Here is a 115,343-nt window from a genome sequence, read left to right as displayed (position 1 = left end):
GGCATTACACCTACTGTTGGCGGTACTAAAGGCGATCGCATTTCTGCTCGTTTCGATGAGGTGTTGTCACAAGCGAAGATTGTCGAAATTCAAGAAGGCTTTAAAGCTAAGTACGGAGATCAGGTATCATCAGAGGTTAACATCGTATCCCCAGACATGGCACAGGAGCTTGGGATTAAGACCATATGGGCGATTCTCGCCGCGAGCGTCGTTATTATGATTTATGTCATGATTCGATTTGAATGGCGCTTTGCAGTTGCTGCGAATATCGCTATTCTATATGACGCTTTTGTGGTTATTGCCTTATTCTCCATTTTCCGTCTGGAAGTAGACCTTCCGTTTATCGCTGCAGTTCTTACGACAATTGGATATTCCATTAACGATAAAATCGTTATCTTTGACCGTATCCGGGAAAATCTGCGGTTTGGACAATTCAAAAACCGCGAACAACTGGCTGAAATGGTAAACGCAAGTATTTGGCAAACGATGGCCAGAAATATTTACACCGTATTGGCCGTATTAGTTGTTGCTGTATGTTTGTTTATTTTCGGAAGTGAGTCGATCAAGCTGTTTGCATTAGCAAAAATTATTGGTCTCACCAGCGGGGCGTATTCTTCAATCTGTATTGCGAGCCCGCTCTGGCTCATGCTTAAAGGCAAGCAAAAGCCTAAGACTGTTGCAAAAACATCGGCATAGAGGTCAGACCACATATGCTTGTGAGACAGGTTTTGCATTCGCAAAACCTAGGCATATGCTTACGAAGCAGGTTTTGCATTCGCAAAACCTTTAGGAGGTAAAAATGTCAACCACACAGCGATATGCAAAAGCAGAGTCCGCAAGCTGGGCCGGCTTATGGGGAAACATGCTGCTGGCTCTATTTAAAGGCGTAATAGGTTGGTTGTCAGGAAGCAAAGCATTGCTCGCCGATGCATTTCGGTCGGCAGCGGAGGTGGCAGCGGCAATTGCTGCTATTTCCGGTTTGCGGGCAAGCAGGCAGCGGAAGCTGGAACAGGCTAATTCCGCAGCTGAAACAGAGGATTTAAGAGGAGAGGCGGCTACAACGATTCTGTTGTCAGTCGTCCTTCTCATCATTGGGATCGAGATCGGAATATCCGCTATCAGGGATATTGCTGCTGGCGTTACGACTGCGCCGCATTGGAGCTCTGCCGTCGTAATCGTGCTGTCCTTAATCGTGCAACAGCTATTCTTCGCGGATAAGGACAGAATGTCGAGCCTTTATTGCTCAGCAGCGGCTTTGGTCGGTGCCAGCGGTGCGATTATAGGGAAGTTGTTTACCATTCCTGCGCTTTATTACTTTGATCCTGCCGCAGCGTTTATCATTGCGATTATTGTTGTCATGAACGGTTATAGAATGGCTACAGTTCTCATTCGTAAGGATAGTAGATTGACGGCTTGGGATGAGAATCCGGATGAACTTATGCAGCTTGTGCAGCGAGTTGAGGGCGTAATTACAGTGCAGTCGCTAAAAGCCAAAGAGCATGGACATTACGTCATTGCAGATATGGTCATTAGTGTTAATCCACGGATTTCGGTTCTTGAAGGCCAAGAGATTGCGAAGCGGGTAAAGCAGCTGGTAATGAAACGCTTCATCCATGTTACAGACGTTTCAATATATGTTGAGCCTTATGACCCTGGTTATCCTTACAAGTCCAATCATGATCCGAATCAGGAGCAGATGCCTACACTGCTGCAATAAAATCATCGAACAGCAGAAAGGAGGAGAGCGGCATGATTCAGAGAAAAACAAGATGGGCACTTGCTTCATGGTCAGAGGTTGATGAACAGAAAGCTTCGAATTTGGCTTCTAATCTCAGTTTGCGTCCGCTTGTCGCCAAGCTTCTTGTTAAGCGCGGATTTGACAATGTGGAAGCAGCAGAGCGTTTTTTGCGCGGAGGAGTGGAGCATTTTCATGATCCTTATTTGTTAAGGGGAATGAAAGAAGCTGTCGAGCGGATTAAGCAGGCAGCGGAGAATGATGAGAAAATACGAATCTATGGCGACTATGATGCCGATGGCGTATCGAGCACTTCTTTGCTCGTTCATGTGTTCCGATCATTAAATTATAAGTTTGATTATTATATTCCTCATCGTGCACTTGAAGGCTACGGTCTGAACAAAAACGCAATCAAGCTCGCTGCAGATGAAGGTATAAGCTTAATTGTAACGGTTGATACAGGAATCAGCGCTGCCGAGGAGATTGCCTACGCTGGCGAGCTAGGTATCGATGTTGTCGTGACGGATCATCACGAGCCGCCAGAGCAAATTCCAAGCGCATGCGCGGTTGTAAATCCGAAGCAAAACAATTGCGATTATCCATTCAAAGGGCTTGCCGGCGTCGGCGTAGCATTCAAGCTTGCTCATGCCTTGCTGGAGCGCCCGCCGCTCGAATGGGCGGATATCGTCAGCTTAGGGACCATCGCAGATTTGATGCCGCTAAAGGACGAGAATCGCATTCTGGTCCGGTATGGCTTGGAACGACTGAAAAACAAACCGAGTGTAGGCTTTCGAGCGCTTGCGGAAGCAGGCGGCATAGAGCTCGATACCATTACTTCCACAGGTGTTGCATTCGGAATGGCGCCGCGTATTAATGCGGCTGGCCGTCTAGATCATGCCAAACGAGGTGTAGAGCTGCTTACGACGGATGACTACGATAATGCTATCCTTGCTGCGATCAGCTTGGATAGTCTTAACAAAGAGCGGCAGCGCGTCGTAGAGAGCATCGTTAAAGAAGCAGAACAGCTATGGCAAGAGAAAGTTGCGGAAGCTGAAGCGATTGGAATTGCGTCTCCACCTGTTATCGTGCTTGCAGGCGAAGGCTGGAATGTTGGCGTCATAGGCATCGTTGCATCGAAGCTGCTTGAGCGTAACTATAAGCCGGTCATTATTCTCGGCATAGACGTAGAGACGGGGATGTGTAAGGGCTCTGCACGCTCGATAGACGGCTTTGATCTACATGCAGCTCTTACTGCCTGCGACGAGCTGCTGGACCACTACGGCGGCCACCAAGCCGCAGCTGGGATGAGCCTGCATCGTGATCGTCTTCCAGAGTTCGAGCAGCGTCTTGGCAAGCTGGCTGACGAGTGGCTGAGCGAGGAAGATTGGATACCGAAAACAGCGGTAGATCTCTTATGCTCTGTGAACGAGGCTACACTAGAAACGATCACCGAGCTCTCACAGCTTGAGCCGTTCGGAATGGGCAATCCTTCTCCGAGGCTGCTATTCCAGCATGCTGAGCTTGCAGATAGACGTACCATTGGCAAGGAATCGAAGCATTTGAAGCTATCGCTCGGCAGCGGTCGACGCTTACTGGACGGCATTGGGTTTAGTATGGGCATGCTCGCAGCAGGCCTTCAGCCTGGAAGCAAGATCGATGTCATTGGTGAGTTGTCCGTTAATGAATGGAATGGACAGCGCAAGCCGCAGTTGCAGCTGCATGATATGCATTACGATCCTGCCGCTGCTCTTTTTCCGGAGCGTGAAGATTTCGGTAAAGTTTATCAGCAATTGAAGCTGCTCGGCGAGGCCCAGCTTGCTGGTCTAAATGAACGCCTCTCTAAGCAGAGTGGATTATCCTTAGTCACTGTAGATTTGATGTTGGACGTATTCGAGGAGCTGCAGTTCATCGAGCGGAGCAATGGATTGATGATCGCTGCGACCTCCCCACAGAAACGTGACTTAACGACATCGGAGCGTTACCGCGAGGCCAAAGCAAAATATGAAGCATCACAGTACACAGCTAGTTACTGATCATAATGAATAGTTCGAAAAGGAAAGGGTTGACCTCTCGTGTCTAACACACCATACAACTTTAAAGATTATATTCGGGTAATTCCAGATTTCCCGCAACCAGGTATTCGATTCAAGGATATTACGACGCTGCTGAAAGACGGCGGTGCTTATCGTGCGGTTATTGAGGAGATGCGTGCTGCAGTAGCACATATGGAAATTGATATTATCGCAGGTCCGGAAGCACGTGGCTTCGTAGTAGGTGCCCCGCTGGCGTTGGCGCTTGGCGTAGGTTTTGCTCCGATTCGTAAAAGTGGCAAGCTGCCGGGTGAGACGATTACGGCAAGCTATGATTTGGAATACGGTAACGATCAGCTTGCTATGCATAAGGATGCCATTTCACCAGGGCAGCGCGTACTAATTGCGGATGATTTGCTTGCGACCGGCGGAACAATCGCGACGTCCATGAATTTGGTTCGCCAGTTAGGCGGAGAAGTTGTAGGCGCAGCATTCCTTATTGAACTTGCTTACCTGACAGGCCGTGAAAAACTTGACGGAATTGATGTTTTCTCATTAATGACTTACGAGTAATGCACATTATGAAATGAATCTGAATAGGCACCGCCTGTCGCTTCAATCGCTTATTGCGGGGAGCTCAGGCGGTTTTATTTTATTAATGGAGCTTCTCGGTAGTTGACGCGGTACTGCTATTACAGGCATAATATTATAAAAACTCGGAAAACGCATGAATGGGATCTGCCAGGAGTGTAATCAGAAAGGGACGTTTCATGGGCATTGAGCATTTACTCGAGAAGGCATCCGCCTATATGAAAGAGCAGGACCTTATACGCATCCAGGAAGCCTATGACTTTGCGGAGCAAGCCCATCATGGACAAGTACGGAAGTCGGGAGAGCCTTACATCCTACACCCCGTAGCGGTTGCGGATATTCTTGTTGATATGCAAATGGACGTGCTGTCGATTATCGCGGCATTGCTTCATGATGTCGTAGAGGACACAACTGTGGATTTGCAGACGGTTCGTGCGAAATTTGGCGAAACGTGTGCGATGCTAGTAGACGGCTTGACCAAGCTGGAGAAAATACAATTTCGTTCCAAGGAAGAGCAGCAGAACGAAAATTACCGTAAAATGTTCGTTGCTATGGCACAGGATATTCGTGTCATTCTTATTAAATTAGCAGATCGACTGCATAATATGCGCACGCTGAAATTCCAGTCGGAGGAAGCACAGCGCCGGATTGCATACGAAACGCTTGAAATTTTTTGCCCGATTGCCCATCGTTTGGGTATTTCTGCAATCAAATGGGAGATGGAGGATATTGCACTCCGTTATTTGAATCCGCAGCAGTATTACCGCATTGCTAATCTCATGAAGAAGAAGCGTGCGGAGCGAGAGCAGTTTATTGAGGATGTTATCGGCCGCATTACAGAGAAGCTTGAGGAAATGGGCATTGAAGGCGATATTTCTGGAAGGCCTAAACATTTATATAGTATTTACAAAAAAATGACCGACCGCAACAAGCAGTTTACTGAGATCTATGATCTGCTTGCGATTCGGATTATCGTTGATAATATTAAGGATTGTTATGCAACGCTAGGAATCATTCATACACTCTGGAAGCCGATGCCAGGCCGGTTCAAGGATTACATCGCAATGCCCAAAGCGAACATGTATCAATCGCTGCATACGACGGTTATCGGACCAAATGGTGAGCCTACAGAGGTTCAGATTCGTACGTGGGAGATGCATCGTACTTCGGAGTACGGGATTGCTGCACATTGGGCCTACAAGGAAGGCTCGCTCGTTCCTGGAGGCAATTTCGAGGATAAAATGTCTTGGTTTCGTGAAATTTTGGAGCTGCAGCATGAGGCGCGCGATGCTTCTGAATTTATGGAATCGCTCAAAATGGACTTTTTTGCCGATCTTGTATTTGTGTTTACACCGAGCGGCGAAGTTATTGAGCTTCCTGCCGGCTCTGTGCCGCTCGATTTCGCATACCGCATTCATACGGAGGTTGGAAACCGAACGATCGGTGCAAAGCTGAATGGGCGTATCGTTCCGCTCGACCATAAGCTCAAAACTGGAGATATTGTTGAAATTTTAACGTCGAAGCATTCCTACGGACCGAGTCAGGACTGGGTCAAAATCGCACAGTCCTCGCATGCTCGCAGTAAAATTAGACAATGGTTCAAGAAGGAGCGACGCGAGGAGAACGTTGCAAAAGGTAAGGACTTGCTCGATCGCGAGCTTAAGCGCCTTGGTCTGGAGCCTTCGGCATGGCTGCAGGATGATAAGCTGATGGAGGCTGCATCGAAATTTGCTTTTAACGATATCGAGGATATGATGTCCGCGATCGGATTCGGAGGCATTACTGCAGCACAGATTTGTACGAAGCTTACGGAGAAAATGCGTCGTGAAGCCGAGCTTGCCAATCAATTGGAGCTAACGAGCGAGGTTAAGGAAATTAAATCGCCAGGCAATCGTAAACCAAGAATGAACCAAGGGGTTACGGTAAAAGGCATCGACAATTTGCTTGTTCGGTTTGCGCGCTGCTGCAATCCGGTGCCAGGTGATACCATTATTGGCTATATTACGCGCGGTCGAGGCGTTTCTGTGCATCGCATGGATTGTCAGAACATTCCTTTCGGTGATCAAGGGGAAGAAGGCGAACGGGTCATTGAGGTCGAATGGGAAGATACGATTGACGCTAATTACAGCGTTGATATCGAAATTACCGGGAACGACCGCAGAGGATTGTTGAATGAAGTACTGCAGGCTGTATCAGAGAGCAAGACAAACATCTCGGCAGTAACTGGACGTTCGGTTAAAAATATGTCGCTTATTCATATTACGGTGCTTATTCGCAATATCGAGCATCTGAATGCGGTAGTAGAGAGAATTAAACGCACGCAGGATATTTATTCTGTTCAACGGATTATGCAATAAGTGCAAGAAACGGAAATGAAACGGCTATCGCTGCCAGAGGACTGCGCTAGCCGTTTCTTCTTAACGTATAGGAAAGTATATGAGTTTTTACTCATCTTTCTCTATACGTCTATGCGAAACGTGAGCATAGCCGTCAGAGGACGGCTCCAGCCGTTTACGCTTGTTATCGGGGGATTGAAGACTGTGAAGGTTGTTGTACAACGCAGTAAGCAAGCAAAGGTTCTCATCCAAGGCGAAGCCGTCGGTGCAATTGATTCCGGTCTTGTGCTGCTGGTCGGTATAACACATGATGACTCAGAGGCAGACGTGAGGTGGATGGCGGATAAAGTGGCGAATTTGCGTATTTTCGAGGATGAATCTGGAAAAATGAATCATTCCGTATCGGATATCAAAGGCGAGCTGCTGTCCATCTCACAGTTTACTCTGTATGGCGATTGCCGCAAGGGTAGAAGACCGAACTTTATGGGAGCAGCGAAGCCGGAGCAGGCGGAGAAGCTTTATGACAGCTTCAACGAAACACTCCGTGCATTGGGTTTAACGGTGGAAACGGGACGTTTCGGTGCGATGATGGATGTGGAGCTCGTCAATTCAGGGCCCGTTACGATAATTTTGGAGAGCGGTATGTAAGATTGCATTCAGGGGAAACAATAGATCATAGGCGGTGTAGGCAGCATGGCTGCCAGTCACAGCCGAATGTGATATTGGAGGATATTCCGAGCATGCATCAGTCACGCAAAGAGCAAGGCATCGAACGGGTATCACGCAGACTGCTTCATCCAGACCGCAGAGAGGCTAAGATTTTCGCTGAGCTAGAGGATGACGTTGAAGCGGCAGAGGAATGGGCGGGCTTCCCGCAGCAGCCTCGCAGAGATCATCCGAATCATTTATAGTGATTGTAAGCGGCCGTCCGTAATGGATGGCCGCTTCGTTTCAGACAGGGGTCATTCAATAAAACGCTTTCGAAATTGTAATGTTTCTGTAATCAATCTCTAACTTTGTTTTAACATCGCTAACCTATAATAGAACTCGACCCCCTTTTTAAAAATATATTTTACTTTTGGACCTACAAACATGTTTTGTAGGTTTTTTTCTGTCTATTAGCAGTGTGCGCCGCATGAGGACAGAACAATCTTGACTTTAATCGTTGTCAGAGGTAAAATTAATCCTCAGTATGAATAGTGATTCATGGATGGGACAAAGTAATTCTAAGCGCTATATTCCAGAGAGGGACGCCACTTGGCTGCAAGGGTCCTTATAACGGCAGAATGAACAGACTTCCCGGAGAACAGACGGTGAACAGCGGATAGGAAACAAGCAATAGGCTTGCAGACTGAAGCAAATTAGCTGGACTGCGGATGACGGACGTTAACCGTCTTGGAGCGGGCTGATGCATAGGATGCAGGCTCGGAATGTGGGTGGTACCACGGGAGATACACTCTCGTCCCTTATGGCGCAAGCTGTTAGGAACGGGAGTTTTTTGCGTTTTACGATGTTGAGGCTTAATTACGGGGGCAGGAGGTTTTATCAATGGCTTTTCAAAAAATGCCGGGTACGCAGGATATTTTGCCCGGTGCGGTTGAGAGATGGCAGTATGTCGAGCAGAAAGCACGCGATATTTGCCAGCGCTACAATTTTCGCGAAATACGTACGCCGATCTTTGAATCAACGGAGCTGTTTCAGCGCGGTGTAGGCGAGACGACAGATATTGTCGAGAAGGAAATGTACACGTTCACAGACCGCGGCAATCGCAGCTTAACGCTTAGACCCGAAGGTACTGCGGGCGTAGTAAGGTCATACGTGGAGAACAAGCTGTACGGCGAGCCAGATGTGTCTAAGCTGTATTACATCGGGCCGATGTTCAGATACGAACGGCCGCAGGCGGGACGTTATCGTCAGCTTCATCAATTCGGGGTTGAGGCGCTTGGCTCCGTTGATCCGGCAATTGATGCGGAAGTTATCGCACTTGGTTATACGTTCTATACGGAGGTAGGCCTGAAGGGTGTGCGCGTCGAGATTAATTCGGTTGGAACGCCAGAGGTACGAGCTGTATTCCGTGAACGCCTTCTCGCGTTTCTGGAACCAAAGCGCAGCCTTCTCTGTAAAGACTGCCAATCACGAATAGACCGCAATCCACTGCGTGTACTCGATTGCAAGGTCGATCAAGAGCATTTCACGGATGCTCCGTCCATTCTAGACAGCTTGGATGATGCATGTCATCTTCATTTCGATAAAGTGAAAATGTACTTGACCGATATGGGCATTCCTTATGAAATCAACCACAGGCTCGTACGCGGCCTCGACTACTATACCCACACCGCCTTCGAATACAAGGCCGAGGGTATTGGTACGATCGATACAGTTGGCGGAGGAGGACGCTATAATGGTCTCGTCTCGGAGATTGGGGGTCCAGATCAGCCTGGAGTTGGTCTAGGGCTAGGACTTGAGCGTACCATTCTGCTGCTTCAGCACCAAGAAACGGAATTGCCTGTGTTCAATGAAATCGATGTCTACGTCGTTGCGCTTGGAGAAGCGGCTGAGCGTGAGGTGACGAAGCTGGTTTATCAGCTAAGACAGCGAGGCGTTCGAGCAGAGCGTGATTATCTAGGGCGCAAGATGAAGGCACAGATGAAATCGGCTGACCGTCTACAAGCCCGTTATACGGCTATTCTTGGCGACGATGAGCTTGCGCGCGGAGAAATTTCACTTAAAGACATGGCCAAAGGCGAGCAGCGCGTCGTAGCGCTGGATAAGCTGGCTGATGAGATTATTGGTTAATGATTTGCCCATAACTAATCTAACTAAACGAGGAGCTATTAAATTATGTTGTTAAAAACACATCACTGCGGCCGCTTGACGAAAGCGGACGTTGGTCAAACGGTTATTCTGAACGGCTGGGTACAGCGTCGTCGCGATCTTGGCGGCGTATTATTTATCGATCTTCGTGACCGTTCCGGTATTGTCCAAACGGTATTTAACCCGGATTTTTCCGGCGATGCTCTAGCGATTGCTGACCGTGCACGCAATGAGTTCGTTCTTGCGATTCAAGGTACAGTCGTAGAACGTGATGCAGAAACATATAACGCAAACCTTGCAACAGGTGAAATTGAAGTACGTGTAACTAAAATCGAAGTAATGAACGCTGCCAAAACACCTCCGTTCCCTATTGAAGACGGTGTAGAAGTAGATGAATCGCTTCGTTTGAAATATCGTTATCTTGACCTTCGTCGTCCAGAAATGCAAAAAACGTTGTTCCTTCGTTCGAAAGCAGCTAAAATTTTCCGTGACTTCCTTGACGGTGAAGGCTTCATCGACGTGGAAACGCCAATCCTGACGAAAAGTACACCGGAAGGCGCGCGCGATTATTTGGTGCCGAGCCGCGTGCATGAAGGCGAGTTTTTTGCCTTGCCGCAATCACCACAAATTTTCAAACAGCTGCTCATGGTAGGCGGAATTGAACGTTATTATCAAATCGCTCGTTGCTTCCGCGATGAAGACCTTCGCTCAGACCGTCAACCGGAATTTACACAAGTCGACATCGAAACGTCATTCCTATCTCAGGAACAATTGCTGGCTATGATGGAAGAGTTGACTGCTAAGCTCTTGAAAGAAACAGTTGGAGTAGAGCTGGAGCTTCCATTCCAACAAATTACGTACGCTGATGCCATGAACAAATATGGCTCTGATAAGCCTGACCTTCGTTTTGGTCTTGAGATTGAAGATATTACCGATATCGTTGCCGGAAGCGAAGTCAAAGTATTCGCTAGCGTAGCAGCAGGCGGCGGCGTTGTTAAAGCGCTCAATGCTAAAGGCTGTGCAAGCTGGAGCCGTAAGGAACTAGATGATTTGCAGCCGTTCGCTGCCCGTTACGGCGGCAAAGGTCTTGCTTGGATTACAGTGAAGGAAGGCGAATGGCGCGGTCCGATCGTGAAATTCTTGAAGCCGGAAGAGATTGCTGCTCTAACCGAGCGTTTGCAAGTTGAAGACGGCGATTTGCTCACTTTCTCGGCGGATAAGAAAAAAGTTGTTTCGGATGTCCTTGGCAACCTTCGTTCCAAGCTGGGCAAGGATCTTGGCTTGATCGACGAATCCAAATTCAAATTCGCGTGGGTTGTTGATTTCCCACTTCTTGGTTGGGATGAGGATGCTAAACGTTATGTAGCTGAGCATCACCCGTTCACTCGTCCGAATGAAGAAGATATTCATTTCTTCGATACAGATCCAGGTCAAATTCGTGCGCAAGCCTACGATCTTGTACTGAATGGCTATGAAGTTGGCGGCGGCTCTATGCGTATCTACAAACGTGAGGTTCAGGAGCAAATGTTCAAAGCACTTGGTTTCAGCATGGAAGAAGCACATGAGAAATTCGGCTTCCTGCTTGATGCCTTCGATTATGGTACGCCTCCACATGGCGGTATTGCATTCGGTTTCGACCGTCTAGTTATGCTCCTTACTGGTCGTACGAACCTGCGTGAAACGATTGCGTTCCCGAAAACGGCAAGCGCAACGGATCTGCTTTGCGATGCACCTTCCGAGGTCGAGCTGTCACAGCTTGAGCAATTGCATATTCGCACAGTCATCAAACCGAAACCAGTAGCGGCAGCTGCAGCTCCTGCAGCAGAAGCAACGGAAAAATAAGTGAATTATGCAAAGGAGGCGGCAGCCTGATGCTTCATCAATTTTCACGAACAGAGCTTGCTATTGGGCCAGAGGGATTAGCGCTTATGAAGGGAAGCACGGTTGCCGTGCTCGGCATCGGCGGAGTCGGCGGAATCGCGGCTGAAGCGCTCGCGCGCACAGGCGTGGGACGAATTATTCTTGTCGATAAGGATGTTGTCGACATTACGAACGTGAATCGGCAGGTCCATGCGCTGGTTTCTACGGTTGGTCAACCGAAGGCAGAGCTCATGCGGGACCGGATCAAGCTCATTAATCCAGAGTGCGATGTCATTGCGCTGCGGATGTTCTACACTGAGGAAACGTTTGAACAGTTTTTCGAGTATCCGCTCGATTACGTTGTTGATGCTTCTGATACGATTTCATATAAGATTCATCTCATTAAGCAATGCCTGGAACGCAAAATTCCGATTATTTCGAGTATGGGTGCAGCGAACAAAATGGACCCGACGAAGTTCCAAGTTGTCGACATTTCGAAGACACATACAGATCCACTCGCGCGCGTCATTCGGACGAAACTTCGTAAGGAAGGTATTAAACGCGGCGTGAAGGTTGTATTCTCAACAGAAACACCAATTAAGCCGCGTGCCGATGTAACGAAGCAGATCGTTCCGGAGAATGCGCCTGAAATCCGCAAGGCGAAGCAGCCTCCTGCTAGCAATTCATTTGTACCTCCGGTTGCGGGCTTAATTATGGTGAGCGTCGTAGTCAATGATTTGCTTGCGTCAGGCGGCATTGAGGAGTAGGTAAAGCATATGGATATGCGATAAGCGGCTTCTAGGCTCAAGGTCAAGGGATTGCTTAGCAAGCTGATATTTTTTATGGATATAAACAAATAGCCGTGCCGTGGAAGCAGCGAAAGTGCTGTAATCACGGTATGGCTTTTTTGACATATAGGAAAGCCACCGTATGAGTGCGCTTATGGAGTAGGATTTACGTGGGAGTGAGTGCAAACGGAAGCTGTAAGCGCATATGTGTTCTTACAGCAGCCGTGTCACCTTGCGTAGCTCGACGCCCTCGGGTTAGGCATCACTATGGCGAACAAATGTGCTTGTATGCTATGATCGAGTTAACAGAGGGCAGAAGGTTGGGGAGCAGAATGGATTTATTCTCGTATCAGGAAGCGGAGTTGCCGCGTGCAAGGCTGCTTGCAGACCGTATGCGGCCGCAAACTTTGGATGAGTATATTGGGCAAGAACATATAGTAGGAACAGGCAAGCTGCTTCGTAGAGCCATTGAAGGCGATCAGGTGTCTTCCATCTTGCTGTACGGCCCGCCTGGCTGCGGGAAAACGACGCTTGCGCACATTATTTCACTGCGAACAGCCGGAGAATTCGTAAAGCTGAACGCGGTGGATGCTTCCGTCAAAGATGTACGCGAGGTCATTGATCAGGCTCGTACGAACAAAGCGATGTATGGGAAGAAGACGATTCTCTTTCTAGACGAGGTACATCGTTTCAATACAGCAAGACAGGATGCCTTGCTGCCTGCGGTTGAGCAAGGCATTATTATATTTATCGGGGCGACAACGGAAAATCCTTTCCATCATGTAAATGGAGCCTTATTGTCTCGGTCTACATTGTTTCAACTCGAGGCTCTAGGCGAGATACATGCTTATGAGGCGATGCGGCGTGCACTTGCTGATCGTGATCGGGGACTTGGTTTTATGGATCTGCAAGCAGACGAGGATGCATTGCTGCATATTGCTGCGATGGCAGGCGGTGATATCCGTAGAGCGCTGAATGCGCTGGAGCTTGCTGCGGTCACAACGCCATCGGAGATGGATGGCTCTGTGCGTTTGACGCTGGAGGTGGCACAGGAATCGATACGCAAACCGTCTATTCGAGCAGACCTTTCAACGCAGTATGACGTATTATCTGCTTTTCATAAGAGTGTCCGAGGCTCAAGTGACGCAGCTCTGTTCTGGTTTCTATACGCGGTCGAGAAGCTGGGCATGGACCCGATGACCTTCCTTAGGAGGCTGATCGTAGCTTGCAGCGAGGATATCGGGCTTGCTAATCCGCAAGCGATGATTCAAGCCGTTACGGCGATGGACGCTTATCACAAGATCGGCTGGCCTGAAGCGAAGTACAACATCTCACAGGCCATACTATTTGCGGTAGAGAGTCCGAAGTCGAATGCAACAGCGATCGCGATTGGCAATGCCGAAGCGGCGATTGAGCGTGCTGGAGGCGCGGAGGTGCCTTTGCATTTGCGCGATACGCACTACAAAGGCGCTCAGCAGCTTGGACATGAGGGCTACCAATACCCGCATGACTTTCCTAACCATTATGTGAAGCAGCAATATTTGCCCCATACGCTTGGAAACATGTCCTTCTACAAGGCGACAGAGCAGGGAATGGAAGACCGAATTAAACAAAATCAGCAAAAGCGTAAGTGAATCTGCTGACATAACACTGTAAAAGGCTGCCCAATGCGATTATTCGCGGGCAGCCTTCGTTGTTTTTTATCAATGGCCGATTAGGCAATGGCGAACATAAGTCCATAGTAACCGAAAACAGCAGTTAGAATACCCATGACGAAAGCGGGTATTAGTTTGTTGGAGCGGTACATCCAAAGCAGGCCTCCGGCCATTAGCAAAGCTGCTGCAAACATGAGTAAGCTTTCCAAATGGAGGCTGAACTGGAGCGTAATATCCGGACTAAAGCTTCCCTTATATACAGAAGTGAATAAGGGAGACGGAGAGACCGTTTGCAGCGTATCCTTTACGACATGCGGCGGTGTTTGTTGACCAAGCACACCAGTAGCGGCTAGCACGAGTAGTGCAATGAGGCTTTCTGCTTGCAGCCAGCGCCTCGGATTAAAGTTAGGATTGCTCTGTGCCGCTTTTTTGTAACCAAAGCCATTGGAGTACGCAAATAAGAGCAAAGGCAATATTAATAAATGTTTAATGAGCAGCATCTGACCATAAGGAAGCATCCATGCATTTACATATTGAGGTGTCGTGAAAGTCATGAGAATAATGCCTGCGAGCAGCGTTAGGATGACTGAGACAATCGCGACGGGTGAGAACCAGCGCAGAAAGGCATGCCAGTTGGCATTGTCCTTGGCAAACCAACTAACGATGAACAGGATGCCAATCCATACGCTTACGGCCAAGAAATGTGTTGCATGCGTAATGAGTCCTCTAAACCCATAAAGCGCTGAGGCATGCCCCGCATACCCCAGCCAAACGATGAGCAAAAATGTTACAAACAAAGCGACCTTGGGCATATGCTTGTCGTTCTGAAACGCTTTGAGACCCAGAAGCAAAGAGAGTCCGCATGAACCGATAGCGGTCCAAAGCCATGCTTTGCCTGTGTTGATATCAAGCAAAATGCTTTTTAGAATAGAGCCGTAACTCATGCCGAAATCTTTGCCGAAAACAAGAGCAAGCTGATGAATCGGCACATAAGATAAGACCGGTATCGCTATAGCGCATGCCAGAAGCAAGCCGTTTGGAACTTGTACAGAGGGCCTTCTATTCTCGGGCACAAGCTTCAGCAGCAGAGAACCTGTCAGAATGGCGAAGCAAATATAAAGAAGGCCTTCGCTCACGTAAATCATTATTTTTTCCTCCGCATGAACAACACGAGTGCCGCTGCAACGATAATCGCACCAATGATGATGGCAGGTGTGTAGTTGGTGCCATCGCTTGCTGCTGCCGGAGAGTTAGTCTCGTCGCCTGCATTGGTGGTTGTACCTTCTTCAGTGGAAGGCTCAGGCGTTGGTGATACGGCGTCTGTTGCTGTTGGCTCTGGAGAAGGAGCTTCCGTTGCAGCAGGGGCATCGAGCGTAAAGGTATAATCGCCTTCGACCGAATGTCCGTCCGCTCCAATAATGACCCATTTCACTGTATAGATGCCATTCGGAATGGTGTCTGGCAATCCCGCACTCATCGTCATGCCATCTACCTCAACCTTATCTTTTTCTATTTCCTCGCCTGCTGCGTTCATGAGTTTGAAGTTGCTAAGCTTTTCAATCTTGGTATTGTAAGTTAGTTCTATGCGCTCTGGAAGGGCAGTAACCGTTGCATTCTGTATAGGAACTGCTTTCTCAAGTGTGGAATGTGCTAATGCAACGCTCGGAAGCAGCCACAGTGCGGCAAGACAGATCAATAAAATTCGTTTCATGGGTAAACCTCCTACATATTTTAGTGACGAGCCTGCAAGGCAGGTTATTGCATTATAACAGATTTCTATATACATCTGGTTTACCCTTCTGGGTCAATTCGTAACGGCTTTATGAACATTTCTTAAAGCTTAGATCCTGTAAACGACAAATAGCTAAAAGAATGGAACGCAAACTGCGTATATTGGATAGCCTCTGCCGAATAGACATAATTACAGTCTTGAAAACGGGTTACCATCCGGTTATACCGTTTGACGCGGCGGCTTATCAACCAGAGATGCACGAATTACACAAAGATCGCCGTATCTTTGTTCCAAAAGGAGGTGGCCTGTTTTTGCAGCATGCGTGCATGGCTGCGGAGGCAGGAACTCATTGAATGACCCCATGCCGATTAGTTTGTCCTTGGTTCTCATTTTTTTGCTCGTTTCGCTAAATGCTTTTTTTGTCGCTGCTGAATTTGCGATGGTGAAGGCAAGAGGAAGCCGAATGGATATGCTCGCTTCGGAAGGGAATTCCCGCGCTAAGCGGGCTGCACATATGATGGGGAATTTAGACACGTATTTGTCGGCATGCCAGCTTGGCATTACGCTGGCTTCACTAGGACTTGGCTGGATTGGAGAGCCGGCAGTTGCCAAAGTAATCGCACCGGTACTGGCATCAATCGGTATACGTAGTGAGATGTTCATCCATACGTTCTCTTTTCTAATTGCTTTTACCTTTATTACCGTGCTTCATATTGTGTTAGGTGAGCTTGCCCCCAAGACGGTGGCCATCCGCAAAGCGGAGACGGTTACGTTGTTGGCCGCTGCGCCGTTAATTCTATTCTATAAAATAATGTCCCCTTTTATATGGCTGCTAAATGGGATGGCGAATCAGCTTCTTCGCAGAGTGGGCATCGAGCCAGCTAATGAGAAGGACTCAGCGCATACAGAGGATGAAATACGGATTCTAATGCAGGAAAGCCATAAAAATGGATTTATTGATAAGACGGAGCTTACGCTCGTTGACAATATTTTCGACTTTACAGAAACGAATGCCAGGGAAATTATGATTCCGCGCACGGAAATGATTTGCCTTAATACGAGCCATACAATGGCTGAGAACAAGGAGCTTGCTCTTGAGCAGATGCTGACTCGTTATCCGGTTTGTGAGAACGACAAAGACAATATCATCGGCTTTGTTCATATTAAAGATCTGCTGAAGGATACGCGGCACAACCTTTATGATATTAGGCAGATTACAAGGCCGATTACAACGGTACCCGATTCGATGCAAATTAGTATGCTGCTAAAGCTGATGCAGAAACGCAGGTCGCAAATCGCGATCCTCATCGATGAATATGGCGGTACTTCGGGTCTTGTGACGCTTGAGGATATTATGGAGGAGATTGTTGGAGAAATTCAAGATGAATTCGACGAAGAGCGTGACCAAATGGAGAGGTTGGATGATGGTACTTATTCGGTCAGCGGACTCATGCTGATTGAGGAAGTGAACAGCTTCTTCGGGCTTGATATTGACACGGATGACTACGATACGATTGGCGGATGGATGTATGCGAGAATTGAAATGCCGCCAACTAGCAAGCAACTTGTCCAGTATGGAAGTGAGTATGAATTTATCATAGAGGAAACGGACCATCTGCGCATTTCTCGTCTGCGCATTCGCTCTATTGGAAAGATGACTAGAGGCTCGTATGGTCAGCAGTTGGATCAGCAATTAGAATGATGATGACGTATGAAAAAGGCTGCTACGCACATGCCAGCATGTGTATAGCAGCCTTTATTGAAATATAGAGAAGTATATCATTTTGTCATTCTTTCTCTATATTTCTCGGAATGAAACGCGCCGCGCCGCCAAAGAAAGGCGACAGCCGGTTTATCTTGTTTAGTGCATTAAGCTTGTTTGGCTAGCACGGCAGCGGAATCGATCTTCTGAACCGTCTCTATCGTGCCGCCTCCAAGACAGACAGCTCCGTCAAAAAGAACAACGGCTTGTCCAGGAGTAACAGCTTTCTGTGGTTTATCAAATACAATGTGTGCTTCTCCGTTCTCCAAAACGGTGACGCTGACACCTTGATCAGGCTGGCGATAGCGGAATTTGGCCGTACAGCGAATGCTTTCACCAGCCGCAACAGTCGGTACAATCCAGTTCATTCCGCTCGCCGTTAAGCTCTTGGAGTAGAGGCTGTGATGCTGCTCCCCTTGTACGACATACAAAATATTTTGCTCCAAGTCCTTATCAGCAACGAACCAAGGCTCGCCCGAGCCTGAACCGCCGATGCCAAGTCCTTGCCGCTGGCCTAATGTGTAATACATAAGACCGTCGTGGCGACCCTTTCTCTCACCTGTTTGAACATCGATCATATCGCCGGCTTGCGCAGGCAAATAACCGCTGAGAAAGGTTTTGAAATTGCGTTCGCCAATAAAGCATACTCCTGTACTGTCTTTTTTCTTCGCCGTATACAAACCGGCTTCCTCGGCAATCCGGCGAACTTCCGGTTTAGGAAGATGACCAATCGGAAACATAGCTTTCGCCAGCTGCTTCTGATTCAAAGCGCTGAGGAAGTAAGTTTGGTCCTTGTTGGTGTCGACACCGCGCAGCAGCTTGGTCACTCCATCTTCCGTACGCTCGACCTGCGCGTAGTGGCCTGTTGCCAAATAATCAGCACCAAGCTCCAACGCACGCTGAAGGAAATCACCAAACTTAATTTCACGGTTGCACATGACATCGGGATTCGGCGTGCGGCCGCGTTTGTATTCATCCAAGAAATAAGTGAATACCTTATCGAAGTATTGCCGTTCAAAATTGACGGTATAGTAGGGAATGCCGATTTGCTCACATACGCGGCGGACATCTTCCGAGTCCTCTTCTGCCGTGCAATGTCCGAATTCATCGGTATCATCCCAGTTTTTCATGAAAATGCCGACAACGTCATACCCTTGCTGCTTCAACAGCAGCGCAGTAACGGATGAATCGACGCCGCCTGACATGCCGACGACAACTCTTGTCGAAGCTATTGGTTTATCCACTGTAAACACCACCTTGCTCGAATCAAACAACTATTATTGTATCATAGGAAGCAAATTATTTCATGAAGTAGTCAAGCTTTTTGCACACGGCGCACGCGTGATATGTTAACATATAAGTGTAATGGGAATACAGAGATTTAAAGCTAATATTCCAGACAGATGAATGATTGACTATAAAAACGACTAAAAGAGGTGCCACTTTGAAAATATCGACGAAGGGCCGTTATGGCTTAACTATTATGATGGAGCTTGCGGCTAAATTTGGGGAAGGCCCAACATCGCTCAAAAGCATCGCTGAGCGTAACCAGCTTTCCGAGCACTATTTGGAGCAATTGGTAGCACCGCTTCGCAATGCAGGGCTTGTAAAAAGTATCCGAGGCGCATATGGCGGTTACATTCTATCGAAGGATCCAGAAACAATTACATCTGGAGATATCATCCGTATTCTAGAAGGACCTATCTCACCTGTTGATTTTACGGAAGAGGACGATCCAGCGAAACGCCAATTATGGCTTAGAATTCGTGACAGCATCGCTGAGGTGCTTGATTCAACCACGCTTGCGGATCTTATTAATTTCGAAGACGCTGGCAAACCAGACAGCTATATGTTCTACATTTAAAGGAAGCTGACCTATGACTATACATTATTTCGACCATGCAGCTACTACCCCAATGCACCCTGACGTTGCCAGAGCAATGCTGGAGGTTATGCAAGGTCCTGGCGGCAATTCGTCTAGTATGCATGCGTTTGGGAGAGCGGCTAAGCTTCGTCTTAACCGCTCACGAGATGTAATATCGGCTGCAATCGGCTGTAAGCCTTCGGAGCTGCTATTCACTTCTGGAGGCACCGAAAGCGACAACATGGCCATAATCGGAGCGGCTAGAGCTATGCGGAGGCGCGGCAGGACGCATCTCATTACTTCTGCGGGCGAGCATCACGCCGTACTGCATACCTGTGAGTGGCTTGCCAAGGAAGAAGGCTTCACATTAACGGTATTGCCGGTTGACCCTGCCGGGCGGACATCCCCAGAGCAGGTTCGATCCGCAATTACGTCAGAAACAGCGCTCATCAGCATTATGCATGGCAACAACGAAGTAGGTACGCTCCAGCCAATTGTAGAAATCGGCAGCATAGCACGGGCTGCTGGTGTCCTATTTCATGTAGACGCCGTTCAGACACTAGGCTGGTTCGACTATCGACTTAGAGAAATGCCAGTTGACTTAATGAGTTTCTCTTCCCACAAAATTAATGGACCTCAGGGCGTTGGTGCCCTTTATGCAGCTACAGGAACTCCACTTGATCCCCTTCAGCATGGCGGCTCACAGGAACGAAAACGCAGGGCAGGTACTGAAAACATCGCAGGTATAGTTGGTTTTGCTGCTGCTGTTGACATTTGTGTGAACGAACGAAAAAAAAAGCAACCTTTTATGGACGAGCTTCGTAAGAGATGGATAGAACTGCTTCATGATCATGCAGAGGTTCCCCTCATTATGAATGGGAGCGAACAGGAGCATTTGCCGCATATCGTCAACATCAGCTTTATCGGAGTTGATACCGAAACGATGCTTATGAATTTGGATATGGAAGGCATTGCTGCAGCAAGCGGCTCCGCATGCACCTCGGGTGCGCTTGAACGTTCGCATGTGCTTAGGGCGATGGGGCTGCCTGATGAACAAATTCAATCTGCCGTAAGATTTAGCTTCGGTTTGGGGAATACTATGGAGGAATTAGAAGATGCCGCGCGTAAGATCGGTTTAATCGTGAGGCGTATTCGTAATAACTACTAGGAGGACTCCGCTAAGCGTGATTAAACTTCAACGGCTTATTGGACTTCCCATCATCGTGATCCATTCCGGAAGGCTTGTTGGTACGGTCAAGGATGCTTGGTTCGACGAGCATTGGCAGTTGAAGGGACTGATCCTTGATTGCCCCAGATGGTTCGTTTCGACAGTGAAAATAATCGAGTGGACTCACGTCGTATCCTGCGGCGAGGACACCGTTATTATAACGGGCGAAGCGGCGATCGGTCGGATGAAGTCGAAGCAATTGCTGCGTTCCTTTTATACCGGATTAGTGAAGCTAAAGGACTTACCCGTCGTAACGGTACAAGGAATTCAACTTGGCCGGGTGTCGGATGTTTATTTTTACCCGAAAGAGGGTACACAAATAGTAGGCTACGAGCTTACGGACGGTTTTGTTTCGGATCTGATGGAAGGGCGCAAATGGCTGAGGGCGCCGAGTGATCCGGATAGCGTATTACTCGGGGAAGACGCGATTATCGTTTCTGCTGTCAGTGAAGCGGAATTGGAGCCTGTCGCAGCTTCCAATTTCAGAGAATAGGGAGAAATGAAAGATGATGAGATGTCCGAATTGTAATTCGAAAGATATCGGAAAGATCGGTTCCCACCAGTTTTATTGTTGGGGCTGCTTCATAGAACTGACAGTTAACGGCGAGAAAATGTCGGTTTACCAAGTGGAAGAGGATGGCACGTTAAGCTCGCTTGACGATTTGTTCTTTGAAGAGGAAATGACGCAGATTCACGTCAACTGACGTGCTTCTTAATAGAATGACTACATGGAGACGGTCTTTGACCGTCTTTTTTTGCTGTTTGCGGATGATTTCGGGCGCTTGTACATATACTGAATTAGTTCCGCTTGCTCAGTCTTGCGCTAGCTGGAAAATGAAAGTTCGGGGGTGAAGACGGTGGAGCGCTTTACAAAGAACCGTCTGTTCATATGGCTTGTTTATGGTATTCTTGGATTGCTGGCTATCTATCTGATGCTGCAGATCAAGCCGCTCATCGTGAGCATATACGTATTTGTGAAGGCGGTGTTCGCACCGTTTGTTATCGCCATGATTATTTCGTACGTCCTAAATCCGATCGTTACCATGCTGCATGAACGGAAGGTGCCGAGAACAATTGCTGTGCTACTCATCTATGCGGTGTTTTGTGCGGTCATTACCGTGCTGCTCGTTAATTTGATCCCCATGTTCATCAATCAGGTGCAGGAGCTTAATCGACATGTGCCCGAGCTGTCTATGCGAGCACAAAATATCGTAACGGATATTAACAATACTTCGTTTCTGCCAGAGAGTATCCGCGGCGGTCTTAATAAATCACTCGTTCATATTGAGAAAAAGTTAACGGAGAGCTTGTTTAACTTCGTAAATAACATCGGCTCCATGGTCAATGCCGTTTTTATCGCGTTCATCATTCCATTCCTAGCGTTCTATATTCTGAAGGACTTTGATGTATTCGAGCGGACCGTTATTACATACGTGCCCAAATCGCATCGCAAAAACACGGTCAGGCTGCTGAAGGATATTGATACGGCGCTCGGCAGCTACATAAGAGGGCAGTTTCTCGTTTGTATTATTGTTGGTGTCCTTGCCTATTTCGGCTATCTGATGATTGGGATGCCCTACGCGCTGCTGCTGGCCGGTATTGTCGCCATTACGAATGTCATTCCTTATCTAGGCCCATTCTTTGGGGCGGCTCCTGCACTGCTGATGGCTTCAACGGTCTCGATCAAAATGGTCATCTTGGTTGCAATCATTAATACGCTGTGCCAAATTCTTGAAGGCAATGTCATATCTCCGCAAGTCGTGGGAAGGACGCTGCATATGCATCCTTTGTCCATTATATTTGCGCTTCTAGTTGGCGGCGAAATAGCAGGAATCGTTGGCATGATACTAGCCGTTCCTATATTTGCAGCGTGCAAGGTCATTATTCAGCATATGTTTGCTTATTACGTGCGGAGAAAGATTATTTGACAGGTTGTAAGGCTCTAGCTATAATTTTAAAATAATCAAGTGTCAATATAAGGTCATAAAACGTTGACGAATTGAAGTAAGCCAATGCCCGTTAGCCAGAGAGAAAGCTTCTTCGCAAGGCTGCCTGCCAGTCCATTGCGTCGGTTGAGAAAGCTTTTATGACGAAGGGTGGCCGAAAGCTCTTTTCGGAGTGTGAATGAACTTCACCGGGTAGATCCGTTAATGTCTAATGAAGGCGATTGCTCCTGCTTCTTGAAGCGTGCAATAACCAGGGTGGTACCGCGAATTTTTTTCGTCCCTGTCTATGACAGGGGCGTTATTTGTGTTTAATGATGAAAAGGGGGCTTATTATTATGAAAGCTAGTGAAATCCGTTCCAAATGGCTCGCTTTTTTCGAGAGCAAAGGTCATAAAATCGAACCAAGCGCATCGCTTGTCCCGCATAACGATCCATCCCTGCTTTGGATTAATGCCGGAATGGCGCCGCTCAAAGCTTATTTCGACGGCCGTATCGTACCAGAGAATCCGCGAATTACCAACTCGCAGAAATGTATCCGTACGAACGATATCGAGAATGTTGGCAAAACGCGCAGACACCATACATTTTTTGAGATGCTGGGCAATTTCTCGATCGGCGATTATTTCAAGGAGGATGCCATCACTTGGGCATGGGAATTTCTAACTGAGCCGAAGTGGATTGGCTTCGATCCGAACCGCTTATCCGTTACTGTATATCCAGAGGATGAGGAAGCCTTTGCATTCTGGAACAAAAAGATCGGACTTCCTGAAGAACGCATCTACAAGCTGGAAGAAAACTTCTGGGATATCGGCGAGGGTCCATGTGGACCTTGTACTGAGATTTTCTATGACCGCGGTGACAAGTACGGTGACCTATCTGACCCGGAATGCTGGCCTGGCGGGGAGAATGAGCGTTTCCTTGAAGTATGGAACGTCGTATTCTCGCAATTCAACCATAACAAGGATGGCAGCTATACGCCGCTTCCAATCAAGAACATCGATACAGGTGCAGGACTTGAGCGTTTCGCTTCCATTCTACAGGACGTGGATTCTAACTTCGACACCGATTTGTTCCGTCCGATTATTGACCGCACCTGCGCTCTTGCCAAAGTAACTTATAAAGTGAACGAGGAGCATGATATTGCTCTTAAAGTAATCGCTGACCATATCCGTACGGTTGCATTCGCGGTAGGTGATGGCGTTATGCCTTCCAATGAGGGTCGCGGCTATATTATCCGCCGTTTGCTCCGCCGTGCTGTCCGCTACGGAAAAACGATAGGCATTGACCGTCCTTTCCTGTATGAGCTTACTGCCATCGTAGGCGAAGTTATGGGCGTATATTATCCGGAGGTTGTGGAGAAACGCGAGTTTATCGAGCGTGTTATCCGTACGGAGGAGGAGCGCTTCCATGAGACATTGTCTGATGGACTGGCCATGCTCTCTGACTTGGTAGACGCGGCTGCAAAAGCCGGCAATAAAGAGATTAACGGTGATGATGCTTTCCGTCTATATGACACGTATGGTTTCCCATTCGATTTGACGGAAGACTTTGCGTCTGAGAACGGTATGACAGTTGACCGCGGCGGGTTCGACGCGGCAATGGAAGCACAGCGCGTGCGTGCGCGTGCAGCCCGTCAAGACACTGGCAGCATGAAAGTACAAGGCGGCCCGCTTGGCGAATTTACGATTAAAAGCGAGTTTGTTGGCTATAATGAATTGGTATCTGAATCCAAAATCATCGCAATTGTTCAAGATGATTTGTTAGTCGAAAGCGCGGCAGAAGGCAGCAAGGTGCTCGTCATTCTAGACCGCACCCCGTTCTATGCGGAGAGCGGCGGACAAATCGGAGATAAAGGAACAATCAAGGGCGATGGCTACACGCTGGAGATTATCGATGTTACGAAGGCGCCTCATGGGCAAAGCGTACATCATGCTGTCGTTGTCGAAGGCACTGCTCGGAGCGGACAATCGGCACTGGCAACTGTGACGAGAGTCGTTCGTGATGATGTCATTAAGAACCATACAGCAACACATTTGCTTCACAAAGCACTCAAAGAAGTACTGGGTGATCATGTTAACCAAGCAGGCTCATTGGTGGAGGCTGAAAGGCTCCGATTCGATTTCTCTCATTTCGGCAGCATTACAGCTGAGGAGCTTGTTGAAATTGAACGCCGCGTGAATGAGCAGATTTGGATCGGCACGTCAGTTTCTATTGATATTAAATCTTTGAATGAAGCGAAAGCTATGGGCGCAATGGCGCTATTCGGAGAGAAATATGGCGATGAGGTGCGTGTGGTTCAAGTCGGCAGCTATAGTCTAGAGCTTTGCGGAGGCTGTCACGTTGGAAATACTTCGCAGATCGGTCTGTTCAAGCTGCTAAGCGAGAGCGGTATCGGTTCAGGTGTTCGAAGAATTGAAGCCGTTACAGGCAAGCATGCGTATAACTACTTGGAGAGTCAGCTTGAACTGCTGAAACAATCTGCAGGACTGCTCAAATCGAATACGAATGATGTGCCAAAACGGATTGAAGCATTGTTCGGTCAAGTGAAGGAGCTGTCTCGCGATAACGAATCGCTTCAGGCTAAGCTCAGCCGTATTGAAGCGGGTTCCCTTGAACAAAGTGCCAAAACCGTCGACGGCATCACCGTTCTGTGCGCTAAGGTTAATGCACCTACGATGGATGCACTTCGCGGAATCGTAGATGAGCTGAAGCTGAAGCTGGAATCAAGCGTAATCGTGCTCGGCGCAATTGCCGATGATAAGGTTAACCTTGCGGCTGCGGTTTCTGCAGACTTGGTCAAAAAAGGTTTCCATGCAGGGAAAATTGTAAAAGAGGCTGCTGTTCATTGCGGTGGAAGCGGCGGCGGACGCCCGGATATGGCGCAAGCAGGCGGAAAAGATACATCAAAGCTGGATGAAGCTTTGAAACTTGCGGAAGAACTGGTTCTGAGTCAAACAAATGTGATATGATATAGAAGAATATCTCATTGAAAAGCGGTATGGAAAGCGAGGTGCTGGCGATGAGTTCCATGGACCAAACAATGAAATTTAACGTGACGGCGGAGGGGGTTGAATCTTCTCAAGACATTCTGCTATCTGTGCATGAAGCGCTTCTTGAGAAAGAGTACAATCCGATTAACCAGATCGTTGGGTATCTGCTGTCCGGAGATCCCGCGTATATTCCGCGGCATAACAACGCCAGGAGTTTAATTCGCAAAAAAGAACGAGACGAATTAATTGAGGAGCTTGTCCGGTTTTACCTCAGCCACAAGAAACAATAATACATTAGGCAGGAGCCGGGCGAGACATGAGATTAATGGGATTGGATTACGGTGACCGCAAGATTGGTGTTGCTGTCAGCGACGCCTTTCGCTGGACCGCTCAAGGAACCGAGGTTATTGAACGCAGGCGAGACGGCAGCGAGCTTGACCGAATTGCTGCATTAGTTAAGGAGCATGAGGTTAGCGAGATCGTATTGGGTCTGCCTAAGAACATGAACGGTTCCATCGGTCCGCGAGGGGAAATTAGCATTGAATTCGCGGAGAAGCTTAAACAGAAATTAAACATACCTGTTCACCTTTGGGATGAAAGGCTGACTACGGTAGCTGCCGAACGTACGCTTATTGAAGCGGACGTCAGCCGAAAGAAGCGAAAGCTCGTAATAGACAAAATGGCGGCAACGCTTATTTTGCAAAATTATCTCGATTCTAAAGCGAAAAGGTGAGGGTAAACATGACAAAAGAAAACTTGGAATACGAAGAGCCGGAAATTATTTATATCCCGGATGAAGAAGGTAACGAGGAAGAATTCGAAGTTATCATGAAATTCGAGGTTGATGGTTCCGATCAGAAATATATGATGGTTGTTCCGCTTACAGGCGAGAACGAAGAGGAAGACGAGGTTTACGCTTTTCGTTATGAAGAAGAAGGCGATGACCTGAAGCTTTATACAATCGAGGATGAAGAAGAGTGGAACATGGTTGAGGAGACGTTCAACACGCTCCTTGGCGAGATGGAGGAAGAAAACTAATGTCAGGCAACGAGCATGAGGCTCCTAAGAAGCTGAACAGTCTTAGAACCGCTTTCGGCAATGAAATTGAGCTTAAAGCAGAGGACGGCAGCGTAGAGGTATATGATATTAAAGCTGAGTTCCAGCTGGGTGATCGTATTTATGCGGCACTCCAATCAGATCCAATGCGTGGTGAGGAAGATGTCGAGCTCTTCCGCGTCATACAAGTAGGCGGAGAACCGCAGCTTGAGAACATTGAGGATGATGAAGAGTGGGAAGCAGCGTCGGAAGCTTATGACGATCTGTTGTTTGCCACAGATGAGCGTCCTTAGTTATCGATATGCGTATATGCAGGTCAACGAGAGAGCGGTTTATAACCGCTCTTTTGTTCAAGTATAGGGATGTTTATTCATAGGCATTGCCATTAGGCAAGTCGAAGCAGAAGCTGAGCCGCCATCATGCGGAATCAGCCATTTCGTCTGCGCAGTCTAAGAAAACATGATTTAGAAAACAGATGAGGGGGTCTAAGTTTGGACAAGTCATCACAGCAGGCTGAGCAGCAAGACCGCTATTCGCGACAAGGTCCTAAGCGCAGCCGGATTACGTTATGGGTTATTTTGAGCTTACTAGGCATTATGATTATCGGTGCTGGCAGTGTCGTCTTATACGTCTGGAGCAGCTTGCAGCCAACGAAAGCTGGAGAAGTGCAGCGGCTGGAGGTTCCGAAAGGCACATCAGCGAACGAGGTAGCCGACTTGCTGGAGCAGCAAGGCATGATTAAGAACTCATTTATTTTTAAATATTATTTGAAGTTGAAAGATCAGGGCGGCCGATTCCAGGCTGGCATCTATGAGCTTTCACCAGGAATGGATAATGATGCGATCATTGCGAAGCTGAACGCTGGTGACACCGTTGCAGCAGAGACGATCCGTTTCACGATACCGGAAGGATATACGGTTCTTCAAATTGCTGATAAGCTTGCGGCAGAGAAGCTGATAGACAAAGAGAAGTTTATTAACCTTGTAGCCACGCAGAAAATATGGGGAGATGCAGAGGCTGTTCGCTCGATTCCTGAGAGTGACAAGCTTCATGAGCGTCTGGAGGGCTACCTTTTCCCAGAAACGTATGAAATGAAGATAGACAGCACAGAGGAGGACATTATTAATCGGATGGTCTCCGAGCTTGATCGAAAGCTTGCTGAGCTTCCTGAGGGCTGGCTGGATGTGCTGGACGAGAGAAAAATAACGTTCCATGATCTGTTGACGATTGCCTCACTAGTTGAGCGTGAAGTTGTAGTCGACAATGAAAGAGCGCTCGTTGCCGGCGTTATTTATAACCGTATCGCCGATGGAATGAAGCTGCAAATCGATGCTACCGTGCAATACTCACTGGATAAGCCCAAAGAACGTTTATACGAGAAGGATCTGCTCGTCGACAGTCCTTACAATACGTATAAAGTAGAAGGCTTGCCGCCGGGGCCAATTGCAAGCCCTAGCCTTGCATCGATTCAGGCAGCACTCTATCCAGAGGATAGTGAATACTTCTTTTATGTGACCAAAAAAGACGGCAGTCAATCGCATTTGTTTGCGAAAACGTACAAAGAGCATTTGAGAAATATCGAAAAGAGTAATCAGACCGCTGGGTAAAACGACACTTGTATGTGAAAGTGCGTTCGCTTAGAGCTTAGGAGGAGCAGGCATGGCGTACAAGCCCGAATTGTTAGCTACCGCCGCATCGATAGAGGAGCTTGAAAAGCTCATTGCAGCAGGTGCGGATGCTTTCGTCATCGGCGAAGCGCGCTACGGTACACGATTGGCTGGAGAATTCAATATTCAAATGATTAAAGAGGCCATACATTTGGCTAAGCCAAAGGGCGTCAAAATTTATGCGGCATTAAACAACTTAATGGACAACGAAGCAGCGGAATCGCTGCATACGTATGTGGCATCGTTAGCAGAGGCAGGTGTCGATGCACTCGTGTTCGGTGATCCTGCGGTACTAATGGCCGCTAGGACACATGCACCGGATATGGCACTGCACTGGAATGCGGAGATGACCTCAACCAATTACGTCACTGCCAACTATTGGGGTCGTAGAGGGGCTACCCGCTATGTGCTGGCACGTGAGCTGAATATGGAGCAGGTCGTCGAGACGACCGCCTCAACCGAGCTTGAGGTTCAAGTGCAGGTACATGGCATGACGAATATATATCACTCGAAGCGCTCACTTGTAGAGAACTATTTGGAGCATCAATCCGAGCCTGGGCGTCTGCCTCAGAAAGACAAAAACCGCGGTCTGTATGTGATGGAAGCAGAACGACAGGATGAGCGCTATCCGATCTATGAAGACCTGAACGGAACGCATATTATGAGTTCTGATGATATTTGCATGCTTGAGAACCTGCATGAGCTGATGGAAGCAGGCGTTGGAAGCTTGAAAATCGAAGGTATTATGAAATCGATAGCATACAATGAAACCGTTGTTCGGTCATACAGGCAGGCAATTGATGCTTATTTGGCTGATCCGGCAGCCTATGAATTCCGCGAGGAATGGCTCGAAGCGATTGGGCAGATTCAGGACCCGAACCGCGAGCTGAGCTATGGATTCTTCTATAAGGAACAGGTTTATTGATTTGTTAGGGAAGCGAGGTGCACAAGAGTGACAACAATTGAGAAAACGACTCCGCGCTACCAAGGGAAGCGTAATCGTCTAGATAAACCGGAATTGCTAGCACCTGCAGGTAATCTGGAGAAACTAAAGTTCGCCATTCATTACGGGGCAGATGCGGTTTATATTGGTGGACAGAAATACGGCTTACGCTCGAATGCGGATAATTTCAGCTTCGAGGAAATGAAGGAAGGCGTGGAATTTGCCAAGCGCTATGGTGCTAAAGTATTTGTGGCGACTAATATTTACGCACATAACGAGGATGTAGACGGGTTAGAGGATTATTTGCGCGCTCTAGAGAATGCAGGCATAGCTGCAATTATTGCAGCGGACCCAGTCATTATTGAAACTGCGCAGCGGGTCGCTCCTAAGCTTGAGGTGCATTTGAGCACGCAGCAATCCACATTGAACTGGCAAGCGGTGCAGTTCTGGAAGGACGAGGGCTTGCCGCGAGTCGTACTCGCCCGCGAAACCAGCTTCAAAGATATTGCTGAAATTAAAAAACATGTCGATATTGAAATTGAAGCTTTTATACACGGTGCAATGTGCTCTTCATTCTCAGGACGCTGTGTATTGTCGAACCATTTCACTGATCGTGATTCCAATCGTGGAGGATGCTGTCAGTCCTGCCGATGGAAATACGATTTGTTTGTTGATGATATGCCTATGTATTCGGATGAAGAGGACAAGTTCACGATGGGCTCCAAGGATCTCTGCATGATCGAATATTTGCCTGAGCTAATTGAGGTTGGGGTGGACAGCTTCAAAATCGAAGGCAGAATGAAAAGCATTCATTATGTCGCAACGGTTGTTAATGTGTACCGGCAGGCGATTGATGCGTACTTCGAGAATCCGGAGCAGTTCGAGCTGAAGCAGGAATGGATTGAGGAAATTAACAAAGCCGCGAACCGCCCGCTAAACACAGGATTTTTCTTGGACACGCCTGGCACAGAGGATCATATCTATGAGCCTGAGGAGAAAGCGGCCCCTTATGACTTTGCAGGCATCGTTGTGGATTATGATCCGAAAACAAGCTTTGCTACGGTTCAGCAGCGCAACCACTTTAAGCTTGGTCAAGAAATTGAGTTTGTAGGTCCAGAGGGAACGTTCTTCAAACAAACGGTTACGGAGATGACGGACATAGACGGTTTAGCACTGGAAGCAGCCAAACATCCTTTGCAATTGATCCGAATTAGAGCATTGAAACCTGTTAAGCCTATGGATATGATGAGAAAGAAGCTTGGGCGCAAATAAAACAATAATGCAGGCCTAGAGTCTTATTTTACCAAAAAAAATAAGGCTCTTTTTTTTGTTTTCTTATTATGGATTGACAATAGGATGTCGATATAAAATAATATATGGTAAATACATATTTCGGCAGGATTCGCTAGAAGCAGGAGAACTAATTCAGACTTACAATTTTGAAGGCGGTGTCTTACCCAATGAAAACCCCAGAAGAACAAACAGCTAAGAAGTCCAAGAAAGCAAAGCTAGGCGCGGCCCTAAATGGGACTAAAGGCAGACAATCTGAATTAGGCATGAAAGCGCAATCAACGCTTCAATCTATCAAGAAGACAGCAAGAGTAGCAACGAGTTCCCTAAAAGGTACGAAAATATCAAATCCTATAAAATCGGTAGGGTTAAAGCTGTTTATGATTATTTTTTGCGGAATTATTGCATGTGTTCTAACTGTAGGGCTGTTAGCCTATTCGCAGTCTAAGAAAATAATTGAAAGCAAGGTTTCGGATGCTAGCTCAGAGACGATAAAGCAAGTAGCTAACAACCTTGATGTTATTTACAAGACATATGAGGATTTGACACTTCAAATTCTGATCGACAAGGACTTTCACGCAATTGTAAGGAAAATGCTGGATAGCGGTGATGATTATACCAAATTCGAAGCTTCACGCAACTTGAGTGAAAAGATGCAATCTTACGTTATGGGCAACAGTACAATTGTTTCTCTCATGTTATTGCCAGTAGATCCTAAACTGGATCTGGTTACTGCAGGTTCGGCGAGCAGCAGCACCGCTGAGAGTCTTATGAAATCAGATTGGTTCTTGGAAACGGTTGAACAAGCGGGCAGAACGAATTGGATTGAGCCACAGCCGGAGGGGTTGTCGAATCCGTCAAGCGTGAAGACAATTGGACTTAGTCGTCTGATTAAGGATACAACTTCCAGTCTGGCATCCTATGTTCTACTGCTTGAGGTATCGGTCGATTCAATTGCTGAACGGTACAAGGATGTAAACTTGGGTGAAGGCAGCCAAGTCGCAATTATGGATGCAGCTAATCATTACATCACAAGTTCAGATCCAGAAATGATCGGCAAGGAAGGGATTGTCAGCCTTCCGTCCGAAGGAGATAAGGCTCTACAGGACTCTGTCAAAATGAAAACAACAAATAACGAAGAAGTACTCGTATCCTATAAAACGTTCGAGAGTATGAATTGGAAGCTGGTAGGAATGGTTCCGGTGAAGGAGCTGGTGAAAGACGCCAAAGCTATTCAGACGCTAACCTGGATTACCGTATTCGTTGCTGCACTTATAGCGATTGCGATCGGAATTCTGGTTATTATGACGATTGCTAAACCTCTTGTTCAGCTGAAAAATCTGATGAATGAAGGAGCAAGCGGCAATCTTACTGTCCGTTCGGAGATGAGGAAGCGCCAAGATGAGATTGGTGAGCTAAGCGACAGCTTCAACCGAATGATGACACAGATTAAAGCGCTGGCCGTTCAAACGACCCGTTCTGCGGAGGATGTACTGCACACGGCATCAGAACTAAGCGACGCTTCAAGAAAGACAGCCATCTCAGCTAAGGAAATTGCTGTCGCAACGGAAGAGATTGCAGGCGGAGCAACAAGCCTTGCTGTTGAAGCCGAGAAGGGGACAGACCTGACGGGCAATATTGACGCCCAGATGAAAAAAGTAATTGCTGCGAACGAAGAAATGGTACGTTCTGCACAGGAAGTTGAAAAAGCGAGTGAACAAGGTACGGATTACATGGGCGTGCTTATCCAGAAAACGGGCATGACCGAAGAAATGACGCGTTCGATGGTCGAGAAGGTTGATGCGCTTAAAGTTAGCACAGGTTCAATTGTGAAAATATTGGATGTGCTTAACAATCTAACGAAGCAAACGAATATTCTATCGCTTAATGCTACGATTGAAGCGGCTCGTGCAGGAGCGGCTGGGAAAGGCTTTATGGTCGTTGCGGATGAGATTCGTAAGTTAGCTGATCAAAGTCGTCAATCGATCGATGTTGTTGGTCAAATCACAGAAAAAATTAGAGGCGAAATTGACGAGACGGTTTCTGTTTTGTCAGACGCCTATCCATTGTTCCAAGAGCAGATCGGCTCTGTGAAAGAAGCGAATCAAATCTTCCTAACGGTGTCCGGCCAGATGGGACAACTTGTAGAAAGACTCGATCTAGTGACCGATTCGATCGGACAGCTTGATCAGTCGCAAGCGGTCTTGGCAGATGCGATGACGAATGTGAGCGCAGTTGCAGAGGAATCCTCAGCAACATCAGAGGAAGTTGCGTCACTTAGCTCTGAGCAGCTTAGCATCAGCGACGGCATGGTTCGATTGTCAGAGAAGCTGGATACGGTATCCCGCGAGTTGAAGGATTCGCTGTCCCAATTCAAAATTGAATAGTGCTAATAGGTAATACAAAGTAACATAGCTTCAACGAAATAGAGAGAGCATTTCAGCCAATTGCGGTTGTAATGCTCTTTTTTTTGTGCCTGCATGGCAGATAGGTTTGCGGAAGGACTGCTGCCGGAAATAATGGTATATAAATAACCTTGCGTTCAATATAGGAAAGGATAAGATTTGGCATCCTTTCTCTATATTTCTTGGAATGAAACGCGCCGCGCCGCCAAAGGACGGCGACAGCCGGTTCACCTTGGGGTTTTACAGGCATCGAAGATCGAAGCAAAGGAGCTCTAGCAACATGAGGAATCAGAGGTTGAAACGAATCGTGCTCGCCGCATCTATTATAAGCATGATCATGTTTAGTTATATCGGACGATTAGCATGGCTGCAATTCATGCCTGGAAATGTGCCGACAGCTGCTCTAGCTCATAAGTCTAGCAGGGGAGCATGGCAGCGCATGTCAGTGCAGCAGCGACAGCGCAAGCTCGTCCTAGATTCAGGCAGAGGAGATTTCTATGATCGATATGGGACAGCGATAACAGGCGAGTCTTATTCGGCTCTAGCGATGTTTCCTGTAAGGCAGGACAGAAGGGGGGACGAAACGGATATTGCTGCGCTTAGCCGCATTCTAGGCGTCACGAAGGAAGAGTTGATGGGTAAATGGAACGGTTTGCGAGAGCCTGCGTTCTGGAAGTCTGATGGATTAGCACAACCGCTTCGTTTATCGGAATCAGAGGCGCTGCAAGTGAAGGAGCTGTCGTTGAACGGTATTCGCGTGCTGCCGTATCGCAACCGTTATTTGTCAGCGTTTCAGCCTAAGCATCTTATCGGATTTACGAGCGAGCATCCAGAATGGCTGCAAGCCGAGCAAGCTGATGATTTGGCTGAAGGCAAACGCAAGCTGGCCGATCAGGTTGGCGGCTCAGGGCTCGAGAAATCGCTGGATAAGCTGCTGCATGGCATTGGTCCAACATCTGTGTCGTATTTCTTAGACGGGCGAAATGCGCCTATGCACGGCTTGGATATGAGAATTACACAGCCTAATAACCATTATTACCCGCTAAAGGCAATGACAACAATCGATTTGCAGCTTCAAAACGAAATCGAGGCTTATGTGGATGCTCGTGGTTTGAAGGAAGGAGCGGTTGTTGTACTCGATGCGAGCAACGCGGATATTGTTGCAATGGTATCGAGGCCGCAGCTAAAGCCTGGTCAATTCACATCAGCAGATGGCACCGAGTGGGAGAATCATGCTTTGAAGGCGTATGCGCCTGGCTCCATTTTTAAGCTGGTGACAGAAGCTGCAGCGCTTGAAGCGGGAGTTGTGAATCAGCATGAATCGTTCTACTGTGATGGTGAATATGGCAAGTACGGACTATCTTGCTGGAAGGAAGGCGGTCATGGGCATTTGACGCTTGCGGAGGGGCTAGCTCAGTCCTGCAATATTGTATTCGCTACGATTGCTGAGCGTCTTACGCCAGCTGAACTGCAGCGCACGGCCGATGCTCTAGGGATCGGGAAGCCGGCAGGCTGGCACCGTGAGCAGGCTTTCGGTCCGTTCCAGGAGCCGCTGCGATTGCTGGAAGAGGAAGAGAGCGGGCAGCTGTTCGCGGCGGCTGGGAAGCAAGCCGCGATGCTCGCCGCAGCGAGTGATGGTACACTCGCGCAGAGCGGGATTGGGCAGCGTGATGTAAGGATGTCGCCGCTTCAAGCGGCAAATCTGATTGTAACGCTGCTGAATGAGGGGCGCGTAATGGAGCCGCGCCTGCTCACTGACATCCGCTATGCCAACGGCCAGCGGATGGTCAAGCTGCCCGCACAGCGGGCGCAAGCCGCCCGTGGCCGGATTCACCCGGCCACGGCGCATGCGCTGCTGCGCGGCATGGAGGCGGTCGTCGACCATGGAACCGGTCTTGCGATCCGCCAAGGGCTGTGGGCGGTTGCCGGCAAATCGGGCACCGCCGAGACGATGCGGGCCGGAATCGACCGCAACCACCAGTGGTTTGCGGGCTACGGCCCGGTCAAGAAGCCGCGCTACGCAATCGCCGTGCTCGTGGAAAACCAGCCGCCTGGAAGCTCGAACCAGGCGACCCTCATCTTCCGCGGCGTAATGGACATCGCCGCACGTCTGTCATCCGCCGCGGACAACTTGCCTAAGAGGTGAAGGCATATGCTTTCTGCGGATCACATGTCATAATAATAATCCCGTTCCACCTTGCTAATGCGCAGCGCGAAGCTTCGGTACCATTCGCTTTTTCCACGCTGCTGCGCAACCTGATGTGCAGCATTTTCTTTCCAAGCTTTTATCGCCTCCAGCGTCTCCCAGTAAGAGACCGTAATGCCCAGCTCGTTGTCGCGTGCCGATTCTATGCCCAAGTAGCCACTCTGCCGTGAGGCAAGTTCTACCATGACATCGGCCATATGACCGTAGCCATTGTCACCTTCTGTACGCTCCGATACAAAGACTACTGCGTAATAAGGTGGTGATGGCAATTTCGCAATTCCGCTCAACCGATATTCCCCCCCCATGTAAATGTAATATAAATAAATGGATTCTCTATTGAAACATAAAAAAAGCCAGACCTTCGCAGCAATTACGCTTATTCTGCAAAGGCTTGGCTTGTTTTTCGAATACTCATTATGTTTTCGGTTCATTATCCTCGGGTGTTACAGTGGTTGCGACTCCCGCATCGGCTTGAGGATTGTCATATTCACCAATAGGTGCGTGAATCCAGCGATGGAAGTAGCCTTGATCGTATAATGCTTTCAGCAGAATCATAAGTACAGGTGCCAGAATAACGCCGGCAATTCCGAACAATGATAGCGATACGATCATAAAGGCGAGCATCGTGAAGGCGGATACGCCTAAGGAATCGCCTGTAATTTTCGGTTCAAGAATTTGGCGCGTGAGTACGACGACGAGAAACAGTGCTGACAACCATATAGCCAGTGTTATTTTGCCGATGATGATTAAGTAGATAATCCATGGAATAAATATCGTTCCAACACCAAGCAGCGGCAAAATATCGAATATGGCTGACACGACTGCGATGACGAATGCATTTTCTACACGCAGCAGCAGCAGGGCGACCAAGATCACGACAAAGGTGATCGAGATCATTTTAGCTTGTGCTTTGATGTAGAGGGCAATGCCCTTAAATACATTGTTGCGTAGGAAAAAGAACACAGATTTGAACGTGTTAGGCGTTTTTTCCACAGCTGTCTGCTTCCATGTCGTAATTTCAATGCTTAAGAAATAAGCTAATATAATCCCTACTACAAAGTTGAAAATAAAGGTAGAGAAGGATGAGACATAACCGATGAGGTTGCTTAGTACCGTTTGTCCGAATTTCAATAAAGTGGACGATGCGCCTTCAATTAAGTCTTTGGAGCGCTGCACCAAGTCGAGTTCCTCGGTTGTCGTACCGAACCTGTGCTGAAGCTCGCCCGTAATGTTGGCGATTTGGCTCGCGAGCACTTTCTGATATTTCGGGAAGTTGTTATAAAGCTCGGTGCCTTGCTTAGTAAGCAGGTAGGCGGCGCCGGAGAAAGCGGCAAGAATGACTAATGTAAACAGCAGCACCGATATTCCGGAGGCAATCGATTTCTTCAAGCCGAGCTTGTTCAATCGTTTAGCAATCGGCTCAATGCATAAGAAAATAATGAAAGAGAAGAAAATAGGTGTTGCAATTCGGTACAAATAGCTGAATGAGAACATAATTAAGTATACGGTAAGCGCAATCAGAGCGATGTCGAATGCGGTTCGCCAGTACTTTTTGTAAAAGGGCAACATAGGGATACTCCTTCGTATTTTAGAATCTTATTTCCATAAAGATTGTACTATAGTTTTTAAAAAGATGCCTATTTTTTATTGCATTATGCTACAATTAAAGTTACTGTTGTTGTTTTGTACCGCTAACTCATTCGTCGACTAAATCATATAACGGTGGGGAAAACAAAATGGAAAATTTGCTGTTATGGGGATTATACGTTGCAACCTTCTATGCGTTTCTTCCTGGACTAATTAGCCGTACATTTGGCTTTCGTGTTTTTAAGAAAGGTCTTGTAGAGAAAGAGATTGCCTTAACGTTCGATGACGGTCCAGATGCGGTTTATACAGCACAGCTTCTCGATTTGCTAGCCCGTTTCAATGCGAAGGCGACCTTTTTTGTTGTAGGCTCCCATGCCGAGGGGCAAGAGCATTTGCTGCGGCGCATGAAGGATGAAGGTCATAATCTTGGTGTTCATAATTATGAGCACAAAACGAACTGGCTTATGCGTCCGCGGACGGTTAAACGCCAGATTGATCGTACACTTGATATTATTGAACGTGCTACCGGGTCGAGAACAGCTTATTATCGACCGCCTTGGGGAATCGTAAACGTATTCGATTATGCGAAGCTCGGACATCTCCATATTATTTTATGGTCTGCTATGTTTAGCGATTGGCGAATCCGGGTTGGTGCGGAGCGTCTCAAGAAACGGATGCTGAAGAAGCTGAAACCAGGCGAAGTACTGCTGCTGCATGATTGCGGCATGACCTTCGGTGCAGATAAGGACGCACCGCGCAACATGCTGATCGCTTTGGAAGCCTATCTCGAAGAAGGCATGAAGAAGGGCTACCGATTCGTTGGTATTGAGGAAATGATGAAGCTGACAGAGGCTGCGAAGTCAAAGCACATTTCACTTGCGAAAAAAACGCTGATCTCGCTCTGGCTGACGTGGGAGCAGGTCTTTCACTTCCTCTTCCGCTTAAAGACAGTTGGTCAGAAGGCGGACGCTGCTTTTCATTATCGGGTCATCGCATATAGTGGTGAGGAGATTACTTTTGCTGAAGGTAGCAGGTTAACCAAGGGAGACCGAGTAGCTGAGCTTCATTTCGACAACAAGATGCTGTCAAGCATCGCAGCAGCATCTAAGTCGCCAGTGGCAACGGGCATACGGATGCTTAGAGAGGTCGAACAAGCGCTGCCCTTGCTTGCTAACCAGCTTGCCGCCGATTCCGACGCCAAAGATATTAAGGCTGTATACGGTGTTACTATGATTCATCGCGGGGCGGATCGTTTAGGATTCGAGTTGTTCGATCTTCCGGAAGGACTGTTTGCGAAGTCTACTCGCGTATACCTTCGTATATTGATCAAGGTGCTTACGAATGCGAAGAAGACAGAGAAAGGCAAACGGAGCCGTGATGCGATTTCACCGCGTATGCTTCTGATGCCTATCACAACGATTAGGCGTTACGCGACAACGCAGATGAATATCAATAAGATGCAAGATATTACAGATACAGTGGAACGCTCATTAAGCGCGGCAGCCGACGAAGCCGCCCAATTAGGTACGAAAACAACAGCGATTTAATGCATGTGGAATTTTTATTTGATTGATTCGAACAGCTGCTCATGGGAGTTTTCCTTGATTAGCTGTTTTCTTTTTTACAGGTATAAAGTTATGATAGGAGCAGTAAGTATCGGAGGAGGGGACCCCGGGTGGTAGAGAAAGCATCGGACGAGCTGCTTATCCAGCAAATTGCGGAACGGGATTCAGCCGCCTTGGAGCTACTATATGATCGTTATGAACGCCAGATATATGCCTTCGTTTATCGAATGGTTAGAGATGCGATGGCTGCTGAAGAGGTTGTACAGGAGCTGTTCATCCGGGTATGGAATTCAGCTAGTAAATTGCGAACGGACGAAGCCGCAGGGAAAATAAGCAGCTGGCTCTTTACAATCGCACGTAATTTATCAGTTGATTGGCTGAGAAAGCACGGAAGAAAACCTCTTGAAGCGCAGGAGGAGGGGGTGCTCGAGCGTGAAGCCTCATCCCACTCAACGGAGCAAGAGGTCGAACATAAAATGCTTGGCGAGCAGATGAAGGAAGCGCTCGGCGAGTTGAATGAGGATCAGAAGCAGGTTGTTGAACTTATCTATTTCATGGGGTATACCCAGCAAGAGGTTAGTCAAAGGCATGACATCCCTCTAGGGACGGTTAAGAGCAGAGTCAGACTTGCGCTTACACAACTGCGAAAGAAATTCGAAACGACATGGAAGGAGGGGGTGAGCCCATGAGCAATCCGCATACTGCTCGCTGTGAAGATGTTGAAATGTATGTGCTGGGAGGACTTGACGATGAGGATAAGCTCGCATTCGAAGCCCATGGCGCATCTTGCATACAATGTCAGAGAAAAATGGAAGAGCTGGTGGAGTTATTCGGTATGATGCCATTAACGGTGGAGCCGGTAGCACCTCCTCCCGGAATGAAGGCACGAATTCTTGCAGCGGTAGCACAATCTGAACGTGCCGATGCACAAACGTTATCCACTTCGGAATCAACGAACGTGCCGGTCATTCCGGTACCAAAGCCTATTACGGAGAAGATGCCAGTGCAAGCAATGCCTCGGAAAAAAGTAAAAAGCTGGACAACTCCTTTACTAGCGGGAGCTGCAGCTGCGCTGCTGCTCGTATCAACTGTTCTGTACCAGAGAGTTGATCGTCTGAATGGCGATTCGGAGCAGCTTGCCGCACAGGTTCAGGAGCTTCAGCAGCAGCTTGCAGCGGCTGAGCAGCCGCCTACGGGTATTCAAGTCAATAACGTAGTGGCATTGACACCGACCGTTCCGGATATCGTAGCGCAAGGCTTAGCGACGATCGTTATTGATGCGAATGGCATGCATTTGATCGTGCAGGCAGAGAATTTGCCAAAGCTTACGAACGATGAAGCATTCCAGGTTTGGCTGCTGAAGGAAGGCAAGCCGGTCAATGCAGGTACTTTCTTAACCAATGATGGTACGGGAGCCCTTTATTATACATTCAAACCAGACGAATACGATCAAATTGCAATTACACATGAGCCTGATGCGAGGGGCTCGCAGCCACGCGGAGAAATTGTGCTGGCAGGCAAGCTCGCTGCTTTATAGAGGCATATATACAAAAAAGGAATGCAGGCTTTCAAGAGCCCGCATTCCTTTTTTGTATATATAGGAAAGGATATGATGTAACTATCCCTTCGCTATATTTCATGGAATGAAACGCGCTGCGTCGTCAGAGGACGGCGACAGCCGGTTCACCTTGTATTAAAGGGTCTTACATTTTCATTACGCCGCCAGTGCTGGCAGATGTTACTAGATGTGCATAACGGGCCAAGTAGCCGCGTTTGATTTTGAGCTCGAAGCCTTTCCATTCGGAACGGCGTTTCTCGAATTCCTCGTCGCTGATCAGCAGATCCATCGTACGGTTGTTCATGTCGATCTCAACGATATCGCCATCTTGTACGAACGCAATTGGTCCACCTTCCGCTGCTTCAGGTGAAGCATGACCAATACTGATACCGCGTGATGCGCCCGAGAAACGACCATCAGTTATGAGAGCAACCTTAGCGCCAAGACCCATACCAACGATTTGCGAGGTTGGTGCAAGCATCTCAGGCATACCAGGGCCGCCGCGTGGTCCTTCATAACGGATGATTACGACATGACCTTCTTTGATCTTGCCGTTCGCAATGCCGTGAAGTGCCTCATCTTGAGAATCAAAGCAGATAGCAGGTCCTTTATGGTAGCCGCCTACTGATTTGTCTACTGCGCCGGTTTTGATAATCGCGCCGTTAGGAGCAAGGTTGCCGAACAATACAGCAAGTCCGCCGCGTGCGGTATGCGGGTTATCGATCGTGCGGATGATATCGGTATCTTGAATTTCACAGCCGATGACATTTTCACGAAGCGTTTTGCCAGTAACCGTAATGCAATCACCGTGCAAAGCGCCTTCTTTCTTGAAGAGCTCGTTCAGAACAGCGCTAACGCCTCCTGCATTGTGAACATCCTCGATATGGTAATCCGATGCTGGTGCGATTTTTGCAAGATGTGGAACGCGCTCAGCCACTTCGTTAATACGCTCAATCGGGTATTCAATACCAGCTTCATGCGCGATTGCAAGTGTGTGAAGAACCGTATTTGTTGAACCGCCCATCGCCATATCAAGTGCGAACGCATTATCAATCGTATCTTTCGTTACGATATCACGCGGTTTAATGCCAAGATCAATGATTTTCATAAGCTGACGTGCGGCATCTTTAACGAATTCTTTGCGTTCTGGTGATACTGCAAGAATGGTGCCGTTACCAGGCATTGCTAGTCCCATGCCTTCAGCCAAACAGTTCATGGAGTTAGCTGTAAACATACCTGAGCATGACCCGCAAGTTGGACAACCGAATTGCTCAAGCTCCATCAGTTCGTCGTCATTGATTTTGCCGGCTTGGTGAGCGCCTACGCCTTCAAATACGCTCGATAGCGAGATAGAACGGCCATCAGAGGTTTTACCAGCTTTCATTGGTCCACCGCTGACAAGCATTGTCGGGATGTTGACGCGAAGCGCGCCCATAATCATGCCCGGCGTAATCTTGTCGCAGTTCGGAATACAAACCATACCGTCAAACCAGTGAGCGTTAACTACGGTTTCGATAGAATCAGCAATAATTTCACGGCTTGCAAGCGAGTAGCGCATACCGATATGTCCCATTGCAATGCCATCGTCAACGCCGATGGTATTAAATTCAAACGGTACACCGCCTGCTTCACGAATCGCTTCTTTAACAAGCTTGCCGAACTCCTGCAAATGAACGTGACCAGGAATAATATCAATATACGAGTTACAAACCGCGATAAACGGCTTGTCGAAATCTTCTTCTTTAACGCCTGCGGCACGCAGCAAGCTGCGATGCGGTGCGCGGTCGAATCCTTTTTTGATCATGTCTGAACGCATTCTTTTGGCCGCCATGTAAGTTCCCCCTATGTGGATAATAAATTATCGATACTCTCGATTTTATCACAACGGACAAGCGTTGGCTATAAGGTGGAGAGCAACGGCTAACCGACAGTGTTTAAGAAAACATGAATAAAGACTTAAACATTGTGAAATGGTACGAAAGTTTGGGACCATGCCTTGGGTTATTCCTGTTTAGTATGCTCAAAGGAGTCAATGACAAGGACTATGCGAAGCACGGAGAGGGCATTATTTTATGGAAAGTGGTGTAAGAATTGACGAATTCGAGCACAAGATTCACGAGTTTGAGCGCTTGCATACGGAGAAAGTGAGGTATTTAGGGGAAGCTTAACCGCAAGAGTTGGCAGTGAATCGAATTACGTCGAATAATGTCGATTATTAACATAAGAATAATAGTGTAAATATGATGTTTAATTTAAATAGGTATACTGACGGAATTTCTGAATTATTTCGAATCTATGTCACAAAAACTAACGTGAGATGATTTACTAACTATTAATAGCTGTCTATAATGGAATTATTATGGTTGAAGAGGTGATGAAATGCAGTTGACTGAACGTGAAAAAGAAAAACTGCTGATTACGATTGCGGCTGATTTGGCAAGAAGGCGGATGAATCGCGGCGTAAAGCTTAATTATCCTGAGAGTGTAGCGCTAATTACATCTGAGATTATGGAAGGCGCACGCGATGGGATGACCGTTGCAGCCCTTATGGAATATGGAACGCAAATTTTGAAAGCAGAGCAAGTGATGCCCGGTATTCCGCAAATGATTCATGAAGTTCAGGTGGAAGCTACTTTTCCTGACGGGACGAAGCTTGTGACTATACATGATCCAATTACTGGCTAACGATACATACAAGAAAGAGAGGAGCATGCCTATATGATTCCAGGAGAGTATCGAACGGCTCAAGGTGAAATTGTGTTGAATGCCGGCCGACTTACGAAACAGCTTATTGTCGTGAATACTGGCGACCGTCCTGTACAAGTGGGCTCTCATTTTCATTTTTTTGAAGTGAATCGTGCTTTAACATTCGATCGTGAAGCTGCCTTCGGCATGAGATTGCATATTGCTGCAGGTACAGCGGTTCGGTTTGAGCCGGGTGAGGAAAAGCCGGTAACGGTTGTTGAGCTTGGCGGTGCGAAGCTCTCTTACGGATTGAATAGCCTTAGTCAAGGGAAGGCCGAGCAAGGCGCGATGTCTGAAGCTGTGCGTGAGCGTCTGAAGACGTGGGAGGGGACGAAGCATGACGAGAATGGATAGGCGAAGCTATGCAGCGATGTTCGGACCGACTACAGGAGATGCCGTTAGGCTTGCAGATACGGAGCTTTGGGCGGAGATAGAGCATGATTACACGGTTTATGGCGATGAATGCAAGTTCGGCGGGGGTAAGGTCATCCGCGATGGAATGGGGCAATCGAGCGGTGCGCTGCGCGATGAAGGCGTGCTCGACACGCTCATTACGAATGCAGTCATTATTGATCATTCAGGCATCGTGAAAGCGGATATTGGCATTAAAGACGGGTTTATCGTCGGCATTGGGAAAGCGGGGAATCCCGATATTATGGATGGTGTTCACCCCAATATGATTGTCGGTGCAAGCACAGAGGTCATAGCGGGCGAAGGGAAAATCGTAACTGCAGGGGCGATTGATTCACATATCCACTTCATCTGTCCGCAACAGATTGAGACGGCGTTATCCTCCGGTGTTACGACGATGATCGGCGGCGGCACGGGCCCGGCTACAGGTACTAATGCAACGACGGTTACGCCAGGAGCTTGGCATATGCGCAGGATGCTGGAGGCGGCTGAGCATTTTCCGATGAACATTGGCTACACGGGCAAAGGCAACGCCTCGTTCACGGCTCCGCTTATTGAACAGATTGAAGCTGGTGCAATTGGACTCAAGCTGCATGAGGACTGGGGTACAACGCCAGCCGCGATTGATGCTTGCCTGCAGGCTGCGGATCAATATGATGTTCAGGTTGCCATTCATAGCGACACGTTAAACGAAGCGGGGTTCGTTGAGGATACTTTGGCTGCAATTGGCGGCAGAACCATTCATACCTATCATACGGAAGGTGCAGGCGGGGGGCATGCTCCCGATATTATTATCGCAGCAGGCGAGCTGAATGTGCTGCCTTCATCCACTAATCCGACGAGACCGTTCACGATAAATACAATCGAGGAGCACTTGGATATGCTGATGGTTTGCCATCATCTGGACAGCAGCATACCAGAGGACGTGGCTTTTGCTGACTCGCGGATTAGACCGGAGACGATTGCTGCCGAGGATATATTGCACGACATGGGCGTATTTAGCATGATCAGCTCTGACTCGCAGGCGATGGGTCGTGTTGGCGAGGTTATTATCCGTACTTGGCAGACTGCTGACAAAATGAAAAATCAAAGAGGGCCGCTGCTTCCAGACACGGAGCAAAACGATAATTTCCGTATCAAGCGTTATATCGCGAAGTACACGATTAATCCGGCAATTACGCATGGCGTTTCCCACTTGGTAGGTTCGCTTGAAGCGGGGAAATTCGCTGATCTTGTTATCTGGAGCCCGATGTTCTTCGGCGTTAAGCCAGACATGGTGCTGAAGGGCGGCAGCATAGCTTTTGCACAGATGGGCGATCCGAATGCGTCGATTCCGACGCCGCAGCCGGTGTTCGGCAGACCGATGTTCGCATCTTTCGGCAAGCTGGTGTTCAATAGCTCAATCACGTTCGTATCTCAAGCAGCATATGAGCGGGGAATTGCTGAGGAGCTAGGACTTCAGAAGCGCATTGAACCAGTGAAAGGCTGCCGTACGGTGACGAAGAAGGACATGATCCACAATTATGAGACACCTAAGTTGGAAGTAGATGCAGAAACCTATCACGTAATGGTGGATGGTGAGCATATTACGTGCGAGCCAGCCGAAGTGCTGCCAATGGCACAGCGATATTTTCTTTTTTAAAATATAAGAGTTTATAAGTTTTTCGGCTTATAAAGGGCTTATATTTCTCGGGCTGAAACGCGCTGCGCCGCCAAAGAATGGCGAAAGCCGTTTCACCTTGGGAGAGAGTCGAACGTCTTGGAGGCTGGAAGGGGCTGCCTTATATGAACGATAACGTAAGATGGCTGGCTATGCAGCAGTTGCTGGACTCCGCCTTGCCAATTGGGGGCTTCTCACATTCGTTCGGACTCGAATCGATGGTTCAAGATGGAAGAATGAATAGATCGGGACAGTTGTATGCCTATGCTGCTGCCATGCTGCTGCAAAGCTGGGCAAGCTCGGATGCAATGGTCATTAAAGCGGTATATCGCGATGCCCCGGTTGCGGAATGGGAGAGGCTGTGGTCAGTTGAACGGCTCGTTCATCTGCAGCGGGTTGCATCAGAAACCCGCAGCGGTGTGGAGAAAATGGGACGGAGACTCTTGCAGCTTGCATCAGCCATCCATCCACAGCTGGACTGGGCGCCGCTGTCGGACGCAATGCGGGCTGGAAGCTGCTTCGCTTCTCATCCACTATCGCATGGCTATGCTTGCTGGCAGCTCGGCATATCTGAAGAGCGGGCGATACAAGGTTATTTCTATACTTGCATCGTTACTTGCATCAATAGCGCACTGCGGCTTATGTCAATGGGACAAACAGAAGGCCAGTTCCTTATCGCGAAACTCACTCCGTTAACGGAGGAAGCGATGAGGATTGCGGAGGGGCTTGCGCCAGAGGAGGCTTATTCGAATATGCCGATGGCAGAGCTTGCAATGATGAGGCATGAGCGATTGTATTCACGTTTATTTATGTCTTAGAGATGAAGAACATACAAATGGAGGAATGTACAATGTGCCAAGGACAAGGACATACGCATCAAGAATGGGAAAGCCCGGCGATTGACGCTTCGAGACCAATTCGAATCGGAATTGGCGGACCAGTAGGCTCTGGCAAGACGGCGCTGGTAGAGCGGCTGACACGTGAGCTTCACTTGAAGTACAGCGTTGCTGTTATTACGAATGATATTTATACAAAAGAAGATGCGAAAATTTTGTTCAACACAGGTGTGCTTCCTGAGGAACGCATTATTGGTGTTGAGACGGGCGGATGCCCTCATACAGCTATCCGCGAGGATGCTTCAATGAATTTCGAAGCCATTGAGGAGCTGGAACAGCGGTTCGATCATTTGGATCTAATCTTTATTGAGAGCGGCGGCGATAATCTTGCAGCAGCGTTCAGCCCTGAGCTTGTGGATCGGTTTATTTATATTATCGACGTTGCACAAGGTGAGAAGATTCCGCGTAAAGGCGGTCCTGGTATTATGCGCTCTGACTTGCTTGTCATTAACAAAATCGATCTGGCTCCTTATGTAGGGGCGAGCCTTGAAGTGATGAAGAAAGATACACTGAGGATGCGCGGTGACCGTCCGTTCGTATTCTCCAATCTGTTCGGCGGTGACGGTGTTGAAGAAATTGTGAACTGGCTGACACATGAGGTCGCACACGCCCGTGGGACTGAGCATTCCCATGTGGTTCAATTAACCAGCATACCTGCTGAGCAGCGCCATACAGCGACATAAATGGAGGGAGCTAAGCAGAAGAGCTGGGCTGGCAGTAAGGAAGGTGAGCAGGTAAAAAGAACATCAGTGCTTCGGGCTGCATTCACGAGCCGCCAAGGCCTAACGATTGTTGACAACAAGTTTCATACGGCTCCGATTAAGATCGCTAAAGCGTTCCCGCTTGATGGGCAGCTTGGCATTATTGTGATGGATGTGTCTCCGGGACTGCTTAGCGGTGATCGTTATGAGCTGCTATGGACTTGCGGCGACGATTCTCATGTTATGATTACGAATCAATCCTACACGAAAGTGCATCCGAGCAAAGTGGCGGAGGATTCTTCGATGCTGCAGCAATTTGTCCTTGCACCGAATGCGGTTGTAGAGCATATGCCGGAACCGGTCATGCTCTATAAGGATGCTGCATTCCGGAATGAGACTCGCGTGGAGATGCAGCAAGGCTCTGTATGGATACAGGGGGAAGTATTGTGTCCTGGGCGTACCATGCGAGGGGAGCGATTTGATTACCGCTCTTATCGCAATGAGCTTTCCATTCATTATGAGGGTGAGCTTATCTTCTTCCAGCGACAGCAGATTGATCCCGCGAATCATGCGATTACGGCGCCAGGCTGCTGGGAGGAGATGAGCCACTCTGCCACTTTTTATGTGTTTTCTGATCGCGTAGACCGCTCACATCTTGAGTTGATCCAGCAGAAGCTTGATCGTATTGTTTCGCCCGAAGGGCACAGGATCGTCTCTGGGGCGTCTATGACGCATCACTATGGGATTGTTGTATCTGCGCTGTCAACCGCGGCTTGGCCGCTCCAGCAGCTTATGCGTGAGCTGTGGGAGACTGTCCGCTATGCGCTGTTGGAGCGGCCGCCGCTGCGCTTTCTGCAGCAACCGTAAAGTTTTGGTTTTGGAATCGTCAGAATACAAGGCCTCATTGTCAGTCGACTGCATGTTGGCTGGCTTTTTGGCATGAATCCATTCAAGGGTTGAATATATGTGCTAGTTTCCTCAAGGGACTGAAGCTGTCAGTTTATCTATAATCTCATATAGTTAATCTGATAAAGGAACGTTATAATGTGGGGAGTGGAGTGGCTATGAAATAGAGAATAGGTTGGTGATCGATTGGAAGCATCAAGCGCGGAACGTCTTGAATTAATGATGAAGCTGGACGAATCCTTCCGTCAAGTTCGCAGGCAGATCAATACGGAATGGAACACTTACAATGTACATGGCCTCGGGATGACCCATGGCAGAATGCTTATCATTCTTGCGCAATCCGGTGCACAGAAGGCATCTGCAATGGCGGAACAGCTATTGATAACGAGCGGCGGTGTTACCGGAATTGCCGACCGTCTAATCGAGCTTGGTTATGTGAAGCGGGAACGTGGCGAGAAGGATCGCCGAGTGGTTATGCTTGAAATCACAGAGGAAGGCTTAAACATCGTTAATTTTATTGAAATGACGCGTTCCAAAATGATGCATAAGCTTTTTGATGGCATGTCCGACGCGGATATGGAGAAAGGTGTCCAGCTTTTTGAATGCATGAGTAGAAATATGGAATCGGATGTTACAAATTCGTGACTATTGTCATAATTCATTATTAATATACGGCAAATTAGTGTAGAATAAACAAGAAATTTGTCGAAACGAAAAAGGTTGACAAATTCCGATAATCCAACTAGGATTAAGAGGAATTAATACATCTAATGGCTTAGGGGAGATTACAATGAAAAAGGTTTTTGCAGTAGCTTTATCTTTGTTTCTAATGGTTGCCATTGTAGCAGCTTGCGGATCAAACAAAAATGATGCAGGAAACGCAGCGAACAACAGCGCAGCGACGAATAACACAAGTGGCGACAAAGTGGAGAAGAAAAAAATCGCGCTTGTACTGCCTGAAAAAATCGGCGTAAACAAATTTTTTGTTTTGATGGATGAAGGCTTCAAAAAAGCTGGCGAGGAATTCGGTGCTGATGTTAAAACAATCGAATCTACTGACCCTGCAGGCTTCGAACAAAATCTTCGTGCTACAGTAGCTGAAGATTATGACTTGATTATTACAGCTACTTTCCAAGCTGAGGATGCATTGAAAAAAGTGGCTGCTGAAAATCCGGACAAGTCGTTCGCGGTTATCGATACCGTTGTAGACCTTCCGAATGTTCGCAGCGTTAACTTCCGCGAGCATGAAGCTTCTTATCTAATGGGCGCACTTGCTGGTCTATCCACAAAAACAAACATCGTAGGCGCTGTTGTTGCAATGGACGCGCCACTGCTTAGCAAATATACTTCAGGCTTCGAGCAAGGCTTGAAAAGCACAAATCCAGATGCACAGTTCTTGATTAACTACGTAGGAAGCTTCGGGGACCCTGTTAAAGGGAAAGAACTTGCATTGCTTCAACAATCAAAAGGTGCTGACTTCATCGCAGGTATGGCTGCTGTAGGCGATAACGGCGTATTCGAAGCAGCGAAGGAAAAAGGCTTCTTCACTTCCGGACAAGATACAGACCGTACAGAAGAAGATCCAGAACATATCGTGCTTTCGCAATTGAAAGGTACGGATGCAGTTGCATACGAAACGGTTAAAAGCTTCGTAGAAGGAACTTTCGCACCAGGCGTTGCAGACTACGGCTTGAAAGAAGACGGCGTAGGTCTTACTTTTGTAACGAAAGACAGCACATCTGCACTTAGCCCATTCATCGGCCAAGAAAATGTAGATAAAGTGAAAGCAATCGCTGAAGATATTAAATCAGGTAAAATCGTAGTCGTTAACCCGCTCACACAATAGCATATAGGCCGGCTGCTACTATGCAGCCGGCTTGCTTGTTGCTTGGAAGCTTCCTCCTGCGCGGAGGAAGTGGTTTTTTTTGTTTAAAATATAGGAAAGTATATGATTTCGCCATCCTTTCTCTATATTTCTCGGAATGAAATGGTTATGAAGTGGAAAGGGAGGAGCATGAACATGTTGCTGCAAATGGACAGCATTACGAAATCGTATGGGAGCGTAACCGCAAATAGCAATGTTCAGTTTTCACTGAAACGGGGAGAGATTCATGCCTTAGTAGGAGAAAATGGGGCGGGAAAGACAACACTGATGCGCATATTATATGGAATGGAAAGCCCGTCAAGCGGCGAGATTCTTCTTGATGGTAAGTCGGTTTCGTTTGCCAGTCCTGCCGATGCAATTAAACATAAAATCGGCATGGTCCACCAGCATTTCATGCTATTTCCAACATTTACGATTGCGGAGAATATCGTGATCGGGCGAGAGCCTGCCAAAGCAGTAGGCTTTGACCGCAAAGCGGCGGCTGCTGAAACAGCACGGATAGGCAAGCAGTACGGCATGCCCGTTGATCCATGGAAGAAGGTCGCTGATTGTTCGCTCGGCATGCAGCAGCGGGTTGAAATATTGAAGGTGCTATATCAAGGCGCTGAGGTTATTATACTCGATGAGCCGACAGGAGTGCTCACTCCGCTTGAAGTGAAAGAGCTGCTGGTCGCAATCAAAGGATTAGCCGCGCAAGGAAAGAGCTTTATACTGATCAGCCATAAGCTGCAGGAAATTATGGAGGTTGCAGACCGGGTTACGGTGCTCCGTGACGGAAAGGTTACCGGAACGGTAGATGCAAAGGACACAAATGCGGAACAATTATCTCGGCTGATGGTTGGCCGGGATTTGATACATATATCACGAAACGAGACTAGCAGAGGCAAGCAGGTGCTAGAGGTTGCTGACGTATCGATCAACGGCTCCAAAACAAAGCCGATACTAAAGAATCTCAGCCTCCATGTTGATGAAGGTGAAATCGTGGGTATAGCTGGCATCTCGGGGAATGGCCAATCGGAGCTAATTCAAGCGATAGCTGGCCTTATGAAGCCGGATAGCGGTCAGATTAAGCTGCTGGGACAAGATGTAACGGGTGCGCCTGTAGGTGCGATTCGCGAGCGGGGACTTGCTCATATACCGGAAGACCGATACCAGTGGGGCGTCGCAAAGGATGCAACCGTTACAGAAAACGGACTGATGGGTCATGCAGACAGGCATCAGAAGTTCGGGATATTGGATGGAGCGGGCATTCGGGGAATGGTGAGCGAGTGGGTATCACGGTTCGGCATCAAAACGGGATCGTTATCGACGAAGGCGCAATACTTGTCTGGCGGTAACCTGCAGAAGCTTATCGTCGCGAGGGAGCTTGCCCAGCAAACACCGTTTCTTATCGCTGCCGAGCCTACACGCGGCGTCGATGTAGGTGCTATGGAAATCATTCATGGCGAGCTGCTGAAAAAAAGGGATGAAAAAGGAGCGATTCTGCTCGTATCCTCGGAGCTCACTGAGATTTTAAAGCTGTCTGACCGAATTTTGGTTATGTATGAAGGTCGGATAGTGGGCGAGCTCGATGCAGAAACGGCTACAGAGGAACAGATTAGTTTATTAATGGCAGGAGGAACGGCAGTTGGATAAGCTGATACAATTCGGACGCTCGCTGCTGCAGCCGCTATTGGCTGTCATTGTCGCCTTGGCAGCAGGAGCTATAGCTATCGCAATCGTTGGCGGCTCCGTAACAGAAACTTATGCTGAAATGTGGAAGGGCGCATTCGGAAGCTTTTACTTTTTTACCAACACGTTAAGCCGTGCAACGCCGATTATATTGATCGGACTTGGTGTGGCTCTTGCGTTCCGAGCAGGATTCTTCAATATGGGCTCGGAAGGACAGATGGTTCTAGGTGCATTGAGCGCTGCGGTAACTGCCATTTACTTGCCGGGCTCAGGTATGGTTAAGCTTATAGCTGCTATTATAGCCGGTGTTATAGCTGGAGGTATTTGGTCAGCCTTTGCTGGCTGGCTGGACGCCAGATTCCGAATGAATTTATTAATCACGACACTATTGCTGAATTACATTGCTACACTATTCGCCGGTTATATGGTTTCTTATCCACTGAAGGATCGTACGGGCTCTGCAGCGATGGCGCAAACGGTTATGCTTGATCCAAGCGTATGGTTGCCTAAGCTGTTCAAGGGGATGAGCTTGCATGCAGGATTTATTCTTGCAGCAGCAGGAGCGATTCTACTCTTCTTGTTCATGCGCTATACGGTAAAGGGATATGAGATTCGTATGCTGGGCGGAAATCCGTTGTTCGCAAGCTATGGTGGTGTGCAGCGTGGGAAAATGATGCTTATCAGCATGTTCGTCAGCGGTGGTTTTGCAGGGCTTGCGGGTTCTGTCGAGGTGCTTGGTACTCAGTATCGTTACTTGGATGGTGCGTTAACAACACCAGGCTATGCTTGGTCTGGCATCATGGCCACTTTGCTAGCCGGATCGCATCCGCTCGGAACCGCCGTAGCGGCAATCCTCATAGCCGCGCTGCAGACTGGCGGCATGGGCATGGAGCGCAATACGGATGTTCCGCTTGAAGTATCGAGCATTATCCAGGCAGTGCTTATCTTATTCGTATCAGCCAAATTTACGTATTCGTTTATTAAACGCAGGAAGGCGAGGTCATAAGATGGATTTTTTATTGGACGCCACTTTATATGCCTCGACACTTCGGATGGTTACCCCGATTCTGCTTGCTGCACTTGGCGGTGCGCTATGTGCCCGTGTAGGCTTGTTCAATGTCGGTCTTGAGGGCTTGGTGCTGATCGGCGCTTTCTCTGCAATTGTGGGCAACCACTTTACTGGTAACGTCTTTGCTGCAGTGCTGTTTGCCGTTTTATGTTCCCTTTTATTCTCGATTATCTTCGGATATATGAGTATTCAACTGAAAGCGAACGTTATCGTAGTCGGGATTGCACTCAACTTTCTGGCGTTAGGTTTGACTACCTTCTCCTTGCGTGCGATTTTTGACGTAAAGGGCGCATACTACAACAAGGATATGGTAGGCTTGCCGAAGTGGGATATTCCACTGCTGAAGGATATACCATGGCTTGGCGATGTACTATCGGGTCATTCACCGCTCGTTTATTTATCCATTGTGCTCGTTATTGCCCTGCAGTTCTTCCTGTTCAAGACGGTGTCGGGATTCCGGCTGCTTGCTTCTGGTGAGAATCCAACTGCGGCGAGAAGTCTTGGCATTAAGGTGTCAAGAATACAATACGGTGCAGTGCTTATGTGCGGGATGTTATGCGGCCTTGCTGGTGCGCAGCTGTCGCTTGGCAACGTAACGATGTTTACGGAGGGCATGACATCAGGGCGGGGCTTTATTGCCTTGGTTGCAACAATGCTGGGACAATCGAATCCAATTGGTGTTATGGCATCAAGCATGTTATTCGGATTCATGGATGCACTTAGTATAAGGCTGCAGGGCTTTGCCCTTCCAACTCATTTCACGATGATGCTGCCATACATTGTGACGATATTCGCGATGTTATTTTTCAAGGATAAAGGCTATATGCAGGAAGCACGCAAATCAAACGAGAGCTCTAGGTAGCAGAGGAGGAGGCATATGATGCATAAGAAAGCAGAGCGACTTAAAAAAGTATCAAGTATCAAACAAGCGGCGGTTTCCCCAGAGGTTGCCCACCGGGTGCCTCCTGGTCAAACGGTGACAGAGCGATTCCCGATTCTGCATGAAGGCGACGTGCCTGTCTATGACATAAACAGCTGGTCCCTTCGCGTGTTTGGAGAAGTGGAAGAGGAGCGTACGTTCAGCTTCGAGGAACTGCTTAATCTCCAGCAGACAAAAACGCAGTGCGATATTCACTGCGTGACGAGATGGTCCAAGCTAGATACGGAATGGGAAGGCGTTAAGTTCAAGGACTTGCTTGCCCTGCTTCGTGTAAAGTCTGAAGCTAAGTATGTAATGATTCATGCGGATGAGGATTACGATACGAATGTGCCGCTTGAGGATTTGCTGCATGATAATGTGCTGCTTGCCCACCGCTTCGACAATGAGCCGCTAACCGATAAGCATGGCTGGCCGATGCGTCTGCTCGTTCCGCATTTGTATTTCTGGAAGAGCGCTAAGTGGATTACCGGTATCGAATTTATGAAGGAAGACCGCGAGGGATTCTGGGAGCGCAATGGTTTCCATAACTATGCAGATCCTTTCAAGGAACAGCGCTTCACCAGTGATGACAATGAAATGCCTGAGGGCGAATGGATGAAGAAGGAGTTTGATTAAATAGATGCTGCCTATATTGCAGGTTAACCCAGAAGATTTGCCCGCTTACGCTATTGTATGCGGAGATCCGCGCCGTGCGGAACTTATTTCACAGAAGCTAGATAACGCCGTAGAGCTCGCGTTCGCACGTGAATATCGGACTTTTGTCGGTGAATACAAAGGCGTGCGACTGGCAGTTGTCAGCCATGGCGTAGGTTCACCGGGAGCGGCAGTTTGCTTCGAAGAGCTAATTCGCGGCGGAGTAAAGACACTTATTCGTGTTGGGACGGCGGGCTCTTATTCTGCTGATCATCCAGCAGGAAGCTTGGTCGTGAGCACAGCGGCTGTGCGTGCCGAAGGTTTGACGCATCAGCTCGTACCGGCCGGGTTCCCAGCGATTGCTGACAGCGCGGTTACGGAGGCCTTGTATGCATCAGCGCTTGAGAGCGAAGGCATCGTGAAGAAGGGGATTACCGTAACGCTGGATGTATTCTTCTCAGGCGTTGTTGAAGTTCCACATAAGGCTTATAAGCAGTCAGGTGCGATCGCTGTTGAGATGGAGATTGCAGCATTATACATTATTGCTACGCTGCGGGGTGCTCGCGCCGGTGCTATACTGGCATTGGATGGCTATGCCGATGCTGATCTAGCTGGGGAATATGATCCGCATACCGATCTTGTAGCGAAGGCGGTAGAGCGAGAGATTGATACTGCTCTGAGCGCGGTAGTTAAGCTGGCATCTGCGTAATAGATCGTTGCTGTGCAAGGGGGAAGCGTATGATGAGCGGAACGCTGTTTAAGAAGGAATGGACAGTAGGGGATTTACATCCACATGTATTTGCCTACTATTTCAAGCAATGGTCCAATTATTCGATGACCTTCCATACTCATGATTCGATTGAGATCATGTATGTGATTTCGGGGGGCTGCGCGATTGAGTTCGAGGGAAGCGCTGCGGTGATCGGCTGCGAAATGACGCTGAAAAAAGGCGATTTCGTCATATTGGACGCCAATGTTCCGCATCGGTTGACGGTTGATGAACGCGGTCCATGTCGGATGTTGAACGTGGAATTTGATTTCAGGGAGCGCGATGCCGCGTTTCCCTCTGTACGGCAGCTTGCTTTGGAGGACGAAATGGTGGCGCAATTAGTCACGGAGCCGTCCTCTTATTTGTTTCTGCGTGACCCGAGCGAAGTCTATCAGGTGCTAAAAAGCTTAGTGCTTGAGCTGGATCGCAAAGGCAATAGCATCAACATGAAAGCAGAGCTGCTGTTCGCGCAGCTATTGCTTGCCATTGCGCGCCTTCATAATGAAGCAGGCTCAGAGGGCGCGAATCCTATTGACCGCTACGTGAAGCAAGCGATTGAATATATGCATCACAACTATGACCGTGATATCCAAGTGAAGGACATCGCTGCATCAGTGAATCTGCATCCTGGTTATTTGCACCGAATATTCAGGGCGCAGATTGGCAGCACGCTTACGGGCTATTTGACCGCACTGCGAATGGACAAGGCGATGATGCTGCTGAGGGAAACGGAAATCGCGATTGCGGACATATGCGATTATGTCGGTGTGGGGAGCAGACAATATTTCCACGCGATGTTTAAGAAGTATACAGGGATGACGCCTATTGCTTATCGGAACGCGCTTGACACGCAAATATTAGATGTGCGCGGACAGATTATAGAATAGGAAAGTGACGATTTCTGACAATGATTCGCACATTAAGTCACAATATTGATAACGCTTCCTTTGGATCGTTGCTACAATATAGAGGAGATATAACGACTCTATTAAACGATAATCGGAGGCTGATTAGCATGTCTGCTTTTAAAATAACTTTCATTGGTGCGGGATCAATCGGTTTTACACGCGGTCTAATGCGCGATTTGCTTGCTGTTCCTGAGTTTCAGAACATTGAGCTTGCGTTCACCGATATTAACGCGCATAACCTGGAGATGGTTACGGCTCTTTGCCAGCGTGATATTCATGAGAATGGACTGTCGATTACGATTCAATCGACAACGGATCGCCGCGAAGCACTAAAGGATGCGAAGTACGTAATTTGTACAATTCGAGTTGGCGGGCTTGAGGCATTTGCTACAGATGTAGATATTCCACTCAAATACGGTGTTGATCAATGCGTAGGAGACACCCTTAGCGCAGGCGGCATTATGTATGGACAGCGCGGCATCGCTGAGATGATGAACATTTGCCGCGATATTCGCGAGGTTGCAGCAGAGGATGTACTTCTGCTTAACTATGCGAACCCGATGGCTATGATGACATGGGCGTGCAACAAGTACGGCGGCGTTCGGACTATCGGCTTATGCCACGGGGTACAAGGCGGGCATTGGCAGATTGCGGAGGCATTCGGTCTCAAGCAAGAGGAAGTTGATATTATTTGTGCGGGCATTAACCATCAAACCTGGTATATTCAAATCAAGCATAACGGCGAGGATTTGACCGGGAAGCTGCTAGAAGCCTTCGAGAAGCATCCGGACTTTAGCCGCACGGAGAAGGTACGTATCGATATGCTGCGCAGATTTGGTTATTACAGCACGGAATCGAACGGTCACTTGAGCGAATATGTGCCTTGGTACCGTAAGCGTCCGGAGGAAATTAATGACTGGATCGATCTAAGCTCGTGGATTAATGGTGAAACAGGCGGATATCTTCGCGTATGTACGGAAGGGCGCAATTGGTTCGAGACAGACTTCCCTAACTGGATGAAAGACCCGGCAAATGAGTTCAAAAGCGAGCTTCGCAGTCATGAGCATGGTTCCTACATTATAGAAGGACTTGAGACTGGACGAGTGTACCGCGGACATTTCAACCTCCAAAATAACGGGATCATAGCTAACCTGCCTAATGATGCGATTATTGAGGCTCCAGGCTACGTGGACCGCAACGGCATCTCGATGCCGACAGTTGGGGATCTGCCGCTTGGCGCGGCAGCGGTATGCAACGTTAGCATATCCGTTCAGCGGCTGGCTGTTGAGGCAGCCATTCATGGTGATGATAAGCTGCTGCGACAAGCTTTCATGATGGACCCGCTAGTAGGCGCTGTTTGCAATCCGAATGAAATTTGGCAAATGGTCGATGAAATGCTTGTGGCTCAGGAGCAGTGGCTGCCGCAATACACGGAATCCATTGCGGCTGCTAAAAAACGTCAAACAGAAGGCCCGCTGCTACCTACGCGTGATTACGCAGGTGCAGCGCGCCTGAAAGTGAAGACGGTTGAAGAAATGCAGCAGGACCGTGACGCAGCGAATAAAAACGCAGGCGAGTCAGACAAAGGTAAGGAGCGGGTTTAGCGAGGAGCGTATTTCAGCTCCATTGGTTCAAGGATCGCGCTGGGCGGGCTCCAAGCTGGCGGGCCGTATTTCTTCAAGTAGCCCAGCGTGTTCAAATAATCTTGGACGGACTGCTCCTCATCCAGCTTGCGGAATATTTCCCAGCAGGCAATGACATCGTTGAGTGCCCGGTGACCGCCGATGAGCGGTATGCCATAACGGTCGGACATGTCCTTCAATGTATGCGGATAGACATGCCTTGCCCGGCTGATCGTCAGCGTATCGATGAAGTTGTTCGTAAAGGATCTCCCTGCGATGCGAAGCAAGGAATGGTGCAGGAATCCAAGATCGAAGGCTGCATTATGTGCAATAATAACATGGTCGCCAAGCATCCGGTTCAAGATGCGGAATGCGGTATCCTCATCCATTCCTGTAGCCGTCATTTCGTCGGTTATGCCAGTCAGCTCGGTTATTTTGGCAGAGAGCTTCCCGTCATAGCGGACCAATGTGCTGAATTCACTTGCGATTTCGCCGTTAACGCAGCGGATAGCTGCCATTTCAATAACACGGTCTTTTTTCGGATCGAGTCCGCTCGTTTCAAAATCAATTACGGTATAGGAATGTGCAGTCATAGTTGGTCACCACTTTGCTAGTATTAAGGTAGATAATCTGGCTCAAAAGCGAAATCAGAGCTTGACCCGTGAAGCTGAATAATCGCTGCGAGTAAGAGGGGGCTTCCGAACGCTGTTGTTCCCAGATTTCCTGAATTCATCGCCCTAAGGGGTTGAAATCTGGGAACAAAGGCGAACGCTCCGCTTCTCAAGCCCCCTCTTTCTCTCCGCTCAAGCAACTTTATGACATCAAGTGCTGATCATTAGATTGAACTTGTAAACTACCATTAAATATTCGCCTAAAATGACAAATAACCTTTTATTCCGCACATGAAACAAGAGACTGGTTCGATTTGGCAGCCTGCCAACTTCGAATTCAGTCTCTTTTCGCTTACCGGTGAGTTATGTACTTTGCTCTATCTGTGCTTCCAGATATGCTTGCAGCTCATCAGAATCCAATGCTTTTCTGTATAGAGAGCAGCTCCTCCATTCTTTATTATGGTGAAGGTTCCAAGTGCATAGCGGTTTCGGTCCGGTTTATCGAGAACAAAATAACTGTTTTGATTATCCCATAGTCCGAATGAATTTTGTTCTAGGATAACAATGCCCATCTCATTCTCATTAGCTCCAAGCAGCACTTTTGTTAAACGCGAGGCATCCACGGAGTAGCCCTCTTCCGCAATAATGTCTGTACGCGAGAATCCCTCCTTATGCAGGAGCATTTTTACACTACCTGCTCTATAGACATAAGCTGCAATTCCAATCGCAATGACAACGAGAACAATAAGTCCAATTCGGATTTTCATGATACTATCCCCACTATCTGGTATTTCCCGCTAGTTTAAATGATTGAAATGCTTACGCCCAGTATTTCAAGTGAAGTCTGTTAGCTTAATCCTGCGAACAATTCACTAAAACAAAGGAAATGATTCATTGAGCTCCCCATATCAAAGGTTAGGCGTAATTTTGACTGCGAGAGCGCTTTCTTCCAAAGCCGGAGTTTCTGTTTGATGTGCTAAAATGAATGGAAAGAATCATTATCCAGTTGATGTACAACGGGGGATGCAGTAAATGCGCAATGGTGCGAGATTTTGGAGCAGATTTAACTTTTTGAAAGGTACGCCGCTTCCTGCGGAGAGCAGACTCAGCAAGGATGCGGTTACAGCGCTCATCATTCATTGCTGCTTTCAATTCGGAGCGTCTATGTCAGGCTTATTTCTCAATTTGTATTTGTGGCGGCTTACGCAGGATTTAATGGTCAACGGGATTTATAACATTATCGTCTTCATCCTTACACCGCCTGCATTCGCACTCGGAGGCTGGATTGCGAAGCGTCGGGATCGCATGGTGACTTATCGTCTCGGCATCGTTATGATTGCTATCTTTTATTTGATGGTCGTCATCGCACAGGAGCAGGTCGCACAGTATTACATAGGGTTCGCTATATTTAATGGTGTGGCGGCAGGGCTATATTGGACGGGATATTTGGTTATTCAATACGATGTGTCTACAGAAGCGAATCGAATACGTTTTCTCGCTATTAATATGATCGTATTTAATGCCTCAGGGCTTGCTGGACCTGCACTTGCAGGGTTCATTATTCAGCGCAGTGAGGGACTTCAGGGTTATGTGTTTATATTTTCAATGGCGTTTATCATGTTTCTCATTGCTGCTATCGTCAGCTTCCGCATTCCGATGATTCAATCTCACCATAAAGCTTACTATTTGAAGTTTATGGGCATTGTTATGAACCGCAACAGGAAGTGGTTGAAGGGGCTGTTCAGTTTTTTTGTACTTGGCCTATTCCAGGGCATTATGCTGTTTTTACCTAACATTATGTTGTATCAAACCGTTGGCCGTGAGGATTGGGTAGGCTATCTCGGTGTGTTCTTCTCTTCATTGACCGTTGCTACTGGATACGTCATTTCAAGAAAAGCGCAAAAGGAGCAAGTGCGCAAATACGTACTGCTGTCTACGACTGGTGTCGCTATAGGTTCTGCGCTGCTGCTCATTCAAGTGGAGTTCTGGTCTGTTGCCATATTCATGATCTTGTTCTCTATATGCAATCCACTTGCTGTTAATACGCTGACCTCCTATTACTACCGATTAATTGGCACACTTCCGCTCAAAGGCCAGCTTCGCGTCGAATCTGTTGTGATGCGAGAGCTGTTTTTAAACATAGGAAGGGTACTATCGATAACCCTGCTCATCTTTGTTGCCAAAGATTTGGAATCCGCATGGATGCCAATCGTTCTCTTCACAATGGCTGTTCTACAATATGTTTCGGTTTTCTTGATCAAGGAGGATCAATGTTCAGAGAGTGGCAAATGATTGGATTGTTAATGCAATAAAATAAATGAAAAATAATGTGCCATCTTGTATAATCGAATTATTACGTAAATTTCAGCATAAGTTGGTGCCGAGCGTGAGCCTGCTACTGGATATGAAGACGGTCTTGGTTTTAATAGCATTAGGGCATTTGTTTTCAGTTATTCTTATTAGTGCTTATTGGCGTACCCATAAGAAAGATCGTATTTTAAGCCTGTTTCTAGTTGCCAAGTTTACTCAAGGGATGGCTTGGTTATTGATCTTCCTGCGTAGTGGTATTCCAGACATACTCACCATATTATTATCCAATTCCTTACTGTTTATTGGGACTTCATTAGAAACGGCAGCGATGCTTAAGATGCAGCAGGGATTTGATCGCTCTGCGAAATGGTTATATATCACGCTGACCGTCGCAGCTATTATGGGCTTTCACATCGTCGTACTGTTTTACAATCAGGAAAATATAAGAATTGCAGCAGCTTCGATTGTGATGATATTGTTCATGATCTTTCCGGCTTACTTCATGATACGATCCAAGCATCCATCGTATATAATGAAAATAATCGGGATGTTATATGTTTGGGTAATTATCTCCCTGATTGGCAGGACAATTGCAGCTCTATCATCTGACATGCAGATCGGGATGTACACACCAGGTATATTCCAAACGTTGACCTTGCTTTCGCTGTTTCTGATCATGTTCATTGGCAATATAGGCTTCGTGCTGCTGCTTAAGGAACAAGTTGACACAGAGCTTGTCAGGTTGGCTAATTATGATGATTTAACTGGCGTTCTAAACAGGAGAACGTTTGAAGAAATATCCCGTCGAATGATTGCACAGCATGCCGCGAAACGTGAGCCGCTCTCATTAGTACTGTTCGATATTGATCATTTCAAACAGATTAACGATACGTATGGACATCATATTGGTGATTCTGCGCTTCAACAGCTAGCCAAGCATATTGGTTCCCTTCTTAGGAAAGAGGATTCATTCAGCCGGTATGGGGGAGATGAATTTGCTATTCTGCTGCCAAGGACAGATGAGGATGAGGCGGATCGGCTGGTTGAAGTTTTCCGGCAGACAACGATGCAGGTCTTTGTCTTGGAGATGGAAGGCACGCTGTCTATCAGTCTCGGCGTCGTGACATTGATTCCTACGGAGCAAAGCAACCTTGAATCGATTTATAAGCATTGTGATACTGCGATGTATGCGGCTAAGAACAATGGACGCAATGCTGCATCGCGCATTCAAGCAGCAGCAATGTGAGTGGGGTTCATCGATATTAGCGATTAACGCTAATGTCTTTTTTTTTCGAGTTAATAGCGGCAATATGAGGAATATCGTGTTAATAAAGCCATATAACGACAGTTTATTCTCCATATTAACGTGTTGAAACAGCCAAACTGCAACTTCTATCACCGATCTGCGTCTACATTTTGACGCAGTAATATTTGGGAGGCGATGGAATGAAACGAATGAGCTTTTACCTATTCGTTTTTCTATTTATAATAGCAGGATGCAGTAATGAAAATGCAGGGAATACGCTCGTGGAAATGGAGCAGGCCGGAACAGAAACGGTTAAACATACAATCAAAATGCCAAAAGAAATGCCTAGTACATTTAAGTTCATGGTCCGATTCGGCTATGGCACTGTTAACAAAAATGAAATTAACACCTTTCAAGGCACGATAACTAAGGATTTGATCGCTAATGGAACGGCTACTATGCCAATGAAGTTTACGAAGGAAGAGCTGCGCATCATCTATAACAAAATGAAAGAAATTAACATTATGGATGAGAAAGAACTTGAGCCTGCGAAGCAAAGCTGCCAGCGGTCGCCTTATAACGAAGACATATGGGAAATTAATATAAATGGCGAAACAAAAACGTTGATATGGACGGATAAGTACTGCGCCGGAACGACTGATACACAGCAGCTGCTTGAATTACGCCAATTCGTACAGCAGATGGTAGAGGGCAAAGAGGAATATAAAAAAATGCCCGAATCGGAAGGCGGCTATGAATAGCCTGACTTCGCAGAGAATGATGCAAACATGTGCGTGGACATTAGAGGATAATTCCTCATATTGAGGGCAAATAGCGTTCATACTGTAGGTGGGGAAAACTAAGTTTAAGCATGTGTTATTACTATTAGGTTAAGCGCACGCGGGCAATGTTCGACGAAGGAGGAAAATATTGTGACGAGGATTGGTGAAATTAGCGCCATAAACAGGTATCCGGTTAAGTCATTTGCTGGAGAGAGTCTGGAGAGCTGCGAAATTGACATTTATGGGTTAGCGGGTGATCGCTGCTATGCCTTTTATGATGAAACGAAAGAAGGTTGGGACAGTTTTTTTACGGCTAGAGAAATTCCAGCTATGTTATCCTACCAAGCAGCCCTCAATGATGTACAGTCTGCTTCTATGGTTCATCCAGAGATTCGAGTAACCTCGCCGGAGGGAAAGACGTTTAGCTGGGACGCAGCATTGTTAGAAGAGGTACAGAAACATTCGAAGAAGAAGATGCTGATACGCAGCTATAAGACAAATACTCCTGAGCTGAAGGCAGTGGATGAGGGCAGTATTCTAATCATAACGAGCACAAGTCTAAGAAGCCTCGAACAAATATGGGGTAAAGAACTCGATGAACGGCGTTTTAGAGCAAATGTAGTTGTGAAAGTGGACGATAGCGCTTTGGACGAGAAGGAATGGATCGGGAGGCGGATTGCGATTGGCAGTGCTGAACTGCAGGTTGATAAATATTGCGATCGTTGTTCGATGGTAACACTAGACCCTGATTCGCTTGAGCGCGATGCTTCTTTGCTGCGAAAAATTAATGAAGAGATGAATTTGAATTTCGGAGTCTATGCATCGGTCATCAAAACAGGCGCTATTCAAAACGGCGATCAGGTAAGCCTGTTGACTTAAGGCTACCGAAGCCTATTATTTTGAATGAACAAAAAGATCGCTAGCCAAACGCCTCAGGCGAATGACTGCGATCTTTTTGTTTTCGTTTATAACCGTTTACGCTTATAGAAGACGATTAAGGCAGAGGAAATTAGAAGTAGAACGATTGCAATTCCAGTTGCTGCCGCTTCCTTTGGGCTCCCTTGAGCCTGTACTTGCTGCTGGTTGCCTGGTCCGCCAAAGCCGCCACCCATACCACCATCCATGCCTCCGCCGAAACCGCCTTGGCCTTCTGGTCTTTGGCCGCCGCCAAAGTAGCCTTGCATATCACCTTGTTGACCTGGCATTTGCCCGTCTGGCGGTTCCATGCCTTGCCCTCCTTGCGGAGGCTGACCATCAACTGCTGCATTGTTGCCGTTGCCTTGCGGAGGCTGGCCGTCAGTTGCTGCGTTACCGCCGTTGCCCTGAGCTCCGCCTTGCTGGGCGTTTGGAGGCTGACCGCCGCCCATGCCCATACCGCCGCCACCGCCGAAGCCGCTGCTTCCGCTGCCTGAACCGTCGCCGGAGGCAGGAATCGTGCCGGCAAGCTGCTGTGCGACAGAGCTTGTCTGTGTTTTATTAAAGGCGATAACTTGCGTGATTCCTTGCTCGTATTCCTCATAGGTGTAGAAGGATGACGGGTCCGCTTCTACGTAGCTTGATATCATCGTTTTTATCTCATTGACTCTCGTTTGGAACGTCTCTTCGGACAGATAACCATCAAGCATGCCTTGTACAATGGTATGATAATTGTCTTTGTAAGCATCAACCTTCAGAAGCTTGTCGATAAGAGGCCGATCTGCAACCGCTCCGGTCGTAGGCTCGTCGATGAGTACGCTTGAACCTCCAAAGCCGCCGAAAGACATATTATAGTCCCAAGGCAAAATGTTGAAAATACCATCGTCCTCATACAAATAGTAATTATGCTTTTTCTCGGATAGATAGCTGTCAAAGTTGCCAGCTACGGCGTTAAGTGCGATGAACTTCAATGCTTCATCGACATCCAGAACGCTCTCATAGTCAGTTCCGTTATTCAGCTCATCCAGCATATCCAGCAAAATATCATCATTTGACTTGTCAGATTTCAAATCAAGGCCTGAATAGGCATCAATCGTCTCGAGCCAATTCAGTTCACTGCCGCTGCCGCCGTTTGCTTTGTAAAGCGCGCCGTAAGCATTGCCGAAGTTTCTTTCTAGATAAGCTTCTCCGATTTGCTCGACTGCCAAGTAAAAGCCCCAGAGCTTTCCGTTAATGTAAACATTCACATACGAATATTTTGGTGTGGGCAAGCCCATTTGCTCTGCAAGCTCATAAGACAGAAATTCGCGCATATAAGAGGCATCGCTATAGTTGTTGTTTAGATTGATTTTGCTAATTCCCTCGATGGTCTGGTTCACGTATTCGTCGAAGGAAATTTTGAAGCTGTACCGATCAGAATCACTCATTCTCACGACGCTGTTCAAGCTTAGATTACCCTTGGTTCGTATGCCCACGTTCTCAAACGTTTGTCCGTTGTATTCAACGGTGGCCTCCTTCAATTCTTCTGCACTGGCGTTGTCCAGCATATTCTGAAACTCAGTTTCATCGATCGTTATTTTGACATCTACAATCTTATCTTTTGGGAATACAGTCTCATCCAGCTTCTGCTCATTCGCTGCTTCTTCATTCTCGCTGGCGTTCGTGCCTGCGCCTGAGAGATCGAAGGATGCTCCCCCGAAGGAGCATCCGGACAATCCGATAATGAGGAGAACGGAGCAAAAGCTGAGTAGTATGGTTTGAGCTCTCGCTTTCATCCTATTACCTCCTAATGATTATGAAACGTAATCTCCGCTATAGCTGATAAGGACAGCATTGCGAACACCTGATAACTCCGTCAATTGGTTGATGAAACGTCCAGTTTCGTCCTTGAGACGAACCTCTAGCGTCATTTCGATATTGCCTGGCGTAACGGATTTCTGTTTCACATTATAGCGTTTCACAAGCATTCCAATTTGTTTATGCACCAACTGCTCGGTAGCGTCACTGTCGCAGTTCACGACAAGCAGGTAAGGTGATTCCACTGATCCGCCTTTGACGAAGAAGAACAGAATTAGTCCAACGACAACAGATCCGATGACAGCAAGGGTAAAGAAGCCAGCGCCTGTGACAATACCTGCTACTGCAGCCCAGAACAAGAAGATTAGATCAGTTGGATCTTTAATCGGTGTTCGGAATCGAACGATGGACAGCGCACCGACCATGCCGAGCGATAGTACGAGATTAGAGTTAATGGCGATTATAACGACAGCTGTAATCATGGTCATTCCGATCAACGAAACATTAAAGCTTTTGGAGTAAAGAACACCGCTAAAGATCCGTTTGTATAGCAGAAAGATAAAGAAGCCAATCAGAAAAGCGACCCCAAGTGTAATTAATATTTTGGATATGCTAATATCGGATACGAAGTTCTCCATCACTGAGTTTTTAATAACATCGGCAAAGTTTGTGGCTGTATCGGTTGCAGCTGCAGCAGCAATTGTTGTTGTTTCCATTTTAATAATCCTCCCAAGTGTTGAATTTCATATGTTTTCGGCATATCACGTATTTCGATGCGGATTGCCGGTTAAGTCCTTCTAGCTGCAAAGCGATTTTGATATAAGCTGGAATGTAGGCATCATATTTCACCTCTAGAATGATAAGATCATTATCGAGCGCTCGTATGGGCTCCAAGTTCTTATCGAATATGTCGACCGCGTGAAGTCCTGTTCGGAGCTCCTTGTCGAAGGTGATTCTAACGTTGCCGTTGTCGCACACATAAGGTTCACGGACGTAATCGACAATCACTTTTGGCCGAAGCAGGTTATGCTTCATTTCATTATGGATTTCATGAAGAAGAGGTTTGTCTGGTTCCTTCAGCACATCATGGTCGCCGGCCATCAGCCGATCGTACATTTCTCTGGTGAGCGGCTCCTTCACCTTGGCGATGTAATCTTTGAATTTGATTTTTTTCTCAAAATGAATGATGTTGTCTTGGCCGTTATAAATGCGGATTCGGTATTTGGACCGATCTCGAATACCGCCCAGCTTCTCATGCAGCGCCTTGTTATTGATATCATCGAAGTACAAGCTTCGAATATGATATTCGCCTGACGGGCCAACATGCTTGTCTTGCTCCATCAGATCCTTCAGCCTTTGGCGGATGATGAAATATTGATGGTAATTAATGAAAAATTTCAATTCGTTGCGATAAGTTAAACCCTTGTTCATCTCTCACACCTCTATTCTAGTTCAACGCCCCTTTGTTGCTTACAAATGTTATTCTACTGATCTTTACTTATTCTTAACTTAATGCTGGCTGAGAGATTGCTGAATGCCGTGAATGGCGACTATTTGTTAAGATATAATAAAGAAATAAGAGAGTGAGGAGATTTTAGATTGAAAATGAGAAAAGATATGATGTTGCTTCTTGCTTGCTGCGTGCTGCTAATAGCAGGCGCGGTCGGAATGGAATGGCTGAGGGCAGACAATGCGAATAAACCAATTGCGGTTGTAACTACGTTCAAAGGAGATCCGATGACTAGTCGTGCTTTTACTTGGCATAGCTCGAATGTAGATGAGGAAGCGTTCCTTCAGGTGGCGAAAGGGGAGGGATTAGTAGACTGGGACGATAGCGAAGTATTGACGTTTAAAGGGACGTCGACTGCTGTTTCAATCGATGCTAATACGAAGCAGGGCGTACACAAAGTAGAAGCTACTGGACTTGAGCCGGGAGAATACTACACGTACCGAGTAGGAAGCGGGAAGGCGAAGAGTTGGAGTGATTCCGCAGTGTTCCAGACGGAAGCAGTGGACACTGGCTCTTTCACATTCATTAACGTAACGGATTCTCAGGGTATTATTGAACAAGATTTTTCACTGTGGGGGAATACGCTGAATAAGGCCTTCGCCGTATTCCCAGAAGCTTCGTTCATTGTGCATAACGGTGACTTAACGGAGGAGCCGACCGATGAGCAGGCATGGACTTATTTATTCGAAAAAGCAGAAAAGTGGGTAACGAAGGTTCCATTTATGCCCGTAACGGGCAATCATGATGAGGTTGATGGCGATGCGGAGCGTTTCGTTTCCCATTTCGACTTGCCGGATAACGGCGCGGAAGGCTCTATTCCGGGAACGAGTTATTCATTCGATTACGGCTCCGTTCATTTTGTCTTCCTCAATACGGAATCGAATATAAAGGAACAAACGGAGTGGCTGCGCAGCGATCTTGAGCGTACGGATAAGGAATGGAAGATCGTTGCTGTGCATCAAGGCCCTTATGGCGGCAATACGAACAAGAAGGTGAAGGATTGGACGAAGCTATTCGATGAGTTCGAGGTGGATCTCGTGCTGCAAGGACATAATCATGAGTATTCGAGATCATTCCCACTGCGCGACGGTAAAGTGACTGGAGATGGAGAGGCAGAGGTGAAAGGCAGAGAGGGCACCGTGTATGTTGTAACGAATGCCTCAGGTCAGAAATTCAATGAAAAGAAAGAGGATAAGTTCTATCATAAGGTTCACCTCCAGAATGAAAAGCAGATGTTCGCAGGCATCACAGTAAATGGAGGCAAGCTCACCTATCAAGCTTATGATGTAGACGGGAAAAAATGGGATGAATTTGTGTTGGCGCACTAAAAGTTTGATCAACAAAGCTATGAAGTCAGTTGTAGATTTCTAGTGTGTAAAAAGGAAATAAGAGCAAGGATTCGGCGATCGCTGATTCTTTGCTCTTATTTGTTTCTGTTTAAAATAGTATCTAATCATTAATCGGGTATGTATACTATGATTTAGAGTGAAGGCGGTGATGTGGTGAGAAATATGAAAATTAAACATAAGTTGTTTGTATTTATATTTATTGGAGCTGCGGTTACAAGCTTATTAGGACTCTTATTTGTTCAGAAGTCACAAATGCTGTATGAGCAGTTGATCTATACAGAAACAACGGATAAGTTCTTCATGTTCTCACAACGGATTGAGGAGAAATTGAAGGAAATTGAAAAGCTGTCGCTGACAATAATGAAGGACCCAGAGGTGCAGCAGCAGCTTCGAACGATTCAAGCAAGTGAAGGCAGCTACGAAGCGTTCCAAGCTGCAAGCAGTCTCAAACAATCCTTGCTGATGTATCAGCAATCGATAGCTGGGGTCTCCTCGATTCTAATTGTAGATGAGAGCGGAGGGAGAAACAGCGTCGGCGTATTGCCTTCGCAATTCGATGAACAACAATTAACAGAGCTAGAAGCGCTTGCTTACAAGAATGAAGGGGCTCATGCGTGGATCGGCAGCAGCACACAGAATAATCTGCTTATTTCGAATCGAGAAATTAAAGAGTTGAACCAATTTAGTTTGAAGCCGCTTGGCATGCTGTTGATTACGATTCAAGCTAGCGACGCTGTATACGCATCGGTGGCAGAGAAGCATAAATATGGTTCTGAGCTGCTTATTCAAGATGGTGAAACTATCATCTACCAAGAACTAAGCCAGAAGAAGCTTTCAAGCCTGTATACAGACGGTGGTGACGACTACAGCGTTGTCAGTCTAGAGGGTGAGAAATATTTGGCCGCTTATTTTAAGCTGGACTATACCGGCTGGACATTTGTGCATCTCATCCCATATGGAGCCATTTTTGAAAATGTATCGGTTATGAAAGGCATATTGATCGTGCTGTATGTGCTTGTACTGATTTTATTATTATGGCTAGGCTGGTCCTATTCCCGCAGTATTACGCGCTCGTTAGAGCAGCTGTCACGCAAAATGCTGAACTTAGAAAAGGGTGATTTCGAAACTGTCAGCAGCGGGACAGAACCAATTAGAGATGAAATTGGGCTGCTAAGTCGTAATTTTGATAAAATGACAGACCGGCTCAATACGCTTATTAATGATAATTATGTGAAGCAAATGAAGCTGAACGAAGCGAAATACAACATGTTGAAAGCGAAGCTGAACCCTCATTTTCTGTATAATACGCTGGATTCGATCAATTGGCTTGCGCGGATGAATGGTCAAGCTGCCATTTCTGGCATGGTGAAGGCACTAGGGAATATGCTGCGCGTTACGCTGAATACGAAGGAAATGGTGTCCCTTGGCGAGGAAGTTCGACACTTGCAAAATTATATCGCCATACAGCAGTTTCGTTTCGAGGATCGCTTGTATTATAAGGTTAATGTGGATTCGCAGCTCCAGCAGCTGCAAATGCCGAGCATGCTGCTCCAACCAATCGTAGAAAATTGTATCAAGTACGGTACTGATGCGGAAACGGGACATTGCAATATATCCATTAATGCTGCGATTACAGGAAACAGGCTTGTCATTGCTGTTCGCGACCAGGGTCCTGGATTGTTTGAAGACTGGCGGGATAAAGAAAAAGCAGCATTCACGATTGCCGAAAGTACGGGAATTGGCCTGCACAGCATTGATGAGCGGCTAAAGCTGTTATATGGAATGGGCTATGGTATCGAGATGGAAGCAGCGCCTGAGACAGGCACGATCGTCCATTTGACGCTGCCTGTTATCGAGAACACTTAGAGATACGTAGGGGGAGGAAGCTAGAATGAGCGAGTACAGCGTGTATGTGGCCGATGATGAGCGGATGATCCGCGAGGGGATCGAGAAGCTTGTGCCATGGAAACAATTGAATTTAAAGTTTATCGGTTCGGCTTCGGACGGGATGGGTGCCTATGAGGATATTACAAAGCTGCGGCCCGATATCGTTATTACGGATATTAAAATGCCCCGAATGGATGGCATTGAGCTTATACGCAGATCAAAGGAGCAGCATGAGGGCATTCATTTTATCGTATTATCCGGCTATGGAGAATTTGAACTGGCGACACAGGCTATGAAGCATGGGGTTAAACATTATTTATTGAAGCCCTGCGATGAGACGGAAATTACTGAGGTGCTGAGGGATGTTATTCGGGAAGTTCAAGGAGATAAAGTGAAGCGTGACCAGATCGAGAACAGCGATAAGGTACGTATTCTGAATATGAAATCGTTAGAGGAAATTCATACGTATATTAAGATGGATGACTTAACCGGGGCTTTGGCGGAGAACAATCCAGACAACAAAGGCAGCGGCTCGCTTATTAATCGTGTCTTAATTTTTATTCACGATCATCTTGGAAATGAGGAGCTATCCTTGTTATGGCTTGCTCAGAATCATTACTTCATGAATGCAGAGCATTTAGGCAGACTGTTCCGCAAAGAGACAGGCCAAAGGTTCTCCCAATATGTTACCGCACTGCGCATGGAGCAGGCCAAGCACCTGTTGATTAGACAACCTGATATGAAAATATACGAGATCGCCGAGCGTGTCGGATTTGGCATGGATCAGCAGTATTTCGGCAATGTATTCCGGAAATCGACGGGGTTAAGTCCGCTTGAGTATCGAAAAGCGAAACAAAATTAGCTGAATATCGGTTTTTCACAAAAACGTATCGGGTAATTTCATTTTGATTTTATAAAAATGGGAGTAAACTCAGTTTAATTCCTACTATTCACATGTGATATTAAAATTGGAGGTGCGATGGTCGTATGCATTCGAAAGACCTTACGGATCGGTTCGTCCGCAACGAACGGGAAGCGGGTATTGTCGCAAGAACAGACCAACTGGCGAACATATTTGCCGAAAGATCGACGAAACACGATCGCGAGGGCTCTTTCCCTCACGAAAACTTTGCAGATATGCGGAAGCATGGATACATGAAGCTGACGGTTCCGGCACAATATGGCGGTGATGAGGCTTCCTTATACGAAATGCTGCTTGCTCAGGATCATTTGGCTAGAGGAGACGGCTCTACTGCGCTGGCTGTTGGGTGGCATCTAGGACAGGTCATGCAGCTGAGGCTAAGTCGTTCGTGGCCGGAATCCTTATTCTCAAGCTTCTGCAAGGAGATCGTAGATAAGGGTGCTACGATTAATCATTATGCCAGCGAGCGGGCGACTGGCAGTCCAAGTAGGGGAGGCAAGCCGGAAACGGCAGCCTATAAAACCGCTGGCGGCTTTATCATTACTGGGCGTAAAACATACAGCACGTTGAGCCCAGCGGTATCGTATTTCACATTGACTGCCTGGATCGAAGAAGAGGGCAGAGTTGGCGAATTTTTGGTTCCCATGGGCGAAGGTGTTCATATTGAGGAAACGTGGGATACGCTAGGCATGCGGGCAACAGGCAGTCATGATCTAGTGTTGAAGGATTTGTTTGTACCGGACCCATGCAGCCTTCGTGGCGGTGAGATCAAGCGGAGCGGCGATACGCCATTCGATGGTGGAACGCTGCTGCATATTCCAGCTTGTTATATCGGTATCGCTCATGCAGCCCGGGACTTTGCTATTCAGTTCGCAAAGAAACATCGCCCGAACAGCTTACCTGGTCCCATTGCCGAGCTTCCATCCATCCAGCGGCAAATCGGTGAAATGGAAGTGGAACTGATTAGTGCCAGAACTGTTCTCTACAGCGTAGCAGACCGCTTTGATCGTGATTCTGTGGAGGAGCGCAGCCTGTTGAAACCGGAGCTGGCGCTGGCCAAATATGTTGCAACCAACGCCGCTGTACGTATTGTCGATATCGCGATGCGAATCGTCGGTGGTGCAAGCCTCTCGCGGCAGCTGCCGCTAGAGAGAATGTACCGGGACGTTAGGGCTGGTCTGCATAATCCGCCGATGGATGATATTACGTTAAACGGACTTGCAAGGCGTGCGCTAACAGAAGGATAAGTCTGTGAGAGATGAGGAAGGTGACGGATGCAGCGAATAAGATGGATTGGCGTATTAGCAGGAATACTGCTTATTGCGGTATTAGCAGGTTATGGATATTCATTGGATCTGAAGGATAAAGAGGCATCTGCAAGCCGTACCAGCTCAGAGCCTGTCATTACGCTGAGAATGACGTACTGGGCAGGATCTCAACTGACGATTGACAAAAATACGGCTGTCATCGCCTTATTTGAGCAGGCCTATCCGCATATTAAGATCGAAGCCGAGTCTATTTCGGGAGAAGCCTACGACGATCGATTGATCGTAATGGCCGCTACGAATAGCTTGCCAGATGTCGTGCGCATTGATTATTCCAATATGGCCAGATATGCCAAGAAAAACTTATTACTGCCATTGGACCCCTATATCATCGATCAGACCATTGACCTCGAAGGTGTTCATCCCGTATACAATGCAGGAGCGATGGTGAATGGGAAGCAATACGGGCTTAATATCGGGAATAACGCACTTGTGATGTTCTACGATAAAGAACTGCTTGAAGAAGCTAAGGTTAAGCCGCCGACCAGCCATTACTCATGGGAGCAATATGAGAACGATCTGCGAGCGGTTAAGAACCAAACGGGTCGTTATGGCGATACGCATCTCACACAGCAGCATTTCCGAGTATGGCTGAGATCAAATGGTGTTTCCTTGTATAACGAGGCGCAGGATGGCCTTGGCTACGAGGATGATCGGTTGTGGATAGAATTTTTCACTCGGCAGCTGCGCTGGCAGAGAGAGGGACTTCTAACGCCGCTCAGTCAAGAGCTTGAAACCCGTAATCTTGAGGATGGTCCATTCCCACGCGGGCAAACTGCATTCGGCGGTTACTCCTATTGGAGCAATCAAATCGATATTCTGGAGAAGGAGCTGGACAAGCAGGTTGGGCTAGCTCCTTATCCAGGGGCTGGCGGACATGGCATGTTCATAAAGCCATCGTTCTTTCACTCGATTGCGAAGTCATCCAAGCATCCGTATGAAGCAGCATTGTTTATTAACTTCTATACGAATAATCTAGATGCTGCCAAATCATTGAACGCTTATTTCGGTGTTCCTTACAATCCTAAGGTTATTAAGGGATTACAGGAAACGTTCACCGATACGCAGCGTAATGTACTCGCTTATTTGTCGCAGGTTGAGAAGGACGGAAGTTTGATCGATCCGCCGGATCCGATTGCAGGACCTGCCATTAATCAATTGTACAAATCGATAAGTAATGAGATTTTATTCGAGCGAATTTCGCCAGAAGCAGGTGCAGCCAAGTTTCGAATGGAGGCGAGTGCATGGCTTGAGGTGAAATCAGATTGAGAAGGAGAGGTATTTTGGAATGGGACGAATTAAATTACGGAATACAGCGGTACTGCTATTACTTGCAATTGGGCTGACAGCCTGCGGCGGGGGCAATGCCGGTAATGCTGGAAACAATACTCAGGCTAATCAGACGGAAACAAATGCACCAGCGGAAAATAAAGAATCGGAATCAGCAGAACCCGTAACGATTCGTGTCAGCTATTGGGCGGGTACGCAATTAACTATTGATGCCCACGACAATGTGGTGAAGCTATTCGAGCAAGCTCACCCGAACATAAAAGTACAATCGGAATATGCTCCAGGTGCTGAGTATACGGACAAAATCCTCGTACAAGCAGCATCGAAGGATTTGGCGGATGTCGTCCGCGTCGATTATTCTCAGATTCAGAATTATGTGAGCAAAGGCTTGCTGCAGCCGCTCGATTCCTTCGTGGCAGATAAAACGATTGACCTCGAAGGCATAAACCCGCTCCATATTGATGTCGGCAAGGTAGACGACAAGCTCTACGGCGTGAATATCGGCAATAACGCGCTGGTCTTGTTCTATGATCCAGAAAAACTGAAAGAGGCGGGCGTAACACCGCCTTCCGCAGACGGCTATAGCTGGGAGCAATATGAGCAGGACTTGCAGGCGGTAAAAGATAAACTAGGCATTTATGGCGATACGCATTTCGGTCAATCTCAATTTGAAATATGGCTGCGTCAGCATGACGCAAAGCTCTACAATGATGCGCAGAACGGACTCGGCTATGACGATGATCAACTGTTTACGGCGTTTTTCGAGACACAGCTGCGCCTTCAGAAGAAAGGACTGCTTACGCCAGTCGCGGTTGAATCAGAGATTAAAGCACTTGAGGATGGACCGTTCCCGAAAGGCAACTCTGCTTTTGGCGGATGGGGCTATTGGAGCGGCAGCCATAGCGCAGTCGTTGAGAAGCAATTGAACAAAGTTGTTGGTTTCTCTCTATTCCCTGGTTCTGGAAAAGGTGCTTACATTAAGCCTTCTTTCTTCCACGGCATTGCGAGCAACTCGAAGCATCCGAAGGAAGCTGCTCAGTTCATTGAGTTTTACACCAACAATATTGAAGCAGCCAAATCGCTTGACGGTTATTTCGGATTTCCGTATAACCCTAAAGTGCTCGCTGGCGTAGAAGCAGAATTCACTGATACACAGAAGAGAGTACGAGATTATTTGGAGCTGGTTGAAGCACAGGGCAATCCAATTGATCCGGCTGCGCCATCTGCGGGAAGTGAAGTCAGCACGTCCTTCAAAAACATCGCATCCGAAATTTTCTATGAAAAATTAACGCCTTCGGACGGTGCAAAACGATTCCGTGAGGAAGCAAACAAGGCATTGAACAAATAAGGAATGCCCGCCGTTTGGCGGTGGACAGCGGCCTTCTCCTCTATTAGATGAGAGGGCCGTGTTTATGAAATAGTCCGGTGGGTGAAAGGAAGGTAATGACAGGTGAAACGCAACTATATGCGCTGGCTCCGCAACCCGGATTTATATGCAGGCTATGCTTTTATATTGCCATGGTTGATCGGCTTATTCGTATTTTCATTATTTCCGATTTTTTTCTCCCTATATCTATCGTTTACAGATTATGATATTTTGTCGTCGCCTGAATGGATTGGATTAGGCAATTACAAGGAGATGTTCACGGATGATCCTCGGTTCGTGAAGTCGGCGAAGGTAACGCTTCTCTATGTATTCGTCTCCGTACCGCTGCGTTTATCATTCGCGCTCGGAATAGCCGTATTGTTGAACATGAAGCTGAAGGGGTCCAGCATACTGCGTTCGTTTTATTATTTGCCAACATTAATGGGAGGAAGCGTTGCAGTCATCGTGATGTGGGGACAGCTGTTCGGCATGAACGGTGCTTTCAATTCATTGCTGAAATCCCTGTTCGGCATTCAGGTTTCGATTTCGTGGATTACAGATCCGTCGACGGCATTAGGCTCGTTGATTGCATTGTCCGTTTGGCAATTCGGCTCAGCTATGCTCATCTTTCTAGCGGGCTTGAAACAAATTCCGGCAAGCCTGATTGAAGCGGCGAAGGTGGATGGAGCGCCCGCATGGCAACGATTCATTCGCATTACGCTGCCGCTGCTCAGCCCTGTTATTTTCTTCAATTTGGTCATGGGCATTATCGGAGGCTTCAAGGTATTCTCAGAGGGTATGATTCTAACAGGCGGGGGACCGCATGATCAAACGTTGTTTTATGTCATTTATTTATACGAGACTTCTTTCCGGTTCCTGCACATGGGCTATGGCTCAGCTATGGCATGGGTGCTTCTGCTGGCGGTATGTTTGCTTACTGCACTTGTCTTCCGTTCATCCTCGTTATGGGTGCATTATGAGTCGAAAGGGAATGGTTAATAATGAATACCCTATCGAATAAGAAGGTTGGTACGTTTATTCTCAGCATTGCTGTATGGGGCTTTGCGATTGTGATGATTTATCCGCTGCTTTGGCTTTTTTCAAGCTCATTCAAGCATACGACCGATGTGTATGTACTTGCGCATCAGCTCATACCGACGCATTTCTATTGGGAAAATTACGTGAATGGCTTTAAAGGCTTTGCAGGTCATTCCTTTTTATTGTTTTTTCGGAATTCACTTTATGTGACCGTGCTATCAGTCATCGGAACGGTTATTGCTTCGACGATGGCCGCGTATGCATTTGCGAGAATCCGCTTTCCGGGGTCTTCGTTCTGGTTTGCATGTATGATGCTGACGCTCATGCTGCCAGGTGAGGTGCTTATTATCCCACAATATATGTTATTTAATAAACTTGATTGGATTAACACCTTCTGGCCACTCATTGTTCCTTCCTTTGCCGGAGGCGCGTTTTTTATTTTTCTGCTCGTTCAGTTTATGCGCGGCATTCCGATCGAGCTAGACGAATCCGCACGGATTGATGGCTGCGGACGGTTTCACTTTTTTGCAAAAATTATGCTTCCGCTTATTGTACCCGCAATTGTAACGACAGCCGTCTTCAAATTCATCTGGACTTGGGATGATTATTTCGCACCGCTGCTTTATTTGAACTCAGCGGAGAAGGCCACAGTGTCGCTGGCGATTAAAAGCATGGCAGATCCAACAATGGAGACAGATTGGGGGGCATTATTCGCGATGTCGGTGCTATCTCTCGTTCCGGTCATAGCCGTATTTATCGGCTTCCAGAAGTACATTGTAGACGGGATTAGCACGACGGGGTTGAAGGGATAAGGCGAAAGTGGGCTGTCTAGTCAGGTTGTAGCCTGCTAAGACAGCCCATTGTATTGTGATATCCGTGTCTCTTGTCGTCTAAGCTCATCGTTATTCGGCATTAAGCGGAAGTGTTACCTGGAAGCTCGTTCCTTCCCTGATCCGACTCGTTACCTCAATAACTCCCCCATGCGCGTCCACAATGGACTGAGTAATGGCTAAGCCAAGACCAGCACCGCCATTTTTTCTCGTTCTGGAAGACTCGCTGCGGTAGAACCGTTCGAATAAATGAGGCAAATGTGTATCGGCAATACCCGCGCCATTGTCTATGATGCGGATAATGGCTTCGTTATGCCGATTGAGAAGATGTATGGATATTTCTCCGGTTTCCTCATCCGTATGCTGCACGGCATTCAAAAATAAATTGAGGACGACCTGCTTCATTTGGTCAGCATGGAAGCGCCCTTCAACTGATGGTGCGAGTTCAAGCTTTACTGAGCGGTTGCCGGCAAGCAATTGCAGCTGCGGCTCCATCTCCTCAAGCAGCTCATCAAGCCTTGTGTCGGTCAGTTGAAGTATTGGCGCCTGATCCAGTTTAGCGAGTGCAAGCAAGTCCTCTACGAGCCTGTTAATACGCTTTGATTCCAGCTGCATGCTGTTTAACGCACGTTGAAGCTGAGCGGGATTAGCTGCGGCACCTCTTAGCAGAACCTCAAGGAAGCCGTGAATGGACGTAAGCGGTGTTCGCAGCTCATGGGAGGCATCGGCAACGAACCGACGCATCTTTTCCGTTGTTTTCCGTTCAGTCTCGAAGGAGCTCTCGAGCCTCTCAAGCATGCCATTGAATGCGTCTGACAGTCGATCAATTTCCTCTTGGCCTTGGCTCTCTGGAATGCGAGTAGTCAAGCTGCCCGCATCCGTTTGCTGCGCGGCCAGTACGACGCGGGATAAAGGCGTCAACGTACGGCGGAGCAGCGGCAAGTAAAGCGCCAGTCCTGCTGCAAGAGCGAGAATGGACAAGCCGGCAAATATGGCGAGCTGAGTTAATAGCAGCTGTCTTAGTGATGCAGTGTCTGTACTTATTTGGACGATGCCGTCTGTCTTATTAGGCGGACCTATGAGTCGATAGACAACAAGCTGCTCGTTTCCGTCGGTGTTATTCATAATCCGGTAATCAAGCTTTTCATGCTTTTGCAGCTGCTTCACCATTTCTATATATTCCTCTTTGGATAGAATAGGCGCATCTGCATTCGTATCCTTCGATATATCAGTGACTGTCCCTTCCAATGAAACGAATAAGATGGATAAGCCGGGTTGATAAAATAACGGCGAGTCGTGTGGTTCTTTTTGGGGCCTAGAGGACCCAGTTTCTTCAGTATTCTTGACGGGATGCTCCGCCCGGCTCTCATCTTGACTCTGCATTTCTCCATTATTGAACAAATTCATCGGCATGGACATGATCTGGGTATTCAAAGATTCTGCTTTGTTCTTAAATATGAAATCTTTCATAATCACGTATTGAAGAATACCAATGAGCATAAGTAAAACGGCTAAGATGAGCAAAGAACGAGAAAGCAGCTGATATCGAAGCGAACGAGGTGAAATAAGCCGCTCGATGAAGGGTATGCCGCTTCTGTTCATGATAAATCCATCCGATAGCCTGCTCCCCTAAGTGTACGAATAAGCTTATGATCCTTGTCATTCAGTTTGTCTCTGAGGGAACGAATATACACTTCTACGATGTTCTCTTCCCCGCCGAATTGATAGCCCCATACTTTGTCCAGTATGAGCGATTTGCTAAGCACAACTCCGTTGTTCAAAATAATAAACCGCAGCAGCTCATATTCTGTTGGCGACAGTTCAAGGATATCATCTTTGTATTGAAGCTCTTTGCGACGGTCGTCAAGCCGGAACGGGCCGTAGGACGCCTCTCCAAGCAGATTAGGAAACTGGTTGCGTAGTCTTGCTCCAATACGCGCGAGCAGCTCGCTGAAGCTGAATGGCTTGACCAAATAATCGTCTGCTCCGAGTGTTAAGCCTTTGACACGATCCTCTACCTCATCTTTGGCTGTCAGCATAATGATTGCAATTTGATCACCAGTGGCTCGCAGTGCTGCGCACACCTCGAAGCCGTTCATTCCTGGCATCATAATATCGAGTATGACAACATGCGGCTGGAATGTGCTGGCTTCCTGCAGTGCGGCCTCTCCATCATGAGCCACTCTAATGTCAAAGCCTTCATTCATTAGTCCGAGCTCCAGAAATTGCACGATGTTCGGCTCGTCGTCTACGAGCAATATTTTTATTCCATTGAAGGATGTCATGGTGTAATCTCCTTTCACGTAGATACAAGTCTATTATCAGCTTTTTGAGCAAAAGATGCATCTATTTACACATCATTTCAGCAAACTTTAAGCGTAGTGAGATTGAGGAATTCACTTCATCGTCCAAAAATTTATAGGAATGAAACTGAAAAATTGGGGATAGTAAAGGGGTGCTCACAAAAGATTAAAAAAGGATGGTGTATTTTGCATGCAACAAAGCAAAAAGGGATTGGCAGCGAAAGTACGGAGTAATGCGGTAGGAAAGCTTGCAGCAAGGTACATAGTTGCAGCATTTTTGGCAATCGCATTGATGATCAGCATGCCGCATACTGGCCATGCAATTGGCAAGAACGCTAAAGGACCAGATGTCTATGTCATTCAAGGGATGCTGAAATCATTAGGCAGCTACTCGGGTCCTATTGATGGTTATTACGGGGCTTCGACAGTACGCGGCGTGAAATATTTTCAGAAAAAGCATGGACTTCCGACAACAGGGGCAGTAGATGCAAAAACACTTCAATCGATTTCATATTCGTACTCTGATCTGAAATCGTCGGCGAAGGCAAAGAGCCAAGCGAAATGGAAAGGAAAAGCAAAAGGAATCGGTAATGGCAGCGGTGCAGGTAATGGAGCAGGCGGTGGCGCAGGCGGCGGAGCAGGCGGTGGAGCAGGCGGCGGAGCAGGCGGCGGAGCAGGCGGTGGAGCAGGCGGCGGAGCAGGCGGTGGTGCAGGCGGTGGTGCAGGCGGCGGAGCAGGCGGTGGTGCAGGCGGCGGAGCAGGCGGTGGTGCAGGCGGTGGTGCAGGCGGTGGTGCAGGCGGCGGAGCAGGCGGTGGTGCAGGCGGCGGAGCAGGCGAGAACCAAGGTAAATCTGGCGGCATTGGCGGAGGTCAAGGCGAGAACCAAGGTAAATCTGGCGGCATTGGCGGAGGTCAAGGCGAGAACCAAGGTAAATCCGGCGGCATTGGCGGAAGCCAAGGCGAGAACCAAGGTAAATCTGGCGGCATTGGCGGAGGTCAAGGCGGAAACCAAGGTAAATCTGGCGGCATTGGCGGAGGTCAATCCGGCAACCAAGGAAACAACGGAAACAATGGGCCCTCTGGAAACCAAGGTCCAGGCGGGACGCAATCCGAAAATCAAAGTAAGAGCGGATCACAGCAATAAGCAGAATTAAAAGAAAATGGATCTCTGTCCTTTGGCAGAGATCCATTTTTTGTGCTTCAGAATTGGGGTATATTCAAAATGTTAAATAAGTTCACTTTATTCTAAAAAAACTTACATACATCCAATTTTCACACATGCTACGATAGTTAAAATGCTACTAAACGAAAAGAGTGATGGTTAATTTCAATCCACATAGCTATGAATTCAAGTTGAATAATTAAACAATAAAGAGGGGGCTCGAATGAGCAAATGATAAACAATCCTATATTAACTGGGTTTAATCCAGATGCTTCATTATTGAGAGTGAATGAGGACTACTACATTGCGACCTCTACTTTTGAATGGTTTCCAGGCGTTCAACTGTATCATTCTAAGGATTTGGCGAATTGGGAGATCATTCCGCATGCCCTTCAACGCACCTCACAGGTCGATCTTAGAGGAAATCCGAGTTCGGGCGGTATTTGGGCCCCTTCTCTTTCTTATGATAATGGGATTTTTTATTTGCTTTATACGGATGTTAAGGCGCGCAAAGGCGTGTTTAAGGATTTGCATAATTATTTGGTTACAGCGGAGAGCATGAATGGCCCGTGGTCCGAGCCTATTGCCCTAAATGGAAGCGGGTTTGATCCTTATTTGTTCCATAACGATGACGGCACGAAATGGTTGCTTAATATGCAATGGGATTTCCGGGATAACCATCCTAGATTCGGAGGTATTCTGCTTCAGCAATATGATTCTAAGGAGCAGAGGCTCATCGGATCAATTAAGAACATTTATGGGGGGACGGACATTGGCGTAACGGAAGGACCGCAGATATTCAAGCGTGATGGCTATTACTACCTGCTGGTTGCGGAGGGCGGAACCGGCATCAACCATGCCGCAACATTAGCCCGCTCGCGTCAGCTTGCAGGCCCGTATGAAACAGATCCCTCCTATCCGATAATGACAACGCGCGGAGCTCCTGATTATCCGCTCCAAAATGCGGGACATGGCATGGTGGTGGAAACTCAAAACGGGGAGTGGTACATGAGTCATATTTGCAGCCGGCCCTTTCCAGGAACGAATCTGAACCCGCTTGGCAGGGAAACATCGCTGCAACGTCTTCGCTGGACCGAGGATGGCTGGCTTCGCCTCGATCATGAAGGCAGGCTTCCGGCTCTTGATGTTCCTGCACCAAAGCTTATGCCGCATTCGTTCTTGCCGCTGCCGGAAATGGATGACTTTGAAGATTCTCTACTCGGCTTGCAGTATCAGACGCTCCGTGTGCCTGCAGAAAACACATGGATGAGCTTGGAGGAGCGTCCTGGTTTCTTGCGAATTCGCGGACGAGAATCGCTTAACTCGTGGCATCATCAGAGTATGGTCGCACGCCGGCTCCAGCATTTCAACTGCAGCATTGAAACTCGAATGGATTATGAGCCTGAGCATTTCATGCATATGGCGGGGCTTGTGTTCTATTACGACGAGCAGGATTATTTCTATCTGAGAGTTACTCGGGACGGAGACAACGGAATCAAGCTTGGTGTTGTTTACTCAAACAGCGGCAAATACAACGAAAATAGAAATGGAGAGCTTTGCGTTGACGGCTGGCCTGCTTACTATTTGCGGGCAGTCGTGAAGCAACAGGTGCTTCAGTTCTACGCATCACCTGATGGTAATAGATGGGAAACGGTCGGTGGCGAGCTCCCTATGGGGGTGCTTTCCGATGAATATGGTGGGAAGCTAGGCTTTACTGGGGTTATGATCGGCTTATGCGCGCAGGATCTTAACGGAACCTATAAGCATGCGGATTTTGATTATTTTTCATATAAGGCTGGTTCATATTGACAACTCAAATCATAGAAAGAGGGATGTAACGTTGCTGCAAGCACATGATCAATTATGGTTAAACGGAGTTATTGATAAAATTACTACGAAGTTGGAATGGGTAAGCGAGAAGTCCAAGTATAAAATTCCATATACGACGATTGACGGGGTGCATGATAATAGAGCTGTAGATAACCCGTCTGGCAACGATACAGATGGCATCAGTTGGTGGACGAATGGCTTCTGGGGCGGAATGATGTGGCTGATGTTTCACGAAACCGGCAACGAAAAATATAAAGAGATTGCGAATATTTCCGAGGACATGCTTGATGTATGCTTCAAGGAATATGATGGCCTGCATCATGATGTAGGATTCATGTGGCTTCCGACAAGCGTTGCCAATTATAAAGTGACGGGCAATCCTGAATCCAAAAAAAGAGCCATGCATGCCGCTAACTTGCTTGCTGGCCGATTCAATCTAGCGGGCGGATTTATCCGGGCTTGGAATGACATTGCCAATCAGGATACTCGAGGGTGGGCTATTGTAGACTGCATGTTTAATATTCCACTTCTCTATTGGGCAACGGAAGAGTCAGGCGATCCGAGGTTCATGCAAATAGCGATGAAGCATGCAGATACTGCTATGAGCGCATTTGTTAGACCAGACGGCTCGGTGAATCATATCGTAGAATTCGATCCATTCAATGGCGGCGTAGTGAAAACCTATGGCGGGCAAGGTTATGAAGAAGGCTCATCCTGGACAAGAGGTCAAACCTGGGCGTTGTACGGCTTTATGATGAGCTATATTCATACAGGGAAAGAACTATATTTATCAACAGCGAAGCGGATCGCGCATTATTTCATGGCTAACATTCCGGATAGCGGAATTATCCCGATTGACTTCAGACAGCCTAAGGAGCCTGCGTATGAGGATTCAACGGCTGCGGCTATAGCAGCGTGCGGTTTCATCGAGATTGCGAAGGCTGTTGGTGAGCATGAAAAGGACATTTACCTACAGGCAGCGTTGAAGCTGCTCAGAACGTTGGATGAATCCCGCAGCGACTGGACAAAAGATTCCGATTGCATCTTAATTAATGGATCAGCTGCCTATCACAACCCAGATCGCCACAGGGCTATCATTTATGGCGACTATTACTTTATGGAAGCGATTTTCAAGCTAAAGGGCAATGATTTGTATTTGTGGTAGTTGAAGGCGGAAGGCAGGAACCTATTCGATGGGTTTCTGCCTTCTGCTTTCTTTATTTTCAATGGCGAAGGAGGGAATGGATTGGATAGGAATAGAGAAAGATGAAATGAAGTTTGAGATACAGCATTCAGATTGGTCAACGTCAATATCTTAAATAATCAACACACCGCCCTTAAAAAACTTCATTTAAGCTGTCGGAATTTGATGTTAATCTTAGATCAAGGAAACGGAATTGAACAAGATGATGCGCACATCTTACATGAAGATTCCTCTTAAACAGCGGATATTAAAGGGAGGTCACATGAATATGGCTAAAAAATCGCTTTTACAAATCGTATCTGTTATTTTGTCTCTGACAGTAGTATTGACAGCATGCGGCGGCAACAACGGAAACAATACAGCAGCTCCTAGCAACAATACAGGTACAACTGATAATCCAACTGATGCACCTAAGAAAGACGTTAGCTTCACGCTAGCTTATGCGACAGGCGATCCGGCTACCAAGCAAGCAATCGAAACGACAATTGATGCATTTACAGATAAAAACCCACATGTCAAAATTGTCAATTACAGTGAAACGACTTCAGCATCATATTTGGATTGGCTCAAGACCAAAGATGCAGTAGGCCAATTCCCTGATCTCGTTGAAATGCGCGATACGAAAGTGTTTGTTGATGCAGGCAAGCTCATCGAGCTTCCAGAAGATCTTCGCGGCTTGTTCTCCATACTTCCTGAATATGCAGGAAAAGTATACAACGCCCCGCTTACGGGTACTGCGCCGCAAGGCATTATTTACAGTAAAAAAGCTTATACAGATGCAGGTGTAACGGAGCTTCCAAAAACGTATGACGAATTTCTAGCCATTCAAGACAAGCTTGCCGCTACCGGTATTTCTCCAATTGTAGTCGGAGGCAAAGATATATTCCATATGGGCTTCTGGACGAATTTCTTCTTCATTAACGAAGTTTACTCCAAAGATCCGGACTGGAATTCGAAACGCACGGCTAAGACGGCAAGTTTCACAGATGCAGGCATGGTTCAAGCCGTAACCGATTACAAGGACCTGTTCAGCAAATATGTAGACAAAGGCTGGCTTAGTACGGCTGACAACCAAACGGCATCTATTCTAGTAAGCGGCAAAGCGGCTCAATTGTTCTCGGGCCCTTGGATGTTCGGTCAAATTGCTGAAGCAGATCCAAGCTTCGAATTCGGCTTCTATGCGATTCCTGATCGGAGCGGGAACGTAAACATTAATCAATTGCCTAACCTTGCTGGCTGGTCCCTATCGGCAGAAGGCGCCAAAGATCCAGACAAAGTAGAAGCGATCAAAGCATTTATTACATTCTTCTTCCAGCCTGAGCAATACGGCCCTTACCTGGCTACTGTAAATGGCATTCCGACAACGTCGGCTGAAGTTACTTATGAAACAGGCGAGCAAATGAAAGAGGTAATGAGATTGGTTGGCGATGCTTCAGCTAACAAATCGCTTGGTCTTGCGAACTGGTACGGTGAAAACGCAATTCCGCCGCAATTCCGCAATTGGTACTACAAGCTTCTGCAAGAGATGGTCCTAAAGAATGGCGATGTAACGGAGTATATGAAGAAAGCTGACGCAGAATACGACAGCAACGTGAAAGCCAATCAGCAATAAGAGTGATGGTGAAAGCACGAATGTAAAGAAAGAGCAGCCTCTGCTTACGCGGAGGTTCTCTTTTTATCAAAAACTTAGGAGGTAGGAGAGCCATGATTGCCCAGCTAAAGAAAAAGAAATGGACACATTATGCCATTTGGTTTATATTTCCAGCCTTTCTACTATACACGGCTTTCGTCATCATCCCAACGCTTAGCAGCGTATATTTGAGCTTTACCTCATGGGATGGGCTAAGCAGCAATATCAAATATATCGGACTAGATAATTTCATTGAAATTATTAATAGCCCAAGGGTTCATAACGCACTTAAAAATACATTGATCTTTGCCTTTTCACTAGTCATTCTAGAAAACGTGCTTGCGCTGCTGCTAGCCATTCTCGTCGATCAAGTACGTTGGTTCCGAAACTTTTTCCGCAGCATCTTTTATTTCCCTGTCTTAATGAGCGGCATTATTATGGGTTTTATCTGGATGATCATTATGAACTACAACTTCGGCGTATTAAATCAATTATTGGATATGACAGGTCTCGGTTTCCTCAAGGCAGATTGGCTCGGTAATCCCGATTTCGCTTTAATCGCGATTATCCTCTCTACCGTTTGGAAGGCAGCCGGTTACTATATGGTCATTTATTTGGCAGGACTTCAAGGTATCCCGCAAGAATTGCATGAAGCAGCCAGCATTGACGGGGCTAACCGCTGGCAGCAATTTCGCAGCATTACGTTCCCGCTGCTCGCAGGTGCGATGACGGTTTGCGTCATGCTCTCGATGATTGGCTCCCTCAAAATTTTCGACCAAATTGCGGTTATGACAGACGGCGGCCCTGGATTCGCAACAGAGACATTGACTTATATTATCTACAAGGTCGGTTTCGGCGAATTAAGACAAGGCTTCGGTACCGCGCTTTCCATGGTTCTATTCCTGCTGACGCTAGTCATCTCCCTGGTGCAAATTAAAGTTCTTCGGAAAAGAGAGGTGCAAATGTAGGATGAAAAAGAAAGTTACCGCCAATGATGTCATCGTGTTCGCCGTTACGTTTGTAATCGCCATTGTGTTCGCTTTTCCGATTTACTTTAACATCATGTCTGCGTTCAAGAGCAATGGAGAAATTATGCGCGATGCCATTGCTTTCCCGAAAGGGTTATATGTTGACAGCTTCAAGTATTTGCTTACCGAAACCCAGTATCCTGCGGCGATGCTTAACAGCTCCATCTTAACCTTCTCCTCTATCATCGTAATGGTGCTCGTTATCCCAATGGCGGCTTATGCGATTGAACGGACAAACAGCAAGTGGACAAACGGCGTATTTACTTACTTCCTCTTCGGAATGATGATTCCGTTTCAGGTGTATATGATTCCATTGTTCAAGCAGTTGAAAATGATCGGGCTATTCGGAACGCTGTGGGGACCGATCCTCGTCTATATATCAGGCTCAGTCGGTTTCGGCGTTTTGCTCTACACCAGTTTTCTTAAAGGTATTCCGCGTGAAATCGAGGAATCAGCAGAGATCGACGGCTGCTCAAGAACAGGTATCTTCTGGAAAATTGTATTTCCGTTGCTCGGACCTGTTACCGCGAGTATGGTGGTGCTGCAAGGACTCGGCATATGGAATGATTTCCTCATGCCAATGATGGTTCTCCCTGCAGGTCAAGCCAAAACGATGATCGTTGAGCTGTTCTATTATGTCGGCGAATTCTCGTCACGCTGGGATATGATTTTCGCGGGTACGACGATGTCACTGATTCCTGTACTCATTGCCTTCCTATCGTTGCAAAAGTATTTCGTAAAAGGTGTCTCGTCCGGAGCGATCAAAGGCTAAAACTGTATATGGAGGCAAAGCATGACAAGTACAGCCGGAAGCTACTCTTAATGAGCTTCCGGCTGTGCCTGTTGGACCCTTTTCTACTAGGGAGTGGGTTTCGCATGAAGCGGATATGGTAAAATAAGTAGTGGAATGCGCTTGCTAAGGAGGTTTGCAGATGAAAGAATGGCGGTTAAGATGGAACAGCGTGTTCGTGAAGTTTTCGGCTGCTTTTATAGTAGTAGGATTGATTCCCTTATTCGCACTCAGCTATTTCTCCGTCCAAACCTTTACAGGACATGTGGAGCGTTATACGAATGATAATTTGCGTCAAATGGTTCTCTATATCAGCTATAATCTGAACTCTGCCTTCAATAATTACAATGAAATATCGATGCTGATGTATACGGGACGCTATGAAGGCTTGCAGGACAGCTTCTCGGACAATCAGACCCGCAATGTAAACGAGCTGGAGCAAATCAACACCGTCCCGATTGATGCCTTTCTCAAAATGATTGTGTACAGCGATCGTTACATAACGAGTGCTTACTTCGTGCGTACTACGGACAATAAGCTGTACTATCAAACCAAGGAGAATAAAGTCGTTATTCCAGAACAGCTGCCGGTCAAGGAATGGCTAAGTACGGTGAAGGAAGATCCGACAGGTTTGATGATGTATCCGACACATGACGATTATTATATATTCAACTCTAAAGACAAAGTCATCACCATTGGGCGCAATTTAATTGATACATCAGGTACACTTACGAAGGAACACAAAATTGTCGGTACATTGTTCTTCGATGTAGATGCTAAGCTGGCAGATCCTTTTTTGCGCGAGCTGAACTTGGGGGAGCGGGACGAGCTGTATGTTCTTGACGATAAGGAGCGCCCTTACTTCAGTAATAAAGAGCTGGCAGGTATCCGTACGCCGTTTGCATCTCATGCAGATGAGGATAAGCTTATATTAAGCGAGGAAATCCCGTTCTTGAAGGGCCAATTGCTCGTTGAATTCGAGAAAAAAGAAATTTATAAGCAGCTGGGAACAACGAGTACAGCTGTATATATGGCGATTGGCATTTGTTCGCTTGTACTCATTATTATGGGAACTTGGTTCTCCAGGCGGCTGGCTGCGCCGATCCGTGGCTTGATCAAGCAGATGGCCAAGGTGGAATCGGGCAATCTGGAAATCCAGATTGAAGTGAAGAGCAATGATGAGATGGGCAGACTTGCACATGGCTTCAACCGAATGGTAGATCGGCTGCAAGCTTTCATTAATGAGGCTTATGTGGCCGAGATCAAGCAAAAGCAAACGGAGCTGAGTGCGCTCAAGAGCCAAATCAGACCTCATTATTTGTACAATACGTTGGAGGTTATTCGCATGAATGCGGTACACAGCGATGCGGATGAGGTTGCGGATATGATTCTTTCGCTATCGAATCAGTTGAAATACGTGATTGATTACGGTGAGGATTGGGTGACAATCCAGCGAGAGCTGGAGCATCTCAAAGACTATTTCTACATCATACAAGTAAGGTTCGAGAATCGATTCGAGCTTAGATGCGATATATCTGATAATGTGAATTTAGAGTGGCAGATTCTGAAGCTTTCTCTGCAGCCGATTGTTGAGAATGCGATTCAGCATGGGCTGCGAATGAAAGGTAAAGGCACGGTTCAAATTTCAATTGATTGTGTAGAGAACAAGCTGGCCGTAACCGTATATGATGATGGCATTGGCATGGATAAAGACGAAATAGATCGACTAGACATGATGCTTAGGGATGCGTCTGCTCCATCGAAAAATGTCGGCGTCAAAAACGTACATGAACGAATCAAATCCGTTTGCGGGGATGGTTACGGCATTTCGATAAGCAGCCGCAAGCATGTTGGCACCTCGGTGCTGATGCTATTCCCAGTGAAGGAGGCATTGCCGTATGATCCGAATAATACTGGCAGATGATGAACCGATTATTATTAAAGGACTACGCAAGCTCATTCAATGGGAATCATTCGGTATGGAAATTGTGGGGCAAGCCTATGACGGGAATGAGCTGATGCAGCTAATCGAGGAGCTTCATCCCGATCTCATCATTAGTGATATCAGTATGCCGCATCGAACCGGCATTGACATAATTAAAGAGATTAAGCAGAGAGGTCTGCCTGTTCATGTTATTTTTGTTAGCGCTTATCAGGAGTTTTCCTACGCGCGAGATGCTGTTGCTTATGGAGCAATCGACTATCTGGTGAAGCCGGTCGTCAAGCAGCAGCTTGAGAGCGTGCTGGACAAAGCGATTTCTTTAATAACAGAGCATAATGAAGAGCAGAAGCGGAAGGGCAAGCTGCAGCTATTGGAACGTAAGAATCGGCACGAAGAGATGCAGGACGCATTAATCCAGTTAACGGACGGGAATCTCTCGCCTAGAACGAAGTCTTTTGAGGAAACGGTTGAGCAGTTGCAAGGTCCCTACTATTCAGTACTGATTATAGCAGTCGAGCATTTGAAAGAAGAAACAGACCGCTGGACAGAGAAAGAAAAGAAGCTGATTGAATTTGCCATAGGCAACGTGTTGCAGGAGGTCTTTATTGCTTCTGGTATAGGCTATGTGTTCATGAAGCAGAATCAGCATGTCGTCGTCGTCAGTCATGATGGTGAGGATGAGCCCATTCTTCTAGCAGAAGACACACAGTATAAAATAGAAACATTCCTGAAGCTGAAGGTCTCAGTGGCTGTCAGCCGTCCTGTCAGTGCGTTGATCAAGCTGGAGGATGCCTATGCTGAAGCTGGACGTACGATGGAGATGAAATACTTTGTCGGTTTGAAGCGTATATTAAGCTATGTTCCTCAGAGTAAGCTGCATGCCATGGATAAACAGCTATATGACTTGCAGTGGGATGTCATCCGCTCCATAACGGCAAAGGCGTGGACGGAGGTACAGTCAGCATTGACCGTATGGCTTGATCGCATCAAATCCGAAACGTTCGGTGACCGCTCGCTTGCGATATCGACTTGCTTCTCATCGGTTTCGTTTATCATCCAAGAGCTGTCTAAGTCTGGCGTTCAGTTATCGGAGAGGGCATTGGACAAGCGGGAGCTGCAGCAGCTGCTTGCCGCTTTCGAAACCTTCGATCGAATGAGCCATGAAGTCATCGGGCTGTTCGAGAAAACATACAACGAGATGGACAATGAATCGGGCAATAAGGATAAGATGATGTTGGCCAAAATCAAACAATACATCGATGAGCACTACAGCGAAGAAATAACACTGGAATCTATGGCGAGCTTGGCTTTCATGAATCCATATTATTTTAGCAGCTTCTTCAAGAAGCATACGAAGCAGAACTTCAAGCAATACGTGACAGAGGTTCGAATGAGGCACGCTGCGGACATGCTGGCTCTAACCGATCTTATGGTATATGAAGTCGCAGAAAAGGCGGGTTATAACAATGCCCGCCACTTCAGCGACATGTTCAAAAAAAGGTACGGCAAGCTGCCTATTGACTACCGTCAGGATACGAAGAAATCGACATAATTAGGTTAGGCCAATAAGGTGTGATGCTGGGTGAGAAGACAGCGGACCGCCTTATTTGTCGTTCAACACTAGCTGAGGAAGTAGAATGCTAGATTAAGAGACCCATATTATGTATTAGTTGGACTTTTAGTGGAAATCAGGCTATCATACTATCGATTAAAACAATAGAGTTAGAGATTGGATATGAAGGAGAGTGAGACAGAATTGATGCTAAGGGGAAAAACGGTAATGTTAGTTGGTTTGCTTGTTATGATACTAATGGGAACGTCTATGCAGGTGTTCGCGTATGATGCGCAATTGAAGCCATTTCGTGATGTACAAGAGAAGGATTGGGCAGCAGAATCCATTTACCGGTTAGTAGCTAAGGGAGTCGTTACCGGATATGAGAATGGTACCTTCCAACCGGATACGGCGCTTACGAGAGAAGCCTTTGTGAAGCTGCTCACAGAAGCCGTCAGGCCCGCGGCCGTACAGGAGAGAACGACTGCTATTCAGGATGTAGCGAAGGAGCGTTGGTCTTATGCTGCAATCAAACAAGCATATGATGCAGACTGGCTGGATTTGCTCATTAAGGACGGAAAATTCAAACCGAGCGAAGCGATTAAGCGAGAAGAGGTAGCGGCGTTGACTGCCTTCGCACTGCTACAAAGCAAGTCGGTGGATGAGAGAAAGCAGTGGCTGGATACAGGGTGGAAGGAAGCGGACAAGCGAGCTGCATATGGCGATAGAAATCAAATCGATGCTAAGCTTGCACCCTATGTAATGCAGACTTATGTCGATTCTATTATGCAAGGAGATAACAAAGGTCTATTTCTTCCCCAGAAAACATTAACGCGCCGCGAAGCGGCAGCGACAATTGATCGATTAATCGGTTATGGCAGCAAGGATCATCAACTTGATCTTGCAGCATTCTATGCGAATTCGGGCTCATATAAGAAAAATGATCGTATTGCTGCGGCGGGCGAGATTATCTTGGATTGGGCAAAGCTGAGCTACGAAGGAGCTGGAAAGGCTTCTGTCGCGATGGCACTGCCAAGTGATTGGAAGCAGACGCTTGAAGCAGCAGAAGCAGGCGGAACAGAAAAGACGCTGATGGTTTTTGGAAACACGACGTTTCAGAAGCTGGGTGAATTTGTCGCGGATGCAGATGCGCGCAAAGCTTTTGCCGCCTCGCTTGGCGAGGTCGCTGCGAATCCGGAATATGGGTTCTCGCGTGTGGCTATTGATTTCGAAGGGCTGGTATCTGCAGCGTTGAAAGAACCATTCACGGAGCTGATTCGCGAGATTAAAGCCGTGCTTGGCAGTAATCTGTCATTGACGATTGTTGTGCCGCCATCCTATTACTATGCAGGCTATGATTATAAGACGCTGGGTGAGCTGGCAGATATGGTTGTGCTGATGGCTTATGAATTCACCCATGAGGAAAGCGGTCTGCCGTCTGCTCCGCTGACACTGGTAGGAGATGCCGTTCGCGATGCACTGACCTATATTCCAGCGCAGAAGCTGATGCTCGGTATATCCAAGCAAGCGAATCAATGGACGACGAAGCCTGACGGCACAGTTGAGTTTTTCCGTTCGCCTGCGATTACGGCTGTTGAAAGTCGAGTAGCCGCTGCAGGCACTGTATCTGTTATGCAGCTGCCGTATTTTTTGAATCGTATCACCTTTGCAGATGAGCGCGGATCGCATTTGCTTTGGTACGAGAATACAGAGAGCATCGAAGCCAAGATGCGTTTAGCGAAGGAAATGGGGCTGCGTGGTGTTGCTGTATGGCAAATGAACCAGCTCACAGATGCTGATTGGACGATGATTTCGTCGTTTAATGATTAGAGTGCTAGGTGGATTGCATTTATAATTACCAAATCGAGGCTACCGGTATGAAACGGCAGCCTCGTTGAACGATCTGGCATATTAGTTGACGATCGGAACCGAAGTAGAAGGAGTGTATAGGATGAAACACAAGAAAACTTATAAGTTATTACTCTTAATTGCTGTTATCATGTTATACCTATTACAAGTAAATATCGTTTTCGGATAGAAAGATATAGCTGTCAGAGGTATTCCGCTAACCGCTATTATTGATATTGATTCCATCGAGGGACGGAACATAGCATTACAAAAAGATGGAGCAATTTGGACGTGATCAGGCAATGAACATGCTACACGTGGTTCGAAACTTCCAGTTACCATCTCTGTAGAAGTTGGCAATTTTGCTTTGAAATCGGACGGCACTGTGTGGATTTGGGGTTCCAATACATATGGACAGATTGGATACGGCAGCAAGGATGAGAAAGCAAAATCACACACTGCTCCCTGCTAGTTATATTTAGGACAAGGCTGGGGTTCACGTTCCGATAGCTTAATACTTAAAGACTAACTTTGCATATGGCCGTAAGTGTATGAGGATTTATTTTTTTCTCTTAAGTCTTTTAGTCGTTGAATAAATAAAGATTAGCATAAACAGCAAGGCAACAGAAAAAACAATCGATATAATAAATCCGAGTTTTGAATTCTCTTTTTGTTGGTAGTTTACATCATCTAACTTCAAATATGCATGTTTATTAGAGGTGAATCCGTAAACGATAATGTGTTTATTAGAATTATTGAGATGTTCCAAATCCGCGGTAAGTATCTGAATGTTTACTTTCTCTCCGTTTGTTAGCGTATTTAAACTCTCTTTCTTTATTGATTTTAAAGGAACTGACCAAATATAGAAGGTTGCTTCGTATTCCATTAATTTGATTTTAAGCTCATAAGTACTTTTACTTGTTAATTCATAGCTACTACTCTTATATGTGCCTAAGACGGAGGTCACTTCATTTTCATTAACTGGCGTATAGCTATAGAACTTAAATAATCCTAACGTTATTATTGAAATACAAACTCCAAGTAAAATAATCATAAGTATAACTACTTGTATGGTTCTCATTTTTTCTCCTATATTGCTTAGTGTATAGGAATATCGTATTTCCCGTATGTAAAGTTTTCTCGAAATGGTTCTACAAGGCTGCGTGAGTCTGTAAAATACTTTGTGTAAACTCCCAAATCTATTAAAATAGAAGTAATAGAAAGGTTGGGGAGTACACATGGGATTATGGACAAAGGAACAACTTCGGGCATTCATTAAGGAGAACAAATTGGTATCCGCTCAGGATGCTCAAAATGCGCTAAAAGATTTGTTTGCCGAAACGCTACAAGAGATGCTCGAAGGCGAGATGGATGCTCATTTAGGCTATCAAAAGCATGAAATGCAGCAGAAACAGACCAGCAACAGTCGCAATGGCAAGAGCAAGAAAAGGATTACGAGTGAGTATGGCGAACAGGAAATCAGCATCCCTCGTGACCGTGAAGGCGAGTTTGAGCCGCTTGTCGTGAAGAAGCATCAATCGAACGTGACAGGCATTGAGGATCAAATTATCGCTCTCTATGCCAAAGGCGTAAGCACCCGAGACATTCAAGATCATTTGCAGAATCTATACGGGATTGACCTATCTCCAACCTTCATTTCCAACGTAACCAATAAGATTATTCCGCTTATTAAAGAATGGCAAAATCGGCCGCTACAGTCCGTGTACGCGGTTGTGTTTCTTGATGCTATTCACTTTAAAGTCAAGCAGGATGGTGCCATTGTGAACAAGGCTGCCTACATAGTCATTGGTATTGACCTCGAAGGCTGCAAAGATGTGCTTGGCATGTGGATTGGCGAGAATGAGTCGTCCAAGTTCTGGCTTAACGTTTTAAATGATCTGAAAAACCGCGGCGTTCAAGACATTCTCATCACTTGTGTAGACAACTTAACCGGCTTTACTCAAGCGATTTCTGCTTGTTATCCACAAACCGAAATCCAGAAATGTATTATTCATCAGATTCGCAACTCCACACGGTTTGTCTCTTACAAGGATTTAAAGAAAGTTACAGCTGATCTCAAGCCTATCTATAAAGCGGTTAACGAAGAGATGGCTCTGCTAGAACTAGATCGTTTCGAGGAGGCATGGGGCAGCAAATATCCGCTCATTGTGCGCTCTTGGCGTCAAAACTGGGACGAGCTTGCTACTTTCTTCAAATATCCAGCTGAAATCCGCAAGATTATCTATACAACCAATATTATCGAGAGCTACCACCGTCAGCTTCGTAAGGTGATGAAGGGAAAAAGCATCTTTCCAACGGATGATTCCTTATTGAAAATGCTCTATCTGGCCACCATGGATGTGACCCGTAAGTGGACAGGTCGTGTGCAAAATTGGGGACAAATGCTCCTCCAGCTATCCGTTTTCTTCCCGGATCGTATCGGTCAGTATCTCAGATAATTTCTCCCTTGGGGGAGAAGCTGTAACAGAGTTTACACAAAATTATTGACAGACCCGGCTGCGTGTTAACTTAACACATAATTATTCTGGTTAACGTTTTTTATGCAATATACTGTAATAAAAGCATCCTCGTTAAAGCCAAAGCTTCTGCTTTCAATTACATAACTTTCACCGAAAATGTCGATCGTATCACCAGGTATCAGGGTAGGTAATGAAACTTTTGTTTCCTGTTCAAACAAACAATGATCTCCAATAAAGAAACGAGTTATGAAATAATCTATTGGAGAAAACTTAGGTTCATACTTTTCAAAGATCAACTATACTCACCTCTTTAGATTATTCATCAGTATCTAGTAATTAATCCTTTCGTATTCCACTATTATCATAATAATTCATTTGGTTGAAGGAATGAACAGTCACCATTGCACCTGCTCATCTAAGTGTGTTTTTGACTATTTTTCTAAAATAGTTATATCATCACATCCCATGGCGCCGAGTGTTTTATACGAGCCAGCTGGCACGCTTTACCGATCTGATTCATCGCTGTCTCGTGCTGTAGCAATCAGACATTACCACATGTTTTAGTAAACGGAATGCCTTTAAGAGTCTGCAGAGTCTTCACTCTCTCGAATAGGCTCTGTGGCACTACCTGCCTTTCATTCCTAGCTCCCCGGCTTAGAAGAAGTTGTCCCCACATTGCAAGATCGCAGGCGCTGACTAACATTATTTTTTTCATCTAATTTTCTACTTTGCTCAATAAATCTTAGATGGATAAATCCCCTATTATCATATCGAACAATCTATAAAAGAAAAAAATTACAATAAAGAAACCTAGGAATAAAATTGATAAAAACAACAAAATCAGATAATAGAATTTTTTTTTTATTAGAGTTCATCAATCTCCAGCTCCATGTGTGCAATTTAACGAGCGCATATTTCATGATACCACATTTTGGATTTTTTTTACTCGATCAGAAGCATGCAACTAAACACAACCTCCATTCGTCTAAATATTGGAAACTTAGGGAAAATGGAGGAGTTTATGTGCGGAATGGATTGTCCATCATCATGATGTGTATATTAGTAGTCATTGTATTAACAGGGTGTAAAGCAAACGGTAATGAAACAAAACATAATAAGGTGCTGACCAGTGAAGAGAGTGCGGATGGGGTTACTCCTCAGCCTGAGGTGGATTCTGAAACGGCAGATGCTGCTCCTTTATTAAGCGATGGTCAATATCATCCAAAGAACTGGAAGAAGTTTGATTATGAGTTAATGGAAGAAGCTCAAACGATTCGCACATTAGAGCGTATCAGCAAGCGTGAAGGTGAGTGGAGAGAAGTGTTTACCGCAGTTGTATTAACGGGAACAGGTGAGATCGAGGTTAAGCTGCAGAGGGTGAAGTTCGAAAGTAAAACGGTAGTTATACCCCAAGACTTTGAACATTTTCCGTTAGCATTTGCCATTACTCCTGACGGGGAGAAGTTAATCATTTACTCTGATAATGGGCTTTGGCTAGCAAACAGCGCTAACAATCAGCTTGAGAAAATCTCATCAAGCACATATGGCGGCAAATCTTATGAAGCTCTAGTGAAGGAATCGATAGACTTATATGAAGAACCGAATGTAAGTTGGAATAGCGGCGTCATAGCTAGTCCAGACAGTGCAACTCTAGTGTATCAATCTAATAAAAATGATATTGCAAAAGGCAGTTCAGCATTATTCGCTTATGATCTTGTTACTGGTGCTGAAACCTTGCTTGCTTACACAGCAGGTGCGCACTACCTGGTTGAAGGATGGTTGAATGAGGAAAGTATAATTTGTACGAAATATGACAACAACATGCTCACCAAGGTGCTAGTTAACTTGCAAGGGCAGGAAATGGATCTCGATCTGGCGGCTGATTCTACTATTTATGCTGTTCAGGAAGGATTCATCGCGTACATTAATCATTCGAGCGCCGGTGGTGAAAAGTTTCATATTGCTAGCGTCGACAAGGCGGGCATTGTCCATGAGCTAACCTCCACGCCAATGGAAGGAACGATAAGAATACGTTCCAACACGCAAGGCTTCAGCCCGGACCTCACCTATATTGCTTTTCTTTATGTCCCCAATGATGAGCCTGAGGCGCGTCTTATTAAAGTTGTGAATCTAAAAACTAGCCGCGTCACGAGTATTGATTCATTTCCTGAAGAAACAGATGCATCAGCAGCTGTATTAGAGTTCTCATGGATTAATGACGATACGCTATTCATTGCGGTTCAAGAAGATGTGTCTGGCCTTAAAAAAGTTTCTAACTGGACCTATGCATTAAATGGGTAGTCTGCGGGAGGATGAAGTTTAATCTTAGTTTTATCCACCTATAGCTTAGTTTCCGCCATCGTCAGTTTATGATAGCGCTCTTATAATGAAGGCAGCAACAAATCTTTCGCGGCTTAGGAATAGGCCAAGCGGTATTCCGTAGGGGAGAGATTCGTTTCCTTGCGGAAAAACTTCGTAAAGTGATTCGTCTCTTTGAAGCCGCTTTGATCAGCTATTTCCTTGATGCTGAGCGAAGTGGTTGTAAGAAGCTGTTTCGCTCGTTCGGTTCGTTTGCGGCTGACGTATTTTAGCGGGGGAACACCGAAGTGTTTTTTGAAATAAGCGCTAAAATAATTCGGATGCAAATGCAGAGCCTCTGCCATCTGATCGATACTGATGCTTGTATGAAGGCGGCTGTCGACAAATTGCTGAATGATATTCAAACGGCTCATTTCCTCTGAACGATGCTGGAGTACTTGAATGGGGACAGAATCCAGAAAACAACTAACGATCTCAAGCAGCAGCGCCTTCTCACGCAGTCGTGCTACAATGGTCTGCTGCTTATGCCATTGAATGAGCTCTTGGAACAGTGTCGTCATGTGAGTATTATCGTCAACATCCAGACATAGTGGGACGCCAATCCACTGGAACAGATCGAAGGGGCCAACCAGAATGGTGAAATGGCACCAGTATTTTAAGTAAGGACGGTTATTGCGTGCAACGAAGGAAACTCGGGCATGAGCGGGGGTCAGGAAGAGCTGGCCAGACTTCGGATAATAGTCGTCATTACCAATACGAATCCATCCGTCACCCTCACAAATGTAATACAGCTTATTATGTTCAGGCGTAGAATCGGTCTCGCCCCAGTTCATTGTTACTTGTGTTTTGTTCGCAACGATTAGTTGCAGCTGCAGCGATTGCAGCAAATCGGATAAAGCGTGTTGTTCGTTCTGTTTAATCACTTTGGTACACCGCCATTCGGTGGTTTTAGTAGGAATATGTTCATATTAATAGATTGCATAGGTAAAGAAAAGCTAGATTCATGAAAAGGGGTTATTCAAATGAAAGTCCAAGCAGAAAATCGAATTTGGTACAAGCAGCACGCCTCGATATGGGAAGAGGCTTTACCGATCGGCAATGGAAAGCTGGGCGGAATGGTATTCGGCAATGCGAAGCAGGAGCGGATTGCGCTTAATGAAGACAGCGTGTGGTATGGCGGACCGAGAGATCGTAATAACCCGGATGCTTTGCCTCATTTGGAGCAAATTCAAAACCTGCTGTTAGCAGGCAGGCTGCGCGAGGCGCATGATCTGTCAGCGATGGCTTTGTCCGGAGTGCCAGAGACGCAGCGCCATTATATGCCGCTTGGCGATTTGCAGCTTTCCTTCCGCTATGAAGGGGAGGAAGAAGCGAGCGGATATGTGCGTGATTTGGATCTCAGCAGCGGTATCGCTACGGTTTCCTATCAGGTGGGAACGACCCAGCATCATCGTGAGCATTTTGCAAGTTTTCCGCATGAGGCGCTCATTACTCGCTTGACGGCGGATAAACCGGGTGGCATTAGCTTTACCGCTCGTCTGCTTCGTGGAAGCAATCGTTATTATGATGAGCTTGTGAAAGCGGATGAGCATACGATCGTGATGCGAGGTTTATGCGGCGGCTCAGGTGGATCTGATTTCCGAATGGCGCTGTGCGCTGCTGCGGATGGCGGCTCTATCTCCATTATTGGTGAGCATTTGGTGGTTGAGGGAGCGGACAGCGTAACCTTGGTAGTGACAGCGGCGACCTCATTTCGTCATGCCGATCCAGAGGCTTACGTCATCGAAACCAGTTTAAAGGCTATAAAACACGAGTACGACACTTTGAAAAAACGTCATATCGATGATTTTGTTCAATTATCTGGAAGGGTAAATCTGAACATCACCGATCCGGCAGCGGCTGCTGCCATAAGCTCGCCGACGGATGAGAGGCTGAAACAGGTTCAGGAGGGCAAAGAAGATAGAGGGCTCGCAGCGTTGTACTATCAATATGGTCGTTATCTTCTTATTTCGAGTAGTCGCCCCGGCTCATTGCCAGCCAATCTGCAAGGCATATGGAATGAGAAAATGCTGCCGCCATGGGATAGCAAATATACGATAAACATCAATGCACAGATGAACTATTGGCCAGCTGAAGCTGGAAATTTGGCGGAATGTCATGAGCCGCTATTCGAACTCATTGAACGAATGCGCGAGCCGGGACGGGTGACCGCCAAGACGATGTATAATTGCGGAGGGTTTGTTGCGCATCACAACACAGACATTTGGGGCGATACGGCACCCCAGGATATTTATTTGCCTGCTTCGTATTGGACACTAGGAGCAGCGTGGCTGTGCCTCCATTTGTGGGAGCACTATGAATATGGGCTTGATCTCGGATTTCTTGCTCGTATTTATCCGACGCTTCAGGAATCGGCACAGTTTTTCGAAGAGTTTTTGACTGAAACCGATGAGGGCTTACTCGTATTGAATCCCTCTGTATCACCTGAGAATACGTATGTGCTGCCGAGTGGTGAGTCAGGGACGCTATGCATAGGCGCCTCCATGGACAGCCAGATTTTGTATGAGCTGTTTAGTGCTTGTGCTGAAGCAGCAAGCATACTAGGATTGGATGCTGAAGAGCAGCAGCGATGGGAGCGGATACGAGCTCGTCTGCCAAAACCGGCAATTGGCAAACACGGGCAAATTCAAGAGTGGATGGAGGATTACGAGGAGGCTGAGCCAGGCCATCGGCATATTTCACATCTATTCGCGCTTCATCCCGGCAAGCAGTTTACGGTGAAAGGGACACCGGAATGGGCTCGTGCAGCTAGAGTAACGCTTGAGCAGAGGCTTGCGAACGGCGGCGGGCATACGGGCTGGAGCCGAGCTTGGATTATTAATTTCTGGGCGAGGCTTGAAGATGGAGAGAAGGCCTATGAGAATGTGCAGGCGTTGTTCAGCCACTCGACACTTCCCAATTTGTTCGACAATCATCCGCCTTTCCAGATTGACGGCAACTTCGGGGGCGCGGCAGGTATATCAGAGATGCTGCTGCAATGCCATGCTGGCTATATCCATTTGCTGCCCGCCCTCCCGTCTGTATGGGAAGCTGGAGAGATCACTGGTCTGCGTGCACGAGGCGGCTTCGAGGTAGATATTCGCTGGTCAGGCGGGAAACTTGAGGAAGCGCAGATCCACGCAACTGCTGCTATTAGCTGTGCAGTGCTTGTGGATTGTGCAATTATCGTCACAGAGGATGAAACAGAGATAAGTGATTTCCAATTGAAAGACGGGATTGCAACATGGCAAGCAAAGGCTGGCAGTACGTATAGGCTTAGAGCAAAAGAATAAGCGATTATTCTAGAAGAAAGATCCTGCACATGATGTTGTGCGGGATTTTTTTTTATTAACAGCTAGGCATTGAGAAATTCAGCTTGGTAAAGTCATACAGAAGAAAGCGATGTATACTTAATAGAAACTAATATTATGCATATAAGCGTATATAAAGGGTGGAGGAATGAAAATGAGTTATGCCTTCAATAGAGAGTGGCTGCTTCATAAGTTCGAGGAGATAAGAAGACGACTGCTCAAAGCGATCAATCAGCTTGATGACGAGCAGTTGAATTGGCAGCCTGATGTGACGAGCCATAGCATCTCGGTGCTGATTAAGCATATGGATGGGAATATTACGGAGCGAATCAGAAATGGAATTTTGCAATGGGAGATTGAGGGGGGCCGGACTGCAGAGCTGCAGCAAGCTTTCACATCGAAAGCTGAGCTGATTGAGGTGATTCAAGCTGGATTCGAGCTTATCATACACACGATCAGGGATGCTAGCGATGAAAGACTAGAGATGACGCAACAAGTAAGAAGTCGAAAACGTTCGAATTTGGATATGCTTCACCAGTGCGCTGCACATTATTCCGAGCATATGGGGCAGGTTTTTTATATTGCGAAGCTTTGTCTGAAGGATACCTATAAATCGACTTCGGTGTAGGAATGATGAATAGAAGCATTCAAAGTGCCTTGATTTGTATGCGTCATTACAAAATTTTGTTCAATGCTATGGCATGGAATCAGTTCTAAATCATAAAACGGGAGTTATTAAATGAAAAAAGATCTGAATAATTTGCATTGGGACAGAGAGCAATTGTGGAAGGGTTGTATACTAGCTTCTTTAGCTCATTCAATTATGGTTGCGCATTATCCTGAGCTATCAAATGAACAATCTTGGGATGGGTTAAATTACAGCGTTCAAGATAGTTCGGGGACAAGAGGCACTATTGCATTTAGCTCGGATTACGTAGTCGCAGCATTTAGAAATGATCATAGTGAACGATTGAATCAGGTCGATATAAATTATGATGCTATACGCTTATTCGCGGGTGCTCCACAAGTAGTGATTGAAATAGCAGAAAGTGAAACATTGCAATATCTACTGGATGATATTGAAGGGTTTGTGAAACCATTGATAACATCTTCATTTTGGTGGACTGATAACATCTGCTTCTCTGTCGACTCGCAAGAAATACTCTTAGAACAAGGTGTACATGTATTAGAACATCAATTTATGGACTTTGAGGATGCGATTGATGCTTGGCAAGAGTATTATGGTATGTTGCCTGGACAAATTGAATTGTTAATCTCACTTTACAGCCGGAAGATAGCTCGACCAATGGAAACCATTGTCTTATCAAAGAAAGAGATCAATTCAATAAATTCAAACGATGATATAGGGTTAAAAGAGAGCAAAGAGTCATTCGGAGAAATTGGAATAATTTTGGCGTGAATATTCAATCCTGGAACATGTATTGGCTCAAAGTCTTTGAGGTTTAAATACTGAACGCAATCAAAAACCGCCTATGCGGCGGCTAATTGAAAAACGAGGGCAAGAAAACAAAGATGAAAATAATAAGTATAATAACACTGCTAATTCGAGTCATTAGAATGTAAGCATCGCTGGGCTCTGATCTTCCTTTGACCATCCAACCGTATCTCATGAACCATCCGAATTTAGGGAAGAAAATATTGAGTAAAGCAATAACGATAAATAGAAATGCAAACATCACCATAATCATCAACTCCTTGCTTGTATTTACGATCAAAATTAGGTTCATGTTCCAAATTGTTGAAATTCATGCACAGAAACGGGTAGTTCCATTGTTTCACCCCCCACTGTTATGGGATAATTAACAAGGTAAAGATCATCAGGAATGGAGCCTAATCTATGAACAATTTCAGCATGAAGAAAAAAGCGGATTTTGCGCTGCTGTTTTCTGCTATCGGTATATTTGTCGCTTTTCCTTTCCATGAAAATTTTATCGGCGGGCTGTTGTTTTCTTTGTTCAGTGCGGCGACGATTGGCGGACTTGCCGATTCGTTCGCTGTAAGCGCCTTGTTCGGTAATCCATTGCGCATCAAATGGCCGTCGTGGATGGGAACGAACATCATATCTCGTAATCGGGAGCGGCTGATCGCGGAGCTCGTCACGATGGTCCAGAACGATCTGTTGACCATCCCGAATATTAAGGAACGGCTGGATGAATACAATATAGCTGAGGTTTTGATGACGTATTTGAAGGAGCATGGCGGCGAAGAAGGGGTTAACGATATTTTGCAGCAGGTTGCGAATGACGTCATTACGACGATTGATTTGCAGGAGCTGTCCAAAACCGTACAAACCTTCCTGTTCGAGCATGCAGATTCAATACCTGTTGCAAACTTGGCTGCAGATGTGGGAGATTGGACGATTAAAAACGGCTATGACGACCGCATTATTGCGTTTATGATTCCTGAATTGAAGAAAATCGTGAAATCGGCTGCCTTTGCTAACGTAGTGGACCAGATTGTGAAATCAGCGATTAAATCGTATGAGGGTGATCAATTTCGGCGGAAACTCATTGATCTCACAGCGGGCTTGGAGGCTGCCAATATAAGCGGAAGATTGCAGGATTGGCTTGTATCCTTCTTGGACAAATTCCATGACGAGGATCATCCACAGCGCAAACAGCTTAAATCGTTCATCGAGCAATTCGTAGTAAGACTTCGCGCCGACGATACATTACGCGAGCGCATTGAAGCAGGTAAGATTTCTATCCTGGCAGCGGTGAAGGCAGACATTAAGCTTGACGTATACATTGAGCGGGGGCTTGAAGCACTCCGCGCGGCTGCCGCAGACAATGCAGAAGGGCAGCTTGCGCGTTACCCATGGATTAAAGACAAAGTGAACGAGGGCATCGATTATTTGGAGAGCAATGAGGAGCTGCTTGCGCGAATAGATGGTTATGTGAAGACGACGGTGCTGAAATGGATTGAGCAGAAGCATGCCTTCATCGGCAAGCTTGTAACCGATAAGCTGAATGAATTTTCCGAAGAGGAGCTTATTTCACTCGTGAAGGAAAAAGCAGGTAAGGATCTGCAATACATTCGGATTAACGGCACTGTCGTCGGTGCGCTTATCGGTGTCGTGCTGCACCTTGCAACCTTTTGGATTGGGGGCGAGGCATAATGGCAATGCGAAAAAAAGCAAATCGCAGCTTGGTTATTTTGGCCGTCTTATTCGTTATTGCAGCATGCTGCTTATATGTCTTCCCCGATGTATGGTGGACGCGCATGCTTCTATACACGACTGAAGCGGGACTCGTAGGTGCTTTGGCTGATCTATTCGCGGTAACGGTGCTGTTCCGTCATCCTTTCGGCTGGAAATGGATTCCTCACACGGCGATCATTCCGAAAAACCGGGATAAGCTGATTGAGGGCGTCGCGAACATGGTAGAGCAGCAGCTACTGAGCAAGTCCTTGCTGCAACAGAGGGTTAAGCAAATATCGTTAGTTGAAATTGGCATCGCTTGGATCGATAGGAGACCTGAGGGAATGCTGTCTGTGCAGGGCTGGAGAGTCGTGTCGAGCATGCTCGCCAAGCTCGATTTGAAAGGACTTTCCGTTATTTTGGATGAGAAAGCACGCAAGAGCCTAGGGGAAATCAATCTGGCTCCTTATGCAGGCAAAGGACTCAAATACGTGATGGATAAAGGGAATTTCCAAGCATGGATCGGCCAGATCGTTGAGTTCGCAGCTGAGCGCGCTGCCGATGAACGAATGAAGCCGATCATTCGGGAATTGCTCGGCAAGGAGAAGGAGAAGTTTGTAAACCAAGGAAGTATTTTCTCCAAATGGCTCAAAAAAATGGCGGTGGAAATCGCTGAATCGACGAACGCGCTTAATCTTGACGATGCGACAAACGTGCTGTTCGAGGATTTGCAGGTGTTGATTAATGACTTGCGAAACCCGGAGCATGAGCTCCGTGTACTGCTTGAGAGTATGGTCTATCAGCTAGCCGACAATCTGGAGCACCGTGAGGATGTTGCGGCTGCGGTCAGCGAGTGGCGGGATGAGATGATTGACAAAATCTCACTGCTGCCGACGATCGAGGCTTTACTTGGGAATATGAAGCAGCTGCTTATTCAGGAGCCTGGCCTTGAGCTTGCTATTCAAGAGAAGCATACGGTTAACCCATCTGATATCAAAGCGCTAATTAACGATTTCATCGCTTCATACTGGGATTGGTTTAAGGCAAATGAGGAAACGAAGGGCTGGCTGGAGCAATATGCCCAGAAGTTTGTGAATAAAATGATTGATACGGAGCATGCGATAATCGGGGTTATTGTACGGAAGACGCTTGAAGGCTTTACCGAGCAGAAGCTTGTTTACTTTATTGAGAGTAAGGTTGAGACGGATTTGCAGCGTATTCGGCTTAATGGCGCCTACATTGGCTCCGCACTAGGTGCTGCCTTCTACCTGCTTCTATATGGGATATACGAGCCGCTTCTTAAGCTGCTATAAATAGGAAGCTTTCATCTATTCGGGGTTCCGAAGGGTGAAGGCTTCTATTTATTTAAAACAACCCCATAAAGTTTGCTTTTACCCCCGTGCAATCCAAAATCGTGTCAGGTAGTATAGAGGTATGCAACAGCTAGTACGGCACGACTCATGATTAAGCAAGAGAGGCGGGGTGAGGGAATGCTGCGCGTACTCATCGTAGACGATGAATTCGAGATTCGTGAAGGTTTACGTAACCGCTTTCCTTGGGATTCCTATGGGATCGGAGAAGTTATGGTTGCAGATGATGGAGATACGGCGCTAATGCTTGCGCTTGATAAAAGGCCCGACCTTATTGTGACTGATATCAAAATGAACCGGATGTCCGGGCTTGATTTTCTTCGGGGCTTACTGCCCGTTCAGGATTACAAGCCAGAATCCATCGTCGTCAGCGGTTATGATGATTTCGAGCTGGTGAAGCAAGCGATGCAAATCAGGGTGCTGGATTATATTCTTAAACCGATTAACATGAAGGAGCTTGACCAAATCGTATGCACGATGATTGACCGCATTCAGAAACGTCAGCTCGATCAGCATAATGAGCAATTGCTGCTGAACCAGGTCAGGTTCGCGATTCCGAAGATGCGTGAAGAGCTGCTCAAAGAGATGATCGAGCAGGATTACGATCCTTACCGCGGAGCAAGAAGGCGCCATCGCCTGCAAACGCTGGATTTGGAATGGATCGCCGAGCAGCAATTGACGCTGGCAGTTATTGAAGCAGATGATTTGAAGGCGATTGAAAACCGTCAAGCAAGGGAAAAGGATCTTATTCTTTTCGGCATCGGCAATGTGATGAACCAAACGCTGGGGGAGGAGAGTCCGAATCCTTTCGCGTTATTTACAGATAGCAGCGGTCGCTGGGTTATCATATTTGGCTGCCCGCGTCCAGAGCATGCCGAGCAAAGCCAAGGCTTGGCGCAGCTATGCCTGCAGAGAATCAATGAGTTTGTTAAAGTGAAGGCGAGTGCTGGTATGCGCACCACACCTTGTACATTCGAGCATTTGCATGAAATGTTCGCCGAAGCGGTGAACGTACTGGAGCAGAAAGCTGTGTATGGCGGGAACCGGTTATTCACGGAGCAGGGGCTTTACCTTGAGGGGGATGGCGGCGATTTGTCGCTAAGCGAGCCCGAAGAGGTGCTGGACCTTGTGAAATATGGGACGGATGAGGATATTACAGCTGCAATGGAGCGTTTTGTCGAGATGGTTCATGCTTGGCGGCTCAGCCAACTGAGAGACATTCAGCAAAAGATATTCGAATGGCTGTTCGAAGTATTCCGCCGCGCGGCATCGGCTGGCATGCCGAATAAGACATGGGGCAGCAATCCGATTGCTGTATGGGAGCAGCTCGAGCAGTTCGATACGCTGCAGTCGCTGCGTGAGCAGACGGAGTTATTCCTGCATGCGATTGCTGCGGATTTCCGTAAGCTGTCCGCAACGCCTAGCCAAATCGTAACCGAAGCGGAGAAAATACTGCAACGTAATTATGCTGAGAGCTTGACGCTTCAAAGTGTAGCGCAGGCCGTTCATGTCACGCCGGTTTGGTTAAGCAAGCTGTTCAAGAAAGAGAAAAGAAAAACGTTTTTGGAATATTTGACGGAGATTAGAATCGAGAAGGCTAAGGATATGCTTGGCGATATTCAGCATAAGGTGTACCAAATTTCTTTTCAAGTAGGCTATAAGGACCCGGTGCATTTCTCTAAGCTGTTCAAGAAACAGGTTGGCTGCACGCCTAAGGAATATCGGAGACAAAGAGGCATTGCGGAAGAGTAAGCGAGTCCCGTATAGACGAAGTCAAGTACAGCAAGAGGCAGCTTCCAGGTAGAACGTGCTTAACCTAGGAAAGCTGCCTTTTTCTGTATGCTGTTTATATCAGCGTTATTTCGCTTGTTTCGGCAGTCCAATTGTAACGATCTTATAAGGTTCAACTGCAATGGTATGGCTAACTAACTCTTGGCTCTCATCCTCCATCACGTTGCTTATGTACGCATCGGATGAGGCATCGGGATGCAGAGCAAGGCGAATAGCCGAGCTGCCCATATTGTACCAGCGAGCCATGCTGTCTCCTCGCTCTTCATTGACCTTCAAGCTGGAGAAGGCAAGCTGGATACCGTTCCACTTTAGGAAATTATGCACGGGAGGAAGCTTTCCTTCATGAATATCTGTTCGGGCGACGGTAAGCGGGACCGGGTAGCGGTAAGCTTCACGGTAGGTCTCGAACCGTGAAGCAGCGCCGGCGTAAGGAAGAACCAGCCACTGCGCTTCGTTCGTACCGAGGCATTGGGCTTCTGGCGTATGGAAGACGCCCCAATCGCCAAGCTCGCCTACAGCGCGCAGCAAGGTTAAAGCGATGGTGTTTCTGCCATCTCGCAGTACCTCGTATTCGTTTAACCCTTTGCCTGCGATGGTTAGACCACGCAGTTCGTCGTGTATATCGATAAAGGCTTGCATATGCTGGCAGTTGCTAGGGTTCTCCCATTCATTCTCAGGAACGTTATTTCTCTGCGCAACCTCGAAGATTGAATCGGCAAAATGCGTATCCGTTCGAATGTCGCTTGGAAGCAGAACACGGAGCCGATGATCCTTGGACTGGTTCTCTATACGTGCATGCGCATGCACGCCTTTCCCTTCGCGATCCAAGCTGAGGCGCGTCACAATGACTAAGGGCACAAGCTCCGTGGATCTTGCAGCCTTCCGCTGGCGGAATTCGACCATGGTACGAATTTCTTCAGATAGCTGTTCATTCGCATGAGCCGGAATGGCAAGGCGGTGTACAATTTCAATCGTAGCACGGAATGGAGTATCCTCAGTGATGCTGATCGCAGCTCTGCTGCCTTTAGTCGTCAGCGCTTGATCAGCTGTCGGCTGTTTGAAAATATACTCATTGCCAATATCGCCTACATTCTCATAATGACCAAGATTAAGGAAGTGCTGCCCGCTTTTTTTGTCATATAGCGAATAGCTGCCGTCCGCTTCGACCGAGAGACGAAGATGACGATTCTCAAGCGTCCAATCTCCCGTTACAAGGGATGAATAGTCGGTTGTTTCATGCTTGCTGTCCGCAGGTCTTGGAATCCATGCGAAGCTGCCATAGCCCATCGATGGCAATATGCCGGTCTCGAAGGTTAAACGAAGCGCCCTGGCCATGTAAGGCTGGCGGAATTTGTCCTTGGGCAAGTCATAACCGAAGCGCACGCCGAGATCCTCGGCGCTGAATGCCAAACGATTCCCGTCCGCGTCGACTAAATAACCGTCCGCATATGTTCGGTCGCTTACTTGCTGCGCGATGGCAACTGGATCCTCACTCTGATCGAAATATCGGTGAGACCACTCCAGCTCAGTGGTTACTACGGATGAGCCTTCATATCCGCTGGTGTTGAATACGATAAAAGGTGCAGCATCAGAGCCATACGATGCGAACGCCGTGGTATCAACTTTGCCCGCAATAAACGTGGCGGCCTCGGCGGCAAGCGCTTTGCCGACCTCTGTGCTTTTGGCGAAACGCGTCTTCATTTCCTGATACACCTCATCCACACTGCAGCCGCAAATGCTGTCATGCGGATGGTTCTGCATCAACGTTTTCCAAGCATATTGCAGAAGACCGTGCGGATACGACTTTCCTAGCTGATGAGCGAGCGTGGAGAGCGGCTCGGCAACCTTCTCCAGCAGCGTCTGATTCCGCTGATTAAGCTGCTTGATATAGACTCTAGCGGATGCCGTGTTGACCAAGGAGTACCAGCCATCTGTTTTCTGGCCGCGCAGCTCGCCTTTCGTCAGACTGAGGTTAGCTGGTTTATCGGCATGCAGTGCTTTCTTGTAGTCGTCGAAATTCGAATGGATGAATTCATAATCAGGAAAGAGCTCACGCGCAACGCGCAGCGCTTCGGACAGATTGGTCTGAATAGGCTGATGGTCGCAGCCGTTCATGAGCAGGAGATGCGGTGTTGACGCATATTGCTCCGCCCGAGACAGCCGATGCTCCCAATAAGGCTTTGCCAGTGAAGGATCGACAGGGATTTCCATGCCGTTGTTGTACCAATTGGCGAACAGGATGCCAAGGACGCTTGAGCCATCGGGCGCCTGCCAGACGAGCTCGGAGTAAGGGGATTCAAGGCCCGCTGTATCCTCGACGCGATTATTGAAGCCGGTCGCTTTGACGCCTCTGCCGAACACGGCTGTGTCGATGCCAGCTTGACGGAGCAGCTGCGCCGCCTGCCCCATATTGCCGAAGGAGTCTGGGAAGTATCCAAGCTTCGAGATAGGACCGAACTTGCGCGCATCGCTATGACCAATCTGGAGATTGCGGACGTTCGCCTCGCTGCTCGTAAGAAACTCATCCTGCAAAATATACCAAGGACCCAGAGAAAGCTTGCCCTCGTCGCATAACCGGGCAATGATATCGCGTTTCTCTGGATATACCTGCAAATAATCGTCCAATATGATCGTTTGTCCATCGAGATAGAAGCTGCGGAATTCGGGATCGGTTTCGAACGTTTCCAGCAGCGTGTCCATCGTTTCAATCAGCTTCACATGATGGGCTTCGTAGGGCATATACCACTCCCGATCCCAGTGGGTATGGGAAATGACATGAACCACCTGCTTCGATACAGTCATCGTTGTTCCTCTTTTCCGTAGAAGGTTTGTTCGTACGCCATTAGTGTAAAGAATCGACTGAAGTGCTTCAATGAGACAAACCGAAACTTTAAGGTGAATTATTAAATACATATTGCGTCATCGACGGAATGAAGGTTAAAATCGGGGACAAGCATACTCGATCAGGCGAGTGGGGAATACAGGAAAGCAGGTGCAGTCAGATGAATAAAGTGTCCTTTCGGCTAGCTTCATCCTTTCGCAATCGGATGATTCTTATTTTCTTAATGATCATTATTGTACCTTTCCTGCTATTCGCTTATTACGCGCATATTAAGTCCATAGAAGGCATCTCCAATACGAATACAAAGATGACGATGAGCTACTTGCTGCAAGCACGCAAAAACTTCGAGATATACTTAGGAAAACTCAATGAGCAAATTAATGAAGTCATTGGCAATAAAGTACTTCAGGAGCAGCTGGAGAATGAGCCATTAGATCGGGCAAAAGAGGAAGCGTTTACAGTCAACCTATTGACCGCGCTATATCAAGCAACGCCGGTAATTGACGCGTTCAGAGTCAAGGTTTATCCGATCAAGCCGACAAATTATCCGTCTTATATGAGAACGATTGATGAATCGGTGCGGATCGGCGACCAATACTGGTTCCAGCGCTCGAAAGCAACCGTTAGTCCGACCTGGTATTTGACAATGCCGCAGCAAGGGAAATATGGGAAGCCGCTGCTATCCTACGTGAAGCGCTTCTCAGGGCTTTATGATCAAAGAGTGCGAGGGATCATCGCAACCGATTTGTCCGAGGATTACTTGAAGCGGTATTTCTCTCCCTCGGACCAGCTCAAGGATCAGAAGCTGCTGCTTATCAATGAGCAAGGCATCGTACATTATGATTCGGCTGCGAATGAATGGACGGGGAAGGAATTTCCATCTGCAGCGCTTATATCTTATATGGCTTCTGAAGTTGAGGGGTCGACATCTATTGCTATCCAAGGACAAACGTACTTGGCCACTTATCTTCGGATGGCGAACCACCCATGGACGATCGTGAGCCTTACACCGCTGCATGAGCTGACGGGGACCATCGATGAAATCAATCGAATGCTCGTCATTTTCCTCGTCGTGTATCTGATCTCCTGCATGAGCGTTGTTTTTTACATTACCGCTTATTATACGCAGCCAATCGCGCATCTCGTCCGTCTGATGAGAAGGCTGGAAGCAGAGAACCTTCATTACCTGCTGCCTTGGTCATCGCGCAAAGACGAGGTGGGCTGGCTTTACCGAGGCGTGGGCAGTCTCGTGCAGCGAATCGAGGGATTGATCAAGGAAGCGGCGCTCTCGGAGCGCAACAAGAAGGTGCTCGAGTTCCAAGTGCTTAGCCATCAAATCAACCCTCATTTCCTATACAATACGCTTGAGTCCATCCGTTGGAAAGCGGAGAACCATGGTCGAAGCGATATTAGCGAAATGGTCTCCGCACTCGGCAATCTGCTGCGGCTTAGCTTAAACCAAGGCAAGGAGATTACGACGCTGCGCCGGGAGCTTGAGCAGGTCAAAGCGTATGTGCTTATCGAACAGGCACGGATGGGCAAGGCCGTACGCATCTTGTATGCGTGTGAGGAAGAAGCGATGGATTTGCCGTTTTTGCGATTGCTTCTGCAGCCATTGGTAGAGAATGCGATTCAGCATAGCGTGAGGGATGATTTCGACAAAGGGAAAATCATGATTACGACAAGGATTGAGCAGGACGATATCGTCATCGAGCTCGCGGATAACGGCAAAGGAATTCCAGCAGCAGTGCTGGAGGAGCTGGAGAAGGCAGAGGAACCAAGTGCCGCGTACAGTCAAGCACGCAGAGGTGTGGGGCTGCGCAACGTAAATGACCGTTTGAAGCTGTATTTCGGAGAAGCCTATAAGCTAAAGATTGAGACAGGACCTGGGGAAGGCACCAAAATTACGCTAAAGCATCCGATTCTGAAGGAAGGACAGGATTCGGATGCGATAGGAATAGGCAAAGCATAGCAATCAAAGGAGGCATTACCTTGATAAACAAACGTAACGTTACATTTGTTATAAGTATACTCCTGATGATGATGATGCTCGTTATCACTTCCTGTACGACAAAGAATGAGGAGAGCGGGAACCATTCAGCGAAGGCTGAGCAAGATAACACTAGAACTCCAGTAACACTCAAGCTATTGACTTGGGCGGACGATACCTACCAAGAGCTATATGATAAATTTAATGCCAAATATCCTTGGATCACGATTGAGCCGATTCAGATTAACGGCGGCGACGATACGATTATGGATCAGATCATTGCGCTTAAGGCAGCAGGTACGCCTGTTGATCTCACTTGGGTCGTAGGAGATTTACTCCGTTATGAGGAAAGCGGTTTGCTGGAAAATCTAAAGCCTTATATGGACAAGGACGTCTCGTTCCAGAACAAGGTGCTGCCGGACGGTTATTTCGATACGATGGTGTTTAATGGCCGCAGGCTGGCTGTTCCGTTCGTTGACGTACCGATGTGGATTATCGTCAACAAAGATTTGCTTGCCAAGCATGGAATTGATATGCCGTCCAACAATTGGACCTTCGAAGACTTCCGAAATATCGCCAAGCGCGTCACCGATCCTTCCGCAGGGGAGTACGGACTGACTACGAACAGCGACTTTGTCATGCGCTTGCTGCCCATGAAAGCGACAGCCGATGGTCATGCTCCGAATTTGGCCTATTTGAATGAGCGATTGACTCAGAGCTTGCTTCATACGCCTGAAATATTGGATGATGTACGCTGGCTGCAGGAATTCGTGACGAAGGATGGCTCGATGCTGTCCTGGAAGGATGCAGCCGCGAACGGCGAGGTTGTACGGCAATTCGTAAACGGCAAGACGGCTTTCGATATCGGGGGAGACTGGCTGCTGCCAAGTTTGCAGAAGGAAGCGGCCTTTGAGTGGGATATTCTTCCTTTTCCAAGGGGCGAGGTCGATCAATATTCGTTCCATATCAATGGACCGCTTGCGCTGCTGAGCGATTCGCAGCATAAAGACGATGCTTATAAGTGGATCAGCTTCCAGTTCGAGCTGGAGGCGCAGAAGTGGAAGATCGAGAAGGGAGCGAACGCTTCGGTTATCGATCCGGAGCTGGCGGCGTACATCGATCAAGTACCGCTATGGCAGGGAAAAAACATCGAAGCGGTCAAGATGACGAGGGATAATGGGCTCGTATTGCCCGGTGCGACGATTCCCGGATTCTCCGACTATAACTGGATCAATGTCGTCAACGATATCGTATTTCAAGGTCATGACGTGAATCGAATCATTCCGGAAACCGAAGCATGGAACAAAAAAACGCTTGAGCTGCGGGAACGCATGAAACGCAAGCCTTGAGCTTGCAGACATACGTTTGCAAAGCAGAATACAGGTTCGAAGAGCCTTCTTCTAGCAGATCGATCTGCCGGAAGGAGGCTCTTATTTGTCTATGGGCAGAAGAAATAAAGAGGAAGCTAACCGAGCACAACAAAGGATAAGAATGCCCCATAGTATGGAAATTGGCGTTACTTTAATATAAAAGTATCACTTATGGGAAAGGGAAATGGATATGAAATCAAATGGAGTCATTCGGGAATTGCTTCGAAACCGTACCTTGCTGCTTATGTTCCTGCCCGTCGCGACGCTCCTTTTTCTATTTAATTACTTGCCGCTCGCAGGGCTGGTCATCGCATTCAAAAACTTCGACTTCGCAAAGGGGATATTCGGGAGCGATTGGATGGACCCGCTGCTCTATAACTTTGATTACTTGTTCTCATCTTCAACCGCGTTCCGTGCTATTCGAAATACGATTCTGTTGAATGCGCTGTTCATCACGGTTGGCTTACTATTCGAAGTAGGGTTCGCCTTGCTGCTTAACGAGATTCGGAACAAATATTTCAAGCGTATTACGCAATCGATTACGTTTCTGCCGTTCTTCATTTCATGGATTGTCGTTGGTGTCTTCGCTTATAACCTGATGAATTTCGAGAGCGGCGCTATTAATCGACTGCTTGAGGGCATCGGTATGCAGCCTATCGATTTCTACAGCGAAGCTGGCTTATGGCCGCTCATCCTGACGATTGCCGTGAGGTGGAAGGTAACAGGGTACGGCACGATTATCTATTTGGCGGCATTAACCTCTATCGACAATTCTTATTATGAAGCGGCTTCAATTGACGGTGCCACACGCTTCCAGCAAATTCGCTATATCAGCATTCCGATGCTAAGGCCGACGATTATTATTCTGACGCTGCTTGCGGTTGGCCGAATTATGAATGCAGACTTCGGCATGTTCTATGCGATGGTCGGCGATGCGTCTCTGTTGTTCCCGACTACGGACGTCATTGACACATTCGTTTATCGCAGCTTGCGCAAATCCGGCGATATCGGTATGGCATCTGCAGCTGGCTTCCTACAGTCAATTATCGCCTTCGTGCTCATTATCGGCAGTAATTACGCAGCTCGCAAAATAGACAAGGACTCGGCGATATTTTAATCCGTCATTTCACATCAAGGGAGGTTCACTTATATGCTTGCCCGCAAAATGTCTATATCACAAATCGTCATTATGATCGCGATCTCTTTATTTAGCTTATCATGCCTGTTCCCATTTATTATGGTTATTTCGGGCTCGCTCAGCACGGAGAAGGATATTATGGAGTTTGGTTACTCGCTCTGGCCCAAAACAGTCACCTTTGATTCTTACCGGATTTTGTTTCTAGGATCGAGCCGCATTCTAGACGCGTACGGCGTAAGTTTATTCGTTACGGCGGCTGGTACGCTGCTATCGTTATTCGTAACGAGCATGGGTGCATACGTAATGGCGAGGCGATCGTTTAAGTATCGAAACATACTGTCTATCTATGTGATTATCACGATGCTGTTTAATGGAGGGCTCGTCCCGTGGTATATCATTTGCGTCAGATACCTGGACCTGAAGGATACGCTATGGGCACTTATTCTGCCAATGCTGGCCAATGCATTCAATATGTTCCTCATTCGCAATTTCATGCTCTCGATTCCCGAGGACATGAACGAGTCGGCCAAAATGGACGGTGCAGGCGATTTCAAAATCTTTTACAGTCTAATCGTGCCGCTTTCGGTGCCTGTGCTTGCTACAGTGGGCTTGTTCGTTGCCTTGAGCTACTGGAACGACTGGTTTCTTGGCCTTATGTTCGTCGATAAGCAAGAGCTTCAGCCGCTGCAGCTGCTGCTGCGGACGCTGATCTCCAATGTGGAGTTTCTGAAGAGCTCCAGCAACGCTTCTGCAATGCAGCGCATATCCGCGCAGATTCCATCGGAATCGATCAAGATGGCGCTTACGGTCATCACAATTGGACCTATTATTTTCTTATATCCGTTTGTGCAGCGTTTTTTCGTCAAGGGTTTAATGGTTGGCGCCGTAAAAGGATGACTATGTCGGCATCAGCCGTGTAGTATATAAATCAAATGCTAAGGGGAGAGATTCAGATGAAAAAAAGAAAGGCAAAACTGCCGCTGCTGCTGACTGCTGTTATGCTAGTCACCGCGATGCTTGCGGGCTGCAGCTCGAACAACGGGAATGTGACTAACAACAGCACAGCGACGAATGCACCTTCTGAGGAATCCGGTGAGAAGCAGGAGGACGAGGTCACGCTTAAATTTTATTTTGGCGGGGATAAAAAAGCAGCTACGGACGAGGTCTGGTCCAAGGTCAGCGAATACGTAAAGGCGAAGGGGCTGAACGTGAAGTTCGACGTTAATTTTATTCCGTTCGGCGATTTCAAAGAAAAAATGCTCGTTATGGCTGCTTCTGGCGATAACTGGGATATGAACTTCGATGGCGATTGGTTGTCGTACAAGCAAATGGCTGCGAAGGGCTCGTATATGGCGCTGAATGATCTGCTTCCGGAGTTTGCGCCTAATCTCACGAAGAAATACGAGGAGCAAGGCACGCTTACGGCAGCTACAGTAAACGGCGACATCGTTGGACTTCCGTGGACAATGAAGATGAATGAGCGTAAGTTTACCGCTTGGCGTTCCGATCTTGTTGAGAAGGCTGGCCTTGATATACCAGCTGGATCGATTAAGACGATCGAGGATGTTGACCGTTTGCTGCGTGAGCTGAAGAAGGCTTACCCGAACGAAAGAATATCCCGCACAGCACCTATATCGCTCATCATGATTCGCGATGAGTGGGTAGATTTGAATTTCCACGGTCTCGGCTTCTATTTGGCTGATGACAAAATAACGATTCAAGCGGTTGAGCAGCAGCCTTTCTATCTAGAGGCGGCAAAGCTGGCTAAGGTGTGGTATGACGATAATCTAATCAATCGAGATTCGATGATCGATAAGTCAGATGAAGCAGCAGAATGGCGAAATGGAAAGAAACTGTTTACGGTTACTTCTCATGAATGGGTCAGTGCCAATCCAGGCTTCTCCGATTCGACTTTCCAAATGGAATCGGCTGAATTGTACCCGGACAAACGCTTTGTTAACCGTACAGCGCTTGCTAACGTCGTTGCGATCAACCGCAATTCCAAAAATCCGGAGCGCGTGCTTCGTCTACTGGATATGATCGAAACCGACAAAACACTTTATGACCTTGTTCAATACGGAATTGAAGGCAAAACCTATGTACTGAATGGCGAAGCGGCCGATTATCCAGCAGGAATGGATACAACGACGAGCAATTACATGGAATGGGGCGGCCAATGGGCGTTCTGGAAGCCGCAATTCATGCGTCCAACGATGACATACGGACCTGATTTCTGGGTGAAGGAAGCTGAATTCGCAAGCAAGCCGAACAATGTGAACTCTCCGATCGACGGGCTGTTTATTGCAGAGGACAATATGAAGAACGAGATCGCGAAACGTGATACCGCAAGTGATGAACTGAACAGACCCATTGAATTCGGTGTCGTGAAGGATGTAGAGAAGGCAGTAGCGGATTATATCGAGACACAGAAGAAAAACGGATTGGACATCATCATTGCCGATACGCAAAAACAAATTGACGCGTTCCTTGCAACTAAAAAATAATCATTCATCTACGAGAGAAGCCGACCTGAAGCAATGAAGGAAGGCTTCTCCTGTATAACCAGCAGCCTTAAACCGCGAGCCTGGTCCCCCGGGACTAGGCTCTTTTTTCGCGAATCCGTATTTTGCAACCAAGACAGC

Annotated in this window: 97 protein-coding genes (1 of these 97 cut by a window edge); 80 read left to right on the top strand and 17 right to left on the bottom strand. The window is 47.1% G+C overall.

Annotation, left to right across the window (positions count from 1 at the left end; genetic code table 11):
• From secF to FGT79_RS09120, 11 genes are all read left to right on the top strand, one after another.
• Positions 1 to 696: the 3' portion of a protein translocase subunit SecF gene (gene secF / locus FGT79_RS09165; protein ID WP_138752370.1), read on the top strand. It extends 219 nt beyond the left edge of the window; the window shows 696 of its 915 coding nt (coding positions 220-915); its start codon lies off the left edge, out of view; its stop codon occupies positions 694 to 696.
• A 103-nt stretch (positions 697 to 799) separates the two neighbouring features.
• Positions 800 to 1,717, top strand: coding sequence for a cation diffusion facilitator family transporter (locus FGT79_RS09160; RefSeq protein ID WP_138752369.1), 918 nt, complete (start codon positions 800 to 802; stop codon positions 1,715 to 1,717).
• A gap of 32 nt (positions 1,718 to 1,749) precedes the next feature.
• Complete coding sequence (gene recJ, locus FGT79_RS09155) at positions 1,750 to 3,768, top strand: single-stranded-DNA-specific exonuclease RecJ (RefSeq protein WP_138752368.1); 2,019 nt, start codon at positions 1,750 to 1,752, stop codon at positions 3,766 to 3,768.
• Positions 3,769 to 3,807: 39 nt separating this feature from the next.
• Complete coding sequence (locus FGT79_RS09150) at positions 3,808 to 4,338, top strand: adenine phosphoribosyltransferase (RefSeq protein WP_138752367.1); 531 nt, start codon at positions 3,808 to 3,810, stop codon at positions 4,336 to 4,338.
• Between the two features lie 197 nt (positions 4,339 to 4,535).
• Positions 4,536 to 6,713 carry a RelA/SpoT family protein gene (locus FGT79_RS09145; RefSeq protein ID WP_138752366.1) on the top strand — a complete coding sequence of 726 codons (2,178 nt, stop codon included), beginning with the start codon at positions 4,536 to 4,538 and terminating at the stop codon, positions 6,711 to 6,713.
• A gap of 183 nt (positions 6,714 to 6,896) precedes the next feature.
• On the top strand, positions 6,897 to 7,340 hold the full coding sequence (dtd, locus tag FGT79_RS09140; RefSeq protein WP_138753011.1) for a D-aminoacyl-tRNA deacylase: 444 nt from the start codon (positions 6,897 to 6,899) through the stop codon (positions 7,338 to 7,340).
• 92 nt (positions 7,341 to 7,432) lie between these two features.
• The gene (locus FGT79_RS31060) at positions 7,433 to 7,603 is read left to right on the top strand and encodes a hypothetical protein (RefSeq protein ID WP_171056144.1); all 171 of its coding nucleotides are present in this window, start codon (positions 7,433 to 7,435) and stop codon (positions 7,601 to 7,603) included.
• A gap of 637 nt (positions 7,604 to 8,240) precedes the next feature.
• Positions 8,241 to 9,488: a histidine--tRNA ligase gene (gene hisS, locus FGT79_RS09135; protein WP_138752365.1), complete on the top strand. Its 1,248-nt coding sequence runs from the start codon at positions 8,241 to 8,243 to the stop codon at positions 9,486 to 9,488.
• Positions 9,489 to 9,533: 45 nt separating this feature from the next.
• Entirely contained in the window at positions 9,534 to 11,348 is a 1,815-nt protein-coding gene (gene aspS, locus FGT79_RS09130) for an aspartate--tRNA ligase (protein WP_138752364.1), read from the top strand.
• A 29-nt stretch (positions 11,349 to 11,377) separates the two neighbouring features.
• Positions 11,378 to 12,133, top strand: coding sequence for a tRNA threonylcarbamoyladenosine dehydratase (locus tag FGT79_RS09125; RefSeq protein ID WP_138752363.1), 756 nt, complete (start codon positions 11,378 to 11,380; stop codon positions 12,131 to 12,133).
• 353 nt (positions 12,134 to 12,486) lie between these two features.
• Positions 12,487 to 13,788 carry a replication-associated recombination protein A gene (locus tag FGT79_RS09120; RefSeq protein ID WP_138753010.1) on the top strand — a complete coding sequence of 434 codons (1,302 nt, stop codon included), beginning with the start codon at positions 12,487 to 12,489 and terminating at the stop codon, positions 13,786 to 13,788.
• Positions 13,789 to 13,868: 80 nt separating this feature from the next.
• Here the strand turns inward: FGT79_RS09120 and FGT79_RS09115 are convergent, their stop codons facing one another.
• The gene (locus tag FGT79_RS09115; RefSeq protein ID WP_138752362.1) at positions 13,869 to 14,954 is read right to left on the bottom strand and encodes a copper resistance D family protein; all 1,086 of its coding nucleotides are present in this window, start codon (positions 14,952 to 14,954) and stop codon (positions 13,869 to 13,871) included.
• Positions 14,954 to 15,520 (bottom strand): copper resistance protein CopC, encoded by a 567-nt coding sequence (locus FGT79_RS09110; RefSeq protein WP_171056143.1) that lies wholly within the window; start codon positions 15,518 to 15,520, stop codon positions 14,954 to 14,956. The genes FGT79_RS09115 and FGT79_RS09110 overlap by 1 nt, the downstream gene beginning before the upstream one ends.
• A gap of 370 nt (positions 15,521 to 15,890) precedes the next feature.
• Between FGT79_RS09110 and FGT79_RS09105 the strand changes: the two genes are divergently transcribed.
• Positions 15,891 to 17,243 carry a hemolysin family protein gene (locus FGT79_RS09105; protein ID WP_246096233.1) on the top strand — a complete coding sequence of 451 codons (1,353 nt, stop codon included), beginning with the start codon at positions 15,891 to 15,893 and terminating at the stop codon, positions 17,241 to 17,243.
• Positions 17,244 to 17,410: 167 nt separating this feature from the next.
• On the opposite strand, the gene mnmA is transcribed toward FGT79_RS09105, so the two are convergent.
• Positions 17,411 to 18,547 (bottom strand): tRNA 2-thiouridine(34) synthase MnmA, encoded by a 1,137-nt coding sequence (mnmA, locus tag FGT79_RS09100; RefSeq protein ID WP_138752360.1) that lies wholly within the window; start codon positions 18,545 to 18,547, stop codon positions 17,411 to 17,413.
• A gap of 200 nt (positions 18,548 to 18,747) precedes the next feature.
• Here mnmA and cymR point away from each other — a divergent pair, with 200 nt between their 5' ends.
• The 15 genes from cymR (at position 18,748) to FGT79_RS09025 (ending at position 34,838) form a co-directional block, all read left to right on the top strand.
• The gene (cymR, locus tag FGT79_RS09095) at positions 18,748 to 19,167 is read left to right on the top strand and encodes a cysteine metabolism transcriptional regulator CymR (RefSeq protein WP_054027272.1); all 420 of its coding nucleotides are present in this window, start codon (positions 18,748 to 18,750) and stop codon (positions 19,165 to 19,167) included.
• A 13-nt stretch (positions 19,168 to 19,180) separates the two neighbouring features.
• A complete protein-coding gene (locus FGT79_RS09090; RefSeq protein WP_138752359.1) occupies positions 19,181 to 20,335 on the top strand; it encodes a cysteine desulfurase family protein in 1,155 nt (384 codons plus the stop codon).
• A 16-nt stretch (positions 20,336 to 20,351) separates the two neighbouring features.
• Complete coding sequence (locus FGT79_RS09085; RefSeq protein ID WP_138752358.1) at positions 20,352 to 20,888, top strand: PRC-barrel domain-containing protein; 537 nt, start codon at positions 20,352 to 20,354, stop codon at positions 20,886 to 20,888.
• A gap of 13 nt (positions 20,889 to 20,901) precedes the next feature.
• The gene (locus FGT79_RS09080) at positions 20,902 to 21,099 is read left to right on the top strand and encodes a hypothetical protein (protein ID WP_138752357.1); all 198 of its coding nucleotides are present in this window, start codon (positions 20,902 to 20,904) and stop codon (positions 21,097 to 21,099) included.
• 153 nt (positions 21,100 to 21,252) lie between these two features.
• Positions 21,253 to 22,323, top strand: coding sequence for an AI-2E family transporter (locus FGT79_RS09075; RefSeq protein WP_138752356.1), 1,071 nt, complete (start codon positions 21,253 to 21,255; stop codon positions 22,321 to 22,323).
• Between the two features lie 353 nt (positions 22,324 to 22,676).
• Entirely contained in the window at positions 22,677 to 25,310 is a 2,634-nt protein-coding gene (alaS, locus tag FGT79_RS09070) for an alanine--tRNA ligase (RefSeq protein ID WP_138752355.1), read from the top strand.
• 50 nt (positions 25,311 to 25,360) lie between these two features.
• Entirely contained in the window at positions 25,361 to 25,621 is a 261-nt protein-coding gene (locus FGT79_RS09065; RefSeq protein ID WP_138753008.1) for an IreB family regulatory phosphoprotein, read from the top strand.
• Positions 25,622 to 25,647: 26 nt separating this feature from the next.
• On the top strand, positions 25,648 to 26,064 hold the full coding sequence (ruvX, locus tag FGT79_RS09060; protein ID WP_138752354.1) for a Holliday junction resolvase RuvX: 417 nt from the start codon (positions 25,648 to 25,650) through the stop codon (positions 26,062 to 26,064).
• Between the two features lie 8 nt (positions 26,065 to 26,072).
• The gene (locus tag FGT79_RS09055; protein WP_138752353.1) at positions 26,073 to 26,369 is read left to right on the top strand and encodes a DUF1292 domain-containing protein; all 297 of its coding nucleotides are present in this window, start codon (positions 26,073 to 26,075) and stop codon (positions 26,367 to 26,369) included.
• Positions 26,369 to 26,680 carry a DUF1292 domain-containing protein gene (locus FGT79_RS09050; protein WP_138752352.1) on the top strand — a complete coding sequence of 104 codons (312 nt, stop codon included), beginning with the start codon at positions 26,369 to 26,371 and terminating at the stop codon, positions 26,678 to 26,680. The genes FGT79_RS09055 and FGT79_RS09050 overlap by 1 nt, the downstream gene beginning before the upstream one ends.
• Before the next feature lie 198 nt (positions 26,681 to 26,878).
• Positions 26,879 to 27,994, top strand: a complete 1,116-nt coding sequence (mltG, locus tag FGT79_RS09045) for an endolytic transglycosylase MltG (RefSeq protein WP_281285913.1) — start codon at positions 26,879 to 26,881, stop codon at positions 27,992 to 27,994.
• A 52-nt stretch (positions 27,995 to 28,046) separates the two neighbouring features.
• Complete coding sequence (locus FGT79_RS09040; RefSeq protein WP_138752351.1) at positions 28,047 to 28,979, top strand: peptidase U32 family protein; 933 nt, start codon at positions 28,047 to 28,049, stop codon at positions 28,977 to 28,979.
• Between the two features lie 27 nt (positions 28,980 to 29,006).
• A complete protein-coding gene (locus FGT79_RS09035; protein ID WP_138752350.1) occupies positions 29,007 to 30,269 on the top strand; it encodes a peptidase U32 family protein in 1,263 nt (420 codons plus the stop codon).
• A 188-nt stretch (positions 30,270 to 30,457) separates the two neighbouring features.
• Entirely contained in the window at positions 30,458 to 32,674 is a 2,217-nt protein-coding gene (locus FGT79_RS09030; protein ID WP_246096231.1) for a methyl-accepting chemotaxis protein, read from the top strand.
• 298 nt (positions 32,675 to 32,972) lie between these two features.
• The gene (locus FGT79_RS09025) at positions 32,973 to 34,838 is read left to right on the top strand and encodes a peptidoglycan D,D-transpeptidase FtsI family protein (protein ID WP_138752349.1); all 1,866 of its coding nucleotides are present in this window, start codon (positions 32,973 to 32,975) and stop codon (positions 34,836 to 34,838) included.
• A gap of 20 nt (positions 34,839 to 34,858) precedes the next feature.
• On the opposite strand, the gene FGT79_RS09020 is transcribed toward FGT79_RS09025, so the two are convergent.
• Positions 34,859 to 35,185: an antibiotic biosynthesis monooxygenase family protein gene (locus FGT79_RS09020; RefSeq protein WP_138752348.1), complete on the bottom strand. Its 327-nt coding sequence runs from the start codon at positions 35,183 to 35,185 to the stop codon at positions 34,859 to 34,861.
• Between the two features lie 127 nt (positions 35,186 to 35,312).
• The gene (ytvI, locus tag FGT79_RS09015; RefSeq protein WP_138752347.1) at positions 35,313 to 36,467 is read right to left on the bottom strand and encodes a sporulation integral membrane protein YtvI; all 1,155 of its coding nucleotides are present in this window, start codon (positions 36,465 to 36,467) and stop codon (positions 35,313 to 35,315) included.
• 167 nt (positions 36,468 to 36,634) lie between these two features.
• On the opposite strand from ytvI, the gene FGT79_RS09010 reads away from it, so the two are divergent.
• The 3 genes from FGT79_RS09010 (at position 36,635) to FGT79_RS09000 (ending at position 39,587) form a co-directional block, all read left to right on the top strand.
• On the top strand, positions 36,635 to 38,032 hold the full coding sequence (locus FGT79_RS09010) for a polysaccharide deacetylase family protein (protein ID WP_138752346.1): 1,398 nt from the start codon (positions 36,635 to 36,637) through the stop codon (positions 38,030 to 38,032).
• Positions 38,033 to 38,160: 128 nt separating this feature from the next.
• On the top strand, positions 38,161 to 38,739 hold the full coding sequence (locus FGT79_RS09005; RefSeq protein ID WP_138752345.1) for an RNA polymerase sigma factor: 579 nt from the start codon (positions 38,161 to 38,163) through the stop codon (positions 38,737 to 38,739).
• Positions 38,736 to 39,587 (top strand): anti-sigma factor domain-containing protein, encoded by an 852-nt coding sequence (locus FGT79_RS09000; protein WP_171056142.1) that lies wholly within the window; start codon positions 38,736 to 38,738, stop codon positions 39,585 to 39,587. Before FGT79_RS09005 ends, FGT79_RS09000 begins: the two co-directional genes overlap by 4 nt.
• Positions 39,588 to 39,753: 166 nt before the next feature.
• Here the strand turns inward: FGT79_RS09000 and ilvD are convergent, their stop codons facing one another.
• Positions 39,754 to 41,439 (bottom strand): dihydroxy-acid dehydratase, encoded by a 1,686-nt coding sequence (ilvD, locus tag FGT79_RS08995; protein WP_138752343.1) that lies wholly within the window; start codon positions 41,437 to 41,439, stop codon positions 39,754 to 39,756.
• A gap of 548 nt (positions 41,440 to 41,987) precedes the next feature.
• On the opposite strand from ilvD, the gene FGT79_RS31825 reads away from it, so the two are divergent.
• The 15 genes from FGT79_RS31825 (at position 41,988) to melA (ending at position 56,406) form a co-directional block, all read left to right on the top strand.
• Positions 41,988 to 42,293 carry an urease subunit gamma gene (locus FGT79_RS31825; protein WP_138752342.1) on the top strand — a complete coding sequence of 102 codons (306 nt, stop codon included), beginning with the start codon at positions 41,988 to 41,990 and terminating at the stop codon, positions 42,291 to 42,293.
• Between the two features lie 33 nt (positions 42,294 to 42,326).
• Entirely contained in the window at positions 42,327 to 42,707 is a 381-nt protein-coding gene (locus FGT79_RS31820) for an urease subunit beta (RefSeq protein ID WP_138752341.1), read from the top strand.
• Complete coding sequence (gene ureC / locus FGT79_RS08980; protein ID WP_138752340.1) at positions 42,691 to 44,406, top strand: urease subunit alpha; 1,716 nt, start codon at positions 42,691 to 42,693, stop codon at positions 44,404 to 44,406. Before FGT79_RS31820 ends, ureC begins: the two co-directional genes overlap by 17 nt.
• A gap of 143 nt (positions 44,407 to 44,549) precedes the next feature.
• Positions 44,550 to 45,242: an urease accessory protein UreF gene (locus FGT79_RS08975; RefSeq protein ID WP_246096229.1), complete on the top strand. Its 693-nt coding sequence runs from the start codon at positions 44,550 to 44,552 to the stop codon at positions 45,240 to 45,242.
• A 32-nt stretch (positions 45,243 to 45,274) separates the two neighbouring features.
• Positions 45,275 to 46,003, top strand: coding sequence for an urease accessory protein UreG (gene ureG, locus FGT79_RS08970; RefSeq protein ID WP_138752339.1), 729 nt, complete (start codon positions 45,275 to 45,277; stop codon positions 46,001 to 46,003).
• The gene (locus FGT79_RS08965; RefSeq protein ID WP_138752338.1) at positions 46,004 to 46,888 is read left to right on the top strand and encodes an urease accessory protein UreD; all 885 of its coding nucleotides are present in this window, start codon (positions 46,004 to 46,006) and stop codon (positions 46,886 to 46,888) included. It begins immediately after the preceding gene.
• Positions 46,889 to 47,113: 225 nt separating this feature from the next.
• The gene (locus tag FGT79_RS08960; protein WP_138752337.1) at positions 47,114 to 47,572 is read left to right on the top strand and encodes a MarR family winged helix-turn-helix transcriptional regulator; all 459 of its coding nucleotides are present in this window, start codon (positions 47,114 to 47,116) and stop codon (positions 47,570 to 47,572) included.
• Between the two features lie 145 nt (positions 47,573 to 47,717).
• Positions 47,718 to 48,773, top strand: coding sequence for a BMP family lipoprotein (locus FGT79_RS08955; protein WP_138752336.1), 1,056 nt, complete (start codon positions 47,718 to 47,720; stop codon positions 48,771 to 48,773).
• Between the two features lie 174 nt (positions 48,774 to 48,947).
• Positions 48,948 to 50,447, top strand: coding sequence for an ABC transporter ATP-binding protein (locus FGT79_RS08950; protein WP_138752335.1), 1,500 nt, complete (start codon positions 48,948 to 48,950; stop codon positions 50,445 to 50,447).
• On the top strand, positions 50,440 to 51,489 hold the full coding sequence (locus tag FGT79_RS08945) for an ABC transporter permease (protein ID WP_138752334.1): 1,050 nt from the start codon (positions 50,440 to 50,442) through the stop codon (positions 51,487 to 51,489). Before FGT79_RS08950 ends, FGT79_RS08945 begins: the two co-directional genes overlap by 8 nt.
• Before the next feature lies 1 nt (position 51,490).
• Positions 51,491 to 52,414, top strand: a complete 924-nt coding sequence (locus tag FGT79_RS08940; RefSeq protein WP_138752333.1) for an ABC transporter permease — start codon at positions 51,491 to 51,493, stop codon at positions 52,412 to 52,414.
• An 18-nt stretch (positions 52,415 to 52,432) separates the two neighbouring features.
• Positions 52,433 to 53,107: a sulfite oxidase-like oxidoreductase gene (locus tag FGT79_RS08935; protein ID WP_138753004.1), complete on the top strand. Its 675-nt coding sequence runs from the start codon at positions 52,433 to 52,435 to the stop codon at positions 53,105 to 53,107.
• Positions 53,108 to 53,111: 4 nt separating this feature from the next.
• A complete protein-coding gene (locus FGT79_RS08930; protein ID WP_138752332.1) occupies positions 53,112 to 53,834 on the top strand; it encodes a nucleoside phosphorylase in 723 nt (240 codons plus the stop codon).
• A gap of 32 nt (positions 53,835 to 53,866) precedes the next feature.
• Positions 53,867 to 54,781 (top strand): AraC family transcriptional regulator, encoded by a 915-nt coding sequence (locus FGT79_RS08925; protein WP_138753003.1) that lies wholly within the window; start codon positions 53,867 to 53,869, stop codon positions 54,779 to 54,781.
• 128 nt (positions 54,782 to 54,909) lie between these two features.
• A complete protein-coding gene (melA, locus tag FGT79_RS08920; protein WP_138752331.1) occupies positions 54,910 to 56,406 on the top strand; it encodes an alpha-glucosidase/alpha-galactosidase in 1,497 nt (498 codons plus the stop codon).
• On the opposite strand, the gene FGT79_RS08915 is transcribed toward melA, so the two are convergent.
• Positions 56,403 to 57,017 carry a 3'-5' exonuclease gene (locus tag FGT79_RS08915; RefSeq protein WP_138752330.1) on the bottom strand — a complete coding sequence of 205 codons (615 nt, stop codon included), beginning with the start codon at positions 57,015 to 57,017 and terminating at the stop codon, positions 56,403 to 56,405. The two genes, melA and FGT79_RS08915, sit on opposite strands and share 4 nt — an antisense overlap.
• A gap of 395 nt (positions 57,018 to 57,412) precedes the next feature.
• Entirely contained in the window at positions 57,413 to 57,802 is a 390-nt protein-coding gene (locus FGT79_RS08910) for a hypothetical protein (RefSeq protein ID WP_138752329.1), read from the bottom strand.
• A 265-nt stretch (positions 57,803 to 58,067) separates the two neighbouring features.
• Here FGT79_RS08910 and FGT79_RS08905 point away from each other — a divergent pair, with 265 nt between their 5' ends.
• The 4 genes from FGT79_RS08905 (at position 58,068) to FGT79_RS08890 (ending at position 62,252) form a co-directional block, all read left to right on the top strand.
• Positions 58,068 to 59,327 (top strand): MFS transporter, encoded by a 1,260-nt coding sequence (locus FGT79_RS08905; protein WP_138752328.1) that lies wholly within the window; start codon positions 58,068 to 58,070, stop codon positions 59,325 to 59,327.
• Between the two features lie 94 nt (positions 59,328 to 59,421).
• Positions 59,422 to 60,591 (top strand): GGDEF domain-containing protein, encoded by a 1,170-nt coding sequence (locus FGT79_RS08900; RefSeq protein ID WP_171056141.1) that lies wholly within the window; start codon positions 59,422 to 59,424, stop codon positions 60,589 to 60,591.
• A 200-nt stretch (positions 60,592 to 60,791) separates the two neighbouring features.
• Positions 60,792 to 61,352, top strand: a complete 561-nt coding sequence (locus FGT79_RS08895) for a hypothetical protein (RefSeq protein WP_138752326.1) — start codon at positions 60,792 to 60,794, stop codon at positions 61,350 to 61,352.
• Positions 61,353 to 61,523: 171 nt separating this feature from the next.
• Positions 61,524 to 62,252 (top strand): MOSC domain-containing protein, encoded by a 729-nt coding sequence (locus FGT79_RS08890; RefSeq protein WP_246096228.1) that lies wholly within the window; start codon positions 61,524 to 61,526, stop codon positions 62,250 to 62,252.
• 86 nt (positions 62,253 to 62,338) lie between these two features.
• On the opposite strand, the gene FGT79_RS08885 is transcribed toward FGT79_RS08890, so the two are convergent.
• From FGT79_RS08885 to FGT79_RS08875, 3 genes are read right to left on the bottom strand one after another with little or no spacing between them, the layout of a single operon-like run.
• Entirely contained in the window at positions 62,339 to 64,063 is a 1,725-nt protein-coding gene (locus tag FGT79_RS08885; protein WP_138752324.1) for a CotH kinase family protein, read from the bottom strand.
• An 18-nt stretch (positions 64,064 to 64,081) separates the two neighbouring features.
• Complete coding sequence (locus FGT79_RS08880; protein ID WP_138752323.1) at positions 64,082 to 64,801, bottom strand: DUF4956 domain-containing protein; 720 nt, start codon at positions 64,799 to 64,801, stop codon at positions 64,082 to 64,084.
• Between the two features lies 1 nt (position 64,802).
• Entirely contained in the window at positions 64,803 to 65,516 is a 714-nt protein-coding gene (locus FGT79_RS08875; protein ID WP_138752322.1) for a polyphosphate polymerase domain-containing protein, read from the bottom strand.
• A 174-nt stretch (positions 65,517 to 65,690) separates the two neighbouring features.
• Here FGT79_RS08875 and FGT79_RS08870 point away from each other — a divergent pair, with 174 nt between their 5' ends.
• The 8 genes from FGT79_RS08870 (at position 65,691) to FGT79_RS08835 (ending at position 75,584) form a co-directional block, all read left to right on the top strand.
• A complete protein-coding gene (locus FGT79_RS08870; protein WP_246096343.1) occupies positions 65,691 to 66,923 on the top strand; it encodes a purple acid phosphatase family protein in 1,233 nt (410 codons plus the stop codon).
• Between the two features lie 183 nt (positions 66,924 to 67,106).
• Positions 67,107 to 68,810 (top strand): sensor histidine kinase, encoded by a 1,704-nt coding sequence (locus FGT79_RS08865; protein ID WP_246096341.1) that lies wholly within the window; start codon positions 67,107 to 67,109, stop codon positions 68,808 to 68,810.
• Positions 68,811 to 68,835: 25 nt separating this feature from the next.
• Positions 68,836 to 69,693, top strand: coding sequence for a response regulator transcription factor (locus tag FGT79_RS08860; protein WP_138752319.1), 858 nt, complete (start codon positions 68,836 to 68,838; stop codon positions 69,691 to 69,693).
• A 125-nt stretch (positions 69,694 to 69,818) separates the two neighbouring features.
• Positions 69,819 to 71,000, top strand: a complete 1,182-nt coding sequence (locus FGT79_RS08855; RefSeq protein ID WP_138752318.1) for an acyl-CoA dehydrogenase family protein — start codon at positions 69,819 to 69,821, stop codon at positions 70,998 to 71,000.
• A 27-nt stretch (positions 71,001 to 71,027) separates the two neighbouring features.
• Positions 71,028 to 72,347: an ABC transporter substrate-binding protein gene (locus tag FGT79_RS08850; RefSeq protein WP_138752317.1), complete on the top strand. Its 1,320-nt coding sequence runs from the start codon at positions 71,028 to 71,030 to the stop codon at positions 72,345 to 72,347.
• 19 nt (positions 72,348 to 72,366) lie between these two features.
• A complete protein-coding gene (locus FGT79_RS08845) occupies positions 72,367 to 73,716 on the top strand; it encodes an ABC transporter substrate-binding protein (RefSeq protein WP_138752316.1) in 1,350 nt (449 codons plus the stop codon).
• 102 nt (positions 73,717 to 73,818) lie between these two features.
• Positions 73,819 to 74,733: a carbohydrate ABC transporter permease gene (locus FGT79_RS08840; RefSeq protein WP_342778464.1), complete on the top strand. Its 915-nt coding sequence runs from the start codon at positions 73,819 to 73,821 to the stop codon at positions 74,731 to 74,733.
• A gap of 2 nt (positions 74,734 to 74,735) precedes the next feature.
• Entirely contained in the window at positions 74,736 to 75,584 is an 849-nt protein-coding gene (locus FGT79_RS08835; protein ID WP_138752315.1) for a carbohydrate ABC transporter permease, read from the top strand.
• 90 nt (positions 75,585 to 75,674) lie between these two features.
• On the opposite strand, the gene FGT79_RS08830 is transcribed toward FGT79_RS08835, so the two are convergent.
• Positions 75,675 to 77,204 carry a sensor histidine kinase gene (locus FGT79_RS08830; protein WP_138752314.1) on the bottom strand — a complete coding sequence of 510 codons (1,530 nt, stop codon included), beginning with the start codon at positions 77,202 to 77,204 and terminating at the stop codon, positions 75,675 to 75,677.
• Positions 77,201 to 77,887, bottom strand: a complete 687-nt coding sequence (locus FGT79_RS08825; RefSeq protein WP_138752313.1) for a response regulator transcription factor — start codon at positions 77,885 to 77,887, stop codon at positions 77,201 to 77,203. Before FGT79_RS08825 ends, FGT79_RS08830 begins: the two co-directional genes overlap by 4 nt.
• A gap of 208 nt (positions 77,888 to 78,095) precedes the next feature.
• On the opposite strand from FGT79_RS08825, the gene FGT79_RS08820 reads away from it, so the two are divergent.
• The 10 genes from FGT79_RS08820 to FGT79_RS32545 all read left to right on the top strand — a co-directional run bounded on the left by FGT79_RS08820 (position 78,096) and on the right by FGT79_RS32545 (position 91,363).
• The gene (locus FGT79_RS08820; RefSeq protein ID WP_138752312.1) at positions 78,096 to 79,049 is read left to right on the top strand and encodes a peptidoglycan-binding domain-containing protein; all 954 of its coding nucleotides are present in this window, start codon (positions 78,096 to 78,098) and stop codon (positions 79,047 to 79,049) included.
• Positions 79,050 to 79,298: 249 nt separating this feature from the next.
• Positions 79,299 to 80,876, top strand: coding sequence for a glycoside hydrolase family 43 protein (locus FGT79_RS08815; protein WP_138752311.1), 1,578 nt, complete (start codon positions 79,299 to 79,301; stop codon positions 80,874 to 80,876).
• Positions 80,877 to 80,907: 31 nt separating this feature from the next.
• The gene (locus FGT79_RS08810) at positions 80,908 to 82,062 is read left to right on the top strand and encodes a glycoside hydrolase family 88 protein (protein WP_138752310.1); all 1,155 of its coding nucleotides are present in this window, start codon (positions 80,908 to 80,910) and stop codon (positions 82,060 to 82,062) included.
• Positions 82,063 to 82,369: 307 nt separating this feature from the next.
• Positions 82,370 to 83,713 (top strand): ABC transporter substrate-binding protein, encoded by a 1,344-nt coding sequence (locus FGT79_RS08805; RefSeq protein ID WP_138752309.1) that lies wholly within the window; start codon positions 82,370 to 82,372, stop codon positions 83,711 to 83,713.
• A 92-nt stretch (positions 83,714 to 83,805) separates the two neighbouring features.
• The gene (locus tag FGT79_RS08800; RefSeq protein ID WP_138752308.1) at positions 83,806 to 84,699 is read left to right on the top strand and encodes a carbohydrate ABC transporter permease; all 894 of its coding nucleotides are present in this window, start codon (positions 83,806 to 83,808) and stop codon (positions 84,697 to 84,699) included.
• Between the two features lies 1 nt (position 84,700).
• The gene (locus tag FGT79_RS08795; RefSeq protein ID WP_138752307.1) at positions 84,701 to 85,531 is read left to right on the top strand and encodes a carbohydrate ABC transporter permease; all 831 of its coding nucleotides are present in this window, start codon (positions 84,701 to 84,703) and stop codon (positions 85,529 to 85,531) included.
• Between the two features lie 160 nt (positions 85,532 to 85,691).
• Positions 85,692 to 87,473 (top strand): cache domain-containing sensor histidine kinase, encoded by a 1,782-nt coding sequence (locus tag FGT79_RS08790; RefSeq protein ID WP_138752306.1) that lies wholly within the window; start codon positions 85,692 to 85,694, stop codon positions 87,471 to 87,473.
• Complete coding sequence (locus tag FGT79_RS08785; protein WP_138752305.1) at positions 87,448 to 89,043, top strand: response regulator; 1,596 nt, start codon at positions 87,448 to 87,450, stop codon at positions 89,041 to 89,043. The genes FGT79_RS08790 and FGT79_RS08785 overlap by 26 nt, the downstream gene beginning before the upstream one ends.
• Before the next feature lie 228 nt (positions 89,044 to 89,271).
• Complete coding sequence (locus FGT79_RS08780; RefSeq protein WP_171056139.1) at positions 89,272 to 90,873, top strand: glycosyl hydrolase family 18 protein; 1,602 nt, start codon at positions 89,272 to 89,274, stop codon at positions 90,871 to 90,873.
• A gap of 358 nt (positions 90,874 to 91,231) precedes the next feature.
• Positions 91,232 to 91,363: an RCC1-like domain-containing protein gene (locus FGT79_RS32545; protein ID WP_138753001.1), complete on the top strand. Its 132-nt coding sequence runs from the start codon at positions 91,232 to 91,234 to the stop codon at positions 91,361 to 91,363.
• A gap of 87 nt (positions 91,364 to 91,450) precedes the next feature.
• On the opposite strand, the gene FGT79_RS08770 is transcribed toward FGT79_RS32545, so the two are convergent.
• Positions 91,451 to 91,972: a hypothetical protein gene (locus FGT79_RS08770; RefSeq protein WP_138752303.1), complete on the bottom strand. Its 522-nt coding sequence runs from the start codon at positions 91,970 to 91,972 to the stop codon at positions 91,451 to 91,453.
• Between the two features lie 157 nt (positions 91,973 to 92,129).
• On the opposite strand from FGT79_RS08770, the gene FGT79_RS08765 reads away from it, so the two are divergent.
• Positions 92,130 to 93,350 (top strand): IS256 family transposase, encoded by a 1,221-nt coding sequence (locus FGT79_RS08765; RefSeq protein WP_138752302.1) that lies wholly within the window; start codon positions 92,130 to 92,132, stop codon positions 93,348 to 93,350.
• Between the two features lie 939 nt (positions 93,351 to 94,289).
• The gene (locus FGT79_RS08760) at positions 94,290 to 95,672 is read left to right on the top strand and encodes a TolB-like translocation protein (protein ID WP_138752301.1); all 1,383 of its coding nucleotides are present in this window, start codon (positions 94,290 to 94,292) and stop codon (positions 95,670 to 95,672) included.
• A 113-nt stretch (positions 95,673 to 95,785) separates the two neighbouring features.
• Here the strand turns inward: FGT79_RS08760 and FGT79_RS08755 are convergent, their stop codons facing one another.
• On the bottom strand, positions 95,786 to 96,613 hold the full coding sequence (locus tag FGT79_RS08755; protein WP_246096225.1) for a helix-turn-helix domain-containing protein: 828 nt from the start codon (positions 96,611 to 96,613) through the stop codon (positions 95,786 to 95,788).
• Between the two features lie 99 nt (positions 96,614 to 96,712).
• Between FGT79_RS08755 and FGT79_RS08750 the strand changes: the two genes are divergently transcribed.
• The 3 genes from FGT79_RS08750 (at position 96,713) to FGT79_RS08740 (ending at position 100,460) form a co-directional block, all read left to right on the top strand.
• A complete protein-coding gene (locus FGT79_RS08750; protein WP_138752300.1) occupies positions 96,713 to 99,022 on the top strand; it encodes a glycoside hydrolase family 95 protein in 2,310 nt (769 codons plus the stop codon).
• Positions 99,023 to 99,194: 172 nt separating this feature from the next.
• Positions 99,195 to 99,668, top strand: a complete 474-nt coding sequence (locus tag FGT79_RS08745) for a DinB family protein (protein ID WP_138752299.1) — start codon at positions 99,195 to 99,197, stop codon at positions 99,666 to 99,668.
• Positions 99,669 to 99,779: 111 nt separating this feature from the next.
• Positions 99,780 to 100,460, top strand: coding sequence for a hypothetical protein (locus FGT79_RS08740; RefSeq protein ID WP_138752298.1), 681 nt, complete (start codon positions 99,780 to 99,782; stop codon positions 100,458 to 100,460).
• 82 nt (positions 100,461 to 100,542) lie between these two features.
• On the opposite strand, the gene FGT79_RS08735 is transcribed toward FGT79_RS08740, so the two are convergent.
• Positions 100,543 to 100,743 carry a DUF6199 family natural product biosynthesis protein gene (locus FGT79_RS08735; protein WP_138752297.1) on the bottom strand — a complete coding sequence of 67 codons (201 nt, stop codon included), beginning with the start codon at positions 100,741 to 100,743 and terminating at the stop codon, positions 100,543 to 100,545.
• 155 nt (positions 100,744 to 100,898) lie between these two features.
• Here FGT79_RS08735 and FGT79_RS08730 point away from each other — a divergent pair, with 155 nt between their 5' ends.
• The 3 genes from FGT79_RS08730 to FGT79_RS08720 all read left to right on the top strand — a co-directional run bounded on the left by FGT79_RS08730 (position 100,899) and on the right by FGT79_RS08720 (position 105,322).
• Positions 100,899 to 102,179 (top strand): DUF445 domain-containing protein, encoded by a 1,281-nt coding sequence (locus FGT79_RS08730; RefSeq protein ID WP_138752296.1) that lies wholly within the window; start codon positions 100,899 to 100,901, stop codon positions 102,177 to 102,179.
• The gene (locus tag FGT79_RS08725; protein WP_138752295.1) at positions 102,179 to 103,513 is read left to right on the top strand and encodes a DUF445 domain-containing protein; all 1,335 of its coding nucleotides are present in this window, start codon (positions 102,179 to 102,181) and stop codon (positions 103,511 to 103,513) included. Before FGT79_RS08730 ends, FGT79_RS08725 begins: the two co-directional genes overlap by 1 nt.
• 177 nt (positions 103,514 to 103,690) lie before the next feature.
• Positions 103,691 to 105,322 (top strand): response regulator, encoded by a 1,632-nt coding sequence (locus FGT79_RS08720; protein ID WP_138752294.1) that lies wholly within the window; start codon positions 103,691 to 103,693, stop codon positions 105,320 to 105,322.
• Between the two features lie 105 nt (positions 105,323 to 105,427).
• Here the strand turns inward: FGT79_RS08720 and FGT79_RS08715 are convergent, their stop codons facing one another.
• A complete protein-coding gene (locus tag FGT79_RS08715) occupies positions 105,428 to 108,163 on the bottom strand; it encodes an alpha-mannosidase (protein ID WP_138752293.1) in 2,736 nt (911 codons plus the stop codon).
• 200 nt (positions 108,164 to 108,363) lie between these two features.
• On the opposite strand from FGT79_RS08715, the gene FGT79_RS08710 reads away from it, so the two are divergent.
• From FGT79_RS08710 to FGT79_RS08690, 5 genes are all read left to right on the top strand, one after another.
• Entirely contained in the window at positions 108,364 to 110,175 is a 1,812-nt protein-coding gene (locus FGT79_RS08710; RefSeq protein ID WP_138752292.1) for a sensor histidine kinase, read from the top strand.
• A 20-nt stretch (positions 110,176 to 110,195) separates the two neighbouring features.
• Positions 110,196 to 111,542: an ABC transporter substrate-binding protein gene (locus tag FGT79_RS08705; protein ID WP_138752291.1), complete on the top strand. Its 1,347-nt coding sequence runs from the start codon at positions 110,196 to 110,198 to the stop codon at positions 111,540 to 111,542.
• Between the two features lie 211 nt (positions 111,543 to 111,753).
• A complete protein-coding gene (locus tag FGT79_RS08700; RefSeq protein WP_138752290.1) occupies positions 111,754 to 112,680 on the top strand; it encodes an ABC transporter permease in 927 nt (308 codons plus the stop codon).
• A gap of 33 nt (positions 112,681 to 112,713) precedes the next feature.
• A complete protein-coding gene (locus FGT79_RS08695) occupies positions 112,714 to 113,598 on the top strand; it encodes a carbohydrate ABC transporter permease (RefSeq protein ID WP_138752289.1) in 885 nt (294 codons plus the stop codon).
• 56 nt (positions 113,599 to 113,654) lie between these two features.
• Positions 113,655 to 115,205 (top strand): ABC transporter substrate-binding protein, encoded by a 1,551-nt coding sequence (locus FGT79_RS08690; protein ID WP_138752288.1) that lies wholly within the window; start codon positions 113,655 to 113,657, stop codon positions 115,203 to 115,205.
• The last annotated feature ends 138 nt before the right edge of the window (positions 115,206 to 115,343 follow it).

It is taken from the genome of Paenibacillus sinopodophylli, from assembly GCF_005930355.1.
Taxonomy (GTDB): Bacteria; Bacillota; Bacilli; order Paenibacillales; family Paenibacillaceae; genus Pristimantibacillus; species Pristimantibacillus sinopodophylli.
This window is presented reverse-complemented; position numbering and strand designations above follow the sequence as displayed.

Coding starts and splice junctions, on each gene's coding strand:
- alaS (WP_138752355.1), top strand. CDS start 22,677: ATGAAAGCTAGTGAAATCCGTTCCAAATGGCTCGCTTTTTTCGAGAGC.
- FGT79_RS08950 (WP_138752335.1), top strand. CDS start 48,948: ATGTTGCTGCAAATGGACAGCATTACGAAATCGTATGGGAGCGTAACC.
- FGT79_RS08790 (WP_138752306.1), top strand. CDS start 85,692: ATGAAAGAATGGCGGTTAAGATGGAACAGCGTGTTCGTGAAGTTTTCG.
- FGT79_RS08805 (WP_138752309.1), top strand. CDS start 82,370: ATGGCTAAAAAATCGCTTTTACAAATCGTATCTGTTATTTTGTCTCTG.
- FGT79_RS08880 (WP_138752323.1), bottom strand. CDS start 64,801: ATGGAAACAACAACAATTGCTGCTGCAGCTGCAACCGATACAGCCACA.
- FGT79_RS08795 (WP_138752307.1), top strand. CDS start 84,701: ATGAAAAAGAAAGTTACCGCCAATGATGTCATCGTGTTCGCCGTTACG.
- melA (WP_138752331.1), top strand. CDS start 54,910: ATGTCTGCTTTTAAAATAACTTTCATTGGTGCGGGATCAATCGGTTTT.
- FGT79_RS08800 (WP_138752308.1), top strand. CDS start 83,806: ATGATTGCCCAGCTAAAGAAAAAGAAATGGACACATTATGCCATTTGG.
- FGT79_RS08740 (WP_138752298.1), top strand. CDS start 99,780: ATGAAAAAAGATCTGAATAATTTGCATTGGGACAGAGAGCAATTGTGG.
- FGT79_RS09090 (WP_138752359.1), top strand. CDS start 19,181: ATGACTATACATTATTTCGACCATGCAGCTACTACCCCAATGCACCCT.
- FGT79_RS08820 (WP_138752312.1), top strand. CDS start 78,096: ATGCAACAAAGCAAAAAGGGATTGGCAGCGAAAGTACGGAGTAATGCG.
- FGT79_RS08725 (WP_138752295.1), top strand. CDS start 102,179: ATGGCAATGCGAAAAAAAGCAAATCGCAGCTTGGTTATTTTGGCCGTC.
- FGT79_RS08720 (WP_138752294.1), top strand. CDS start 103,691: ATGCTGCGCGTACTCATCGTAGACGATGAATTCGAGATTCGTGAAGGT.
- FGT79_RS09145 (WP_138752366.1), top strand. CDS start 4,536: ATGGGCATTGAGCATTTACTCGAGAAGGCATCCGCCTATATGAAAGAG.
- FGT79_RS08875 (WP_138752322.1), bottom strand. CDS start 65,516: ATGAACAAGGGTTTAACTTATCGCAACGAATTGAAATTTTTCATTAAT.
- FGT79_RS08930 (WP_138752332.1), top strand. CDS start 53,112: ATGCTGCCTATATTGCAGGTTAACCCAGAAGATTTGCCCGCTTACGCT.
- FGT79_RS31825 (WP_138752342.1), top strand. CDS start 41,988: ATGCAGTTGACTGAACGTGAAAAAGAAAAACTGCTGATTACGATTGCG.
- FGT79_RS09000 (WP_171056142.1), top strand. CDS start 38,736: ATGAGCAATCCGCATACTGCTCGCTGTGAAGATGTTGAAATGTATGTG.
- FGT79_RS08895 (WP_138752326.1), top strand. CDS start 60,792: ATGAAACGAATGAGCTTTTACCTATTCGTTTTTCTATTTATAATAGCA.
- FGT79_RS08730 (WP_138752296.1), top strand. CDS start 100,899: ATGAACAATTTCAGCATGAAGAAAAAAGCGGATTTTGCGCTGCTGTTT.
- FGT79_RS08905 (WP_138752328.1), top strand. CDS start 58,068: ATGCGCAATGGTGCGAGATTTTGGAGCAGATTTAACTTTTTGAAAGGT.
- FGT79_RS08690 (WP_138752288.1), top strand. CDS start 113,655: ATGAAAAAAAGAAAGGCAAAACTGCCGCTGCTGCTGACTGCTGTTATG.
- FGT79_RS09065 (WP_138753008.1), top strand. CDS start 25,361: ATGAGTTCCATGGACCAAACAATGAAATTTAACGTGACGGCGGAGGGG.
- FGT79_RS08735 (WP_138752297.1), bottom strand. CDS start 100,743: ATGGTGATGTTTGCATTTCTATTTATCGTTATTGCTTTACTCAATATT.
- FGT79_RS31060 (WP_171056144.1), top strand. CDS start 7,433: ATGCATCAGTCACGCAAAGAGCAAGGCATCGAACGGGTATCACGCAGA.
- hisS (WP_138752365.1), top strand. CDS start 8,241: ATGGCTTTTCAAAAAATGCCGGGTACGCAGGATATTTTGCCCGGTGCG.
- FGT79_RS08815 (WP_138752311.1), top strand. CDS start 79,299: ATGATAAACAATCCTATATTAACTGGGTTTAATCCAGATGCTTCATTA.
- ureG (WP_138752339.1), top strand. CDS start 45,275: ATGTGCCAAGGACAAGGACATACGCATCAAGAATGGGAAAGCCCGGCG.
- FGT79_RS09160 (WP_138752369.1), top strand. CDS start 800: ATGTCAACCACACAGCGATATGCAAAAGCAGAGTCCGCAAGCTGGGCC.
- FGT79_RS08910 (WP_138752329.1), bottom strand. CDS start 57,802: ATGAAAATCCGAATTGGACTTATTGTTCTCGTTGTCATTGCGATTGGA.
- FGT79_RS09030 (WP_246096231.1), top strand. CDS start 30,458: ATGAAAACCCCAGAAGAACAAACAGCTAAGAAGTCCAAGAAAGCAAAG.
- FGT79_RS08835 (WP_138752315.1), top strand. CDS start 74,736: ATGAATACCCTATCGAATAAGAAGGTTGGTACGTTTATTCTCAGCATT.
- FGT79_RS09040 (WP_138752351.1), top strand. CDS start 28,047: ATGGCGTACAAGCCCGAATTGTTAGCTACCGCCGCATCGATAGAGGAG.
- FGT79_RS08845 (WP_138752316.1), top strand. CDS start 72,367: ATGGGACGAATTAAATTACGGAATACAGCGGTACTGCTATTACTTGCA.
- FGT79_RS08785 (WP_138752305.1), top strand. CDS start 87,448: ATGATCCGAATAATACTGGCAGATGATGAACCGATTATTATTAAAGGA.
- FGT79_RS08830 (WP_138752314.1), bottom strand. CDS start 77,204: ATGAACAGAAGCGGCATACCCTTCATCGAGCGGCTTATTTCACCTCGT.
- recJ (WP_138752368.1), top strand. CDS start 1,750: ATGATTCAGAGAAAAACAAGATGGGCACTTGCTTCATGGTCAGAGGTT.
- FGT79_RS08940 (WP_138752333.1), top strand. CDS start 51,491: ATGGATTTTTTATTGGACGCCACTTTATATGCCTCGACACTTCGGATG.
- FGT79_RS08860 (WP_138752319.1), top strand. CDS start 68,836: ATGAGCGAGTACAGCGTGTATGTGGCCGATGATGAGCGGATGATCCGC.
- FGT79_RS08975 (WP_246096229.1), top strand. CDS start 44,550: ATGAACGATAACGTAAGATGGCTGGCTATGCAGCAGTTGCTGGACTCC.
- FGT79_RS09080 (WP_138752357.1), top strand. CDS start 20,902: ATGATGAGATGTCCGAATTGTAATTCGAAAGATATCGGAAAGATCGGT.
- FGT79_RS08885 (WP_138752324.1), bottom strand. CDS start 64,063: ATGAAAGCGAGAGCTCAAACCATACTACTCAGCTTTTGCTCCGTTCTC.
- aspS (WP_138752364.1), top strand. CDS start 9,534: ATGTTGTTAAAAACACATCACTGCGGCCGCTTGACGAAAGCGGACGTT.
- FGT79_RS09110 (WP_171056143.1), bottom strand. CDS start 15,520: ATGAAACGAATTTTATTGATCTGTCTTGCCGCACTGTGGCTGCTTCCG.
- FGT79_RS08695 (WP_138752289.1), top strand. CDS start 112,714: ATGCTTGCCCGCAAAATGTCTATATCACAAATCGTCATTATGATCGCG.
- FGT79_RS08965 (WP_138752338.1), top strand. CDS start 46,004: ATGGAGGGAGCTAAGCAGAAGAGCTGGGCTGGCAGTAAGGAAGGTGAG.
- FGT79_RS08915 (WP_138752330.1), bottom strand. CDS start 57,017: ATGACTGCACATTCCTATACCGTAATTGATTTTGAAACGAGCGGACTC.
- ureC (WP_138752340.1), top strand. CDS start 42,691: ATGACGAGAATGGATAGGCGAAGCTATGCAGCGATGTTCGGACCGACT.
- FGT79_RS08760 (WP_138752301.1), top strand. CDS start 94,290: ATGATACCACATTTTGGATTTTTTTTACTCGATCAGAAGCATGCAACT.
- FGT79_RS08925 (WP_138753003.1), top strand. CDS start 53,867: ATGAGCGGAACGCTGTTTAAGAAGGAATGGACAGTAGGGGATTTACAT.
- FGT79_RS08750 (WP_138752300.1), top strand. CDS start 96,713: ATGAAAGTCCAAGCAGAAAATCGAATTTGGTACAAGCAGCACGCCTCG.
- FGT79_RS09050 (WP_138752352.1), top strand. CDS start 26,369: ATGTCAGGCAACGAGCATGAGGCTCCTAAGAAGCTGAACAGTCTTAGA.
- FGT79_RS09025 (WP_138752349.1), top strand. CDS start 32,973: ATGAGGAATCAGAGGTTGAAACGAATCGTGCTCGCCGCATCTATTATA.
- FGT79_RS08865 (WP_246096341.1), top strand. CDS start 67,107: ATGAAAATTAAACATAAGTTGTTTGTATTTATATTTATTGGAGCTGCG.
- FGT79_RS08700 (WP_138752290.1), top strand. CDS start 111,754: ATGAAATCAAATGGAGTCATTCGGGAATTGCTTCGAAACCGTACCTTG.
- FGT79_RS08765 (WP_138752302.1), top strand. CDS start 92,130: ATGGGATTATGGACAAAGGAACAACTTCGGGCATTCATTAAGGAGAAC.
- FGT79_RS09115 (WP_138752362.1), bottom strand. CDS start 14,954: ATGATTTACGTGAGCGAAGGCCTTCTTTATATTTGCTTCGCCATTCTG.
- FGT79_RS08715 (WP_138752293.1), bottom strand. CDS start 108,163: ATGACTGTATCGAAGCAGGTGGTTCATGTCATTTCCCATACCCACTGG.
- FGT79_RS09125 (WP_138752363.1), top strand. CDS start 11,378: ATGCTTCATCAATTTTCACGAACAGAGCTTGCTATTGGGCCAGAGGGA.
- FGT79_RS31820 (WP_138752341.1), top strand. CDS start 42,327: ATGATTCCAGGAGAGTATCGAACGGCTCAAGGTGAAATTGTGTTGAAT.
- FGT79_RS08870 (WP_246096343.1), top strand. CDS start 65,691: ATGAGAAAAGATATGATGTTGCTTCTTGCTTGCTGCGTGCTGCTAATA.
- ilvD (WP_138752343.1), bottom strand. CDS start 41,439: ATGGCGGCCAAAAGAATGCGTTCAGACATGATCAAAAAAGGATTCGAC.
- FGT79_RS08780 (WP_171056139.1), top strand. CDS start 89,272: ATGTTAGTTGGTTTGCTTGTTATGATACTAATGGGAACGTCTATGCAG.
- FGT79_RS08710 (WP_138752292.1), top strand. CDS start 108,364: ATGAATAAAGTGTCCTTTCGGCTAGCTTCATCCTTTCGCAATCGGATG.
- FGT79_RS08825 (WP_138752313.1), bottom strand. CDS start 77,887: ATGACATCCTTCAATGGAATAAAAATATTGCTCGTAGACGACGAGCCG.
- FGT79_RS08955 (WP_138752336.1), top strand. CDS start 47,718: ATGAAAAAGGTTTTTGCAGTAGCTTTATCTTTGTTTCTAATGGTTGCC.
- FGT79_RS08855 (WP_138752318.1), top strand. CDS start 69,819: ATGCATTCGAAAGACCTTACGGATCGGTTCGTCCGCAACGAACGGGAA.
- ruvX (WP_138752354.1), top strand. CDS start 25,648: ATGAGATTAATGGGATTGGATTACGGTGACCGCAAGATTGGTGTTGCT.
- ytvI (WP_138752347.1), bottom strand. CDS start 36,467: ATGTTGCCCTTTTACAAAAAGTACTGGCGAACCGCATTCGACATCGCT.
- FGT79_RS09120 (WP_138753010.1), top strand. CDS start 12,487: ATGGATTTATTCTCGTATCAGGAAGCGGAGTTGCCGCGTGCAAGGCTG.
- FGT79_RS08850 (WP_138752317.1), top strand. CDS start 71,028: ATGCAGCGAATAAGATGGATTGGCGTATTAGCAGGAATACTGCTTATT.
- FGT79_RS08770 (WP_138752303.1), bottom strand. CDS start 91,972: ATGAGAACCATACAAGTAGTTATACTTATGATTATTTTACTTGGAGTT.
- FGT79_RS08745 (WP_138752299.1), top strand. CDS start 99,195: ATGAGTTATGCCTTCAATAGAGAGTGGCTGCTTCATAAGTTCGAGGAG.
- FGT79_RS09010 (WP_138752346.1), top strand. CDS start 36,635: ATGGAAAATTTGCTGTTATGGGGATTATACGTTGCAACCTTCTATGCG.
- FGT79_RS08935 (WP_138753004.1), top strand. CDS start 52,433: ATGCATAAGAAAGCAGAGCGACTTAAAAAAGTATCAAGTATCAAACAA.
- FGT79_RS09055 (WP_138752353.1), top strand. CDS start 26,073: ATGACAAAAGAAAACTTGGAATACGAAGAGCCGGAAATTATTTATATC.